Origin of the sequence: Pseudomonas farris (genome assembly GCF_019145235.1) — a bacterium.
GTDB lineage: Bacteria > Pseudomonadota > Gammaproteobacteria > Pseudomonadales > Pseudomonadaceae > Aquipseudomonas > Aquipseudomonas farris.
This window is the reverse complement of the sequence record NZ_JAHSTV010000014.1, coordinates 57672-172282: the sequence shown is the minus strand read 5'-3', so window position 1 is coordinate 172282 and position 114611 is coordinate 57672. Positions and strand designations below refer to the sequence as shown.

The 114611-nt window shown below is 59.5% G+C and carries 100 protein-coding genes, 4 tRNA genes and 2 pseudogenes (1 of these 106 only partly in view); 61 read left to right on the top strand and 45 right to left on the bottom strand.

What is annotated here, in order from left to right; all coding sequences use genetic code 11:
- The 5 genes from KVG95_RS26120 to KVG95_RS26100 form a co-directional block, all read left to right on the top strand.
- A protein-coding gene (locus KVG95_RS26120; RefSeq protein ID WP_052966529.1) for an aspartate kinase crosses the window boundary here: on the top strand, positions 1-1023 show its 3' portion. 219 nt of this gene lie to the left of the window's left edge; only the last 1023 of its 1242 coding nucleotides appear in the window; the start codon falls outside the window, past its left edge; it ends in the stop codon at positions 1021-1023.
- A gap of 186 nt (positions 1024-1209) precedes the next feature.
- On the top strand, positions 1210-1398 hold the full coding sequence (csrA, locus tag KVG95_RS26115) for a carbon storage regulator CsrA (RefSeq protein ID WP_002554426.1): 189 nt from the start codon (positions 1210-1212) through the stop codon (positions 1396-1398).
- A 62-nt stretch (positions 1399-1460) separates the two neighbouring features.
- Positions 1461-1551: transfer RNA gene (locus KVG95_RS26110), tRNA-Ser, on the top strand.
- A gap of 108 nt (positions 1552-1659) precedes the next feature.
- Positions 1660-1736 (top strand) — tRNA-Arg (locus tag KVG95_RS26105).
- 71 nt (positions 1737-1807) lie between these two features.
- Positions 1808-1884: transfer RNA gene (locus tag KVG95_RS26100), tRNA-Arg, on the top strand.
- A gap of 19 nt (positions 1885-1903) precedes the next feature.
- On the opposite strand, the gene KVG95_RS26095 is transcribed toward KVG95_RS26100, so the two are convergent.
- The gene (locus KVG95_RS26095) at positions 1904-2419 is read right to left on the bottom strand and encodes a cell envelope protein SmpA (RefSeq protein WP_217858437.1); all 516 of its coding nucleotides are present in this window, start codon (positions 2417-2419) and stop codon (positions 1904-1906) included.
- Between the two features lie 321 nt (positions 2420-2740).
- Here KVG95_RS26095 and mgtE point away from each other — a divergent pair, with 321 nt between their 5' ends.
- Positions 2741-4183, top strand: coding sequence for a magnesium transporter (mgtE, locus tag KVG95_RS26090; protein WP_052966531.1), 1443 nt, complete (start codon positions 2741-2743; stop codon positions 4181-4183).
- 104 nt (positions 4184-4287) lie between these two features.
- On the opposite strand, the gene KVG95_RS26085 is transcribed toward mgtE, so the two are convergent.
- Positions 4288-4614 (bottom strand): Arc family DNA-binding protein, encoded by a 327-nt coding sequence (locus KVG95_RS26085; RefSeq protein WP_003178899.1) that lies wholly within the window; start codon positions 4612-4614, stop codon positions 4288-4290.
- A 387-nt stretch (positions 4615-5001) separates the two neighbouring features.
- Here KVG95_RS26085 and phnN point away from each other — a divergent pair, with 387 nt between their 5' ends.
- Positions 5002-5574 (top strand): phosphonate metabolism protein/1,5-bisphosphokinase (PRPP-forming) PhnN, encoded by a 573-nt coding sequence (gene phnN, locus KVG95_RS26080; protein ID WP_217858436.1) that lies wholly within the window; start codon positions 5002-5004, stop codon positions 5572-5574.
- On the opposite strand, the gene KVG95_RS26075 is transcribed toward phnN, so the two are convergent.
- A complete protein-coding gene (locus KVG95_RS26075) occupies positions 5549-5728 on the bottom strand; it encodes a PA3371 family protein (RefSeq protein ID WP_052966533.1) in 180 nt (59 codons plus the stop codon). The genes phnN and KVG95_RS26075 overlap by 26 nt on opposite strands.
- A 22-nt stretch (positions 5729-5750) precedes the next feature.
- Positions 5751-5984 (bottom strand): hypothetical protein, encoded by a 234-nt coding sequence (locus KVG95_RS26070; protein ID WP_217858435.1) that lies wholly within the window; start codon positions 5982-5984, stop codon positions 5751-5753.
- A gap of 291 nt (positions 5985-6275) precedes the next feature.
- Here KVG95_RS26070 and KVG95_RS26065 point away from each other — a divergent pair.
- A tRNA-Arg gene (locus tag KVG95_RS26065) sits at positions 6276-6352 on the top strand.
- Positions 6353-6435: 83 nt separating this feature from the next.
- Here the strand turns inward: KVG95_RS26065 and KVG95_RS26060 are convergent.
- Positions 6436-15042 carry a beta strand repeat-containing protein gene (locus KVG95_RS26060; protein ID WP_217858434.1) on the bottom strand — a complete coding sequence of 2869 codons (8607 nt, stop codon included), beginning with the start codon at positions 15040-15042 and terminating at the stop codon, positions 6436-6438.
- Positions 15043-15777: 735 nt separating this feature from the next.
- On the opposite strand from KVG95_RS26060, the gene KVG95_RS26055 reads away from it, so the two are divergent.
- On the top strand, positions 15778-16317 hold the full coding sequence (locus KVG95_RS26055; protein WP_217858433.1) for a hypothetical protein: 540 nt from the start codon (positions 15778-15780) through the stop codon (positions 16315-16317).
- A 15-nt stretch (positions 16318-16332) separates the two neighbouring features.
- Here KVG95_RS26055 and KVG95_RS26050 read toward each other — a convergent pair whose 3' ends face one another.
- Positions 16333-20466 carry a CheR family methyltransferase gene (locus KVG95_RS26050; protein ID WP_217858432.1) on the bottom strand — a complete coding sequence of 1378 codons (4134 nt, stop codon included), beginning with the start codon at positions 20464-20466 and terminating at the stop codon, positions 16333-16335.
- A gap of 382 nt (positions 20467-20848) precedes the next feature.
- On the opposite strand from KVG95_RS26050, the gene KVG95_RS26045 reads away from it, so the two are divergent.
- The 4 genes from KVG95_RS26045 to KVG95_RS26030 all read left to right on the top strand — a co-directional run bounded on the left by KVG95_RS26045 (position 20849) and on the right by KVG95_RS26030 (position 26046).
- A complete protein-coding gene (locus KVG95_RS26045; protein WP_052966588.1) occupies positions 20849-22453 on the top strand; it encodes a tetratricopeptide repeat-containing response regulator in 1605 nt (534 codons plus the stop codon).
- Positions 22450-23142, top strand: coding sequence for a sensor histidine kinase (locus tag KVG95_RS26040; protein ID WP_217858431.1), 693 nt, complete (start codon positions 22450-22452; stop codon positions 23140-23142). The genes KVG95_RS26045 and KVG95_RS26040 overlap by 4 nt, the downstream gene beginning before the upstream one ends.
- 196 nt (positions 23143-23338) lie before the next feature.
- Positions 23339-24580, top strand: a complete 1242-nt coding sequence (locus KVG95_RS26035; RefSeq protein WP_201121232.1) for a glutamine synthetase family protein — start codon at positions 23339-23341, stop codon at positions 24578-24580.
- A gap of 71 nt (positions 24581-24651) precedes the next feature.
- Complete coding sequence (locus tag KVG95_RS26030; RefSeq protein WP_217858430.1) at positions 24652-26046, top strand: MFS transporter; 1395 nt, start codon at positions 24652-24654, stop codon at positions 26044-26046.
- 63 nt (positions 26047-26109) lie between these two features.
- Here KVG95_RS26030 and KVG95_RS26025 read toward each other — a convergent pair whose 3' ends face one another.
- The 4 genes from KVG95_RS26025 to flgA form a co-directional block, all read right to left on the bottom strand.
- Positions 26110-26856, bottom strand: coding sequence for a flagellar brake protein (locus KVG95_RS26025; RefSeq protein ID WP_217858429.1), 747 nt, complete (start codon positions 26854-26856; stop codon positions 26110-26112).
- Between the two features lie 88 nt (positions 26857-26944).
- On the bottom strand, positions 26945-27412 hold the full coding sequence (locus KVG95_RS26020; protein WP_217858428.1) for a flagella synthesis protein FlgN: 468 nt from the start codon (positions 27410-27412) through the stop codon (positions 26945-26947).
- A 48-nt stretch (positions 27413-27460) separates the two neighbouring features.
- The gene (flgM, locus tag KVG95_RS26015) at positions 27461-27787 is read right to left on the bottom strand and encodes a flagellar biosynthesis anti-sigma factor FlgM (protein ID WP_217858427.1); all 327 of its coding nucleotides are present in this window, start codon (positions 27785-27787) and stop codon (positions 27461-27463) included.
- A gap of 166 nt (positions 27788-27953) precedes the next feature.
- Entirely contained in the window at positions 27954-28715 is a 762-nt protein-coding gene (gene flgA, locus KVG95_RS26010; protein ID WP_217858442.1) for a flagellar basal body P-ring formation chaperone FlgA, read from the bottom strand.
- Between the two features lie 81 nt (positions 28716-28796).
- Between flgA and KVG95_RS26005 the strand changes: the two genes are divergently transcribed.
- The 6 genes from KVG95_RS26005 to flgE all read left to right on the top strand — a co-directional run bounded on the left by KVG95_RS26005 (position 28797) and on the right by flgE (position 33866).
- Positions 28797-29729 carry a chemotaxis protein CheV gene (locus KVG95_RS26005; RefSeq protein WP_052966596.1) on the top strand — a complete coding sequence of 311 codons (933 nt, stop codon included), beginning with the start codon at positions 28797-28799 and terminating at the stop codon, positions 29727-29729.
- A gap of 46 nt (positions 29730-29775) precedes the next feature.
- Positions 29776-30603 (top strand): protein-glutamate O-methyltransferase CheR, encoded by an 828-nt coding sequence (cheR, locus tag KVG95_RS26000; protein ID WP_052966597.1) that lies wholly within the window; start codon positions 29776-29778, stop codon positions 30601-30603.
- Positions 30604-30962: 359 nt separating this feature from the next.
- Positions 30963-31370 carry a flagellar basal body rod protein FlgB gene (flgB, locus tag KVG95_RS25995; RefSeq protein WP_217858426.1) on the top strand — a complete coding sequence of 136 codons (408 nt, stop codon included), beginning with the start codon at positions 30963-30965 and terminating at the stop codon, positions 31368-31370.
- 3 nt (positions 31371-31373) lie between these two features.
- Positions 31374-31817: a flagellar basal body rod protein FlgC gene (gene flgC / locus KVG95_RS25990; RefSeq protein WP_008071781.1), complete on the top strand. Its 444-nt coding sequence runs from the start codon at positions 31374-31376 to the stop codon at positions 31815-31817.
- A 15-nt stretch (positions 31818-31832) separates the two neighbouring features.
- A complete protein-coding gene (flgD, locus tag KVG95_RS25985; protein ID WP_052966599.1) occupies positions 31833-32522 on the top strand; it encodes a flagellar hook assembly protein FlgD in 690 nt (229 codons plus the stop codon).
- A gap of 30 nt (positions 32523-32552) precedes the next feature.
- Positions 32553-33866: a flagellar hook protein FlgE gene (gene flgE / locus KVG95_RS25980; RefSeq protein ID WP_217858425.1), complete on the top strand. Its 1314-nt coding sequence runs from the start codon at positions 32553-32555 to the stop codon at positions 33864-33866.
- Between the two features lie 284 nt (positions 33867-34150).
- Here the strand turns inward: flgE and KVG95_RS25975 are convergent, their stop codons facing one another.
- A complete protein-coding gene (locus tag KVG95_RS25975) occupies positions 34151-37045 on the bottom strand; it encodes a ribonucleoside-diphosphate reductase subunit alpha (RefSeq protein WP_217858424.1) in 2895 nt (964 codons plus the stop codon).
- A gap of 736 nt (positions 37046-37781) precedes the next feature.
- Here KVG95_RS25975 and KVG95_RS25970 point away from each other — a divergent pair.
- Together KVG95_RS25970 and KVG95_RS25965 are read left to right on the top strand one after the other, a co-directional pair.
- Positions 37782-38495, top strand: a complete 714-nt coding sequence (locus KVG95_RS25970; RefSeq protein WP_217858423.1) for a response regulator — start codon at positions 37782-37784, stop codon at positions 38493-38495.
- Positions 38492-40102: an ATP-binding protein gene (locus tag KVG95_RS25965; RefSeq protein WP_123720611.1), complete on the top strand. Its 1611-nt coding sequence runs from the start codon at positions 38492-38494 to the stop codon at positions 40100-40102. Before KVG95_RS25970 ends, KVG95_RS25965 begins: the two co-directional genes overlap by 4 nt.
- A 144-nt stretch (positions 40103-40246) precedes the next feature.
- Here the strand turns inward: KVG95_RS25965 and KVG95_RS25960 are convergent, their stop codons facing one another.
- Entirely contained in the window at positions 40247-40972 is a 726-nt protein-coding gene (locus KVG95_RS25960; RefSeq protein ID WP_217858422.1) for a 4'-phosphopantetheinyl transferase family protein, read from the bottom strand.
- 163 nt (positions 40973-41135) lie between these two features.
- A complete protein-coding gene (locus KVG95_RS25955) occupies positions 41136-41927 on the bottom strand; it encodes a dienelactone hydrolase family protein (RefSeq protein ID WP_217858421.1) in 792 nt (263 codons plus the stop codon).
- A 147-nt stretch (positions 41928-42074) separates the two neighbouring features.
- Here KVG95_RS25955 and KVG95_RS25950 point away from each other — a divergent pair, with 147 nt between their 5' ends.
- The 4 genes from KVG95_RS25950 (at position 42075) to KVG95_RS25935 (ending at position 45839) form a co-directional block, all read left to right on the top strand.
- Positions 42075-42677 (top strand): porin family protein, encoded by a 603-nt coding sequence (locus tag KVG95_RS25950; protein WP_217858420.1) that lies wholly within the window; start codon positions 42075-42077, stop codon positions 42675-42677.
- 255 nt (positions 42678-42932) lie between these two features.
- A complete protein-coding gene (locus KVG95_RS25945) occupies positions 42933-43610 on the top strand; it encodes a response regulator (RefSeq protein WP_217858419.1) in 678 nt (225 codons plus the stop codon).
- A complete protein-coding gene (locus KVG95_RS25940) occupies positions 43607-44953 on the top strand; it encodes an ATP-binding protein (RefSeq protein WP_217858418.1) in 1347 nt (448 codons plus the stop codon). Before KVG95_RS25945 ends, KVG95_RS25940 begins: the two co-directional genes overlap by 4 nt.
- Positions 44954-45479: 526 nt before the next feature.
- A complete protein-coding gene (locus tag KVG95_RS25935) occupies positions 45480-45839 on the top strand; it encodes a DUF6124 family protein (protein ID WP_217858417.1) in 360 nt (119 codons plus the stop codon).
- Between the two features lie 334 nt (positions 45840-46173).
- Here KVG95_RS25935 and KVG95_RS25930 read toward each other — a convergent pair whose 3' ends face one another.
- Positions 46174-47187 (bottom strand): AraC family transcriptional regulator, encoded by a 1014-nt coding sequence (locus tag KVG95_RS25930; protein WP_217858416.1) that lies wholly within the window; start codon positions 47185-47187, stop codon positions 46174-46176.
- Positions 47188-47526: 339 nt separating this feature from the next.
- Between KVG95_RS25930 and KVG95_RS25925 the strand changes: the two genes are divergently transcribed.
- The gene (locus KVG95_RS25925) at positions 47527-48861 is read left to right on the top strand and encodes a dicarboxylate/amino acid:cation symporter (RefSeq protein WP_038979460.1); all 1335 of its coding nucleotides are present in this window, start codon (positions 47527-47529) and stop codon (positions 48859-48861) included.
- Between the two features lie 145 nt (positions 48862-49006).
- On the top strand, positions 49007-50188 hold the full coding sequence (locus KVG95_RS25920; RefSeq protein WP_217858415.1) for a CaiB/BaiF CoA transferase family protein: 1182 nt from the start codon (positions 49007-49009) through the stop codon (positions 50186-50188).
- A 120-nt stretch (positions 50189-50308) separates the two neighbouring features.
- Here the strand turns inward: KVG95_RS25920 and KVG95_RS25915 are convergent, their stop codons facing one another.
- The gene (locus KVG95_RS25915; RefSeq protein ID WP_048394212.1) at positions 50309-50803 is read right to left on the bottom strand and encodes a SprT family zinc-dependent metalloprotease; all 495 of its coding nucleotides are present in this window, start codon (positions 50801-50803) and stop codon (positions 50309-50311) included.
- 144 nt (positions 50804-50947) lie between these two features.
- Positions 50948-51550, bottom strand: coding sequence for a Yip1 family protein (locus tag KVG95_RS25910; RefSeq protein ID WP_030131100.1), 603 nt, complete (start codon positions 51548-51550; stop codon positions 50948-50950).
- Between the two features lie 431 nt (positions 51551-51981).
- Here KVG95_RS25910 and ttcA point away from each other — a divergent pair, with 431 nt between their 5' ends.
- Together ttcA and KVG95_RS25900 are read left to right on the top strand one after the other, a co-directional pair.
- The gene (ttcA, locus tag KVG95_RS25905) at positions 51982-52806 is read left to right on the top strand and encodes a tRNA 2-thiocytidine(32) synthetase TtcA (protein WP_052966613.1); all 825 of its coding nucleotides are present in this window, start codon (positions 51982-51984) and stop codon (positions 52804-52806) included.
- Between the two features lie 146 nt (positions 52807-52952).
- Complete coding sequence (locus KVG95_RS25900; protein ID WP_007899094.1) at positions 52953-53627, top strand: DNA-3-methyladenine glycosylase I; 675 nt, start codon at positions 52953-52955, stop codon at positions 53625-53627.
- Between the two features lie 116 nt (positions 53628-53743).
- On the opposite strand, the gene KVG95_RS25895 is transcribed toward KVG95_RS25900, so the two are convergent.
- From KVG95_RS25895 to arsC, 3 genes are read right to left on the bottom strand one after another with little or no spacing between them, the layout of a single operon-like run.
- Positions 53744-54169 carry a DUF2069 domain-containing protein gene (locus tag KVG95_RS25895; RefSeq protein WP_007899093.1) on the bottom strand — a complete coding sequence of 142 codons (426 nt, stop codon included), beginning with the start codon at positions 54167-54169 and terminating at the stop codon, positions 53744-53746.
- 1 nt (position 54170) lies between these two features.
- Positions 54171-54767, bottom strand: coding sequence for an NAD(P)H:quinone oxidoreductase (gene wrbA, locus KVG95_RS25890; protein ID WP_095634377.1), 597 nt, complete (start codon positions 54765-54767; stop codon positions 54171-54173).
- Positions 54764-55117, bottom strand: a complete 354-nt coding sequence (gene arsC / locus KVG95_RS25885; RefSeq protein ID WP_052966616.1) for an arsenate reductase (glutaredoxin) — start codon at positions 55115-55117, stop codon at positions 54764-54766. Before arsC ends, wrbA begins: the two co-directional genes overlap by 4 nt.
- Positions 55118-55231: 114 nt before the next feature.
- Here arsC and KVG95_RS25880 point away from each other — a divergent pair, with 114 nt between their 5' ends.
- Positions 55232-55699 carry a TlpA family protein disulfide reductase gene (locus KVG95_RS25880; RefSeq protein WP_217858414.1) on the top strand — a complete coding sequence of 156 codons (468 nt, stop codon included), beginning with the start codon at positions 55232-55234 and terminating at the stop codon, positions 55697-55699.
- A gap of 85 nt (positions 55700-55784) precedes the next feature.
- Here KVG95_RS25880 and KVG95_RS25875 read toward each other — a convergent pair whose 3' ends face one another.
- Together KVG95_RS25875 and KVG95_RS25870 are read right to left on the bottom strand one after the other, a co-directional pair.
- Entirely contained in the window at positions 55785-56189 is a 405-nt protein-coding gene (locus KVG95_RS25875) for an META domain-containing protein (protein WP_217858413.1), read from the bottom strand.
- Positions 56189-56623, bottom strand: a complete 435-nt coding sequence (locus KVG95_RS25870) for a hypothetical protein (RefSeq protein ID WP_007899088.1) — start codon at positions 56621-56623, stop codon at positions 56189-56191. Before KVG95_RS25870 ends, KVG95_RS25875 begins: the two co-directional genes overlap by 1 nt.
- A gap of 134 nt (positions 56624-56757) precedes the next feature.
- Between KVG95_RS25870 and KVG95_RS25865 the strand changes: the two genes are divergently transcribed.
- On the top strand, positions 56758-57153 hold the full coding sequence (locus KVG95_RS25865; RefSeq protein ID WP_123720625.1) for a hypothetical protein: 396 nt from the start codon (positions 56758-56760) through the stop codon (positions 57151-57153).
- A gap of 5 nt (positions 57154-57158) precedes the next feature.
- Here the strand turns inward: KVG95_RS25865 and KVG95_RS25860 are convergent, their stop codons facing one another.
- Both KVG95_RS25860 and KVG95_RS25855 read right to left on the bottom strand, forming a co-directional pair.
- A complete protein-coding gene (locus KVG95_RS25860; protein WP_217858412.1) occupies positions 57159-58148 on the bottom strand; it encodes a 2-hydroxyacid dehydrogenase in 990 nt (329 codons plus the stop codon).
- Between the two features lie 105 nt (positions 58149-58253).
- Positions 58254-61004, bottom strand: a pseudogene (locus KVG95_RS25855) (response regulator).
- A gap of 214 nt (positions 61005-61218) precedes the next feature.
- Here KVG95_RS25855 and KVG95_RS25850 point away from each other — a divergent pair.
- The 8 genes and pseudogenes from KVG95_RS25850 (at position 61219) to KVG95_RS25815 (ending at position 70840) form a co-directional block, all read left to right on the top strand.
- Complete coding sequence (locus tag KVG95_RS25850) at positions 61219-61941, top strand: response regulator transcription factor (protein ID WP_217858411.1); 723 nt, start codon at positions 61219-61221, stop codon at positions 61939-61941.
- Positions 61928-63358 carry a sensor histidine kinase gene (locus KVG95_RS25845; RefSeq protein ID WP_217858410.1) on the top strand — a complete coding sequence of 477 codons (1431 nt, stop codon included), beginning with the start codon at positions 61928-61930 and terminating at the stop codon, positions 63356-63358. Before KVG95_RS25850 ends, KVG95_RS25845 begins: the two co-directional genes overlap by 14 nt.
- 182 nt (positions 63359-63540) lie before the next feature.
- A pseudogene (locus KVG95_RS25840) lies at positions 63541-64564 on the top strand (PDDEXK nuclease domain-containing protein).
- Positions 64565-64672: 108 nt separating this feature from the next.
- Positions 64673-65575 (top strand): cysteine synthase CysM, encoded by a 903-nt coding sequence (gene cysM, locus KVG95_RS25835; RefSeq protein ID WP_007899067.1) that lies wholly within the window; start codon positions 64673-64675, stop codon positions 65573-65575.
- Entirely contained in the window at positions 65575-66927 is a 1353-nt protein-coding gene (rlmD, locus tag KVG95_RS25830; protein WP_217858409.1) for a 23S rRNA (uracil(1939)-C(5))-methyltransferase RlmD, read from the top strand. Before cysM ends, rlmD begins: the two co-directional genes overlap by 1 nt.
- A 128-nt stretch (positions 66928-67055) precedes the next feature.
- Positions 67056-69299, top strand: coding sequence for a GTP diphosphokinase (gene relA / locus KVG95_RS25825; protein ID WP_038979473.1), 2244 nt, complete (start codon positions 67056-67058; stop codon positions 69297-69299).
- A 136-nt stretch (positions 69300-69435) separates the two neighbouring features.
- Positions 69436-70269, top strand: coding sequence for a nucleoside triphosphate pyrophosphohydrolase (gene mazG / locus KVG95_RS25820; protein WP_201059628.1), 834 nt, complete (start codon positions 69436-69438; stop codon positions 70267-70269).
- Between the two features lie 28 nt (positions 70270-70297).
- Positions 70298-70840, top strand: coding sequence for a DUF2058 domain-containing protein (locus KVG95_RS25815; RefSeq protein ID WP_052966627.1), 543 nt, complete (start codon positions 70298-70300; stop codon positions 70838-70840).
- Positions 70841-70906: 66 nt separating this feature from the next.
- Here the strand turns inward: KVG95_RS25815 and KVG95_RS25810 are convergent, their stop codons facing one another.
- The 6 genes from KVG95_RS25810 to KVG95_RS25785 form a co-directional block, all read right to left on the bottom strand.
- Positions 70907-71095, bottom strand: coding sequence for a hypothetical protein (locus tag KVG95_RS25810; protein WP_030130084.1), 189 nt, complete (start codon positions 71093-71095; stop codon positions 70907-70909).
- Positions 71096-71514: 419 nt separating this feature from the next.
- The gene (gene fabB, locus KVG95_RS25805) at positions 71515-72735 is read right to left on the bottom strand and encodes a beta-ketoacyl-ACP synthase I (RefSeq protein WP_052966900.1); all 1221 of its coding nucleotides are present in this window, start codon (positions 72733-72735) and stop codon (positions 71515-71517) included.
- An 11-nt stretch (positions 72736-72746) separates the two neighbouring features.
- Positions 72747-73262: a 3-hydroxyacyl-[acyl-carrier-protein] dehydratase FabA gene (fabA, locus tag KVG95_RS25800; RefSeq protein WP_007899046.1), complete on the bottom strand. Its 516-nt coding sequence runs from the start codon at positions 73260-73262 to the stop codon at positions 72747-72749.
- A gap of 247 nt (positions 73263-73509) precedes the next feature.
- Positions 73510-75411, bottom strand: coding sequence for an ATP-binding protein (locus KVG95_RS25795; protein ID WP_217858408.1), 1902 nt, complete (start codon positions 75409-75411; stop codon positions 73510-73512).
- Positions 75408-76340, bottom strand: coding sequence for an ABC transporter substrate-binding protein (locus KVG95_RS25790; RefSeq protein ID WP_217858407.1), 933 nt, complete (start codon positions 76338-76340; stop codon positions 75408-75410). The genes KVG95_RS25795 and KVG95_RS25790 overlap by 4 nt, the downstream gene beginning before the upstream one ends.
- 1 nt (position 76341) lies before the next feature.
- On the bottom strand, positions 76342-78432 hold the full coding sequence (locus KVG95_RS25785; protein ID WP_225923314.1) for a TonB-dependent receptor plug domain-containing protein: 2091 nt from the start codon (positions 78430-78432) through the stop codon (positions 76342-76344).
- Positions 78433-78661: 229 nt separating this feature from the next.
- Between KVG95_RS25785 and KVG95_RS25780 the strand changes: the two genes are divergently transcribed.
- From KVG95_RS25780 to KVG95_RS25735, 10 genes are all read left to right on the top strand, one after another.
- Positions 78662-79687: an NAD(P)H-dependent glycerol-3-phosphate dehydrogenase gene (locus KVG95_RS25780; protein WP_052966904.1), complete on the top strand. Its 1026-nt coding sequence runs from the start codon at positions 78662-78664 to the stop codon at positions 79685-79687.
- Positions 79688-79717: 30 nt separating this feature from the next.
- Positions 79718-80065 carry a DUF4389 domain-containing protein gene (locus KVG95_RS25775; RefSeq protein ID WP_052966905.1) on the top strand — a complete coding sequence of 116 codons (348 nt, stop codon included), beginning with the start codon at positions 79718-79720 and terminating at the stop codon, positions 80063-80065.
- Entirely contained in the window at positions 80062-80514 is a 453-nt protein-coding gene (gene sixA / locus KVG95_RS25770) for a phosphohistidine phosphatase SixA (RefSeq protein ID WP_217858405.1), read from the top strand. Before KVG95_RS25775 ends, sixA begins: the two co-directional genes overlap by 4 nt.
- A 211-nt stretch (positions 80515-80725) precedes the next feature.
- Entirely contained in the window at positions 80726-82393 is a 1668-nt protein-coding gene (locus KVG95_RS25765; protein ID WP_217858404.1) for an AMP-binding protein, read from the top strand.
- A gap of 32 nt (positions 82394-82425) precedes the next feature.
- The gene (locus tag KVG95_RS25760; RefSeq protein ID WP_052966908.1) at positions 82426-82869 is read left to right on the top strand and encodes a hotdog fold thioesterase; all 444 of its coding nucleotides are present in this window, start codon (positions 82426-82428) and stop codon (positions 82867-82869) included.
- 176 nt (positions 82870-83045) lie between these two features.
- Complete coding sequence (locus tag KVG95_RS25755) at positions 83046-83852, top strand: alpha/beta fold hydrolase (RefSeq protein WP_217858403.1); 807 nt, start codon at positions 83046-83048, stop codon at positions 83850-83852.
- The gene (locus KVG95_RS25750; RefSeq protein WP_217858402.1) at positions 83849-84703 is read left to right on the top strand and encodes an alpha/beta hydrolase; all 855 of its coding nucleotides are present in this window, start codon (positions 83849-83851) and stop codon (positions 84701-84703) included. Before KVG95_RS25755 ends, KVG95_RS25750 begins: the two co-directional genes overlap by 4 nt.
- Positions 84704-84753: 50 nt before the next feature.
- Positions 84754-85413: a glutathione S-transferase family protein gene (locus tag KVG95_RS25745; protein ID WP_217858401.1), complete on the top strand. Its 660-nt coding sequence runs from the start codon at positions 84754-84756 to the stop codon at positions 85411-85413.
- 8 nt (positions 85414-85421) lie between these two features.
- Positions 85422-86228: a DUF4892 domain-containing protein gene (locus tag KVG95_RS25740; protein ID WP_217858400.1), complete on the top strand. Its 807-nt coding sequence runs from the start codon at positions 85422-85424 to the stop codon at positions 86226-86228.
- Positions 86229-86310: 82 nt separating this feature from the next.
- Positions 86311-87366 carry an AI-2E family transporter gene (locus KVG95_RS25735; protein ID WP_123360272.1) on the top strand — a complete coding sequence of 352 codons (1056 nt, stop codon included), beginning with the start codon at positions 86311-86313 and terminating at the stop codon, positions 87364-87366.
- An 84-nt stretch (positions 87367-87450) separates the two neighbouring features.
- On the opposite strand, the gene lapD is transcribed toward KVG95_RS25735, so the two are convergent.
- From lapD to KVG95_RS25715, 4 genes are all read right to left on the bottom strand, one after another.
- Complete coding sequence (lapD, locus tag KVG95_RS25730) at positions 87451-89391, bottom strand: cyclic di-GMP receptor LapD (protein WP_217858399.1); 1941 nt, start codon at positions 89389-89391, stop codon at positions 87451-87453.
- A gap of 21 nt (positions 89392-89412) precedes the next feature.
- The gene (gene lapG, locus KVG95_RS25725; protein WP_052966913.1) at positions 89413-90120 is read right to left on the bottom strand and encodes a cysteine protease LapG; all 708 of its coding nucleotides are present in this window, start codon (positions 90118-90120) and stop codon (positions 89413-89415) included.
- A 124-nt stretch (positions 90121-90244) separates the two neighbouring features.
- Positions 90245-90640, bottom strand: coding sequence for a YbaN family protein (locus tag KVG95_RS25720; protein WP_052966914.1), 396 nt, complete (start codon positions 90638-90640; stop codon positions 90245-90247).
- 10 nt (positions 90641-90650) lie between these two features.
- Positions 90651-91238: a UPF0149 family protein gene (locus tag KVG95_RS25715; protein WP_038979493.1), complete on the bottom strand. Its 588-nt coding sequence runs from the start codon at positions 91236-91238 to the stop codon at positions 90651-90653.
- A gap of 400 nt (positions 91239-91638) precedes the next feature.
- Between KVG95_RS25715 and recQ the strand changes: the two genes are divergently transcribed.
- The 4 genes from recQ (at position 91639) to KVG95_RS25695 (ending at position 96655) form a co-directional block, all read left to right on the top strand.
- Positions 91639-93765 carry a DNA helicase RecQ gene (gene recQ / locus KVG95_RS25710; protein WP_217858398.1) on the top strand — a complete coding sequence of 709 codons (2127 nt, stop codon included), beginning with the start codon at positions 91639-91641 and terminating at the stop codon, positions 93763-93765.
- A gap of 120 nt (positions 93766-93885) precedes the next feature.
- Entirely contained in the window at positions 93886-94320 is a 435-nt protein-coding gene (locus KVG95_RS25705) for a MarR family transcriptional regulator (RefSeq protein ID WP_007895007.1), read from the top strand.
- 128 nt (positions 94321-94448) lie between these two features.
- The gene (locus KVG95_RS25700) at positions 94449-96260 is read left to right on the top strand and encodes a motility hub landmark protein FimV (RefSeq protein WP_217858397.1); all 1812 of its coding nucleotides are present in this window, start codon (positions 94449-94451) and stop codon (positions 96258-96260) included.
- A 107-nt stretch (positions 96261-96367) separates the two neighbouring features.
- Complete coding sequence (locus KVG95_RS25695; RefSeq protein ID WP_217858396.1) at positions 96368-96655, top strand: Rdx family protein; 288 nt, start codon at positions 96368-96370, stop codon at positions 96653-96655.
- Here KVG95_RS25695 and KVG95_RS25690 read toward each other — a convergent pair.
- Together KVG95_RS25690 and KVG95_RS25685 are read right to left on the bottom strand one after the other, a co-directional pair.
- Positions 96649-97542: a DMT family transporter gene (locus KVG95_RS25690; RefSeq protein WP_217858395.1), complete on the bottom strand. Its 894-nt coding sequence runs from the start codon at positions 97540-97542 to the stop codon at positions 96649-96651. The genes KVG95_RS25695 and KVG95_RS25690 overlap by 7 nt on opposite strands.
- A gap of 170 nt (positions 97543-97712) precedes the next feature.
- Complete coding sequence (locus tag KVG95_RS25685) at positions 97713-98471, bottom strand: helix-turn-helix transcriptional regulator (protein WP_123720652.1); 759 nt, start codon at positions 98469-98471, stop codon at positions 97713-97715.
- Between the two features lie 136 nt (positions 98472-98607).
- Between KVG95_RS25685 and KVG95_RS25680 the strand changes: the two genes are divergently transcribed.
- The gene (locus KVG95_RS25680) at positions 98608-99423 is read left to right on the top strand and encodes a UDP-2,3-diacylglucosamine diphosphatase (RefSeq protein ID WP_217858394.1); all 816 of its coding nucleotides are present in this window, start codon (positions 98608-98610) and stop codon (positions 99421-99423) included.
- Between the two features lie 153 nt (positions 99424-99576).
- On the opposite strand, the gene KVG95_RS25675 is transcribed toward KVG95_RS25680, so the two are convergent.
- A complete protein-coding gene (locus KVG95_RS25675) occupies positions 99577-100167 on the bottom strand; it encodes an HD domain-containing protein (protein ID WP_217858393.1) in 591 nt (196 codons plus the stop codon).
- A gap of 99 nt (positions 100168-100266) precedes the next feature.
- Positions 100267-100578, bottom strand: coding sequence for an Mpo1-like protein (locus tag KVG95_RS25670; RefSeq protein ID WP_052966758.1), 312 nt, complete (start codon positions 100576-100578; stop codon positions 100267-100269).
- A gap of 158 nt (positions 100579-100736) precedes the next feature.
- On the opposite strand from KVG95_RS25670, the gene KVG95_RS25665 reads away from it, so the two are divergent.
- Positions 100737-101798, top strand: a complete 1062-nt coding sequence (locus tag KVG95_RS25665; protein WP_217858392.1) for an AraC family transcriptional regulator — start codon at positions 100737-100739, stop codon at positions 101796-101798.
- Here the strand turns inward: KVG95_RS25665 and KVG95_RS25660 are convergent.
- Complete coding sequence (locus KVG95_RS25660) at positions 101755-103209, bottom strand: TrkH family potassium uptake protein (protein WP_052966756.1); 1455 nt, start codon at positions 103207-103209, stop codon at positions 101755-101757. The genes KVG95_RS25665 and KVG95_RS25660 overlap by 44 nt on opposite strands.
- A 122-nt stretch (positions 103210-103331) precedes the next feature.
- On the opposite strand from KVG95_RS25660, the gene KVG95_RS25655 reads away from it, so the two are divergent.
- Entirely contained in the window at positions 103332-103898 is a 567-nt protein-coding gene (locus KVG95_RS25655; protein ID WP_123720656.1) for an NAD(P)H nitroreductase, read from the top strand.
- Positions 103899-104006: 108 nt separating this feature from the next.
- Here the strand turns inward: KVG95_RS25655 and KVG95_RS25650 are convergent, their stop codons facing one another.
- From KVG95_RS25650 to KVG95_RS25625, 6 genes are all read right to left on the bottom strand, one after another.
- Complete coding sequence (locus KVG95_RS25650; protein WP_217858391.1) at positions 104007-105347, bottom strand: sensor histidine kinase; 1341 nt, start codon at positions 105345-105347, stop codon at positions 104007-104009.
- A 175-nt stretch (positions 105348-105522) separates the two neighbouring features.
- Positions 105523-105972 carry a Spy/CpxP family protein refolding chaperone gene (locus KVG95_RS25645; RefSeq protein WP_217858390.1) on the bottom strand — a complete coding sequence of 150 codons (450 nt, stop codon included), beginning with the start codon at positions 105970-105972 and terminating at the stop codon, positions 105523-105525.
- 273 nt (positions 105973-106245) lie between these two features.
- Positions 106246-106923 (bottom strand): response regulator transcription factor, encoded by a 678-nt coding sequence (locus KVG95_RS25640; RefSeq protein WP_052966752.1) that lies wholly within the window; start codon positions 106921-106923, stop codon positions 106246-106248.
- 7 nt (positions 106924-106930) lie between these two features.
- The gene (locus KVG95_RS25635) at positions 106931-107344 is read right to left on the bottom strand and encodes an SH3 domain-containing protein (RefSeq protein WP_052966751.1); all 414 of its coding nucleotides are present in this window, start codon (positions 107342-107344) and stop codon (positions 106931-106933) included.
- A 110-nt stretch (positions 107345-107454) separates the two neighbouring features.
- Positions 107455-107754, bottom strand: coding sequence for a YciI family protein (locus tag KVG95_RS25630; protein WP_007984134.1), 300 nt, complete (start codon positions 107752-107754; stop codon positions 107455-107457).
- 1 nt (position 107755) lies between these two features.
- On the bottom strand, positions 107756-108352 hold the full coding sequence (locus tag KVG95_RS25625; RefSeq protein ID WP_008010987.1) for a septation protein A: 597 nt from the start codon (positions 108350-108352) through the stop codon (positions 107756-107758).
- Positions 108353-108439: 87 nt separating this feature from the next.
- Here KVG95_RS25625 and KVG95_RS25620 point away from each other — a divergent pair, with 87 nt between their 5' ends.
- The 5 genes from KVG95_RS25620 to rluB all read left to right on the top strand — a co-directional run bounded on the left by KVG95_RS25620 (position 108440) and on the right by rluB (position 113384).
- A complete protein-coding gene (locus KVG95_RS25620) occupies positions 108440-109303 on the top strand; it encodes a PHP domain-containing protein (protein WP_052966750.1) in 864 nt (287 codons plus the stop codon).
- Positions 109304-109316: 13 nt separating this feature from the next.
- The gene (locus KVG95_RS25615) at positions 109317-109946 is read left to right on the top strand and encodes an L-threonylcarbamoyladenylate synthase (RefSeq protein WP_052966766.1); all 630 of its coding nucleotides are present in this window, start codon (positions 109317-109319) and stop codon (positions 109944-109946) included.
- On the top strand, positions 109947-110765 hold the full coding sequence (locus tag KVG95_RS25610; protein ID WP_496197652.1) for a segregation and condensation protein A: 819 nt from the start codon (positions 109947-109949) through the stop codon (positions 110763-110765).
- An 11-nt stretch (positions 110766-110776) separates the two neighbouring features.
- Positions 110777-111781, top strand: a complete 1005-nt coding sequence (gene scpB / locus KVG95_RS25605) for an SMC-Scp complex subunit ScpB (protein WP_217858389.1) — start codon at positions 110777-110779, stop codon at positions 111779-111781.
- 337 nt (positions 111782-112118) lie between these two features.
- The gene (gene rluB / locus KVG95_RS25600; protein ID WP_123360728.1) at positions 112119-113384 is read left to right on the top strand and encodes a 23S rRNA pseudouridine(2605) synthase RluB; all 1266 of its coding nucleotides are present in this window, start codon (positions 112119-112121) and stop codon (positions 113382-113384) included.
- 201 nt (positions 113385-113585) lie between these two features.
- Here the strand turns inward: rluB and KVG95_RS25595 are convergent, their stop codons facing one another.
- Positions 113586-114551, bottom strand: a complete 966-nt coding sequence (locus KVG95_RS25595) for a M29 family metallopeptidase (protein ID WP_217858388.1) — start codon at positions 114549-114551, stop codon at positions 113586-113588.
- Between the last annotated feature and the right edge of the window lie 60 nt (positions 114552-114611).

Genomic DNA, 114611 nt, shown 5'->3' with positions numbered 1-114611 from the left:
ACCGGTGAGCAGGTGACGATTGCACTGTTGGCCATGGCGCTGATCAAGCGCGGCGTGCCAGCGGTGTCGTACACCGGCAATCAGGTACGGATTCTGACGGATAGCGCGCACAATAAAGCGCGTATCTTACAGATTGATGACCAGAAGATTCGCGGTGACCTGAAGGCCGGTCGCGTGGTGGTCGTCGCCGGTTTCCAGGGCGTCGACGAGCACGGCAATATCACCACGCTCGGTCGTGGCGGTTCCGACACCACCGGCGTGGCGCTGGCAGCGGCCCTGAAGGCTGACGAATGCCAGATCTACACCGACGTCGACGGTGTCTACACCACCGACCCGCGTGTGGTGTCCGTGGCTCAGCGCCTGGACAAAATCACCTTTGAAGAGATGCTGGAAATGGCCAGCCTCGGTTCCAAGGTGTTGCAGATCCGTGCGGTGGAATTCGCCGGCAAGTACAACGTTCCGCTGCGCGTACTGCACAGCTTCAAGGAGGGTCCGGGCACCCTCATTACTATTGATGAAGAGGAAACCATGGAACAGCCGATCATTTCCGGCATCGCTTTCAACCGCGATGAAGCCAAGCTGACCATCCGTGGCGTGCCAGACACCCCGGGCGTGGCGTTCAAGATTCTCGGCCCGATCAGTGCCGCGAACATCGAAGTCGACATGATCGTGCAAAACGTTGCGCACGATAACACCACCGACTTCACCTTCACCGTGCACCGCAATGACTTCCAGGCGGCGCAAACCGTGCTGGAAAACACTGCTCGCGAGATCGGTGCCCGTGAAGTCATTGGCGATACCAAGATTGCCAAGGTCTCGATCGTCGGCGTTGGCATGCGCTCCCATGCGGGCGTGGCCAGCCGTATGTTCGAATCGCTGGCGAAAGAGAGCATCAACATCCAGATGATCTCGACGTCGGAAATCAAAGTATCCGTGGTGATCGAAGAGAAGTACCTGGAACTGGCTGTGCGCGCTCTGCACACGGCTTTCGAACTGGATGCGCCGGCCCGACAGGGCGAGTAATGCGTTTCCCGAAGGGCGCGGTCTGACCGCGCCCTTTGTTTTTTTGAATGGCGCGGCCCAAAGCTGTTCTTTTGCCCGCGCTAGTCAATACTCAGGCATGTAGGGCTGCGATCGTTCTGGTTGTAGGTCGAATGCCTTTTTTTTGCAGACTGTTGTCCCTGAAATGAAATGCGTGAGGAGAAAGGTATGCTGATTCTGACTCGTCGGTGCGCAGAAAGCCTGATTATTGGTGATGGCGAAATCACTGTGACCGTGCTCGGCGTTAAAGGAAATCAAGTGCGTATCGGTGTCAATGCCCCGAAAGAGGTTGCTGTGCACCGTGAAGAAATTTACCTGCGTATAAAGAAAGAGAAGGACGAAGAACCAAGCCATTAATTTTTATCGTTTTTTATGTTTGCAAACGGGGAAAAGGTTGGTTAAGATACGCCCCGTGTTGCGGAGAGCTGGCCGAGTGGCCGAAGGCGCTCCCCTGCTAAGGGAGTACACCTCAAAAGGGTGTCGGGGGTTCGAATCCCCCGTTCTCCGCCATTATTTGCGTAGTACGTTGTAATCTGGCTTCTTCGGTAAGTTGTTGAAATTACTAGAAAAAAGCGCTTTACAAAAAGATTCAACGGCCTATAATGCGCGGCAACAAATGCACTCGTAGCTCAGCTGGATAGAGTACTCGGCTACGAACCGAGCGGTCACAGGTTCGAATCCTGTCGAGTGCACCATTTAAGAGTTGTTTGCAGTAATGTGAATAACTTGGCTTCAACCAGTTGTGATCTGGTATAAAAACACAAATGCACTCGTAGCTCAGCTGGATAGAGTACTCGGCTACGAACCGAGCGGTCACAGGTTCGAATCCTGTCGAGTGCACCAAACACCAAAAAGCCCGCGTTTAACGCGGGCTTTTTGCCGTCTGCGATTTGGCTTTTCCTTTGGTACAACCTTTCTCGTCGAACTCGATATGAGCACTTCGCCCGCGCTTGTTGTCGTAGCGATAGCTTGTGGCGGAATTGCGGGTGTTGATCTTGTCGGGCTTGCCGAGAGCGCTTTCGACGTCCTGCTGACTCATGCCGGCAACGACCCGCTGATTGATGATCGCTATGCGGCGTTCCTTCGCGCTGAGCAGATTTCCACATTTGCCCTCGGACGGACCAACGATTGTCGGTTCTCTCCTTTGGAATTTCTTACCTGGTGTTTCGCGAAACTCGGCTTCTGGCATCAGGGGCGTCGCGCTGCCCGGCAAAAACGTGTGTACGTCCTGAAGTGAGAGGCTTTCTCCGGCCGTACAGCTCAAGGTCGTGAAGGTAATGTGCCCATTGGCGGCTTCGCACCGGTGAACGGTCGTGGCGAGCGCCTGGGGCGGCAGGCAGAGCAGGGCAGCAAGTAAATAACGAGCAATCGATGGCATTCGACGTCCTCCATGACGGTCTCCATCAAGGGTAGTCATTACATTTTCAGGCGGCAGTGTGTTTTCTTTTCAGAATAAGTCGTCGCAGTTTTATGGATCAGGATGGCGCTCAAGTTTGTCTCGCAAGCACTTGTTTCAGCCGTGATTTTTTAACGTTTAAAACCGTCAGGCGGTGTTATCATTGCGCCCGTCAGCCCCGCCGGGGCTTGTGGAATACCTCCATGGACTTACCCAGTAGTTACTCAGTACCCCGTTTTTCCAATCATGAATTGACTGATTGATCCTTCCGGCGTGCCCCGCTGCTGGGAGTGGAGTTCGCCTATGTCTGAAGTTGAAGTAAAGAAAACGCAGGAAAGCTTGCAGGACCGCCTCGCTCAAGTCGTTGAGCTGCTGCAGCGCCAGCGGGTGGTCGAAGACCTGACTCATCGCCAGGAAGGTCCGCATCACGACCGGGTCGAGAACCTGGTTCACCGGCAAAACCTCGTCGAGTTGCAGCGCAAGCTCGATGATCTGCACTCCGCCGACGTTGCCTACATCCTTGAAGCCTTGCCGCTGGACGATCGCCTGACGGTCTGGCAATTGGTCAAGGCCGATCGTGACGGCGACATTCTGCTCGAAGTATCCGATTCGGTTCGTGAAACCCTGATCGCCGACATGGACGATCACGAGCTCCTGGCAGCGGCCAAGGACATGGATGCCGACGAACTCGCTGACCTGGCCTCCGAGCTGCCGCGAGACGTCGTCCACGAGCTGATGGAAACCCTCGATGGTCAACAGCGTGAGCGCGTCCGCTCCGCGTTGTCCTATGACGAGGAGCAAGTCGGTGCGCTGATGGACTTCGAGATGGTGACCATCCGTGAGGATGTCAGTCTCGAAGTGGTTTTGCGTTACCTGCGCCGTCTCAAGGAGCTGCCGAGCCACACTGACAAACTGTTCGTGGTCGATTACGACGGCGTGCTCAAGGGCGTGTTGCCGATCAAGCGTCTGCTGGTCAACGACCCGGAAAAGCAAGTATCGGAAGTCATGGCCAGCGACCCGGTGAGTTTTCATCCGGACGAAGACGCTTACGAGGCCGCTCAAGCATTCGAGCGTTATGACTTGATCTCGGCCCCCGTGGTCGACAAGAACGGCAAGCTGATCGGTCGTCTGACCATCGATGAAATGGTCGACCTGATTCGTGAAGAGAGCGAAAACGAAGTTCTCAACATGGCGGGTCTGCGTGAAGAAGAAGATATTTTCGCGTCAGTCTGGAAATCCCTGCGCAACCGTTGGGCCTGGCTGGCGGTGAACCTGATTACTGCATTCATTGCATCCCGGGTGATCGGCCTGTTCGAAGGCTCTATCGAGAAACTGGTAGCACTTGCGGCATTGATGCCGATCGTTGCCGGTATCGGTGGCAACTCGGGTAACCAGACGATCACCATGATCGTTCGGGCCATGGCGCTGGATCAGGTCAGTACCGGCAATACATCGCGGCTGATGCGCAAGGAGTTGGCGGTCGGTTTGATCAATGGTCTGGTCTGGGGCGGCGTGATTGGTGTGGTGGCCTACCTGCTTTATGGCAGTTGGTCCCTGGGCGTGGTGATGACCGCCGCCATGACGCTTAACCTGTTGCTTGCCGCATTGATGGGGGTTTTGATTCCGATGACCCTGGCACGGCTTGGGCGCGACCCGGCAATGGGTGCAAGTGTGATGATCACTGCCATGACCGACAGCGGTGGCTTTTTCATATTTCTCGGGCTGGCGACGATTTTCCTGCTTTAACATCCTGCTTCAAAAAACAACCCGCCTGATCGGCGGGTTTTTTTTAGCCAAATTTCAGGCAAAAAAAAGCCAGCAATTACGCTGGCTTGAGCTTTCGGGATAAATCAGGAAGCGTCTGCGGCCATTTCGGCGTCATGGGCGATCAGCGAAACCAGAGCGTTTTGCTGACGGTGGGAGAGTTGGCGGAAGCGTTGCAGCAGTTCGCGTTCATGCAATGACAGCTCGGGGCTGTCCAGGCGCATGCTCAATTCTTCACCCAACGCGCCTTCCTGAATAAGGCTCTGCTCAAGGCGCGCGATGATTTCGGAGTTCATGCTGCGATGATGATTGCGAGCCACCTCGGCAATGCGTTCACGCATTCCGTCTGGCAGACGTACGACGAACTTGTCAGCCGTACGGCTGGAATAAATTGCCTGTTTCAATGGGCGCATATATTTAACCGGTTAGTTCAGGGGAGCGGTTCTCGGGATAGGCCGCAGGATGTCAGATAGGACAAGCACTCCGGCCAAATGTTCAACCTGAATTGATAGAGGCGCGCATCATGCCTCAAATTAGCCAGATCATTGGCGTCAATTCTGTGACAAATATTGATCTGGGTAAAGGCTTAATGCCAGCACCTATTATCAGAAATGCGGACTGGTTTGAAAATAATCCATGAGTCCGTATCGCTGAACCGCGTCCTCTTGCCCGACAGGTGATGCCCGAAGACGCCTGAAGGTGCATGCTATGCGGATTCGATCCTTGTTCCTTACCTTATACAGGATAGTGGCAAATGGCCGATTTACTAGTGTGGGCACGTGGCGCGGGATAATTTCAGGATGGATGGCAGGCTGATTTATTTAATGGGGCCTTCGGGATCCGGCAAGGACAGCCTCATCGAAGCCGCTCGCGGGCCGTTGCGCGCAGGCAATTGTGAAGTCGTGCGCCGCGTTATCACGCGCTCGGCGGAGTCCGTGGGTGAAGACGCCATCGAGGTTTCCCGCGAAGAGTTCGAGCGACGCAGAGCCAAAGGGGATTTTGCATTGTCGTGGCAAGCCAATGGGCTGAGTTACGGTATTCCTGTGCGCATAGACCAATGGCTCGCGGACGGTCGCAATGTGTTGATCAACGGTTCTCGCGGGCACCTGGCAGAAGCGCAACAGCGCTATCCCACGCTATTGCCGGTGTTGTTGACGGTCAAGGATGAAGCCCTGCGCGAGCGTCTGCTACGGCGGGGGCGTGAGAGCCCGGCAGAAATTGAAGCAAGACTGCGCCGTAATGCGCTGTTTACGGCTGATGATTCAATCGGTGATCTGCAGATCCGCCGACTCGATAACTCCGGCGACCTTGCTGGCACCGTTGCCAATCTACTGAAACTGCTGAGCCTCAGCGCAACACCGGATCGAACTTGATCTTGCGCCCGGCGATCAGCGCCAACACGAACAATGCACCGAACACGCCGCAAGCAATCAGGGGCAGGGTGACGACCGTGTCCTCGACCAATGACAGATGAAGGATGCCACTCAGTAAGGCGAGGACGAAAAATCCTGCGGCTGATTTGGACATACGGTGCTCCTGATGGGGGGATTCAAAATACCAAGCGTTCGAAAGAGTGTGTACGCGGCTGAACAGTCTCCTGGCTCACCTCTTGGCCGACAACACTGCGTTGATCGTTTGTGACTGCCAATTGAGGCGTTTTTTGCAGCTGCAGGTAATGAGGTATGCGTTGAGCAATTGTCGTAGCGTCGTTTTCGGGGAAGAAATGAAAACCCAACAGAACCGCCAAAGCGACCGCGTTCGCGATTAAAAGCGCGCTGTTCATGGGGCTGAACTCCTGTGTTCGTTGAGAACAGTCGAAGCAGCCCGCATGCCAAAAGTTTAACGGCTATTAAATCCTTTAAAAACAATGAATTAAGATATTTTTTCAAACTGGTTGCATTGCATTTTGCAATGATGGCATTTTGCGGTGATGCAATTTGCACGGTAAACAAAGCCACGCTGCCGGAGGCGTCTGCCTACACTTAAAAAGCCCTACGGACGACATGACAAAAGCCGGCCTGCCCGTTAACATGCACGCCGTCCATCGCTCCGCATTCCTTGCGGGGCGACTTGTGTCTCAGTAGCTCAATTGGATAGAGCATCCCCCTCCTAAGGGGAAGGTTGGCAGTTCGAACCTGCCCTGGGACACCACCTATTTGAAAGCCCCACGCAGAGTGATCTGGTGGGGCTTTTTTGTGGCTGTCTGCAGCGGTGGATTCAACTCCAGCCCAACATCAAGCCGTCAGCGTATGGTCCGCCTCCCCAAACCAGGTGCGCACCAGATCGGCGCCGCTCGTGCCCGTGTTGGCAAGGACCGCCACATCGGCGAAGTTCGCACCATTGGCTGTGCCATCGGTATCTACCTTCACGGTGATGTCGCTGCCTGATTGCGCCAGTTGGACGAAGTCGGACGCCTGGCTGACGCCGCTAACGAAGTTGGCGCTGAGCAGTGCAGAGAGGTCGAGCGCGTCACCTTCAGCGAAGTTGTAGTCGAGGATGGTATCCCCGCCTTCCGCCGCGTTGAGGTAGGCGAACACATCGGCTCCCGCACCACCGCTGAGTGTGTCCTCCCCACCACGACCCGCGAGAATGTCGTTGCCGTCGCCACCACTGAGTACGTCCGCCGCCATACTGCCCACCAGTGTGCCGCTGGATTCGCCGTGGTAACTGACTTGGGTACCGGCCTCGCCGTTCGTGAGCTGGAAGTCCTCCACCGTGTAGTGCCCCAGCAGATTCACCTCAGCCCGGTGCGTGCCGTCGTCCACTGTCAGCAGACCGCCGGCGCCAGAGGCGTTGGCGCTGTAGGTGAGCTGGGTGTTGGCGCCGAAGGCGAGATCGCCGAAGGTCAGCATGTCATCGCTTTCCAGACCGAGGATGCCGACCAAGGACCCCGCCGCTTCGGCCTGTGCGATCACCAGTGTGCCCGCGCCTTCGCCGTGGAACGCGACGGACCCGTGTGCCGCGCCAGAAAAGGTCAGTGTCGCATCGCCGTCGATGGTGGCGCTGCCGTTGCCCATCACGTCGGCCAGCAGGCGCATGTCGCCACCGTTGGCCCATAAGTGGCCGGAGTTGTCGACCGCACTGACCACCGTCATGCCGCCTTCACCTGTGGACTCCAGCACCCCGCTGTTGGTGATGGTGTGGGTGCCGGTGTCGAGCACCAGGCTGTTCAGCCCGCTGGCCAGGATCAACCCCGCATTAACCAATACCATCTGCCCGGCACCCAACTGGCCGGCGCCGGAAATACGGTTGTCGACGTTGGTCAGGACGGTGTCGGCACTGCCGCCGAAAATCACATTTTGCGCGCTGTCGGATAGCTGCACCTGGCCGCCACCGGTCAAGGTCGCGCCACGGAACAGAATCTCAAGATTGGTCTCGCTGCCAGTGGAGCCGAGTTCGATGGTGCCGCTATTATGAATGCTGCCACCGAACGGCATGATCGCGCCGTCGGCAATGGTGAGGGTACCGGTATTGGTCATGACCGGATCCACATCGAACTGGAAGTTCGCTTCGCTCAAGTTAGCGGCATCGACACCTTTAAGGGTGACCGACTGGCCGGAGCTGATGCTGACCAGCGCATTGCCGTTGGCGTCGTTAGTGATACTCAAATCAGCAAAGTTGGTGACGCCCGCGAAGCCGATCAAGTCGATCTTGTCCGCCGTGACATCGAAACTGTAGATCTGGTTGTTGCCGATCGGCTGGGCGAAGACGAAGGTGTCGGCACCGGACGAGCCAGTCAGGTTATCGTCGGCGGACAAGGCGAAGATTGGAGTGCCGGGGGCAAAGGCTTCGACGTTATTGAACACATAGGAACTGCCCACACTGCCGTCGGCGTTGGTCCAAGTCATGTTGATGTGGAGCACCGCGGCGCCCGTGAAGCCTTCTGGTGTTGTCACGGTCAATGCGCCGGGATCATTGGTCTGCACGGTCCAGCTGCCGTCGCCGTTGTTGGTTCCGGTGTTTAGAATCCAATTTGATGGAACGTTGGTAACTGTGACAACAAAGCTGTCGCTCAGGCCTGCTGATGGATCGGCAATCGCAAGGTTTATCGCTTCTCCGGACACTCCCGCAGGGTAAGTCAGGCTAATGCTTGTTGCAGCACTAACGTTGCCTGCCGCGTCCGTAGCCGTGACAAATAGCGTCTTGGTACCCGTAAACTTGTCCTCCAAATCGATATTGGCGAATTGACCGCCGGTATTGGTCGTTCCGGTCCCAATTTCTGTGTCGCCGGCGCCAAATACGCCGTTGCCATTGTCCAGGTAAACCTTAATGGATGAATTTGCCTCGGCGCTCCCTGAAAGCTTATGGTTTGGGCCACCGGTCTTGTTGTAAGTCAGCCCAGTCGGTGACGCTGGCGGTGTCATATCAACTGGAGTCTCAACTACGTTCTGCACGTTTACCGTAATCGTCTGGGTGTCGGTTCCGCCATTGCCGTCGGCCACCTGAACGTCCACAACATAGGCGTTGTCACCGTCAGCGTCACCGACATCCTGGGCATTTTCGTAATCCGGCGCCGAATTGAACGTCAGCACTCCGCTCGAACTGATCGAGAACTTGCTGAAGTCCGTCCCGGCCGTATTCAGGATCGAGTAGCTCAGCGTTTGTGCCGGAAGATCAACGTCAGTTGCCACCACCGTCGTGACTGCCGTGGTGTTTTCCGCCACGCTGACCGAGGCCGTCGCACCACCACCGTTGGAGGTGATCGTCGGGGAGTCGTTGCTGCCGTTAATGGTGACCGTCACCGCGGTCGCGGTGCCGTCGGCACTGAGTACCGTGAAGGTATCGGTCAGGCTGTCGCCGACATTCAGTGCGTTGAATGCCGAGTTGGCGGTATAGCTCCAGTTGCCCGCGGTATTGATGGCGAAGGTTCCGTTGGCGCCGGCGGTGCCGGATTGGGCCTGGAAGGTTTCCGGGTTGTCGACGTCGCTGATGGTGAGGGTGCCAGCTGTGGTCAGCGGGGCATTGGTCTCGGTCAGCGTGATGCTGGCTGAGGACAGCACGGCGGCGTCGTTGGTCCCGAGGATATTGACGGTGACCGAGGTGAGGGTGCCATCGGCGCTGCTCACTGAGAAAGTGTCGATGTAGGTGGTGCCTGCAGCGAACTCGTTGTGGGCGGAGTCGGCGACATAGCTCCAGGCACCATTAGTGCCGATGGAGAACTGGCCATAGCTGCCGGCGGTGTTGGACTGGGCGACGAAGGTTGCGGCGCTGTCGACGTCGCTGATGGTGAGGGTGCCGTTGGTGGTCAGCGGGGCATTGGTTTCGGTCAGGTTGGCGATGTCGGCGGACAGCACGGCGGCGTCGTTGGTCCCGAGGATATGCACGGTAACCGAAGTGAGGGTGCCATCGGCGCTGCTCACCACGAAGGTGTCGGTGTAGGTGGTGCCGGCGACGAACTCGTTGTGGGCGGTATTGGCGACATAGGTCCAAACACCATTAGTGCCGATGGAGAACTGGCCATAGCTGCCGGCGGTGTTGGACTGGGTGACGAAGGTTGCGGCGCTGTCGACGTCGCTGATGGTGAGGGTTCCGTTGGTGGTCAGTGGGGCATTGGTCTCGGTCAGGTTGGCGATGTCGGCGGACAACACCGCGGCATCGTTGGTGCCGAGGATATGCACGGTGACTGAAGTGAGGGTGCCATCGGCGCTGCTCACCGCGAAGGTGTCGGTGTAGGTGGTGCCGGCGACGAACTCGTTGTGGGTGGTATTGGCGACATAGGTCCAAGCACCATTAGTGCCGATGGAGAACTGGCCGTAACTGCCGGCGGTGTTGGTCTGGGTGACGAAGGTTGCGGCGCTGTCGACGTCGCTGATGGTGAGGGTGCCGTTGGTGGTCAGTGGGGCATTGGTCTCGGTCAGGTTGGCAATGTCGGCGGACAACACCGCAGCATCGTTGGTCCCGAGGATATGCACGGTGACCGAAGTGAGAGTGCCGTCGGCGCTGCTCACCGCGAAGGTGTCGGTGTAGGTGGTGCCGGCGACGAACTCGTTGTGGGCGTTATTGGCGACATAGCTCCAGGCACCATTGGTGCCGATGGAGAACTGGCCATAACTGCCGGCGGTGCCAGGCTGCGCGACGAAGGTCGCCGCGCTGTCGACGTCACTGATGGTCAGCGTACCGTTGGTGGTCAGCGGGGCATTGGTTTCGGTCAGTGTGACGTTGGCCGAGGACAACACGGCCGCATCGTTAGTACCGGTAACGGTAACGGTCACCAGTTGGGTGTCTACGCCACCGAGGCCATCGCTGACCTGCACGCTGAACACTTCATCGTGACTTTCGCCAGCCCCCAGCGACTGCACCGCACTGGCGACACCATCGGTGCCATTGGCCAGGGTGTAAGTCCATTGGCCGGTGCTGTCCACCGCGATCGAGCCGTAAGTGCCCGAAGCCAAGCCATTGATTGTCCAGGTGGCCGTGGCAGCATGATCGATGTCGGCCGAGCTGAACTGGCCGCTGACGCTGAGCGCGGTGTCTTCCTGCACCGTGCCGGCATCATTGCCCGTTGCGAAGCTGAGCACGGGCGCGTCGTTAGTGCCGCTGACGGTGACGGTCACCAACTGAGTGTCTACGCCGCCGAGGCCATCGCTGACCTGCACGCTGAACACTTCGTCATGACTCTCGCCCACCTTCAGTGACTGCACCGCACTGGCGACACCATCGGTGCCATTGGCCAGGGTGTAAGTCCATTGGCCGGTGCTGTCCACCGCGATCGAACCGTAGGTGCCGGTATTCGTACCGGCAATGCTCCAAGTGGCCGTGGCCGCGTGATCGATGTCGGCCGAACTGAACTGGCCGCTGACGCTGAGCGTGGTGTCTTCCTGCACTGCGCCGGCATCATTGCCTGTCGCGAAGCTGAGGACCGGCGCATCGTTAGTGCCGCTGACGGTAACGGTCACCAGTTGGGTGTCTACGCCGCCGAGGCCATCGCTGACCTGCACGCTGAACACTTCGTCATGACTCTCGCCCACCTTCAGTGACTGCACCGCGCTGGCGATGCCATCGGTGCCGTTGGCCAGGGTGTAAGTCCATTGGCCGGTGCTGTCCACCGCGATCGAGCCGTAAGTGCCCGAAGCCAAGCCATTGATTGTCCAGGTGGCTGTGGCAGTGTGATCGATGTCGGCCGAACTGAACTGGCCGCTGACGCTGAGCGTGGTGTCTTCCTTCACCGTGCCGGCATCATTGCCCGTTGCGAAGCTGAGCACGGGCGCGTCGTTAGTGCCGCTGACGGTGACGGTCACCAGTTGGGTGTCCATGCCGCCGAGGCCATCGCTGACCTGCACGCTGAACACTTCATCATGACTTTCTCCAGCCTTCAGCGACTGCACTGCACTGGCGACACCATCGGTGCCATTGGCCAGGGTGTAAGTCCATTGGCCGGTGCTGTCCACCGCGATCGAGCCGTAAGTGCCCGAAGCCAAGCCATTGATTGTCCAGGTGGCTGTGGCAGTGTGATCGATGTCGGCCGAACTGAACTGGCCGCTGACGGTGAGCGTGGTGTCTTCCTTCACCGTGCCGGCATCATTGCCCGTTGCGAAGCTGAGCACGGGCGCGTCGTTAGTGCCGGTGACGGTGACGGTCACCAACTGAGTGTCTACGCCGCCGAGGCCATCGCTGACCTGCACGCTGAACACTTCATCATGACTTTCGCCAGCCCCCAGCGACTGCACTGCACTGGCGACACCATCGGTGCCATTGGCCAGGGTGTAAGTCCATTGGCCGGTGCTGTCCACCGCGATCGAACCGTAGGTGCCGGTATTCGTACCGGCGATGCTCCAAGTGGTCGTCGCAGCATGATCGATGTCGGCGGAGCTGAACTGACCGCTGACGGTGAGCGTGGTGTCTTCCTTCACCGTGCCGGCATCATTGCCCGTTGCGAAGCTGAGCACGGGCGCGTCGTTAGTGCCGCTGACGGTAACGGTCACCAGTTGGGTGTCCATGCCGCCGAGGCCATCGCTGACCTGCACGCTGAACACCTCATCGTGACTTTCGCCAGCCCCCAGCGACTGCACTGCACTGGCGACACCATCGGTGCCATTGGCCAGGGTGTAAGTCCATTGGCCGGTGCTGTCCACCGCGATCGAACCGTAGATGCCGGTATTCGTACCGGCAATGCTCCAAGTGGCCGTGGCCGCGTGATCGATGTCGGCCGAACTGAACTGACCGCTGACGCTGAGCGTGGTGTCTTCCTGCACCGCGCCGGCATCGTTGCCCGTTGCGAAGCTGAGCACCGGCGCATCGTTAGTGCCGGTGATAGTGATGGTCACCGTCTGCGTCGCCGAGGCAGCATTAGCCGCGCCGCTGTCGTCGGTAGCGACCACCGCGTACGAGAAGGTGATGGTTTCACCCGCACCGAGGAAGTCGAGGTTCTGATTGCTGCTGTAGTCCCAGCTGTTCTGGTCGACCGAGAAACCAGCTACCAGTGCCGAGGCCACGGTCGCATTGAGGGCGCCGCCGCTCCAGGCGATGTCACCGTTGGCGGTCTGCGACACGGTGACCGTGTCGGTACTGTCCAGATCGGCAAAGCTTAGTGCACCGCTGTCGCTCAGGGTGGCCGTGCCATTGCCTTCGCTCATTGCGCCGGTGGTGTCGGTAATCGTCAGCGTCGGCTGGTCGTTGGTGCCAGTAATCGTGATGGTCACGGTCTGCACCGCGCCGTCGCCGATCGCCACGTTATAGGTTTGCGAGACGCTCTGGCCTTCGCCGAGGAACTGCAGGGCGGCGTTGTTCACCGCGAAGTTCCAGCCCAGCGAACCGCTGCCCGTGCCGGTGCTGTCGCTCAGTGGATTGGTGGTGAAGCTGCCCAGATAGCCGGAAGCGCCCGGCGTGACGCTGACGCTGTGGGTATCGATCAGGTCGACGTCGGTGAAGGTAATGTTGCCGCTGGCTGCGTAGTCGCCGCTGTCTTCCTTGGCATCGCCGGCCTGCACGCCGCTGGTGATCTGCACCTGATCGTTGTCGCCGGTAATGGTGATGGTCACGGTCTGCACCGCGCCGTCGCCGATCGCCACGTTATAGGTTTGCGTGACGCTCTGGCCTTCGCCGAGGAACTGCAGGGCGGTGTTGTTCACCGCGAAGTTCCAGCCCAGAGAACCACTGCCCGTACCGGTGCTGTCGCTCAGTGGATTGGTGGTGAAGCTGCCCAGATAACCGGAAGCGCCCGGCGTGACAGTGACGCTGTGGGTGTCGATCAGGTCGACGTCGGTGAAAGTGATGTTGCCGCTGGCCGCGTAGTCGCCGCTGTCTTCCCCGGCATCGCCAGCCTGCACGCCGCTGGTGATCTGCACCTGATCGTTGTCGCCGGTAATCGTGATGGTCACGGTCTGCACCGCGCCGTCGCCGATCGCCACGTTATAGGTTTGGGTGACGATCTGGCCTTCGCCGAGGAACTGCAACGCGGAGTTGTTCACCGCGAAGTTCCAGCCCAGCGAACCGCTGCCCGTACCGGTGCTGTCGCTCAGTGGATTGGTGGTGAAGTTGCCCAGATAGCCGGAAGCGCCCGGCGTGACGGTGACGCTGTGGGTGTCGATCAAGTCGACGTCGGCGAAGGTGATGCTGCCGCTGGCCGCGTAGTCGCCGCTGTCTTCCACGGCATCGCCGGCCTGCACGCCGCTGGTGATCTGCACCTGATCGTTGTCGCCGGTAATCGTAATGGTCACGGTCTGCACCGCGCCGTCGCCGATCGCCACGTTATAGGTTTGGGTGACGATCTGGCCTTCGCCGAGGAACTGCAACGCGGCGTTGTTCACCGCAAAGTTCCAGCCCAGCGAACCGCTTCCCGTGCCGGTGCTGTCGCTCAGTGGATCGGTGGTGAAGTTGCCCAGATAACCGGAAGCGCCCGGCGTGACGGTGACGCTGTGGGTGTCGATCAGGTCGACGTCGGTGAAGGTGATGCTGCCGCTGGCCGCGTAGTCGGCGCTGTCTTCCCCGGCATCGCCGGCCTGCACACCGCTGGTGATCTGCACCTGATCGTTGGTGCCGGTGATGGAGATAGTCACATTCTGCGTGGTCGACGAGCCATGCCCATCATTGATGGTGACCACATAGGCTTCAGTAACTGTCTGCCCCTGGGCCAGGGATTGGGCTGCCGCATTATCCAGGGCGTAAGTCCAGTTAACCGTGCCGTCGGCTGCGTTGGCCGCTTCAGTGACTGATGCAAGGGTGAAGTTGCCCAGCGCGGTGGCATTGCCTCCCGCAGCCACGAAAGAGGCGGTATGCGTGTCACTCAGGTCAACATCGCTAAAGGCAATAGTGCCCGAGGTGCTCAGCGAGTCGGTCGGGCTCGGCGTCGTGGTCGCATCTTCGGTTACCGTGCCAGCCTGAACGCCGATGCTCATCGTCACACTGTCATTCACGCCAGCGAACTGCACCTGCGCAGTGGCCCAGCTGAGCGTGCCGTTGCCGAGACGAATCGCATAAGTAAAGCTGTCCGTCAGGGACGCTCCAGCGGCAAGTGACTGGAGTTGTGCCTTGAAAGCAGTCGACAACGTTGCGGCGTCGTAGCCGACCTTGCCATCCGACGTAATCCAGATCTTTGCCCCGTTGAAACTGGTGTCAGTACTTGTCGCCTCAATTCTGCCTGTGTCCTGGATCAGGAGATCGGCCGGCGCATAAATCTTGGTGGCAGTGGAAAGACTGGTCGCGTCATCCAGTGACCACAATGTCTTTGCGCTGCCGCCGAGGTCATTGGACATGACGTCCAGGTACACGACCCCCAGCAGGTCTTCTGTGATGTCCGCGGTGCTCGTGCCAATAACACCGGTAGTGAAAATGTCGTCCTGCGCCTGCGGAGTGTTGGAAAGCGAAGTAACGGTGCCGCCGCTGGTCGTTGTGGTGGTAGCCATGTCTTTCTCCCGAAAATGCCATTTTTTTATTTTTAGAATCGCTAGGGACTGCTAACAGGACGAAGTCCGGTTCTTGCACCGCTCAGGTAGTTCAAGAGTGGTGCGAGGCGGCCGCCGGACATCGCCGGCCTGACGGGCCAGGCGCTGTAGGCAGAGGCGCGTGGGTATTGCGAGGATGGAAAAATTCGCCGCGCTTGAGGAGCGGATTGCAGGACAGGTCGGGCGAATGTGAGCCCGAAGCTGGGGCTGCGCTGCACATGGCACGCAATAGACTGAGAGCACCCATGTGGCAGGGACTCCTGAAATAATGGCTGGATGAGGCCGTGTTTTGAGGTAGCACTGACTCAGGGATACGGCCTTTCCTGATATCAGTTTGATGTGTGTTTAGTTGTGGGGGCAGGCTTTGTAAAGGTGTTAACCGCAGCTAACAGTGCGGTGTGCCAATATTCCGACAGGCGGGTATTTGGGTGTCAATATTATGTCGATTTGTTTTTGGCGAAGGGGGCCAGAGGCACTCAATAATGGCTTGGTCGAATGAGCTGAAACCCAAGTGGGGCATGGTCTGGCTGAGGAATACCGGCTCTTGGACTTCATCAAATCTCAGCATTCAGCTGTTAAAAACGCCCGCTAGAGCCTCTGCTTTGGCGGTTTTTTTTACGCCCGAACCACCCGACGACCTACATGGAAAGTCTGTCATTGCTGTGCCTTACTGCTCACTCCACAAGGAGCCAAGCAATGCGACACAGAGGCGCGCGGTTCTGGTTATGGACCGATAACCGGTTACCTCTCCACACTCATGAAGAAGTGCTCAGCGATGGCGTGCAAGTGGAAGTGCGGGTGCGGGTGAGTCATGAAGGTGTCACCCAGGTGTTCATAGGTATTTACGATGATCATGGGGTCATGCTGTGTGAGGAGTTTCACGACAGGGACCGCGAAGAGCCTTACTGCGCGGCGTTGAAGTGGGGGGCTCAGCGAGCCAGGGAGATAATGGCGGACACAAAGGGGTTCGTCGCACCGCATCGGGTGCAGTTGGCGCTAGGCCCGGTCATCACCGATGAGTCGGTACTGGCGTTGCGGCGGATGGAAATGAGCGAGCATGAGCGTTTGAAGCTCAGATGCGAAGACGCTTGGTCGGAATACCTGGCCGCCAAGGCGGCCATGTTGAACCTCATGCGAGCGTCTAAAGTCGATCCCAAGGTATGGGCAGACCACAAGGAGCGACTGAGACAAGCAATCGATCGGCGCGTTTGTGTGCAACGCGCCTATTTACGCTGAGCCATTGCCGGCTCGTCAGGTCCGGGGCTGGCGCAGGGTCTCGATGGTAGCGATCAAGTCATCGTAGGAAACCGGTTTTCCAATGTGCTGGTTAAAACCTGATTGACGGGCCTTTTTAATGTCGCTGCTGGAGCCATAACCGGTCAGGGCAATGGCCGGCACATCCTTGGTGAGCGGCAACTGACGCAGTGCATTCATCAACTCATGGCCGTTCATGACCGGCATGCCCAAGTCCGAAATGATCAGGTCGAAACGGGTGCTCTTCGCCGCGTCCAGAGCGGCCGCCGGACGATCAAAGGCAACGACTTCGGCATCTTCCATTTCCAGCAGCATTTTCAAGGTTTCCAGCACCTCGGCAGAGTCGTCGACCAGCAGGATCGTCAAGCCGCTCAATCTTCCTGACGCCTCGTCGATCGGGGCTGCGGCTTGAGTTTCACCTTCGGCGTGGGCCAGCGGCAAGTAAACGCTGAAGGTACAGCCGGCCCCGATGCCCGGTGAACTCACCTCAACCGTACCCTTTTGTGCTTCGGTCAATTGGCGAACCAATGACAAGCCGATGCCCAGCCCCTCGCGTTGGTGGTTGGTGTGTTGTGTCTCAGCCTGCCCGAACAGGTCGAATACGTGTTCAAGGTTCTCGGCCGCAATGCCGATGCCGTTGTCTTTGACGTCCAGCCGCGCCATGTTCCCAGCCTTGCTCGCGATCAATTGCACGCGGCCATTGGGCGGGGTGAATTTCAGTGCGTTGTTCACCAGATTCCAGATGATCTGCTCCAGGCGTGTCGGATCGGCGTGGACCATCAACGGCTCCGAAGGAACTTGCAACTCAACGGTGGTGCTGTGCCGATCATTGAGAACGACGTCGTGAATATCGCGCAGCACACTGGCCAGATCCATGGCGATCGGTTTCAGTTTGAGCTTGCCGGTACGGACACGGGCGACGTCTAGCAAGTCGTCGATGATCCGTGCCTGGCTACTGACGGCATCGCAAATGGTGCTGACCGCTTTGGCGGCCGGGGCAACCGCTTTGGTCACCGGTAAGCGGCGCAGCAGTTCGGCGTTGAGCTGGATCAGGTTCAGCGGGTGCTTGAGTTCGTGGGACATGACCGCGAAGAACTCATCCTTGAGGTAATTGGTGTTCAGCGTCTCGGCCAGTTGTTGGCTCTGCTCTTCATGCTGGCGTTTGTGACCGGTCAGGTCACGGGCGATTTTCACGTAGCCCCGAAGATGGTCACCGTTGAGCAGGGTGACTTCGCCGCTGCAATAGAAACGGCTGCCATCCTTGCGCAGGTGCCAGCGTTCATCTTCGGATCGGCCATGGGTGCGTGCGGCCTGCAGTTCGGTTTCGGGCACCCCAGTGGCGCGGTCTTCGGCGGAAAAAATGAAGTCGTAATACGCGCCTTCGGCCTCGGCCTTGCTGTAGCCGAAGATCAATTCGGCGCCTTTGTTCCAGCTGGTGATCACACCCTGTTCATCGAGGGTGATGATCGCGTAGTCGCGGGTACTTTCGGCCACCAGGCGCATGCGTTCTTCGCCCAGGCGCAGTTCTTCTTCGGCCGCGCGGCGTTTGGTGATGTCGATGAAGGTCAGCACGGTGCCGTCGATATGGTCTTCGCTGGAGCGGTAGGGCAGCAGGCGGGCGATGTACCAGCGCTTGTCGGTACTGCTGACTTCGCGTTCGATCATGTTCAATGATTCGAATACCTGTGCGGCGTCACCCGCCAGGTCGTCGTAGTCCAGGCGATGCGTGATGTCGAGCAGGGAGCGGCCGGTATCCATCGGCAACATGCTGAAAATGTCGGTGGCGCGCGGGGTGAACCACTTGATCCGCATGCTGCGGTCGACAAAGACCGTGGCAATGTCGGTGGAGGCGATAAGGTTGGTCAGGTAGTCGTTGATCTTGTCGGTTTCTTCGACTTTGGTTTTCAGTTCGTAGTTGACCGTCAGCAACTCTTCGTTGATCGATTGCAGCTCTTCCTTGCTGGTTTCCAACTCTTCGGTGGCCGAACGCAGTTCTTCGTTGATCGCCTGCATTTCTTCGTTGGAGGCTTTCAGTTCTTCACTGGAAATTTCCGATTGTTCAATGGTGTCTTGCAAGTGCAGCTTGGTGCGCTGCAGTTCACGCTCCAGGTTGGACAGTACCTGGCTCTCGGTTTGCAGCAGGGTCATGGCCGTCTGCGAAGGATCGACTTCGACTTCCTCGAAAATCACCAGGACAAAATCGCCGTCCGACTCTTCGTCCTTGTAGGGCTGCACTTCAAGGCTGACCTTGTAACGTCGGTCTTCGCGCTTGAGCGGCACCTCGCGGGATTTGACGGCCACGCCGCTCTGCTGTGCCTGGAACAGCGTGGTGCGGATTTCCAGGCGCAGTTCCGGAAGGATCAACGTCAACAGATTGCGTGACAGCTCACCGCCCACATGCCGCAGGAAACGCCCGGCACTTTCGCTCATGTGCAAGATGTCGGCGTTGGTATCGACGATCATGCTCGGCGGGCCGGAGCGTTCGAGGGCGCGCTGGTGGATGTCGGCGAAGGACAGCTTGCGCTGCACGGTGTGTTGCGGTTCCTGCCGGGAAACGCTGGTGCGCACATAACCACCGCGCGGCACGGTGGGCGTGCGTCGGCTATTGGCGGTGCCGGTCTTGGCGCGGAAGATCCGGTTGCGTTTGTCCACCGGCGTGAACAGCTCATGACAAGCTTCGGCGCTTTCGGAAGAACCCAGGAACAGGAAGCCGCCGGGACGCAATGCAAAGTGGAACATCTGAAGGATTTCGCGCTGTACTTCGCGATCCAGATAGATCAACAAGTTGCGGCAAACGATCAGGTCGATTTGCGAAAAGGGCGGGTCGGACAGCAGGCTGTGTTTGGCAAACAGCACCTTCTCGCGGATTTCCTTGCGAATCCGGTAGTGGTCGTCTTCCTTGATGAAATAGTGCCGCAGACGGGGGGGCGGCACATCCGTGACGATGGCTTGCGAGTACAGACCGGCCCGGCCGAAACTGATGGCGCGCTCGTCGATGTCGGTGGCGAAAACTTGCAGCGAGGCCTGGCTGGCTTCCTGTTGCAGCTGATCGTTGACCAGCATCGCCAGGCTATAGGCTTCTTCGCCGGTGGAACAACCAGCGGACCACACTCGAATTTCTTCTTTCTCAGGCTGCGCCGACACCGCGGCACTGACCAGTTGCGGTATGACATCGCGTTCCAGCGCTTCGAAGGCTTCGCGATCACGGAAGAAATTGGTCACGCCGATCAGCATGTCCCCCAGCAGCGCCTTGGTTTCTTCGGGATTACTTTGCAGGTAATGGTAATAAGCCCCCAGGTCTGGCTGGCCAGTGACCTGCATCCGGCGCTCGATCCGGCGCAATACCGTCGCACGTTTATAGTGCTTGAAGTCATGGCCGGTGCCGGTGCGCAACTGGATCAGGATGTCGTGCAGCATTTGTTCGGCGAGCGCTGCATCACGCTCGGACACCGACGCGAAGGATTGAAGTTCCGGATCGTTGGCGGCGGGCAAGGTGATTTCCCGGGAGTTGTGCCACAGGTCCAGCAGCTTTTGCGGCATTTCCACCACGGGCAACACCAGATCGACCATGCCGGTCTCGATGGCCGCTCGTGGCATGCCGTCGAACTCGGCATCTTCCGGCACCTGGGCGAGGGTGATACCGCCCTGTTCCTTGATGCGCGACAAGCCGACCGCGCCATCGGAGCCGGTGCCCGAGAGCACCAGGCAGAAGGCGCGCTCGCGGTGCACTTGCGCCAGATCGCGGAAAAACAGATCAATCGAGGCGTGGCGTCCCAGCTGTGGATCGTTTTCACCCACTTCAAGGTTGTTGTCATTCAGCGTCAGTCGCTGCGCCGGCGAGATGACGTACACCCGGTTTTTCTCGATCGGCACGGTTTCGGTGACCTGCAAGACCGGCATCCGGGTCGATTCCTGGATGATCTTGTCAGCGATGCTTTGATGGTCGGGCGACAGATGAAGAATGATTACAAACGACATGCCATTGTCGTGAGGCATGTTCTCGAAGAACAACTTAATGGCCTGGAGTCCGCCCGCCGACGCGCCGATGCCTACCACCGGAAAGTCCAGGGTGCTGGGACTCAAGGCCTGTCGCTCGGGAGCCGTGGCCGAAGGCTTGGGGGTGGTGGTCATTTCATTCTGCCTTTGCTGGCGATGTAAAACGCTGTGCATGCAAGCGGGTATAAAAAGCGCGGGTCATAAAACAGAATAATCCCGTTTTTCAATAACCCCTTCAATTATTTAGCGCGCATTTATGGGCCTATATACGTTTTTGACAAGCAAATGCGCAATTGCACTCCTGCTGCTTCAAGGGAACGCGACTACTGGCCGATAACCCGACCAGTCGTTGTCATTTTTACTTCTGACGGCCGGCAACTGGCGTCACGGGTTTATGCGAAATTGCTTGATGGCTTATGGCCTCCCGCTATCATCTGCGCGTCAAAAAGGCCGCGAAGCTGAGCTCGCCCGTGTGGTTGCCTTTGGGTTGTTCTTCTTAATTGCCTGGAAATCTTCGATGCTGTCGTATCACCAAAAGAGTTTTCTGATCGTCGATGATTTCTCGGATTTCCGCAGTTCCGTCAGGTCCATGCTGCGGGAGCTGGGCGTCAAGGACGTCGATACCGCCGATACCGGTGAACAGGCGCTGCGCATGTGCTCGCAGAAGTCCTACGATTTCATCCTGCAGGACTTCCACCTGGGCGATGGCAAAAAGAACGGTCAGCAGGTGCTTGAAGACCTGATGATCGAGAAGCTGATCAGCCATGAAAGCGTGTTTGTCATGGTCACTGCCGAAACCAGCCAGGCCATGGTGCTCAGCGCACTGGAACATGAGCCTGATGCTTACTTGACCAAGCCGTTCAACCGTTCGGGCCTGGCCCAGCGCCTGGAGCGCCTGGAGCAGCGCAAAACCTTGCTCAAACCGATCCTGCAAGCCCTTGACCGGGGCAAACCGGTTGAAGTGCTCAATGCTTGCATCGCCCTGTGCAAACAGGACATTCGTTATTCGCCGCTGTGCCTGCGTTACCGCGCCGATGCGTTGCGCGACTTGAACCAGAACGAAGCGCTGGAGCGTCTCTATGACAGCATCATTGCTGATCGGCCTTTGCCTTGGGCGTTTGCCGGGTTGGGCCAGTTGCTGTTCAAGCGTGGTCAGGTCAGCCAGGCCAAAGGCATTTACGAAAAAGCCCTGAAAGTTTTCCCGATGATGCCGGCCCTCTACGATGGCATGGCCGATGTGCTGGTCGCCGAAGGGGACACCAAGGGGGCGCAGAGAGTCTTGGAAGAGGCTATTCGCCTGTCGCCGCTGGCGGTGCGCCGGCAAGCGTTGCTGGGCAAGCTGGCGATGGCCAACGAGGATTTTGATACCGCCTCCAAAGCTTATCGACAGGCCGTGGCCCAAGGGGCGCAGTCACGTTTCAAGGATGCGGAAAGCAACCTCGGCCTGGCCCATGCCTTGATCAGCAAAGGCAGTGAGAAGGGGCTAGACACCCGGACCCGCCTTGAAATCAACACAACGCTGAGTGCGGTGGCGAAGGAGAATCCTTCCGATCCCGGCTTGCAAATTCGTGCGCGCCTGATGAAAGCCACCAGCCTGCTGCTCAACGATGCTGAAACCGCCGAGAAGCTCACCGAACAGGCGATGATGCGCCTCGATGGCATGGAGCAGTTCATGAGCGCCGAAGCGGCGCTGCTGGTGGCCAAGCAGTTGCAAATGCTCGGGCAGGCGAGTGCCGGCGCTTCGATGCTGAAAAACTGTGCGGAGATCTACGGCGACGATCCGACCGTGATGAAAGGCATCGCCAAGCTGACCGACGACCCGACCATCCTCAACTCCGGCAACGCGGCCGCCGACCTTAACCGTCAGGGCGTGCGGGTGTACAAGACCGGCAACCTGGTGGAAGCCCGGGATGTATTCCGCAAAGCCCTGGCACTGCAGCCGAAAAACATCAGTATTGCCCTGAACATGGCGCAGTCGCTGCTGCATGGCACCGACACCAGCGTGCCGTCGGCCGAACTGGAAGAATGTCGCGCCTGCCTGAAAACCGTCGGCCTGATGCCCGATACCGACGCGCGTTATCCGCGCTACCAGAAACTGAAAATCAAGGCGTTCGGCGAATGATCGACAGCGAACCGTCACTCGACTTTTCCACGGTGATTGCCTCCACCGTGCATGACATGAAGAACTCACTGGCCATGCTGATGCAGGCGCACAGCCAATGGCTGGCGCGCCTGCCCGATCCGGAGCAGCACACCCCGGAGCAGGGCGTGATCGACTTCGAGTTTGCCCACCTCAATGGCATGCTGGTGCAGCTGCTGGGGCTGTACAAACTCGGCGTCAACCAGATGCCGTTGCAACCGGCCTACCATGAGCTGGATGATTTCATTGAGGCGCAACTGGCGGCTCATCAAGAAGTGTTCGCCAGCCGCGGCATTATCGCGACCTATGAAGTGGACCCGTTGAGCCCGCTGGGTTTCTTCGATCGTGAGCTCATTGCCTCGGTGCTTGCCAATTGCATCAACAACGCCATTCGTTACGCCCGCCATGCCTTGTTGATCAGCGTCAGCGACGAGGCCGGGCAACTGGTGCTGACCATCAATGACGATGGCGAGGGTTATCCAGCCGAGATGATCGGGCGTCAGGCCGATTACGTGCAGGGCATCAATCACAGCAGTGGCAGCACCGGCCTGGGCCTGTACTTTGCCGGGCGAATTGCCGCGTTGCATCAGCGCAATGGCGTGGGCGGACGCACAGAAATCAGCAACGGCGGCCCACTGGGCGGCGGCGTGTTCAGCCTTTACCTTCCCTGAATATCTTTTTGTTTGACGCTGCTTGATATTCCGAACAGCCGGAGCCTATTTTGTACGAGTCGCCGTTCGCGGCTCGTACAACAAGGATTGCGTCATGACAACCGATGGCCATCGTTCACTCGCGCAGCGATTGACGGGCATTGATGAGATTGAATGTGTCACGCCGGACCTGAACGGCGTACCACGCGGCAAGGTGATGACCGCCGAAGGATTTCTTGAAGGGCGGCGTTTGCAGATGGCGCGGGGAGTGCTGCTGCAATGCATCATGGGCGGTTATCCGCCGGCGCGCTTTTACGGCAGTGATGATGGCGACTTGGCGCTGGTGCCTGATCCCGCGCAGATCCACCGCTTGCCCTGGAGCCAGCAGCCTCGGGCGTTGGCCATTTGCGATGCAGACGAGCTGACTGGCGAGAGCTCGCCGTTGTCGACCCGCGGCCAACTCAAGGCCGTGATCGCTCGATACGCCGCTCTCGGTCTGGCGCCGGTGGTGGCGACCGAGCTGGAGTTCTTCGTCTTCGCGCCCAACCCTGACCCGACGCAACCCTTCCAGCCACCACTGGGCCTGGACGGTCGTCGTGAGGACGGTCATTCGGCGTTCAGCGTCAGTTCCAATAACGGCTTGCGGCCGTTCTTCAATGAAGTCTACGAATGCATGGCGGCGCTGGGCTTGCCGCGCGATACCTTCATGCACGAGATGGGCGTCAGCCAGTTCGAGATCAACCTGCTGCACGGCGATCCGCTTCTGCTGGCCGACCAGACCTTGTTGTTCAAGCATCTGCTCAAAGAAGTGGCGCTCAAGCATGGCCTGACCGTGGTCTGCATGGCCAAGCCGTTGGCCCACACACCGGGCAGTTCGATGCATATTCACCAGAGCATCGTGGAGATCGGCACCGGGCGTAACGTGTTCAGCGACAAGGCCGGCGAGCCGACCGCGACCTTCCGTCATTTTATCGGTGGTCAGCAGGCCGGCCTGGCGGATTTCACCGCGCTGTTTGCGCCGAACGTGAACTCCTATCAGCGCCTGTGCCATCCTTTCGCATCGCCGAACAATGCCTGCTGGTCCCACGACAATCGCGCGGCCGGGCTGCGCATTCCGGCCAGTTCACCGGTCGCTCGTCGGGTCGAAAACCGCTTGCCGGGGGCCGATGCCAATCCGTATCTGGCGATCGCCGCGAGCCTGGCCGCGGGGTTGTATGGCATCGAAAACAAACTGGAGCCGAGCGAGCCGATCCAGGGTGAGTTCGTTGTGCCGGATAATCTTTCGTTGCCGTGTACCTTGCATGCCGCTCTCGAACGTCTGAAACGTAGCCAATTGGCGAAGGAACTGTTCGGCAAGGAGTTCATCGAAGGCTACATCGCTTCGAAGACCATGGAGTTGACCAGCTTCTTTGATGAAATTACTCCCTGGGAACGGCGTGTTCTAGCAGCCCAGGCCTGACGACCCGTCGCCGTCGGGCTATCGTTTGTCGATAGCCCGATACTCACTGCAAGGAGCCGCTCGGAAAGCCGATGCGCCAAATCTTGAAATCTTTTCGGGGGCTGTATTTCGCCTCGCTGATGATGTTGATCGGCTCGGGCCTGTTGAGTACTTACCTTGCCCTGCGCCTGGCGGCCGATAACGTCGACAGCCTGTGGGTCGGTGCGTTGATGGCAGCCAACTATTTCGGCCTGGTGCTGGGCGGCAAGATCGGCCACCGGCTGATTGCCCGGGTCGGGCATATTCGAGCTTATTCAGCCTGCGCCGGGATCGTTGGCGCGGCAGTGCTGGGCCATGGCTTGGTGGACTGGTTGCCCGCGTGGTTGTTCCTGCGGGTGATCGTCGGCCTGGGCATGATGTGCCAGTACATGGTGATCGAAAGCTGGCTCAATGAGCAGGCAGAAGCCAAGCAGCGTGGCGTGGTGTTCAGCGGTTACATGATCGCCTCGTACCTGGGGTTGGTGCTGGGTCAACTGATTCTGGTCATGCATCCGGGCCTGGGCTTGGAATTGCTGATGCTGGTTGCCCTGTGCTTCGCCCTGTGCCTGGTGCCGGTGGCCTTGACGCGGCGGATTCACCCGGCGCCTTTGCACCCGGCGCCGATGGAGCCACGATTCTTCATCAAGCGTGTGCCGCAGTCACTGAGTACGGTGTTGGGTTCAGGTTTGATCGTCGGTTCGTTCTACGGTCTGGCGCCGCTGTATGCCTCGCAGCAAGGGCTGTCCACCGAACAGGTCGGTCTGTTCATGGGTAGCTGCATTTTTGCAGGCTTAGTGGTGCAGTGGCCGTTGGGTTGGCTGTCGGATCGCTATGACCGGGCGCTGTTGATCCGCTGCTTCGCGTTCAGCCTGGCGCTGGCTGCGTTGCCGCTGGCAATCATGCAGCAGGTGCCGCTGGAGGTGCTGTTCATCGCCGGGTTTTTCTGTTCGTTGGTGCAGTTCTGCCTGTACCCGTTGGCGGTGGCATTCTCCAACGACCACGTCGAGGGTGATCGCCGGGTGTCGCTGACGGCGATGCTGCTGGTGACCTACGGTGTCGGCGCGAGTATCGGACCGCTGGTGGCCGGGGTGTTGATGAAGCTATTCGGCAGTCAGATGCTCTATGCCTTCTTCAGCTTCTTCGCCCTGGTGCTGGTGTGGCGAATCCGCCCGAAAGCGGTCACCAACCTGCATCAGGTAGACGATGCTCCACTGCATCACGTGGCCATGCCGGACAGTATGTCGAGTTCGCCACTGGTCGCTTGTCTTGACCCGCGAGTCGATGAGCAGGTGGTGCAGGATCAGATGCAGAACCCGGTCAACCCGGAAGCTGATTTCAATCCGGATGCCGAGCCCGAATCAGAAGTTGAAACAGAAACAGAAACAGACTCGGAATCAGAAGACCCTGACACGGGGCGCGAGCAAAGCTTTACCGAAGCGAGGCCTTGATCAAGGCATAAAAAAACGGGCAGTCACCGCAAGGGACTGCCCGTTTTTTATAGGGGCGGCGAATCAGAAATCGTCTTTATCGAAGCGCCGCGCTTCGCGCTGAAGCTGATAGACGAACCGCTCGACCTGCCGCTGCACCAGGCCGCTCATGTTGTGAAAACGCACGCCGGCGAAGGTGGTGTTGATCTTCTCTTCGAAGTGCAGGTAACGCAGTTCGACCGGTGCCGTCATGCTGCCGAAGGGCAGGGCGGCGACGAAGCGGTCGTAGACCTGGCCCAGTTGCAGGCTGGCGGTGATGTCGCCCTCGAAGCGTAACTTGCAGCCGGTGGCTGAGATGTCTAGCAGTTTGCCGCTGACGGGCGACTTGAGTTTGTCACCCCCCAGATCGACATTGACCAATTGCGCCAGCTTCAACGCAGCGCGGAAAGCATTGCGGCGCTGGTGGTAAACCACCTCATCGGGCAGCGCGCCACGGTAGCAACGGCCATCGCCGGATTCGTCGATGGTCAGCGGGCCATTGCTTTCCCAGGCGATGCGTACACCGTCGTGAAAGCCTTCGACCTTGAACGGCTCGCCGGCCAACAAAAAGCGTTCGCCGTCGCGGGGGATCATTTCGTCCAGGGCGATCATGTTGCTGTCACGGTCGATGTCCACCAGATAACTCTGGAAGCGCTGGCTGCGCTCATGGAACGTGATGATCAGCGGGTCATGGCTGTCTTGCAGCTGACGCAGATTGCCGGAGATTTCCAGGGGCGTGGTGAGCACCTTGGGTGGCTGCGGAGCATCTTCCGCGTTTAAGGCATTGAACACGGGGCATCAATCTCCAGACAAATATGACTACTGGCTAGCATTCTGCCAGCATGTTTCGCGTCTTGATAGAGCGTGCTCATTGAAAGGCTCAAGCCTGACTGAGCGGGCGTGGTTTTGCGAGTTTGGAGGTTGAACCGCGGGCATCATAGAGCGCTGGTGGCTCGCCGCCGGTGAGGATTTTCAGCTGGTTGGCCGTGGCGGCCTGCTGCACCAGAATCGACTGGCCATTATTCACGTTGGCGGCCTGGCACTGGGCCAGGAGGTCGGTCAGCACGTCGCTCTGTGCCAGCAACTGGTCGCCAATGCTCGAATGGCTGGCAAGTTGCTCCAGGCCCTGACGATTGGGCGGCAGGTTGAGGCTGGCGAGGATTTCACTGCGCTTGCGGCCATGCTGCTCAAGCAAAATGATCAATGCCTGTTTCTGCGCCAGAATCTCTTCAAGCAGTGGCATGTCGCGACCGTGCAGCGCGAGGGACTCGGTTTGCAGCAGCTCCAGCAGGTGTTGCGCCGGGGCAAAGTCGTCGATGATCAGTTGCAGTAAATTAGTGTCGTGCATGGCTGGCCTTGGGTTTTAAGCGTCCAAAAGCCTGGCGCGGGCCGTGGCCTAGCGCTGGGCTTCGAAGTTGAGCAGTTTGCTGGCTACACGGTTGCTGTCGACTTTATAGCTGCCATCGGCAATCGCTGCTTTCAACTCGGCCACGCGGGCTTTGTCGACGGCAGGCTGATCGCGCAGCTTGTCAGTGACCTTCTGCAACTGCTGAGCCTCATTGCTGAGGTGTACCGACTCCCCGCTTTTGGTGGTACCAGCCTGTTCGGCCGGGGTATTCAGCGGCGCGGATTGGCCGGCTTCGGCGGTTTCCTTCGCAGCGCTGGTACGTGTACTGCCCGTAAGTGGCGAGGAGCTGTTTAAACGACTGAAATCGATGACCATGACAAAAAACCTCTGGGTATTTGGACGCTTGCCATGTTTTCGGCTCTCCCCCGGAAAACTTTAGGCCCATTTATCAATGAGCTTGCATGCGCCAGCGCGTGTCCTGCATGCGGCACAGTTTAGGGAACAGGCGAGTAGTGCGCCATTTTTTCACGAACAGAGATCCTTACATGGCCACTTCCACCTGGCCGGGCGCGGTAACTTGCGCCTTGATGACCCGCTGGGAGTTAAGGTTTTTCACGCGAATCTGTTCGCTCATGCCGCCGTTGGACAGCGCTTCACCCGGCATACGTACACTGAGCGTACCACTGCGGGCGGTAATCACCACCTGATCGCCCTTGCGAATCACTTCCGCCTGTTCGAGGTGCACCAGGGTAATGACCTGATCGGCGACCATTGGTCGGGTAAGTTTTTGTCCGATCGCCTGATCGACGGAGGTCAGAAAACCCTGATTTATCAAGCTGATATCGCGCTCGCGCAGGGTCACGTCCTGCGGTTCGATAATCCCTGTTCGTTTGAGCGGACGGGTGGTGGTCACGATGTCGCGAAACAGCCGTACTTGAGCGGGTACGAAGACTGTCCAAGGGGAAGCGCCCTCGCAGCGAACCTTGACCGTGACCCGGCCCAGAGGCCTCGCCGGGCTCTCAAGGGTGGCTGTCAATTCCTTGTCGCACATGGGCATGCGCAGGCGCGGATCGAGTTGGTTGACCTCGATCTCATAGCGTCCTTGCGTTTGACTCGTCGCCAGATAGTCTTCTACGGTGAATTCAAGAAAGCCCTGAGTGACGCCGATAAGCATGTCAGGCAAGGTAACCGCGTCAGCAAGGGCAGGGCTGCCAGCGTTGAACAGGCAAGCGGCCGACATTGCGCAGAGCAATCTGCGACAGGTTAGTGTCAGGTGTCGGAAAAATGTCGGTTCTGTGTTCATAAGAGTTAAAAAGCAAGCGCCGTGCCGTTTAGTGATGAATGTGCGTCGCAACACACTTAGCGTTGGTGTAGGAGTCTGGGCATGGCTGGTGTAATGGATTCGGTGAACCAGCGCACGCAACTGGTAGGGCAGAATCGCCTTGAGCTGTTGTTGTTCCGTCTTGACGGCCAGCAGCTGTATGGGATCAACGTGTTCAAGGTTCGCGAGGTGCTGCAATGCCCCAAGCTGACCCTGATGCCCAAGTCCAGTCCTGTCGTGTGCGGTGTGGCGAATATTCGGGGGGCGACCATTCCGATTCTGGATCTGGCGATGGCGACCGGTTCCGGAGCGCTGAAAGATCAAAGCAATCCCTTCGTGATCATCACGGAGTACAACACCAAGACCCAGGGTTTCCTGGTTCGGTCGGTGGAGCGCATCGTCAACATGAACTGGGAGGAGATTCATCCGCCACCCAAGGGCACCGGGCGCGATCACTACCTGACGGCGGTGACTCGGGTCGACAATCAGCTAGTTGAAATCATCGACGTCGAAAAGGTGCTGGCGGAAGTGGCGCCGACGCCGGAAGCGATTTCGGTGGGCGTGGTGGATGTCGAGACTCAGCACAAGGCGTTGTCCTTGCGGGTGCTGACGGTCGATGACTCATCGGTGGCGCGCAAGCAGGTGAGCCGTTGCCTGCAAACGGTCGGAGTCGAAGTGGTGGCGTTGAACGACGGTCGGCAAGCGCTGGATTACCTGCGCAAGCTGGTCGACGAGGGCAAGAAGCCGGAAGACGAGTTCCTGATGATGATCTCCGACATCGAGATGCCGGAGATGGACGGGTACACCCTGACGGCCGAAATCCGCAACGACCCGCGCATGCAAAAGCTGCATATCATCCTGCATACTTCGTTGTCGGGTGTATTCAATCAGGCGATGGTCAAGAAGGTCGGTGCCGATGACTTCCTGGCCAAATTCCGTCCTGATGACCTGGCATCCCGGGTAGTCGACCGGATCAAAGCAGCAGATAACAGCTAGGGGCCTTTTGCCCCTGGCGGTCAACACGATTTAAGAGGCGGCATCTTTGTCTACGGGTAATTTGGATTTCGAACAGTTCCGGGTCTTCCTGGAAAAAGCCTGTGGCATTTTGCTCGGTGAAAACAAGCAATACCTGGTCTCGAGCCGTCTCAACAAACTGATGGAACAGCAGGGCATCAAATCACTGGGTGAGCTGGTTCAGCGCATCCAGACCCAGCCACGTAGCGGTTTGCGCGAGATGGTAGTGGATGCCATGACCACCAACGAAACCCTGTGGTTTCGTGACACCTATCCGTTTGAAGTCTTGAAGAACAAGGTATTGCCCGAAGCGATCAAGGCAGCCCCCGGCCAGCGCCTGCGGATCTGGTCGGCAGCGTGTTCGTCGGGCCAGGAACCCTATTCGCTGTCGATGTCCATCGATGAATTCGAGCGGGTCAACATGGGCCAGTTGAAAATGGGCGTGCAGATTGTTGCCACGGACCTGTCCGGCACTATGCTGACCAACTGCAAGACCGGCGAGTACGACAGCCTGGCCATCGGTCGCGGTCTGTCGCCCGAGCGCCTTCAGCGTTACTTCGACCCGAAAGGGCCGGGACGCTGGGCCATCAAGGCGCCGATCAAGAGCCGGGTGGAGTTTCGCTCGTTCAACCTGCTGGACAGCTACGCGAGCCTGGGCAAGTTCGACATCGTGTTCTGCCGCAACGTGCTGATCTACTTCTCCGCCGAGGTGAAGAAAGACATCCTGTTGCGCATTCACAGCACGCTGAAGCCGGGCGGTTATCTGTTCCTTGGCGCGTCCGAAGCGCTGAACGGTTTGCCGGATCATTACCAGATGGTCCAGTGCAGCCCGGGGATCATTTACAAGGCGAAGTGATTCGTTGACGGCATAAAAAACGGGAGTCCTCAGGGGGCTCCCGTTTTTTTGTGCCTGATGATTTCCCTGAACCTACAACAATCCAATGTGGGAGCGGGCTTGCTCGCGAATGCGGTATGCCAGTCAAAGCAAATGTCGACTGACACGACGCCTTCGCGAGCAAGCCCGCTCCCACATTGGATAGTCGTTGCCAGTTACAAGCGGCAGAAAAGCGGCAGGCGGCGGAAACCGGTTGCCGCTTTTCTGGCATTGCCGTCTTGCCACCGCGCGCAAAGCCCCGGTTTACGGGCTTTTTTGAATTGGCACGCCGCTTGCTATATCCATCGTACGAAAATCAGGTCACCCGAAGGTTTCCCGACATGAGCATCAGCTTCGATAAAGCGCTCGGTATCCACGAACAAGCCCTGGGCTTCCGCGCTCAGCGTGCCGAAGTCCTGGCCAACAACATCGCCAACGCCGACACCCCGAACTACAAGGCTCGGGATCTGGACTTCTCGAAAGTGCTCGCCGAGCAGAACGAGAAGACCAAAAACGGCAAGTTCGCCTTGAACATGACCAACAGCCGTCACATCGAAGCTGAAGGCTTGGGCAATGGCGACGAGTCGCTGATGTATCGCACGCCGATGCAACCGTCGATCGACCAAAACACTGTGGACGCCCAACTGGAACAGTCGAACTACGCGCAAAACGCGGTCAACTTCCAGGCCAGCTTCACCCTGCTCAACAGTAAATTCAAAGGGCTGGTATCAGCCCTGCGTGGAGAGTAAGTCATGTCCCTTGCCAGTGTTTTCAACATCGCCGGTAGCGGCATGAGTGCCCAGACCACTCGCTTGAACACCGTCGCCTCGAACATCGCCAACGCCGAGACCGTCTCGTCGAGCATCGACCAGACCTACCGTGCCCGTCACCCGGTATTCGCCACCATGTTCCAGGGCGGCCAGAGCGGCGGCAGCGATTCGCTGTTCCAGAACCAGGACGCGGCCGGTCAAGGCGTGCAAGTGCTGGGCGTGGTCGAAGACCAGAGCAACCTTGAAGCGCGCTACGAGCCGAACCATCCGGCTGCCGATGGCAAGGGCTACGTCTACTACCCGAACGTCAACGTCGTCGAAGAAATGGCCGACATGATTTCCGCGAGCCGTTCGTTCCAGACCAACGCCGAAATGATGAATACCGCCAAAACCATGATGCAGAAGGTCCTGACCCTCGGTCAGTGATAAGGGGCGATTCATATGAGCATTATCAGCGATGTTCTGGCCAACTCTTCGGTCCAGACCCCTACCACCAAAGACAGCCTGACCTCGGCCGCTACCGGCGGTCAGTCGCTGGGCAAGGACGCGTTCCTGCAACTGTTGGTGACTCAGCTGAAAAACCAGAACCCGCTCGATCCTCAGGACAACAGCGAGTTCGTGGCACAGTTGGCGCAGTTCAGTAGCCTGGAAGGTATCACCACGCTGAACGATACGGTCAGCGGCCTTGCCAGCAGCTACAGCTCCTCGCAAGCCTTGCAGGCTTCTTCACTGGTGGGCCGTTCGGTCATCGCGCAGACCGACAAAGCGGTGGTCGACACCTCCAAGAGCCTCAACGGGACCATCGTGGTGCCAACCTCGGTTGCCGCCGCCACCGTCAAGATTACCAACTCGGAAGGCAAGACCATCCGTACGCTCGAGTTGGGCAGTCAAAGTGCCGGTAACGCCAGTTTCATCTGGGACGGCAAGGACGATGCGGGCGCGGTGGCACCGGCGGGTACTTACACCTTCGGCGCGTCGACCACCATCGACAGCACAAACACCTCACTGATTACTTACCTGCCGGCAACGGTCAACAGTGTGACCATCAGCCAGACTGGCGGTGAGTTGATGCTGAACCTGGCAGGCATGGGCAGCGTTGCCCTGTCCAAAGTACAAACCATTGGTATATAGAGCCGACTAACACGGCACAAGGAGTGGAATATGTCTTTCAATATCGGCCTTAGCGGTCTCTATGCAGCCAACAAACAACTGGACGTGACCGGCAACAACATCGCCAACGTCGCGACCACCGGTTTCAAATCCTCCCGTGCAGAATTCGAAGACGTGTACTCGGCCACTCGCCTGGGTACCGGCAGCAAGACCGTCGGCAACGGCGTGCGTCTGGCCAACGTTTCCCAGCAGTTCGGCCAGGGCGACGTGAACAACACCGGCAACGTGCTCGACATGGGCATCCAGGGCAACGGCTTCTTCATCCTTAGCGACAACGGTTCCTTGAGCTACACCCGTGCCGGTGCGTTCAAGACTGACGCTGAAAACTATGTGGTCGATAACAACGGCAACCGTTTGCAGGGTTATGGCGTTGATGCCAACGGCAAGATCATCAATGGCGTACTGACCGACCTGAAAATCGACACCTCAAGCCTGTCGCCAAAGGCAACCACTCGCGTCGACCAGACGATGAACCTGAACTCCTCGGAAACCCTTCCGACCGTTACGCCGTTCAACCCGGCCGAGCCATTGAGCTATAACAAGCCGATCTCCACCCCGATCTACGACAGCCAGGGTAACCAGCATTCCCTGGATCAGTACTACGTGAAAACCGGTACTAACGCATGGACCATGTACACCTACGTAGACGGTCGTTCGCCTTCCAACCCGGCCACTGAACCACCGGTGCCAGTGACTGCCACCGTCACCTTCAACTCTGACGGTACCGTCAACACCATGACTGGCAGTACCGGTTTTGCTGTGACCGGCAAAACGTTCCAGCTGACCGGTTGGGTGCCTGGCGTGGTGACCAATGCCACCGTAACGCCGAACGTCTGGGGTCCTAACGGTTCGGTTGCAGCCACTGGTGGTGTGAGCTTTGACATGACCAAAACCACCTCCTACAACTCGCCGACGGCCCGTACCCAGCAATTTCAGGACGGCTACGCCACCGGCCAGATCTCCAGCCTGACCATCGACGCCACCGGCGTCATGACCGCCAACTTCAGCAACCAGCAAACCAAGGCAATCGGCCAGGTTGCAGTCGCCAGCTTCGCCAACGAGCAAGGCTTGCAGCCGATCGGTGGTACCCGCTGGAAAGAAACCTTCGCCTCAGGCGTGGCGGGTGTCGATGCGCCGACAACCGGCACTCTGGGTTCGGTCGTGTCCAACTCCCTGGAAGAGTCCAACGTCAACCTGACCAACGAATTGGTCGAACTGATCAAAGCTCAGAGCAACTACCAGGCAAACGCCAAGACCATCTCCACCCAGAGCACCATCATGCAGACCATCATCCAGATGACCTGATGCTTGATAACGCTGCATAAAGAACCCCTCGCAAGAGGGGTTTTTTATGGCCTGGATTTGTCTCAGGCACTGACATCGTGGTTGTCTGTATTGGCCTCATCGCGAGCAGGCTCGCTCCCACATTGAATCTATGCAACACCACAAATCCCTGTGGGAGCGAGCCTGCTCGCGATGGTGTCAGTCGGGCCACCACGTTCCTCAAGGCAAAAGAAAACCCCCGACCAATCCAGAGGACTGATCGGGGGTTGTCGAGGTAAGCGCCTTTCAGCGCTCACCCGCTCAGCTTATTGGCAGGCTTCGCAATCCGGCTCGTCAATCGCGCACGCCTTCGGCACTGGAGCAGGGCCGGCAGGAGCAGCCAGGACCGAGTCGTCACCGTGGTTGCCGCCGCTGGAAACAGCGTTCAGCTTACCGGTGTTGATGGTCGACTTCTCGGTGCTGGTTGCGGCCAGAGCGCGGAGGTAGTAAGTGGTTTTCAGACCACGGTACCAGGCCATGCGGTAGGTCACGTCCAGCTTCTTGCCCGAAGCGCCGGCGATGTACAGGTTCAGCGATTGAGCCTGGTCGATCCACTTCTGACGACGGCTGGCCGCGTCAACGATCCACTTGGTGTCCACTTCGAACGCAGTTGCGTAGAGCTCTTTGAGTTCTTGCGGGATGCGCTCGATCTGCTGTACCGAACCGTCGTAGTACTTCAGGTCGTTGATCATGACCGAGTCCCACAGACCGCGAACCTTGAGGTCGCGAACCAGGTACGGGTTGATCACGGTGAATTCGCCCGACAGGTTCGATTTCACGTAGAGGTTCTGATAAGTCGGTTCGATCGACTGCGACACGCCAGTGATGTTGGCGATGGTCGCGGTCGGTGCGATGGCCATGATGTTGGAGTTACGAATGCCTTTCTGTACACGGGCGCGAACCGGTGCCCAGTCCAGGGTTTCGTTCAGGTCAACGTCGATGTACTGCTGGCCGCGCTGTTCGATCAGGATCTGTTGCGAATCCAGCGGCAGGATGCCTTTGGACCACAGCGAACCCTGGAACGTCTCGTAAGCGCCGCGCTCGTCGGCCAGGTCGCAGGACGCCTGGATCGCGTAGTAGCTGACCGCTTCCATCGACTTGTCGGCGAACTCGACGGCAGCGTCGGAACCGTAAGGGATGTGCTGCAGGTACAAAGCGTCCTGGAAGCCCATGATGCCCAGACCGACCGGACGGTGCTTGAAGTTGGAGTTCTTCGCTTGCGGCACCGAGTAGTAGTTGATGTCGATAACGTTATCGAGCATGCGAACGGCGGTGTTCACGGTGCGTTCCAGCTTGGCGGTGTCCAGCTTGCCGTTGGTGATGTGGTTCGGCAGGTTGATCGAGCCCAGGTTGCAAACGGCGATCTCGTCCTTGTTGGTGTTCAAGGTGATCTCGGTGCACAGGTTCGAGCTGTGAACCACGCCCACGTGCTGCTGCGGGCTGCGCAGGTTGCACGGGTCTTTGAAGGTCAGCCATGGGTGGCCGGTTTCAAACAGCATGGACAGCATTTTGCGCCACAGGTCTTTGGCCTGAATGGTCTTGAACAGCTTGATCTTGCCCGGGTACTGGGACAGGGCTTCGTAGTACTCGTAACGCTCTTCGAAAGCCTTGCCGGTCAGGTCGTGCAGATCCGGAACTTCGGATGGCGAGAACAGGGTCCATGGGCCGTCATCGAAGACACGCTTCATGAACAGGTCAGGGATCCAGTTGGCGGTGTTCATGTCGTGGGTACGACGACGGTCATCACCGGTGTTCTTACGGAGTTCGATGAACTCCTCGATGTCCATGTGCCAGGTTTCCAGGTAAGCACACACAGCGCCTTTGCGCTTGCCACCCTGGTTAACGGCGACGGCGGTGTCGTTCACTACTTTCAGGAACGGTACAACGCCCTGGGATTTGCCGTTGGTGCCCTTGATGTACGAACCCAGTGCACGAACCGGCGTCCAGTCGTTGCCCAGGCCGCCCGCGAATTTCGACAACATGGCGTTGTCGTGGATCGCGTGGTAGATGCCCGACAGATCATCCGGCACGGTGGTCAGGTAGCAGCTCGACAACTGTGGACGCAGGGTACCGGCGTTGAACAGGGTCGGGGTCGAGGACATGTAGTCGAAGGACGACAACAGGTTGTAGAACTCGATTGCACGGTCTTCTTTGTTCTTCTCTTCGATCGCCAGGCCCATGGCCACGCGCATGAAGAAGATTTGCGGCAGTTCGAAGCGGATACCGTCCTTGTGGATGAAGTAACGGTCGTACAGGGTTTGCAGGCCCAGGTACGTGAACTGCTGATCGCGCTCGTGGTTGATTGCCTTGCCGAGTTTTTCCAGGTCGAAGGACGCCAGAACCGGGTTCAGCAATTCGAATTCGATACCTTTGGCGATGTACGCCGGCAGCGCCTTGGCGTACAGGTCGACCATCTCGTGATGGGTCGCGCTCTCGGCGACGCCCAGGAAGTTCAGGCCTTCGGCACGCAGGGTGTCCATCAGCAGGCGGGCGGTCACGAACGAGTAGTTCGGCTCACGCTCGACCAGCGTACGGGCGGTCATCACCAGAGCGGTGTTGACGTCGGTCAGGGCCACGCCGTCGTACAGGTTCTTCAGGGTTTCGCGCTGGATCAGGTCGCCGTCGACTTCTTCCAGGCCTTCGCACGCTTCGGTGACGATGGTGTTCAGACGACCCATGTCCAGAGGTGCAAGGCTGCCATCAGCGCGGGTAATGCGAATCGATGGGTGAGCCTGTACTGCGTCCTCGGCAGGTGTGCGTACAGCGCGTTCCTTGGAACGGGCGTCGCGGTAGATCACGTAGTCGCGGGCAACTTTCTGCTCGCCGGCACGCATCAGGGCCAGTTCGACCTGGTCCTGGATTTCTTCGATGTGGATGGTGCCGCCCGATGGCATGCGACGCTTGAAGGTCGCGGTGACCTGTTCGGTCAGGCGAGCAACGGTGTCGTGGATGCGCGACGAAGCGGCAGCGGTGCCGCCTTCAACTGCAAGAAACGCTTTGGTGATGGCGACGGTGATTTTGTCATCGGTGTAAGGAACGACAGTCCCGTTACGCTTGATCACGCGCAGTTGGCCAGGCGCGGTGGCGGACAGATCCGAATTCGAATCGGCGGCCTGCGGCAAGGTGCCCTGCGGGTTCTCGCGAGTTGTGTCGGTTTGCATGGGGGGTTGTCTCCACATTCTCTATGTTTGTTTGGGCACCATTACGGTGCCCACCGTTCTGTCCTGAAGCACTACAACCGACGTGGCGTCGGGCATAACAACTTCGGGACAGTAGGAAGAAGGCTAATGATGCCGCTTCCTTGCCGAAGTCTTTGGCCGCGAGCCTGGGCTCGAAGCCGGATTCCTTTCTGGGGTGCCAGTTTTGACTGCAACACCCGTACCGTTCTGGCTGTTCTGGCCTGAAAAAACGGTGCCATCCGCACAGGCGGTTTGGGCTTGTAAAATCGTGCTTGGTTCAACCATAAACAGGCAATAAAGCGCTTGAGTTTCTGGTCTGAAATGTGGTTGGGCTTTTAAGCTAAAACCCTACATGTAGGGTTTTTTTAGCGCCGAGGTACAAGATAATGCGTTTTTGAGGGTGTTGCAACGTTCTACCTGTGGATAAACCTGTGCGTAAATTGTGTGTGAAAGGTGGAACGAGCGTGTAGGCCGCGACCTAGCTGGAGCGGACTGTTTTTCACTGATTTTCAGCGATTGAAAACAGTCATTCGGATTTTTAAGGGCGCGAACCCTATCACAAAAAACCGTCGTGTCCGAACGCATTTACCCGCTTGTGTTCCAGACGTGCGCCGTTTATACAATCGGCCAATGCAGATGCATTCTTATCCTCCCCAATCATTACAAAAAGACGGGCGGATCCGTCCCTTTAAAGTGATGTTGGCAAGCAGAGGTCATCGTGGAGCAAGAAGTCTGGCAGGTATTGATTGTCGAGGACGACCAGCGTCTGGCCGAACTGACTCGCGACTACCTCGAAGCCAATGGCCTGCGCGTCTCGATCGAGGGCAACGGCGCCCTCGCCGCGGCACGCATCATCAAGGAGAAACCGGACCTGGTGATCCTCGACCTGATGCTCCCTGGCGAAGATGGCCTGAGCATTTGCCGCAAGGTTCGCGACAAATATGACGGCCCGATCCTGATGCTCACCGCGCGCACCGATGACACCGATCAAATCCTCGGCCTCGACCTTGGCGCTGATGACTACGTCTGCAAACCGGTGCGCCCACGCCTGCTGCTGGCGCGCATCCAGGCCTTGTTGCGGCGCAGTGAACCCCCTGAAACCGCGCCGGAAAAACAACGGCGTCTGCAGTTCGGCCCGTTGGTGGTGGATAACGCGTTGCGCGAGGCCTGGCTGCATGACAAAGGCATCGAGTTGACCAGTGCCGAGTTCGATTTGCTCTGGCTGTTGGTGGCCAACGCCGGGCGTATTCTGTCCCGCGAAGAAATATTCACCGCGCTGCGCGGTATCGGTTATGACGGCCAGGACCGTTCCATCGACGTGCGCATTTCACGCATCCGGCCGAAGATCGGCGATGACCCTGAGCATCCGCGGCTGATCAAAACCATCCGCAGCAAAGGCTATCTGTTCGTTCCGGAAGCCTGCACCCTGTGAACTCGATCTTCCTGCGCATCTACGGCGGCATGTGCGCGGCGCTGATTCTGGTGGCCGTGCTCGGCGTGCTGGCCTTGCACTTGCTCAATCAGGTGCGCAGCGAGCAATACCGCGAGCGTCTGGCTCACGGCACGTTTTCGTTGATGGCCGATAACCTGCAACCGATGAACGAAACCGAGCGCCATCGGGCCTTGCTGGTGTGGGAGCGCTTGCTCGGCATTCCGTTGGCGCTGAAGACATTCCCCCAGACCGACCTCGATCTGACCCAGCGCACCCGCGTGCTGCGCGGCCAGGCCTTGGTGGAGCAGACCGGCCCGCACGCGGCAAAGGTTTACCGCTTGGTCAGCGACAAGGAACAACTGGTGCTCACGGGGGAAGTCCAGCAGATCAGCGAGCAACTGGCGCGGGCGACCATTTACCTGCTGGCCGATGAACTGGTGCGCTATCCGGTGGCCGAGCAGCCCAAGCGTCTGGCGCAGTTAAAGGAAGAGAAGGGTTTCGGCTTTGATCTGCAGCTGGTCACGATCGATCAGGCCGACATGGACGAAGACCAGAGTCGCCGCATATCCGAAGGCGACACGGTGATGGCGCTGGGCAAGGGTGGCGATTCGATCCGGGTGTTTGCCGGCATGGTCGGTACACCGTGGGTGCTGGAAATCGGACCGCTGTATCAGATGAATCCTTACCCGCCCGAGTGGCTGGTGCTGATCGCGGCCCTTGGTCTGAGCCTGATCGGTTTGATTGTCTATCTGTTGGTGCGCCAGCTGGAGCGCCGTTTGCGCGGGCTGGAAGCCGCCGCCACGCGCATCGCCAAGGGCAGCCTGGAAACCCGCGTACCGGCACGCGGCGCGGACTCGGTGGGGCGTCTGGCGTCGGCGTTCAACGGCATGGCCGAGCACTTGCAGCAATTGTTGGCGATACAGCGAGAGCTGGTGCGCGCCGTGTCCCATGAACTGCGCACGCCGGTCGCGCGTTTGCGTTTTGGCCTGGAGATGATCGGCTCGGCCACCACGCCTGAGGCTCTGGAAAAATACCGCGAAGGGATGGACCACGACATCGAGGATCTCGATCGGCTGGTCGACGAGATGCTCACTTATGCGCGGCTGGAGCAGGGTTCGCCGGCGCTGAACTTTCAGCGGATCGATCTGGATGCGTTGGTCAATCAGGTGATCGAAGAACTGGCGCCACTGCGCGCCGAGGTTACGGTGCAGCGCGGCTTGTGCCTGTCGGCCGCCGATTGCGACGACGCCTGGGTCGAGGCCGAGCCGCGTTACTTGCACCGAGCGTTGCAGAACCTGGTGAGCAACGCCATGCGCCACGCCCATTCGCGGGTGACCGTCAGTTATCAGGTAGGACAGCAGCGCTGTCGGGTGGATGTCGAGGATGACGGGCCGGGTGTGCCGGAAACCGCGTGGGAGAAAATCTTCACTCCGTTCCTGCGCCTCGATGACAGCCGCACCCGCGCCTCGGGCGGGCATGGGTTGGGGTTATCGATTGTGCGGCGAATCATCCATTGGCATGACGGGCGAGCGTTGATCGGCAAGAGCAAAAGCCTGGGCGGGGCCTGTTTCAGTTTGAGCTGGCCGAGGAATCAGGAGCGGCGTTGAGGTCTGCGGTGAATGATCCACCGCTTTCGCGAGCAAGCCCGCTCCCACATTGGGTCTGTGTTGTTCACACATTGTGTGTCCACAGGAGATCCAATGTGGGAGCGGGCTTGCTCGCGAAGAGGCCCTGACAGGCGCTGAAAACCCTCAAGCCTTGATACTGACCAGACTCAACAACTGCCCATCCATCACTGCAAACTGCGCATCCAGCTCAATGCCGTTACGCCATTCACTGGACAGGTCTGTCAGCAACCGCAACCGCACTTCACCACCCGCGCTCCACTCCAGCACTTCGGCGTGTTCGAAATAGAAGCGCTTCTGCACGATCGGGTAGAGCGCCTTGAACAGGCTTTCCTTCACTGAAAACGTCAACGTCACCAGCATTGCCAGTTGATCCTCAGCCCCGGCAGCCATGCGTTGCATTTCAGGCCCGGTGAGAATTTCCCCGGCCAGGCGTTCGGCCCGCTCTGCATAGAGCAGGTTTTCCAGGTCCATCCCCAGACCGCGCCAGTGCGCCTTGTTCGCGACAATCGCCGCGGCACGGCCGGTGCTGTGGGTGATCGAGCCGGTGATATGCGCTGGCCACACCGGTGCGCGGTCTTCGCCAATGGCGGGAATGAAATTCAGCCCTTCCAGTTGTTGCAACGCCGCCCGAGCGCAGACCCGCCCGGCGAGAAATTCGGCTTGGCGCTTGGCCACCGACCGCTGGATGCTCGCGGGCGGCTCGATGGCGCTGCGCTGGAAATCATCGCTGGCCAGTTGCTTGGTATCGAAGTGGGTACCCAACAAGACCGTATCGGGCAGCACAAACGGCAGCGGCCAATGGGCGTCGAGTGGAGTGCAGCAGACGGGTAGGGCGGGGACGGGATTCATGACCGGCATTTTGCCGGGTTGCCTTGAGGCTGGGTAGTCCCAAGGTTCAGATCGACGGTGCTGCCATCGCGAGCAGGCTCGCTCCCACATTGGATCTATGTCACACCGAAGATCCCCTGTGGGAGCGAGCCTGCTCGCGATAGCCGCGCCGCGGTCTACCTGATCAACCAAAGATTTTCTTGAAAAACGCCTGCATGTCCGCCCAAGACTTCTCATCCGCGGTCTTGCTGTAACCAATGTCCGGCCCGCCGTGGTCGCCATGGCTCAGACGATCCGCCTCGGGATTGCTGAACCCATGCTTGGCGCCTTCGAGGGTGACAAATTTGTAGTCGGCTTTGGCCTTGTCCATTTCTGCTTTGAATGCCATCACGTTTTCCGCCGTGACCATACTGTCCAAGGCGCCATGCTCGACCAGGATTTTCGCCTTCACACTGCCAGGTGTCGCCGGCGTATTGGTCACCAGCGCACCATGGAAACTCACCACGCCTGCCAGCGGCACGCCTTGACGCGCGGCATCCAGCACCACCTTGCCGCCGAAGCAATAACCGATGGCCGCCAGTTTGTCCGGATCGGTTTGCGGCTGTTTCTTCAGCAAATCGAGCCCGGCCTGAAACCGCGCGCTGGCTGCGGCGCTGTCCTTTAATGCGGCTTGCATGAAGGCCATGGCGTCCTTGGCGTGTTCGGTGTTCTTGCCATCGCCAAACATATCGATGGCCAGCGCGCTGTAGCCCAGACCGGCCAGATCACGGGCGCGGCGCTTGGCGTAATCGTTGAGGCCCCACCACTCATGTACCACCACCACGCCCGGTCGCGGGCCTTTGATGGCGTCATCGTAGGCGTAATAGCCGATCAGCTTGGTGCCGTCGGCACTCTGGTAGGGAATTTCCTGGGTCTGGATGGCGGCCTGGCTGACGCCGCTCAGAGCCAGTAATACGAGGGCGAAGAACGCACGCATGATCAAATCTCCTTATTAAGAATCGTGAGAACAGCGTAGTCGATTTGATTCAGCTCAGGTTCAGAGTGCGTTCAGGGGCAGTACAGGGAGGGGGCAGTAACCTTGCCCCGTACCCAAAAAGCACATAGCGCATGAGGAAACTCCCCAATGACTACTTTCAAAAAACTGCTTCTGGCTTTCACCATGATGGGCGCCAGTGTGGCGGCCCACGCCGATACCACCAATTTCGCCGGCCTGACCTTTGGCCAGACCAGCGACAAGGTTAAAAAATCCAGCGCCCTGAACGACAACCTCAACCACCCGAATGCCGACGGTGTGATCGGCAAGGACAACACCTGGGGCGTGCGTCTGGGTCAGCAAGACAGTCAGGGCCGCTACTACGCCACTTATGACAATGTGTCGGGCTCGCACAATGGCATTAAACTGCGTCAGGAAAACCTGCTGGGTAGCTACGATTTGTTTTACCCGGTGGGTGGCAGCACCAAATTGTTCGGCGGTGCTACCGCCGGTTTGACCAAACTGACCCAGGATTCACCAGGCTTCAGCCGTGACAGCGACATCGGTTACGCCATTGGCGGCCAGGTCGGTGTATTGCAGCAAGTTTCGCAAAACACCTCGGTCGAGCTGGGTTACCGTTACCTGCGCAGCAACGCCAGCACCGAGATGAGCGAGCATGGCGGCAGCAAACAGGGTTCGCTGGACTTGACCAGCAGCGCCCAGACTTACCTGTCCGCCAACTACGCTTTCTAAAAAGCGTTTCGTGAGGGTATGCCTCAGTTGGTTAAACGCAATCACTGTGGGAGCGGGCTTGCTCGCGAAAGCGGTGTGTCAGGCGACATTAATGTTGACTGTGCCACCGTCTTCGCGAGCAAGTCGGATCGCCGCACCGCCGCTCCCACATGTTCCGCGGCTTGATTGACTGGCGTCGCCCTGTCAGCCATCGAGGTTTGCGTGCCTTTGGACGCGTTATGTCTTTGGAGATGTTGATTTGCCCAGGAGAGCGTTATGAAATTGCTGGTCGTCGAAGATGAAGCGCTGTTGCGCCATCACCTGCAAACCCGTCTGACGGATAGCGGCCACGTGGTCGAGTCCGTGGCCAATGCCGAGGAGGCGCTGTACCAGGCCGGGCAGTTCAACCATGACCTGGCGGTGATCGACCTCGGTCTGCCGGGCATGGGTGGGCTCGACCTGATTCGTCAGTTACGTTCCCAGGGCAAGAGCTTTCCGATTCTGATCCTCACTGCGCGCGGCAACTGGCAGGACAAGGTCGAAGGCCTCGCCGCCGGTGCCGACGACTACGTGGTCAAGCCGTTCCAGTTCGAAGAGCTGGACGCCCGGCTCAATGCCTTGCTGCGCCGCTCCAGCGGTTTCACCCAGTCGACCATCGTCGCCGGGCCTTTGCTGCTGGACCTCAACCGCAAACAGGCATCCCTCGATGAACAACCGCTGGCGCTGACCGCGTACGAGTACCGAATCCTCGAGTACCTGATGCGCCATCACCAGCAAGTGGTGGCCAAGGACCGCTTGATGGAGCAGCTCTACCCGGATGACGACGAGCGCGATCCGAATGTGATCGAAGTGCTGGTCGGCCGCTTGCGCCGCAAACTCGAAGGCCCATCCGGCTTCAAGCCGATCGATACCGTGCGTGGCCTCGGCTACCTGTTTAACGAGCGCTGCACTTGATTCGTTCCCTTCGTGTCCGATTGATGCTCGCCGCCACGATCCTGGCGGTGTTGTTCATGCTGGCGTTACTGCCGGCGATGCAGGGCGCGTTCAGCCTGGCGTTACAGGATTCCATTGAGCAGCGCCTGGCGTCGGACGTCACCACGCTGATCTCCGCCGCGCGGGTGGAAAACAACACCCTGCAGATGCCGACGCAGCTGCCCGATGAGCGCTTCAACCTCACCGACAGCCGTTTACTCGGTTACATCTTTGACCGCGAAGCTCATCTGGTCTGGCGCTCGAAGGCTACCCAGGAAGAGAAGATCAACTACAAACCGCGTTACGACGGGCGCGGTAATGAGTTCGCGAGAATTCGCGAAGCCAATGGGGAAGAGTTCTTCGTCTATGACGTCGAGGTCAAACTGCTGGGTGGCAAAAGCGCGGCGTTCAGCATCGTCGCGTTGCAACCGGTGCGCGAATACGAAGTCACCCTCGAAGGCCTGCGGGAAAATCTTTACCTGGGCTTCGGCGCAGCCTTGCTGGTATTGCTCGCCTTGCTGTGGATCGGCCTGACCTGGGGCTTGCAGGCGTTGCGTCGGCTGAGCCAGGAGCTGGACCAGATCGAAAGCGGCACCCGGGAAAGCCTCAGCGAACAACACCCTCGTGAACTGCTGCGCTTGACTGGCTCGCTCAACCGCTTGTTGCACAGCGAACGCGAACAGCGCAGCCGTTATCGCGATTCCCTCGACGACCTGGCTCACAGCCTGAAAACCCCGCTGACGGTGTTGCAAGGGGTCAGCGAAGACATGGCGCAAAAGCCGCAAGAGCGCGAGCAGGCCTGGGTGCTGCAAACCCAGATCGAACGCATGAGCCAGCAGATCGGCTATCAGCTGCAACGCGCGAGCCTGCGCAAAAGCGGTCTGGTGCGCCATCAGGTGCGCCTGCGCCCTGTACTGAAAAGCCTCTGCGACACGCTGGACAAGGTCTACCGCGACAAACGTGTGCGTGTCGCGTTCGACCTGCCGGAGCAGTGCTACGTGCCGATCGAGCAAGGCGCCTTGCTGGAAATGATGGGCAACCTGCTGGAAAACGCCTATCGCCTGTGCCTCGGCGAAGTGCGCATCAGCGTGCGCGAAACCCTTAGCGGGATTGAGTTGTGCGTCGAAGATGACGGCCCGGGCGTGCCACCGGACCAGCGTGCGCGGATTCTGCAGCGAGGCGAGCGGCTGGATCGCCAGCATCCGGGGCAGGGGATCGGGTTGGCGGTGGTCAAGGACATCATCGAAAGCTACAACGCCAAGCTGACACTGGGGGATTCGCCGATGGGCGGCGCGGCGTTCCGGATTCATTTTCCGGTGGTTTGACTGGAAGTTGGAGGGTGTTCTCTCGGGCCTCTTCGCGAGCAAGCCCGCTCCCACAGTTGATTTGTGTCGGTCACAAATAATGTGTTCTAAGGAGATCCAATGTGGGAGCGGGCTTGCTCGCGAAGAGGCCAGCCCATCCAGCACAAGACCCACAGTCAGACCGCTAAACAAGCACTGTTTAAACGACACTTCCAGATACTCTCCCAGGCTACACATCCTTGCGCCGCTGCCTACGACTACGCCAGAATCCGCCGGCTTGTGCGCCTGAGGTGTGGGCTCTATCGTTTGCGGGTCGCTGACGAATCAGCGATCGGGTTTAGCGATCCGATCCCAAACACAGACGCAAAAGCGCCCAAGTTTTGATTGCAGTTTTTAGTGCCTGCAATTCGCGTAATGGTGGCTGTGCGTGGGAGACCTTCGAGTCTACCCGGGGTTTCTGTGACCCGGATCGCTAACCTGCGTACAGCCGCCACCTTTACTTGTTTAGCGATAGGTCGTGGCGGCTCAACCAACCACGGAGCTTCTCATGTTCAAACCAACGCCCAACCCACCGGAAACCGATCCGGCATCCCCCTACGAATCCCTCGATTCCAAAAAACTCAACGAAGCCGCCGACCGCGCCCTCGATTACTACCTCAATCCGCCCATCCCCAAAGACACTAAGCGCAAACCCAGCACCATTTACCATGTCGGCGCCGAGGTCGATAACGAAACCCTGTTGGTCAACGCCTGCGAATCCCTGGCGTCAGCGAGCATGATGCTCAGTGAGTTCGCCGGATTGATGGACATGCCACATCGCAACATGATGTTGGGGATTCAGCAGGTGGTCATGCTTGGTGAGTTGGCCGTCAATCGGGTGCTGGATAACTTCGATCCGCGAGGCTAGTCAGGATCTTTGGCAAAAAGAGGCTTGTTGTGGCGAGGGAGCTTGCTCCCGCTCGGCTGCGAAGCAGTCGTAATCCAGGTAAATGCGGTCCGACAGAAAGACTGCGGTGAAGGGTTTGGGGCCGCTTCGCAGCCCAGCGGGAGCAAGCTCCCTCGCCACAACAGCTTGGTTGGCTGCGCAGTTTTGCGGTGTTTTTTTGGGCCTCTTCGCGAGCAAGCCCGCTCCCACATTGGATTGGTGGCGTTCACAAATAATATGTTCGCAGCAGATCTCCTGTGGGAGCGGGCTTGCTCGCGAAGGGGCCAGTGAGTACACCAAAAAACAGCGCTAGAACTCAATTCTCTTGGGCGCGATAGGCCCCAGGCGTCAACCCCGTCCACTTCTTGAACGCCCGGTGAAACGCCGAAGGTTCTGAAAACCCCAGCTGCTCGGCAATCTGTTGCAACGACAGGTCCGCACGCCCCAGGTGATAAATCGCAATGTCCCGGCGCAACTGATCCTTCAACTCCTGAAAACTCGTGCCTTCTTCGCGCAAATGTCGACGCAGGGTTTGCGGGCTGATGTGCAGGTGCGCGGCCACCGCTTCCAGGTCCGGCCAGCGCGCACTGTCGTGGCTGAGCAAGCGCCGCAGCCGGCTGCTCAGGCTGTCGCCTTCGTCGGGGCGCGATAGCAGGTCGGCGGGGGAGCGCTCGAGAAAGTGCTTGAGGGTTCGTTCGTCCTGCAACAGCGGCATGTTCAGGTAGCGACTGTGAAATAACAGACTGCTTTGCGCCGTCGTGCTCTTTACGGTGGAAAAGCTCAGCGGGCAGGAAAACAGCAAGTCGTATTCGGCCCCGTGTTCGGGCCTCGGGTAGCTGAACGTAGCCTGCTCCAGACGAATGCGCTGGCCGATCAGCCAACTGCCGAACCGATGCCAGATCACCAACAGGCTCTCGCTGAGGAAATGGTCCGGGTCCCACAGCGGCGAATCGTCCAGGCTCAGGCGAACCCTGTCGCCTTCGCGGCTCAGCGTCAGACGCGGCGCGCCGGGGAACAGGCTGTAAAACAACAAACCGCGATTGAGCGCTTTCTCCAGCGTGCGGCTGTGGATCACCGCGTGGCACATCATCGCGAAGCTGCCGGGTTTGCTCGGGGCCTGTCCGAAGCCCAGGTATTCGTCGTCCAGAGCCAACCACAGCCCCTGGATTAATCGGGCGAACTGCTCGGGCGCGATTCGGGCGCGCGGCTCCTCGAGCAGCTCGGGGCTGATCCCCAGTTGCTGCAACAGACTCGAATAGTCGTAGCCATGCCGGCGCGCGCCACCGAGGGCGGCGCGGGCGAAATGGCTGGCGATGGTGCGTTCGCGCATAGAGGGCAGGTCCGTCCACTGAGCAATGGATGGTAGCGGTGCCCGTCGAGAATGAACAAGGCGGATATCCGCCAAATTGCAGGATGAGGGTTGGCTGATGGGCGGAAATCCGCCACATCGTTGTAGCTGATTGGTGACGAAGAAAAACCTGTAACCCTTGATGTCACAAGGCTGGCAGGGTTTTTTTCGAAGGTGGCACGGGGCTTGCGATACAAGCCGCAGAGGTCTGCCGTAGCGCAGCTCGACAAAACAAATCCCTCCAGTGCAGGAGGGTTCGCAATTGAGGTGTCAGGGACAACAGATGGATGTTGTTCTGAGGCACTCTTGAGGAACTTTGCAATGACGACTCGTCAGCCACTGTATAAATCCCTGTACTTCCAGGTGATCGTTGCCATCGCTATCGGCATCCTGCTCGGTCACTTCTACCCGCAGACCGGTGTAGCCCTCAAGCCGCTGGGTGACGGGTTCATCAAACTGATCAAAATGGTCATCGCGCCGATCATCTTCTGTACCGTCGTCAGTGGTATCGCCGGCATGCAGAACATGAAATCGGTGGGCAAGACAGGCGGCTATGCGCTGCTGTACTTCGAAATCGTCTCCACCATTGCCTTGCTGATCGGTCTGGTCGTGGTCAACGTCGTGCAACCGGGCGCCGGCATGCACATCGACGTGACGACCCTGGACACCAGCAAAATCGCCGGTTTCATCTCGGCCGGTAAAGACCAGAGCATCATTGCCTTTGTCCTCAACGTGATCCCGAACACCATCGTCGGCGCCTTCGCCAATGGCGACATCCTGCAAGTGCTGATGTTCTCGGTGATCTTCGGTTTCGCCCTGCATCGCCTGGGTGCCTATGGCAAACCGGTGCTGGACTTCATCGATCGCTTTGCTCACGTGATGTTCAACATCATCAACATGATCATGAAGCTCGCTCCAGTCGGCGCGTTTGGTGCGATGGCCTTCACCATCGGTGCCTACGGTGTCGGTTCGCTGGTGCAACTCGGTCAGCTGATGATCTGCTTCTACATCACCTGCATCCTGTTCGTGGTCCTGGTACTGGGCGCGATCTGCCGCGCACACGGTTTCAGCGTCATCAAACTGATTCGCTACATCCGTGAAGAACTGCTGATCGTGCTGGGCACTTCCTCTTCGGAATCCGCACTGCCACGCATGCTGATCAAGATGGAACGCCTGGGTGCGCAGAAATCGGTTGTGGGTCTGGTGATCCCGACTGGCTACTCGTTCAACCTCGACGGTACTTCGATCTACCTGACCATGGCGGCTGTGTTCATTGCTCAGGCGACTGACACCCCGATGGACCTCACTCACCAGATTACCTTGCTGCTGGTGCTGCTGTTGTCCTCCAAAGGTGCGGCAGGTGTGACTGGTAGTGGTTTCATCGTGCTGGCAGCCACCCTGTCGGCCGTGGGTACTCTGCCGGTGGCCGGCCTGGCGCTGATCCTCGGTATCGACCGCTTCATGTCCGAAGCCCGTGCGCTGACCAACCTTGTTGGTAACGCCGTAGCCACCATCGTGGTTGCCAAGTGGGTCAAAGAGCTGGACGAAGACAAGCTGCAAGTCGAGCTGGCTTCCGGCGGTCGCGGTATCTCCGACGAGCGTGAAGTCGACGATCTGGGTGTGGCTGAAGGCCCAACCCCGGCCAGCGTCAAGTAAGTACTCTGGCTGCATGAAAAACCCGCTTCGGCGGGTTTTTTCATGCCTGCAATTTGAGCGCAACGGTCACCGCCACTGACACATAAGGTGATTGCTGCAATGTCCTCGGCTGCCTAGGCTTGGGGGATCGCACTGGAGAACACTTATGCTCGGTCCACTGGCATCACTCAAGGTTCTGGATTTCTCGACACTGCTGCCGGGGCCGTTCGCCTCGTTGCTGCTGGCAGATATGGGCGCCGAGGTGCTGCGCATCGAATCGCCGACCCGCATGGACCTGCTGCGAGTATTGCCGCCGCATGATCAAGGCGTGTCGGCCAGCCACGCGTACCTCAATCGCAACAAGCGCAGCCTGGCGCTGGACCTCAAGCAGCCCGAGGCGCTGGAGGTGATCAAGCAATTGCTGCAGGACCACGACATCGTGCTGGAGCAGTTTCGGCCCGGCGTGATGGACCGGCTCGGTTTGGGGTATGAAGCCTTGAAGGCGATCAACCCGAAGCTGATTTATGTGTCGATCACCGGCTATGGCCAGACCGGCCCCTACAAGGATCGCGCCGGCCACGACATCAACTACCTGGCGCTGGCGGGGCTTTCGAGCTACACCGGTCGTGTCGACAGCGGGCCGGTGCCGTTGGGCATGCAGGTGGCGGATGTCGCCGGTGGCTCGCTGCACGGGGTGATCGGGCTGCTGGCGGCGGTGATCGCGCGGCAGCAGACCGGGCAGGGGCAGCATCTGGATGTGAGCATGACCGACTGCGCCTTCAGCCTGAATGCCATGGCGGGTGCCGGGTACCTGGCCTGTGGCGTGGAGCCGGGCAGGGAAGAGCAGATGCTCAACGGCGGCAGCTTCTACGATTACTACCGTTCACGCGATGGGCGCTGGTTGTCGGTGGGTAGTCTGGAGCCGGTGTTCATGCAGCAACTCTGCACGGCGCTGGGGGTGGAGGAACTGGCGCCCCAGGGCTTGTCATCCATACCCGCCCGGCAACAGGTACTCAAGGAGGCGTTGAAAGTTGAATTCGAAAAATACGATTTTGACGAGTTGTGCGCGCTGTTTGCCGAACTCGACGCGTGTGTCGAACCGGTGTTGAGCCTGGGCGAAGCGGTGCGGCATCCGCAGTTGAAGGCGCGGGAATTGGTGACTGAGGTGCCGAGGGGCGATGGTTCGACTCAGGCGCAGATGGCTTGCCCGTTGAAGTTTTCGGATGGATTGCCTGAGCCGCGGCATATCGGGGCGAGACTGGGTGAGCATACGGATCAGGTGTTGGGGGAGTTGGGGTTTAGTGTTGAGCGGATCGAGGAATTGCGGCGTGCCAGGGTGGTTGTGTAGTGCCTGTAAGGGCGCCTTCGCGAGCAAGCCCGCTCCCACATTTAACCTTCGCCATGACACACATCCAATGTGGGAGCGGGCTTGCTCGCGAAGGGGCCGGCCCAAACACCACAAATCCCGTTATTCGACCCGCATCTCCCCACTAAACACCAATGTGTTTCTGCACCGCCGGCACAAATACCGCCGCCCCTGTCTCACCAGACCATGGCGCTGCGCCGAAAACGGGAAATCGCTGTCGGCGCACGGGCATTTGTAGATGTAGCGGGTCACGCTGCGGCGTTTGACGTCGTAGGTGTGGCAGCGGTTGGGCGGCAGTTCGTAAACACCGCGCATGATCAGTTGCCACTCTTCGCCGTGAGGCTGGATGCGGTCGCCGAACAATTGATGGGCGATCAGGTGCGCGACTTCATGCGCCACGGTTTGTTTGAGGAAGTCTTCGGTGTTTTCCCGGTACAGCTGCGGATTGAAGCGCAACAGGTTCTCGTGCAGATGCGCGACACCGGCTTTTTGCCCGCGCAGCTTGAGGCTCACCACGGGGCGTTTGAAAGGTCGTTTGAAAAAGGATTCGGCTTGTTGGAAACAGTCTTCGACGCGGGTATTGAGTTGCTCGGGCATGCTTGATGGATCTCCAGAGACGTCGAGTATGCCGCAACCCTCGGGACTTGCGAATCGCTCAGGCGCCGAATGGTCGTACCTCACATTAGTAGGCCGCCTTGCGGCGGCCTGTGTTGGCAGATCTTGTTTTTGGTGGGTGAGTTGCTAATTGGTATAGACCGGCCCCACGCCAAGTCCCCAGACAATCACCGTGAACGCCATGATCGCCACCAGCACCACCAGTCCAACGGCGAGCACCGAGCTTGAAAACAGGAATCCCTCGTCCGACGGAATGTTCATGAACGTTGGCAGGCCCACATACAGCAAGTACACCGTGTAGCAGATGGCTGCGGTGCCGACGATCATTCCCAACCACATGTGCGGGTACAGCGCCGCCAGACCGCCGATGAACAGCGGAGTCGCGGTGTACGTGGCGAAGGCGACACAGCGTGCCAGGCTCGGGTTGGCGTCATAGGTGCGGGCCATCCAGTGGATGAACGCGCCCATCACCGCGACACCGCCGAGCATCGCCAGGTACGACATGATGGTCATCCACAGCGCGCTTTCCATGGTCAGCATCACCGGCGCCCGGTTACCAATGACCCAGCCGACCTGCGTGGTGCCGATAAACGCCGATACGGCGGGGATCGCCGCCAGAATCAGGGTGTGCGTGAGGTACATGTGGCTGATGCTTTCCTCCTGGTCGCCACGGATTTCTTTCCATTCCTGGTCAGGGTGGGTGAAGAGCCCCACTACGTGATGGATCATGCCAGTCACTCCTCTTGTTGTTGCCATCGCCCCCCAGCGGAGCGCTTACGGGCCAAAGTGGCCAGGTAAGTACAGGTCTGAATACGTGTGCGACCTTATGCCGCAGTATAGAAAGGAGTTACCGGTAATAGTGCGAGGGGCTTAGAGCAAATCGCGCTGTAAACAATCTTGTTAATCGCCGCCGGGTCTGTGCCGAATGCAACCTGTGGCGAGGGAGCTTGCTCCCGCTGGGGTGCGAAGCGGCCCCAAGACAGCCACCCTGTTGTGTCAGGCAAACCGCGGCGGAAGATTTTGCGACTGCTGCGCAGCCGAGCGGGAGCAAGCTCCCTCGCCACAGGGGTATGCTCAAGTCATCTAAAGCGCAGGCTTCGCCCCGAAAGGGTTTTTGCGTAAAATGCCGGCCTTTCGTCACACCTCACGGATTTCGCGTCATGGGCACTCTCACGGTCAACCAGAACAAACTGCAAAAGCGCCTTCGCCGCCAGGCGGGTGAGGCTGTCGCCGATTTCAACATGATTGAAGACGGCGACAAGGTCATGGTCTGCCTGTCCGGTGGCAAGGACAGCTACACCATGCTCGACGTGCTGATGCATTTGCAGAAGGTCGCCCCGATCAAGTTCGAGATCGTGGCCGTGAACATGGACCAGAAGCAGCCAGGCTTTCCCGAGCACGTGCTGCCGGCTTACCTCAAAGAACTGGGCATCGAGTACCACATTGTCGAGAAAGACACCTATTCGGTGGTCAAGGAGCTGATCCCGGAAGGCAAGACCACCTGCTCGCTGTGCTCGCGCCTGCGTCGCGGCACGCTCTACACCTTTGCCGATGAAATCGGCGCGACCAAAATGGCCCTCGGTCACCACCGCGACGACATCGTCGAGACATTCTTCCTGAACATGTTCTTCAACGGTTCGCTCAAGGCCATGCCGCCGAAGCTGCGCGCCGATGACGGTCGCAACGTGGTAATCCGCCCGCTGGCCTACTGCAATGAAAAAGACATTCAGGCCTACTCGGACTTCAAGCAATTCCCGATCATCCCGTGCAACCTCTGCGGCTCCCAGGAAAACCTGCAACGCCAAGTGGTTAAAGAGATGCTCCAGGAGTGGGAACGCAAGACCCCGGGTCGTACCGAAAGCATTTTCCGCAGTTTGCAGAACGTGATTCCGTCGCAACTGGCGGACCGCAACCTGTTTGACTTCACCAGCCTCAAGATTGACGAAACGGCGGCTTCGCGGTTCGTCAACGTAGTAAACCTCTGAGCAATATGTGGGAGCGGGCTTGCTCGCGAATGCGTAGTGTCAGCCGACATTCATGTTGAATGGCACACCGCTTTCGCGAGCAAGCCCGCTCTCACAGGTTTTATCGCTCGCAGGCGCCGTTTTCATTTCAATCCTCAGGAGAGGGCATGCGCGACTACAAGTGGCTGAACGAATACTGCTTGAACCGCTTCGGTTCGGCAGCTGAACTGGAAGCCCATCTGCCCGTTCCCAAGACCCCGGCGCAATTGCGCAAGATCAGCGATGACCGCTACCTCTCGACCATGGCGTTGCGGGTGTTCCGCGCCGGGCTCAAGCACAGCCTGGTGGACGCCAAGTGGCCGGCGTTCGAAGAGGTGTTCTTCAAGTTCGACCCGGAAAAAGTCGTGCTGATGAGCGCCGAGCATCTGGAGCGCTTGATGCAGGACGCGCGAATCATCCGCCACCTGGGCAAGCTCAAGAGCGTGCCGCGCAATGCGCAGTTCATTCTGGACGTGGCCCATGAGAAGGGCAGTTTTGGCGCGTTGATCGCCGAATGGCCGGTGACCGATATCGTCGGTTTGTGGACCTACCTGAAAAAACACGGGCACCAGTTGGGCGGGTTATCGGCACCGCGATTCTTGCGGATGGTCGGCAAGGACACCTTCGTGCCGAGCTACGACGTGGTGGCGGCGCTGAGTGCGCAGAAGATCGTCGACAAGGTGCCGACCAGCCTGCGGGACATGGCCACGGTGCAGAATGCGTTCAACCAGTGGCACGAAGAGAGCGGTGGGCGGCCGATGAGCCAGATTTCGATGATGCTGGCGTACACCGTGAATCATTGAGACCGAGTCGATCCCTTCGCGAGCAAGCCCGCTCCCACAGGATTTTTGAGTGTTCACAAATTATGTGACCACTGAAGATCCAATGTGGGAGCGGGCTTGCTCGCGAAGGCGTCCTGTCAGGCGACGCTGGTTTCGCCTTCACCCGCCAACTTGCGATTCAACTGAAACCGCCACCGCACATACAACATGGCCGAGCAGAACACCGCCAGGCTCGCGCCCATCTCCAGTAAACCGAACAGCTGTCGGTTCGGGTCATACGCGGCCAATGCGCCCTTCATGAAATACAGGTTCACCACAAAACACATCCACGAATGCCCGCGGGCGCTGCCGACGATCATCCCCGGTGCCAGCAACAGCAGTGGCACCAGTTCGATCAGCAGAATTACCCACGGCCGCGCGCCATGCAGGTCGGCGAATACCAGGTAGTAGGCGCAGAGCAGTCCCACCAGGCCGAAAAAGCACAGCAGGCTGATGACGCGCATCGCCCGGACTCGCGGTTCGAGCCATTCGATGGAAGGCAGAATTTTCGGCTTTTTGGCCATATCAGCTCACCAACTTTTGCGCAGTCTTCGCCAACCGCAGGCCCAAGGCCCGGCACAGCGCAACTTCGTGTTCATTCAAACCGCTTTTGCCATCGGCACCGGCGTGATGGCTGGCGCCGTAAGGCGTGCCGCCACCGCGGGTTTCCAGCAGCGCCGACTCGCTGTAAGGCAGGCCGGTGATCAGCATGCCGTGGTGCAGCAACGGCAACATCATCGACAGCAGCGTGGTTTCCTGGCCGCCGTGCAGGCTTGCGGTGGAGGTGAAGACCCCGGCCGGTTTGCCCACCAGCGCGCCGGTCAGCCACAGGTTGCTGGTGCCATCGAGAAAGTACTTCAACGGTGCGGCCATGTTGCCGAACCGGGTCGGGCTGCCGAGGGCCAGGCCGGCGCAGTTCTTCAAGTCGTCGAGGCTGGCGTACAGCGCGCCTTCATCGGGAATGTCCGGCGACACGGCTTCGCATTCAGTGGAGATCGCTGGCACCGTGCGCAACCTGGCTTCCAGGCCGGCCTGCTCGACACCACGGGCAATCTGCCGGGCCATTTCATTGGTCGAACCGCTGCGGCTGTAATACAGCACCAGAATGTACGGCGCACTCACGGCAGCAACTCCAGCACATTCTCCGGCGGACGGCCGATGATGGCTTTGTCGCCGACTTCGAGAATCGGGCGCTCCATGAGTTTCGGGTGCGCGGCGATGGCGGCGATCAGTTGCGCCTCGCTCAGGCTGCTGTCGGCCAGGTTGAGGGTTTTGTACTCGTCCTCGCCGGTGCGCAGCAATTGCCGGGCGCTGATGCCGAGCTTGCTCAGCAGGCTCTGGATTTGCGCGGCGTCCAGCGGGGTTTCCAGGTAGCGGACCACGGTCGGGGCCAGGCCACGGGCTTCGAGCAGTTCGAGCGCACCGCGGGATTTCGAGCAGCGCGGGTTGTGATAAAGCGTCAGATCGGTCATGTGCGGGTCGCATCTTGCGTAAGGTGGCGGCTATTCTAACTGTGCGGCGCGTAATCCAGAACCTTGGGAGGCGATGGGTCGCAGGTGCATTCTATTTTTGACAAGGATTGAGACATGACAAGGCGACTGGCAGCAGCATTGGCGATCTTGGGAGCGTTATTGCTGGGGGGCTGCGGCAACGACTATGGCGTCGACCAGAACGGTCACAAAGTCGCCGCCGAACGTCTGGACAAACAATGGCTGGTGCTCAATTACTGGGCCGAATGGTGCGGCCCGTGCCGTACCGAGATTCCCGAGTTGAACGTGCTGGCCGAGCAGCTCAAGGGCAAGAAGATCGGGGTGTTTGGGGTCAATTTCGACAATGTGCAGGGCGAAGAGCTGAAAAGCGCCAGCGAGAAACTCGGGATCGCCTTCACCGTGCTGGCCCAGGACCCGGCCGACCTTTTCGAATTGCCGCGCAGTGAAGCGCTGCCGGTGACTTACATCATCGATGACAAGGGCAAGGTGCGGGAACAGTTGATGGGTGAGCAGACGGCGGCGGGGGTGATGGCGAAGCTTGAGGCGTTGCAGGCGACTAACTGATCGAGCGCCGACCTGTGGCGAGGGAGCTTTTGTGGCGAGGGGGCTTGCCCCCTCGCCACAAGTCACTTGGTTACAGCCGTGGAGATCAACCCTCTTCAAGCCACCAACGCAACGGTTTGCCTTGCGCCGGCCAGAAGCGCATCTGGTCGATCGGTGAAACATCCCAGCGCTGCACGTTTTCCAGCGCCTGCAGGAAGCGTTTTTCCTGCTCCATCAACGCCGGCGCACACATTTTGCGGGTGCTGCCGATCTTGCCGAAGCTCAGCTTGTCGCCTTCCAGGGTATACGGCGCAAACCAGTGGTTGCAGCCGCCGTTGCCATAGGCCCGACCGTCTTCATCGAGGGTGATGGTCAGATGGCTGTAGTCCATCAGCGGACGCTCGCCGATCCATTCCAGAATGTAGCTGCGGTTGTGTTGCAATTGCACCGGTTCGGCGGCGCAGCCCAACAGGCTGGCGCCGACCATGGCGCTCAGAGCAAGGCGTTTCATCACGCAGGCTCCTGGCACTTCTTGCACAGGTGCTTGTCGGCAACGGTGGCCCAGCCCAGCTCGGCAATGCGCGCAGTGGCCGCCGGTTTTTCCGCCTTGTTGCCCAGCTTGGCGTCGACCGCGAACTCAAAGCTCAGTTCTTTGGCGCAGCTGTCGCAATTGACCTTCCAGGTGTGGATCGCCAGTTCGCCGAACACCGGACCACTGGCCACCGCGACCCATTGGCCCGGCGGATTGATCAGATGGCGAACCGTTTCGACGGTCAGGCGCATGGACAAGTCCTTGCTGCCTTTAAGGGTCACTACCAGCACGTCGTTATTACGAATCGAGCCGCCGTTGCCGGTGACTTGATAACGCCCCGGCACAAGGGCGCGGCATTCGGTGAGGGTGTGTTGCGGGTTCATCAGGCTGTAGCGGAAATCGTGTTCGACCATGGGTCCTCCAAATATGCGCGATATGCTAGCACGGGCATGAACGCAGCATGGCGCGGGCATGTGACCTTCGATCTGGTTCAAATTACCTGTCGAGTCATGGCACACTGCCGCTTTTGCATCTCTAAGGAACGGAAATGGCGTTGATCGAATGTTTTGAGTGCAAGCAACGCATCAGCTCCACGGCGCCTGCTTGCATTCATTGCGGTGCACCTGCGGTGGCAGTGCAAGCGGCTACGTCGACGGCAACGCCTACGCAGGCGCCTCTTTCTTTCGGGCGTTTACCGACCAATGAAAGCGTGCCCCGGGTGACCCCGGCCGCTTTCGGGCGCAAACGTAAAGCCGAAGTCGAGGCAGAGATCCCGGCACCGGCACCCGGTGGGCCGCGTCCGGTGGAACTCTGGCTGAAACTGATGATTTTCTTGCTGCCGCCATTTTTTGTCTGGTTCCTGCTGCGTCGCGGTCATTCGCTGGGGCAGCGCTTGTTGGGCTTCGGCTGGCTGGCCCTGATGATCCTTTTGTCCAAGGCCTGAGTCGATCAGCTCTCGACCTGATTCTGTGGCGAACCGGCCGCCCAGGCCGCGATGTTCTGCAGGGTGGTCGCGGCAATCGCGCCCAGGGCTTCGCGGGTGAGGAAGGCCTGGTGCGCCGTGATGATGACATTCGGAAAGGTCAGCAGGCGCGCCAGCACATCGTCCTGCAGCGGCAAGTCGGAGCGATCCTCGAAGAACAGCTGCGCCTCCTCTTCATAAACATCCAGCCCCAGATAGCCCAATTGGCCGTCCTTCAACGCATCGATCAGCGCCGGCGTGTCCACCAGACCGCCGCGCCCGGTGTTGATCAACATTGCGCCCGGCTGCATCTGCGCCAGTGACTTGCTGTTGATCAAGTGTTTGCTCTGTTCGGTGAGCGGACAATGCAGGCTGATGATCTGCGACTCGGCGAGTAGTTGCGGCAAGCTGAGGTAGCGCGCGCCGAGCGCTTCGACCTGCGGGTTCGGGTAAGGATCACAGGCCAGCAACTGGCAGCCGAAGCCGTTCATGATTTTCGCGAAAGTCGCGCCGATCTGCCCGGTACCGACGACGCCGACGGTCTTGCCCACGAGGTCGAAACCGGTCAGCCCATGCAAGCTGAAATCCCCCTCGCGCGTACGGTTATAGGCACGGTGCAGTCGGCGATTAAGCGCCAGAATCAGCGCCACCGCATGTTCGGCCACCGCGTGAGGCGAGTAGGCCGGAACCCGCACAATCGCCAACCCCAGGCGCTTCGCTACCACCAGGTCGACATGGTTGTAACCGGCCGAGCGCAGGGCAATCAGGCGTGTACCGCCCGCGGCCAGACGTTCGAGTACCGGAGCGCTGAGGTCATCATTGATGAAGGCACAGACCACTTCGTGATGCTCCGCCAGCGCCACCGTGTCGAGGCTCAGTCGCGCCGGCTGGAAATGCAGCTCGATGCCGGCGGGCAGGTCGGTACTCAAGAAACTGTCGCGGTCGTAGGTCTGGCTGCTGAAAAGAATCGTGCGCATGTTGTCCTCCTGGAAGTTACCTGTAGCAGCTGGCGAAGCCTGCGTTCGGCAGCTGCTACAGGCCATGAGCTTAGCCTTCAAGGCGCCCGGCGTTATTGCGCTGCATCAGGCATTGATACGCGCATGGGCCGCCAGGCGATTGATGGCTCGTTCGAGTTCTTCCAGCGCGCCGGGGGCTTTTGCGTCCTGTTGCTTGAGCAGGGTTTCGCTGCGCTGGCAGGCGGCGCGCAGTTGCGGGACGCCGCAATAACGGGTGGCCCCATGCAGGCGGTGGACTCGTTCGATCAGGGCATTCTGGTCATTGGCTTCACGAGCGACGCGAATGGCCTCGCGGTCAGCCTCCAGGGAGGCCAGCAGCATGGCCAGCATGTCCGCCGCCAGATCAGCCTTGCCGGCCGCCAGACGCAGGCCTTCTTCGTGATCGAGCACCTGCAAATCATTACCGTTGTTGCTTTCGCTGGAACGCTCCGGCCCCAGATTACGCAACGCCAGGCCGGTCCATTTCAACACCACCTGCGCCAGTTGCCGTTCGCTGATGGGTTTGGTCAGGTAGTCATCCATACCGCTTTGCAGCAACGCGCGTTTTTCGTTGGCCATTGCGTGGGCGGTAAGGGCAACGATCGGCAGCGGCGTGCAATGCCGCTCGTTTTCCCACTGGCGAATGGATTCGGTGCTTTGGCGGCCATCCATGCCGGGCATCTGCACGTCCATCAGCACCAGGTCGAAGGTTTCGTTCTGTACGGCCTTGACCGCGGCGTAACCGCTTTCCACTGCGAGCACTTTGGCGCCCATGTCTTCGAGCAGGGTTTGCACCAGCAGCAGATTGGCCGGGTTGTCGTCGACGCACAGGACCTTCGGCGCGCGGCTGGAAAGGGGCTCGCCGGGGTCGCTGCGCTGCTGGCGCGGGTTGACCATATCGGACAGGGCCCGCCGCAGTTTGCGCGTGCAGGCCGGTTTGGACTGCAGCTGGCTGTGGGGGTTGGGCACCGAGAGGTGGAACAGCGTCAGTTCGGTGGTCGGGCACAGCACCAACACTCGGCAACCCAGGTGTTCGAGGTCCCAGATATGCTGGTTGAGGCGCTCCGGCGGCATGTCATTGCTGGTGATGCCGAGCACTGCCAGGCCGATTGCCTGATCGGTCTGATGGGCGCCGGTCACGCCGTTGGCCAGACTTTCCAGGGTGTTGAACGGCGTGACTGTCAGGCCGCAGTCTTCCAGTTGATGCTGCAAGGCCTGACGGGCCAGCTCATGGTTTTACAACACCGCCACCCGTTGTCCGAGCAGCGGTGGACCGGGCAGGTCTTCGGCGTCGTCGCGGGCTTTGGGCAAGCTCAGGCTGATCCAGAATTCCGAGCCTTCGCCCGGTGTACTGTCGACGCCGATCTCGCCGCCCATCTGTTCAATCAGGCGTTTGGAAATCACCAGCCCCAGGCCGGTGCCGCCAGGTTGTCGGGACAGCGAGTTATCGGCCTGGCTGAAGGCCTGGAACAAGGCGCGCACGTCCTGGTTCGACAGACCAATGCCGGTGTCCTGAATGCTGATGCGCAGTTGCACCCTGTCTTCATACTCTTCTTCGAGCATGGCCCGGGCGACGATGGTGCCTTCGCGGGTGAACTTGATCGCATTGCTCACAAGGTTGGTGAGGATCTGCTTGAGTCGCAGGGGATCGCCCACCAGCGACAATGGAGTATCGCGATAAACCAGGCTCACCAGCTCAAGCTCTTTGGCGTGGGCAGCCGGGGCAAGGATGTTCAAGGTGTCTTGCAGCAGGTCGCGCAGGTTGAACGGAATATGGTCGAGCACCAGTTTGCCGGCCTCGATTTTCGAGAAGTCGAGAATCTCGTTGATGATCCCCAGCAGGCTATCGGCGGATTTTTCGATGGTGCCCAGGTAATCGAGCTGGCGTGGTGTCAATTCACTTTTTTGCAGCAAATGCGTGAAGCCGAGAATGCCGTTGAGCGGTGTGCGGATTTCATGGCTCATGTTGGCCAGGAACTCTGATTTGATCCGGCTCGCCTCCAGGGCTTCCTTGCGCGCCAGGTCGAGCTCGATGTTCTGGATTTCGATGGTTTCCAGGTTCTGACGCACGTCTTCGGTGGCCTGGTCGACGCTGTTTTGCAATTCTTCCTGAGCGTTCTGCAGGGTTCCGGCCATACGGTTGATGCCGGACGCCAGTTCATCCAGCTCATGGCTGCCGAGGGGCGGCAGGCGGGTTTCCAGATGACCGTCCTTGAGCTGTGCCACGGCTTGTTTGATCTGGCTCAATGGCCGGTTGATGGTCCGGCCCATGCGCAACGCCAGCAGCGCCGCACCGACCAGGCCACCGCCGATCAGCAGCAGGCTGGCGAACAGACTGCGGTAACCGCGCAGCAACATGCCACTGTGTGACAGTTCGAGTTCGACCCAACCCAGCAGGCGGTCGGCTTCATCGGGGATCAGGTCGCCGGCCAGGTTGCGGTGCTTGCCGAACACCGGCAGCAGGTAGCGCGTGGCGTCATTGCCACTGCGGCGCAACAGCTGTGAGCCGTTGCCCAAAGGGGCCTGATTGAGCATGGTCGGGCCGGCGTGGGCCAACTGTGTGCGGTCGGGGGCGAGGAACGTCACCGCGCGCACGTCGGTTTGTTCCAGGAACTGGGTGGCGATGCGTTCCAGCAGGTCGTTGTCTTTGCGACCCATGGCCGGGGCCACCAGCGGCGCCAACTGTTCGGCAATCATTTCGCCGCGCTGCATGAGTTGGGATTGCAGGTCCGATTGCTGCATCCAGGTGAAATAGCCGCCCAGGACCAGCGCCATCAGGGTGGTCGGCAACAGAGTCAGCAACAGCACGCGGCCTTTAATTCCCAGTTTCTTGAGCACGCATCTCTCCCGCATCCAGCTGTTTATTGACCTGCACGTACTTCCGGCACGCGCCACCTGCGCAGTGTAGCGATTTGCATGCGGGCAATCTTCGTAAAATTGATGTCGTCATTCGTCGGCCAGATCAATGCTTTGCTCTCGGGGGCAAACCTTGGCTTGCCCCTGGTGGGGCAATCTTGAATAATCGGCAACTGAGAATTATTTGCAGATACTCATGACTCCCATCTCTATTAACCATCCCCGCATCCTCTCCATCGAAGATGATCTGGTGCTCGGTGCCTACGTCCATGAGCATCTGGGGCGCAGCGGGTTTCAGGTGACCTGGTGCCAGAACGGCCAGGAAGGGTTGGACATTGCCCGCCAACAAGTATTCGATGTGGTGTTGATGGATATTCTGCTGCCGGGACTGGATGGCCTGGCGGTGCTGACCCAATTGCGCCAGAGTCATTCCACGCCGGTGGTGCTGATGTCGGCGCTGGGCGCGGAGGCGGATCGCATCAGTGGCTTTCGCCTCGGCGCCGACGATTACCTGCCCAAACCTTTCAGCATGGCCGAGTTGCGGGTGCGCATCGAGGCGATCCTGCGGCGGGTGGCGTTCGACCGGCGGCCGGCGCCGGCACCTATTGCCCCTGCGATGGACAGCCTGCGTTTCGACGATGAACTGTGCGAGGTCTTTTTGGGCGAGCACGCGGCCGGCCTGACTCGCAGCGAATATCGGTTGTTGGATACATTGAATCGCAACGGTGATGAAGTCCTGAGCAAGGCGTTCCTTTATCAGCAGGTGTTGCAGCGCGGTTATGCGCCCCATGACCGCAGCCTCGACATGCACATCAGCCAGATTCGCCGCAAGCTCAAGGCCATCGGTTACACCGAGCGCGAAGTGCGTACGGTCTGGGGCAAGGGGTATGTATTGAGTGCGGCCGATGAAATGGTCTGACGTGCCGGGCCGGCATTCACTGTTCTGGAAACTGGCTTGTTTGTTGGTGGCGTTCTGTCTGCTGATGATCTGGTTGAGCTGGTCCTGGGGCCGCTACATGGAAAAGAAGAACCTCTTCCTGTCCGACGAAGCCCGGGGCACCCTGACGCGCTACGCCGCCGAGGCGGAGCGGGCGTGGAACGAACAGCAGAGTGCAGGCATTGATGCCTGGCTGCGGCGTATCGGCCAGCACGAGTCGACCTGGGTCGGTGTCATTGGTGGCGACTTGCAATCCTTGAGCAGTTATCCGCTGGCCAACCAGGAAATCCAGCGACTGACTTTTTTGCGCGGTCTGGATTGGCCAGTGAGTCGGCGTAATCAGGGCCTGCCGTGGCTGAAAATTCCATTTCCCAACGACCCGTCTGCCGGCAGCCTGGTGATCGAGTTGCCTCAGCGTTTCATGCCTGGACGCTACCGGGTGTTTTGGCGGGTGATCACCAATGGGGTGATTCCCGGGCTGTTTACCCTGCTGCTGTGCGTGGGGCTGTATCGATTGCTGGTCGTGCCATTGAACAGCCTGCGCGAACAGGCCAACGCCTGGCGCGCCGACCAACTGACTGTGCGTTTATCGAGTCGCACCACCAACCGCTCGGATGAATTGGGTGAACTGGGCAGGGCCTTCGATCACATGGCCGAGCGCCTGCAAAGCACGGTGGCCCTGCAACAGCAACTGCTGCGCGACCTGTCCCATGAATTGCGCACACCGCTGAGCCGGCTGCGGGTGGCCAGCGAAAGCGAGCAAAGCCTCGGGCAACTGCGTGAACGCATTGGCCGAGAAGTCGACGGCATGCAGCGCCTGGTCGAGGACGCCCTGCAACTCGCCTGGCTCGACACCGAGCGCGCGCCGTTGCCCGATGAAGCGATCCAGGTTCAGGCCTTGTGGGAAATGCTCACGGAAAACGCCTGCTATGAAAGTGGCTGGCCGGTGGGTCAGTTGCACTGCGCGGTGGATGCATCCTGCTGGGTGCGCGGCCATCTCAATACCCTGGCCCAGGCGCTGGAAAACATTCTGCGCAACGCCATTCGTCATTCACCCAAGGGCGGTGTCGTGACGCTCGGTGGTCGGCGCGATGGCGACTTCTGGCATCTATGGCTGGAAGACGAGGGCGGTGGGGTGGCTGACGAGGATCTTGAACGGATTTTCTCGCCGTTTATCCGGCTCGATGGTTCGCGGCCGGGGGATGGTGGATTCGGATTGGGGTTGAGCATCGCGAGGAATGCGGTGCAGCGGCAGGGCGGGCGGCTTTGGGCGGAGAATACCGGACGTGGATTGCGGCTGAATATGCGGTTGGTGACTGAGAATGATGGCATCTTTAAGGACGCCATCGCGAGCAGGCCCGCTCCCACATTGGGTGTGTGTAAGCCACAGATAGTGTGATCAACCTAGACTCCTGTGGGAGCGAGCCTGCTCGCGATGCCGCTCTTCCAGCCACCGCCGTTCAGCTTTTGCCGGAGCGTTCCCGTTTATTTGTACGACCTTTCCTAAAGGGTATTGCCGACACCTTATGCCTGATTCGACGGAATAGACTCGCGTTTTTCCTCGTCCTCAAGGAGTTCGGCATGAATGCATCCAGTGTCCCCGACAACGCAACCGACGATCGTTTCAATGAAGTGCTTGCGCTGATTCAAAGTGCCAAACAGCAGGCCATGCAGACGGTGAATACCCAGTTGATCGAGCTGTATTGGCAAGGTGGGTGCTTACATCAGTCGCAAACTGGAACAGGCTGAGTGGGGCGATTCTGTGGTCAGCCAACTGGCTGAGCATCTGGCCACGTCTCAACCTGGGTTGCGCGGTTTTACTCGGTCGAACTTGTTTCGCATGCGCCAGTTCTATGAGACTTATCACGCTGAAGAGAAAGTCGCACCACTGGTGCGACAATTGTCCTGGTCGCACAACCTGATCATTTTCAGCCAGAGTAAACGGCCGGAAGAGCGGGAGTTCTACGTCCGTTTGGCAGTTCAGGAGAAATGGTCGAAGCGCGAACTAGAGCGTCAGTTCAAGACCGCACTGTTCGAACGAAGCGTGACCCAACCAGCAAAAATCTCAGCAGTGCTGAGACAAGCCCACCCGGCAGCGCTTGAGATATTCCGCGACGCCTACATGCTCGATTTTCTCGACCTGCCGGGTGGCCATGCCGAAACTGATCTGCATAAAGGGTTGATGGCGCGCCTCAAAGAATTCCTGAGCGAACTCGGCCGCGATTTCTGCTTTGTCGGTTCCGAGTATCCGCTTCAAGTGGGTGGGTGTGATTTTGCCCTGGATCTGCTGTTCTTCCACCGCGGCCTTAATTGTCTTGTAGCCATTGAGCTTAAGGTCGGTCGTTTTAAACCGGAGTATTTGGGCAAGCTGAACTTCTATTTGGAAGCGCTGGATCGCAAGGAGCGCAAACCCCACGAAAACCCGGCCATTGGTGTATTGCTCTGCGCCAGCAAGGATGACGAGGTGGTTGAATACGCCCTTAACCGCAGCCTGTCGCCAGCGCTGATCGCTGAATACCAGGTGCAGCTACCGGACAAACAGTTGTTGCAGGCCAAGTTGCATGAGTTCTATGCATTGAATGTCGCGCAAGGTGAAGAGTACTGATCCAGCCCCTTATTCCCATTCGCCATAAGCCCCTTACTTTGCGTGATATGGCCTGCGCACGTTTGCCGGTATGATAGGCGCCCCCGCAGTCTGGATTGCGAATACGCCATGACCTTGCAGTACCCAACCATCGCCGATTGCGTCGGCAACACTCCGCTGGTCCGTTTGCAGCGCCTGCCTGGCGCCACCAGCAACACCCTTTTGCTCAAGCTCGAAGGGAACAACCCGGCGGGTTCGGTCAAGGACCGTCCGGCGCTGTCGATGATCACCCGCGCCGAATTGCGCGGGCAGATCCACGCCGGCGATACGCTGATCGAAGCGACCTCGGGCAACACCGGGATCGCCCTGGCGATGGCTGCCGCGATCAAGGGTTACAAGATGATCCTGATCATGCCCGACAACTCCAGCGCCGAGCGTAAAGCCGCCATGACGGCTTATGGCGCCGAGCTGATTCTGGTCAGCCAGGAAGAAGGCATGGAAGGCGCTCGCGATCTCGCCCAGCGAATGGAAGCCGAAGGCCGTGGCAAGGTACTGGATCAGTTCGCCAACGGTGACAACCCCGAGGCGCACTACACCACCACCGGTCCGGAAATCTGGCGTCAGACCGAAGGCACCATCACTCATTTCGTCAGCTCGATGGGCACCACCGGCACCATCATGGGCGTTTCGCGCTACTTGAAAGAGCAGAACGACAACGTGCAGATCATCGGGCTGCAACCGATGGAAGGCTCGGCGATTCCGGGCATTCGTCGCTGGCCGCAAGAATACCTGCCGAAGATCTACCAGGCCGAGCGCGTGGACCGGATCGTCGACATGGCGCAAAGCGAAGCCGAAGACGTGACCCGTCGTCTGGCGCGCGAAGAAGGCATCTTCTGCGGCGTGTCTTCGGGCGGTGCCGTGGCGGCGATGCTGCGTCTGTCCAAAGAAGTTGAAAACGCGGTGATCGTCGCGATCATCTGCGACCGTGGCGACCGTTACTTGTCGACCGGCATTTTCGACGCGCCCAACTGATGGCCAAGCAAGAGAGAGGCCTGCGCTTCCAGCCCACGGGCGGCAGCAAGGCCCCGCAAGTCCCGACCGGCAAAAAGCAGCGCTTGACCATCGAGCGCTTGGCCAATGACGGTCGCGGTATCGCGTTTTTCGAAGGTCGCACCTGGTTCGTCATCGGCGCATTGGCCGGTGAAGAAGTCGAGGCGCGGGTCTTGGGTGCCCACGGCAAAGTGGTCGAGGCGCGCACCGAGCGCGTGTTCCAGGCCAGTGAATTGCGCCGCCCGGCACCGTGCGCTCATGCCGCTCGCTGCGGCGGTTGCAGCGTGCAGCATTTGCCCCACAACGAACAGCTCGCCCTGAAACAGCGCATGCTCGCCGAGCAATTGTCGCGAGTGGCCGGTGTCGAACCTGAAGAGTGGGCAGCGCCGTTGAGCGGTCCGGAATTCGGCTACCGTCGTCGCGCCCGAGTGGCGGTGCGTTGGGACATGAAAGCGAAAAAACTCGAAGTCGGCTTCCGCGCTGCCGGCAGTCAGGACATCGTCGCCATCAACGAATGCCTGGTGCTGGTACAGCCCTTGCAACCGATCATGACCCGCTTGCCGGAGATGCTGCGGCGCTTGAGCAAACCTCAGGCACTGGGGCATGTGGAGTTGTTCTGCGGTTCGTCATTGGCGGTATTGCTGCGGCACATGGCGCCGTTGTCCGAAGCCGACATGACCATCCTCAAGGAATTCTGCGCGTTCCATGAAGCTCAGTTGTGGCTGCATGGTGACGGCGAGCCCCAACCGGTCGAGGTCGATCAGCCACTGGGCTATCGCCTTGAACAATGGGACTTGAACCTGGCGTATCGGCCAGGAGATTTCATCCAGGTCAACGCCGGGGTCAACGAAGCGATGGTCGCCCAGGCGTTGGCGTGGCTGGCGCCGAAATCTGATGAGCGGGTTCTGGATCTGTTTTGTGGGTTGGGCAACTTTGCCTTGCCGCTGGCCAAAACCGTCCGCGAAGTGGTGGCGGTGGAGGGCGTGCAGGCAATGGTCGAGCGGGCCGCCGCGAATGCCGCTGACAACAATTTGCATAATGCGAAGTTTTTTCAGGCCGATTTATCCCAGCCTTTGGCCGATGCCGAATGGGCAGATGAAGGCTTTTGTGCGGTACTCTTGGACCCACCTCGCGACGGCGCTTTCGAGGTGGTGCGCAAGCTGGCGTCCCTGGGCGCCAAACGATTGGTGTATGTGTCGTGCAACCCTGCAACGCTGGCGCGCGACACAGTCGAATTGATCAAGCAGGGCTACCGGTTAAAACGTGCCGGGATTCTCGATATGTTTCCTCAGACGGCACATGTCGAGGCCATGGCGTTATTTGAAGCGAGCTAGGACGGCTCGTCTGGTCCGACTGACCCGCTCGTGCAAAGCGCATTCGTCTTAGCCCCGCGAGTGCACACGGGCAGCAAAGGTCAGCGATTTGACGCATTGAATCTGCGTCGTAGGGAAGGTAAAGCAAGATGGTACAGGTGAGAGCACACCAGCCGATCAACACCGACGGCAGTATCAACCTCGAGGCTTGGCTCGATCATGCGGTCAGTGTCGATGCGGCACTGGATCGCGAAGCCTTGAAGGAAGCCTGCGAGTTCGCTCGCGAGGCCGAACAACAAGCCAATGCGGCGAAGAATCTGTGGTCCGAAGGGACCTCGAGTTTCCGCACCGGCCTTGAGATCGCCGAGATTCTCGCCGACCTCAAACTCGACCAGGATTCGTTGGTCGCAGCGGTGCTGTACCGCGGCGTGCGCGAAGGTCAGATCCAATTGCCGGCGGTCAGCCAGCGTTTCGGTCCGGTGGTCGCCAAACTCATCGACGGCGTGTTGCGCATGGCGGCGATCAGCGCCAGCCTGAGCCCTCGTCAATCCCTGGTGCTGGGCACTCAAGGCCAAGTCGAAAACCTGCGCAAAATGCTGGTGGCCATGGTCGACGACGTGCGCGTCGCGCTGATCAAACTGGCCGAGCGCACCTGCGCGATCCGCGCGGTGAAAACCGCCGACGACGAGAAGCGCAACCGCGTCGCCCGTGAAGTCTTCGACATTTATGCGCCGCTCGCCCACCGCCTCGGTATCGGTCACATCAAGTGGGAGCTGGAGGACTTGTCCTTCCGTTACCTCGAGCCCGACCAGTACAAGCAGATCGCCAAATTGCTCCACGAGCGACGGCTGGATCGCGAGCGCTTCATCGCTGATGTGATGACCCAACTCAAAGACGAGTTGCAGGCCACCGGCGTCGATGCCGACATCAGCGGTCGGGCCAAACACATCTATTCGATCTGGCGCAAAATGCAGCGCAAGGGTCTGGAGTTCAGCCAGATCTACGACGTACGCGCGGTTCGCGTGCTGGTGCCGGAAATGCGCGATTGCTACACCGCGCTCGGCATCGTCCACACGCTGTGGCGGCACATCCCGAAAGAGTTCGACGACTACATCGCCAACCCGAAAGAGAACGGCTACCGCTCGCTGCACACCGCGGTAATCGGCCCTGAAGGCAAGGTGCTGGAAGTGCAGATCCGCACCCACGCCATGCACGAAGAAGCCGAACTGGGGGTTTGCGCCCACTGGAAATACAAGGGCACCGACGTCAAGTCCGGCTCGAACCACTACGAAGAGAAAATCTCCTGGCTGCGTCAGGTGCTCGAGTGGCATGAAGAACTCGGCGATATTGGCGGCCTTGCCGAACAACTGCGGGTCGATATCGAGCCGGACCGGGTCTATATCTTCACCCCGGACGGTCATGCCATCGACTTGCCGAAGGGCGCGACACCGCTGGACTTCGCCTACCGCGTGCACACCGAAATCGGTCACAACTGCCGCGGCGCCAAGATCAACGGGCGCATCGTGCCGCTCAACTACAGCCTGCAAACCGGTGAACAGGTCGAGATCATCACCAGCAAGCACGGCACTCCGAGCCGCGACTGGCTGAACCCGAACCTGGGTTACATCACCACCTCGCGGGCACGGGCGAAGATCGTCCACTGGTTCAAATTGCAGGCGCGCGATCAGAACGTCGCGGCCGGTAAAACCTTGCTCGAGCGCGAACTCAATCGCCTCGGCCTGCCGCAGGTGGACTTCGACAAGCTGGCCGAGAAGGCCAACATGAAGACCGCCGAGGACATGTTCGCCGCATTGGGCGCAGGCGATTTGCGCCTGGCACAACTGGTGAACCTGGCGCAGCAACTGGTCGAGCCGGAACGCGGCAACGAACAGCTGGAACTGATCCCGCGCAAAGCCACCGGCTACAAACCGGGCAAGCGTGGCGACATTCAGATCCAGGGCGTCGGCAACCTGATGACCCAGATGGCCGGCTGTTGCCAGCCGTTGCCGGGGGATGCGATCGTCGGTTACATCACCCAGGGCCGTGGCGTGAGCATTCACCGTCAGGACTGCGCCTCGGTGCTGCAACTGGCCGGGCGCGAGCCGGAGAGGATCATTCAGGTCAGCTGGGGGCCGGTGCCGGTGCTCACCTATCCGGTGGACATCATCATTCGCGCCTACGACCGTTCCGGTCTGCTGCGTGACGTGTCGCAGGTGCTGCTCAACGAGCGGATCAACGTGCTGGCGGTCAACACCCGTTCGAATAAAGAGGACAACACCGCGTTGATGTCCCTGACCATCGAGATTCCGGGGCTGGATGCGCTGGGGCGGTTGCTGGGACGGATTTCCCAGTTGCCGAACATCATCGAAACCCGCCGTAACCGCACGCCGTAACGACATGGTTCGCGGCGATCAAATGTGGGAGCGGGCTTGCTCGCGAAAGCGGTCTGAAGGACACATTGATGTTGGATGTGCCGCCGTCTTCGCGAGCAAGCCCGCTCCCACAAGGGTTTTGCAGTGAGAGTGATTGATGTACAACCTTGAAGATCTATTGCACCTGATGAACCGTCTGCGCGACCCGCAGTACGGCTGCCCGTGGGATATCAAGCAAACCTACGCGACCATCGTCCCGCACACCCTGGAAGAAGCCTACGAAGTCGCTGACGCCATCGAGCGCGGGGACTTCGATCATTTGCAGGGTGAGTTGGGCGACTTGTTGTTCCAGGTGGTTTATTACAGCCAACTGGCCCGGGAAGAAGGGCGCTTCGAGTTCGAAGGCGTGGTCGACAGCATCACGCGCAAACTGATCCGCCGTCATCCTCACGTGTTCCCTACCGGTGATCTGTACGCGCCGCTGGACATCCCGCGTTTGAATGAGGAGCAGGTCAAGCAACGCTGGGAAGAGATCAAGGCTGAAGAGCGCGCCGAGAAGTCTTCGGCGCCGCAGCAGTTATCCTTGCTCGACGACGTGCCTGCCGCGTTGCCGGCGCTGTCCCGTTCGGCAAAATTGCAGAAGCGCGCAGGGCGGGTCGGTTTCGATTGGCCGGACGCCTTGCCGGTGCTCGACAAGGTGCGCGAAGAGCTCGATGAAGTGCTCGAAGCCATGGCCGACAATGACTCGGTAGCGATTGCCGATGAAGTCGGCGACTTGCTGTTTTCTGTGGTCAATCTGGCGCGACACCTCAAGGTCGATCCGGAAACCGCACTGCGCGGCGCGAACTCAAAGTTTGAAAGACGCTTCCGATTTATCGAACAGGCATTGCGCGACACCCACCGTCCCATAGAAGATTGCACCCTCGAAGAGTTGGACGCCTTGTGGGGCGAAGCCAAACGTCAGGAAAAGAATTTGCCCAGCTGCGGTTGAGCAGTTGCCTAAGTGAGAAATAAGCACCATGAGCATTTCCCTTCGCGACCAGTTGCTCAAAGCAGGGCTGGTCAATCAAAAGCAGGCCAAACAGGTCGGCAAAGAGAAGCAGAAGCAGCAACGTCTGGCCCACAAAGGTCAGATTGAACTCGATGACTCCCAGCAGCGTGCCGCTCAGGAAGCCATGGCCGAGAAGGTCAAGCGCGACCAGGAACTGAACCGCCAGCAGCAGGAGAAGGCCGAAGCGAAGGCCCGCGCCGCCCAGGTCAAGCAATTGATCGAAGTCTCGCGCCTGCCCAAGCTGACCACCGAGGACTACTACAATTTCGTCGACGACAAGAAGGTCAAGCGCATCTCCGTCAACACCCTGATGCGCAACCAGCTCAGCAATGGCTTCCTGGCGATCGTGCACCACGCCGGCGGTTACGAAGTGATCCCGCGTGAAGCGGCTCTGAAGATTCAGGAGCGCGATCCACAGCGCATCGTGCAGCTGAATGTGAAGACAGAAGAAGTCAGCGTCGAAGACGATCCGTACGCGGCCTATCAGATCCCTGATGATCTGATGTGGTAAGCCGTTAGAGACTGCAACAACGACAAACCCCGCTCATGGCGGGGTTTGTCGTTTTCAATGCGGTCATTATGCAGAACGCGCTTCGCGCTGCTGCTCCAGTGTTTCCAGTTCGGCCTTGTATTGGTGGGCTTCGGTTTCGGAGTGAAACATCCCGACCAACAGGTCTTGTTGATGTACATCCCAGATGCGGATACCGGCGGCGATGCCTTCATGGGACATATGTGAATCGTCGCGTTCAGTTACTTTTACAGTCATCTGCTAGCTCCAATCTCTGTTATCTGCAGCAAGGCGTGTGCAGGCCTTTGTTATATATTTTGTTAGCTGGCTAAGTAAACGACAGAGTTCGGCAACCCATTTTTGCAGAATCGGCAAAAGTCCTGCAGCCCGCGAAATACGCGACATTCGGTCGCAGGCCATTGAGTTTCATGACAAATGTTTCATGTTCGAGAGGCAGAAAACCACGGTTCGAGCCTGATCGATTGAGCACCGCAAAACCTGTGGGAGCGGGCTTGCTCGCGAAAGCGGTCTGACAGACACATTGATGTTGAATGTGCGGTCGTCTTCGCGAGCAAGCCCGCTCCCACAGGTTTGTGCTTAACTGGCTGCTTTATTCAGGCAAAAAAAAACGCCCCGAACCAGTCGGGGCGTTTTATTTGAAGCGAAGCGGCGGGGTATTACTTACCCTGCCAGCGCTTCAGTACCAGCGTGGCGTTGGTGCCACCGAAGCCAAAGCTGTTGCTCATCACGGTGTTGATGGTGGCGTCTTCGCGAGTCTTGGTCAGGATTGGCATGTCTGCCACTTCCGGGTCCAGTTCGTCGACGTTGGCGGAACCCGCCATGAAGTTGCCTTCCATCATCAGCATGCAGTAGATCGCTTCGTGAACGCCGGCGGCGCCCAGGGAGTGACCCGACAGGCTCTTGGTGGAGCTGATGGCTGGAGCCTTGTCGCCGAACACTTCACGCACACCTTTCATTTCCATGACGTCGCCGACCGGAGTCGAGGTGCCGTGGGTGTTCAGGTAGTCGATCGGTGCGTCGACGGTGGACATGGCCATCTGCATGCAGCGGATGGCGCCTTCGCCGCTTGGGGCGACCATGTCGTAGCCGTCGGAGGTCGCGCCGTAGCCAACGATTTCCGCGTAGATCTTCGCGCCGCGGGCCAGAGCGTGTTCCAGCTCTTCGACCACGACCATACCGCCACCGCCGGCGATGACGAAACCGTCACGCTTGGCGTCGTAGGCACGGGAAGCTTTTTCCGGGGTTTCGTTGTACTGGCTGGACAGTGCGCCCATGGCGTCGAACAGGAACGATTGGCTCCAGTGTTCTTCTTCACCGCCGCCGGCGAACACTACGTCCTGCTTGCCCATCTGGATCTGTTCCATGGCGTTACCGATGCAGTGAGCACTGGTGGCGCATGCGGAGGAGATCGAGTAATTCACACCTTTGATCTTGAACGGCGTGGCCAGGCAAGCCGAAACGGTGCTGCCCATGGTTCGCGTGACGCGGTACGGGCCCACGCGTTTGACGCCTTTCTCGCGCAGGATGTCCAGCGCTTCCATCTGGTTCAAGGTCGACGCGCCACCGGAGCCGGCGATCAGGCCGGTACGCACGTTGGAAACCTGCTCTTCGGTCAGACCGGAGTCTGCGATGGCATCTTTCATGGCCAGGTAGGCGTAAGCCGCCGCGTGGCCGACGAAGCGAAAGATCTTGCGATCGATCAATTCTTCGAGGGGAAGGTCAATGGAGCCGGAAACCTGGCTACGCAGACCCATTTCAGCATATTCCGGGTTGAACCGGATGCCAGGGCGGCTTGCACGCAGGTTAGCGGAGACGGTCTCTTTGTCATTGCCCAGGCACGAAACGATGCCCAGACCAGTGATAACGACGCGGCGCATGCGGATAACCCTTAGAAGTTGTCAGTGGAGGTGAAAACGCCGACCCGAAGGCCTTCGGCGGTATAGATTTCGCGGCCGTCGACGGTCACCGAACCATCGGCAATGGCCATGTTCAGCTTGCCCTTCAGGACGCGTTTGATATGGATGTTATAGGTGACTTTCTTGGCGGTTGGCAGTACCTGGCCAAAGAATTTCACTTCGCCCGAACCCAGGGCGCGTCCGCGGCCTGGCAAGCCTTGCCAGCCGAGGAAAAAACCGACCAGTTGCCACATGGCATCGAGGCCCAGGCAGCCCGGCATTACCGGATCACCCTCGAAGTGGCAGGCGAAGAACCACAGGTCTGGAGTGATATCCAGCTCGGCGACCAATTCACCTTTGCCGTACTTGCCACCCTCTTCGCTGATATGGGTGATGCGATCGACCATCAGCATGTTCGGGGCGGGCAGTTGCGCGTTACCTGGGCCGAACAACTCACCACGACTGCAGCGCAGCAGGTCTTCCCGAGTAAAGGCGTTTTGTTTGGTCATGCGAGCTCCTCAATAGTCCATGCGGCAGGGTGGGGCGAATCTTCCCGGCCGATCGAAGCGTTCATGCCTCGAGTCAGCAGCCTACTCATAGACTATTGCGTTGTGGTGAAAGTCACAGCACCAAGGACATGAATGTACACTTGTGCACTGAAATTATTATTCAAGCCCCTTTTCGGGCCTGTTCGGGTGCCTAAGACTGCCGCACTTTCGTGTTTCACGCCAGTCGCAGATAGCCGAAAGGCCTGCACTACTGCACCCAACGCTGCAGAATTTGCTGCAGATCCGTGCGTTTGAAGGGCTTGGCCAGGTAATCGTTCATTCCCGCCGATAAACAGGCTTCACGGTCGCCCTGCAAGGCATTGGCCGTCAGCGCGATGATCGGCACGTCAGCACAGCCGGGTAGTTGGCGAATCTGTCGGGTGGCTTCGTAGCCGTCGATGACCGGCAGTCGGCAGTCCATCAGAATCGCGTCGAAACTCCGGCTCTTGGCGCTACGCACCGCTTGTGCACCATCGGTGACGACGCTCACAGTAAAGCCCAGACTGCGCAACATTGCTTCGACAACGGTGCGATTGACCGCGTTGTCCTCCACCAGCAGCACATCACGACCTTCGCCGTGGTCATTGCCGGTATGTCCTCGTGGCGTCAGCACCGGCAGTGGCTGCTTATACAGAGCCAAAGGGATTTCCAGGGTGAACACCGAGCCAACGCCTTCTTCGCTCTGAGCGCGCAAGGTGCCGCCCATCCGCTCAGCCAGAGTGCGGGCAATCGGCAGGCCCAGTCCAGTGCCGCCGTAACGTCTTGAAATAGAACTGTCGGCCTGCTGGAATGCATTGAACATTAATTCCAGGCTTTCGGCCGGGATGCCGATCCCGGTGTCGCGCACGGTGCAGGTGAACCACAGCAGTTCGTGATCCAGGGACTGCCACTGCGGTTCGATCGTGACGCGGCCCCGTTCGGTGAACTTCAGCGCGTTGCCGACCAGATTGACCAGAATCTGCCGAATCCGCGTCGGATCGCCCTGAACCTGCAGGGCGCGCATGTCCTCGGGTACCTGCAGTTGTAGTTCTAGCCCGCGTTGCACCGCGCTGTGCTGGAACGACTGGGCGCAACTGCCGATCAGGTCCGCGAGGTTGAATGGAATGTGCTCCAGCTCCAGTTCCGAACGCTCGATGCGCGAGAAATCGAGAATGTCGTTGATCACTTTGAGCAGGTGTTCGGTGGACTCCGAGGCCAGCGCCGCGTACTCGATCTGCTCCTCAGTCATCTCCGTGGTTTCCAGCAGTTGCAGCATGCCCAGCACGCCATTCATAGGCGTGCGTAATTCGTGACTCATCATCGCGAGGAAATCGGATTTGGCGTTGTTGGCCTTTTCCGCTTCCTCGCGGGTCTGGATCAATTGCGCCATGGCCTGATGCTGTTCGCGACTGGCTTGCTCAAGGCCTTGGGCAAGGTTATTGATGTGCTGCGACAGGGCGCCTAGTTCAGTGTCGTCGACAATCGGCAGGGGCGTTTTGTAGTCGCCTTTCTGAATCGCCTTGACGGCGTTGCCGATGTCGTGGATCGGTTGCGACAGGCTGCCGGCCAGGCGCCGAGCCAGTAAAAATGTAAACAGCAGAGCGAACAAGGCGAGGATCCCGGCCTTGAAGAGGATTTCCTGTTGGCGCTGGTTGAAGGCGTCATTGGACAGGCCGACGATCACCCGGCCCAGATAATCCTCGCCCGGCGCGCTGGCGACGGTGCGGCTGTTCTGGAAAAAGTCATTGTTGAGCGCGATGCGTTGCAGGCGCACCGGTGCCTGGAACACTTCGACCTGATGCGAGCGGTGGTGGGCTTCCGACGGTTGTTCGACGTACACCAGAATCCGGTTGGCTCTGTCCTGCACTTCCAGAAAGCGTACGTTGGGCGTGGCCAGGGTGGCCTTGAGCAAACTTTCGAGTACCTCGTTGTTGCCCGAAATGACCCCGTATTCGGTGGCCGGCGCCAGTTGATTGGCGATCAGCTGACCGGTGTGATTGAGTTCCTGACGCAGGTCCTGGATTCGCACGAAGGTGAAAAAACTGATCAGCAGCAACGTCAGCAGCAGGGCCGGGCCGAGGCTGATGATCTGGGTGCGGGTATTGATGTCCCAACCGCGACGGAAGGTCATGGGCGGCGTTCTCCTTCGGCCAGCTGTGTTGCGACAGAGGCTTCATTCATCGGTTCAATACTTAGTGAACGAGCCACTTGCGGGTTGCTTAAGACCTTGAAGTGTTGCGGATAAAGCGCGCGCGGCCAGGTGCTCGAAGGGCGGTCGAGCAGTTCGTCGAGAATCTTCAGCCAATCGTTCTGGTCGCTGTAAGTACTGGCCAGACTGCCGGCCCTGACAAAGGCTGCGTTGGGGCCGATCAGTGCCAGTTGCCGCGCATAGCTGCTGAGCAGCAGGTTTTTCACGGTTTTCGGGTTGTACAGATCAGGGTCGTCCAGGCCCAGCAGCACATCGCTGTTTTTCAGCAGGGCCTGCAAGGGGCGGCTGTCATTGGTGTTATCCCAACGCTCGGTGACCACTTCAAGGCCCAGGGGCAGGGCGGCCTGACGCACTTCCTTCAACAAGAATTCGCTGTGGCTGTCGAAAAGCACGCCGACCCGTCGAGCCTCAGGCAGGAGCAGTCGGGTCAGGCGCAACTGTCGATCCAGCGGAGGATCGCTCCAGAGCAGGCTGAGGTGCGTGGGCATTTCATTGCCCAAGCGTTGGCGGGCTTGCAGACGGCTGATGCGCAGAACCAGCGTTGCAGGGCCCTGAGCGTCTTGCAGACGCCAGTCGAGGCTCGGCAAGTCGAGCAGAATCAGGCGGGTGTCGACGGGCAGTTGGCCTGGCGCCGGTAGGCTGGCGACAGGCTGGAAGCGCACGCTGTCGGTGGGGCGCAGCTCGCTGAGGGCCTGGACGAAAGACTGCATGCCGGGACTGTCCTCGGCACCGGTCAGCAGAATGTCAGCGGCCCGTGCCGGCAGATTGCATAGCAGCCCGGTAAACACCAGGCACAACCCGGCCAGCAGGCAGCCAAGGGTTGGCGTCTTCGGTGGCGGGCGATGCGGCATCTTAAAACTCCAGCTCCGCGCTGAAGTAGAGCACCCGGCGATCGTCGTAGTTGTTGTCGACGAAGGTGGTGGGCTGATTGTCGAGGCGTTGCTGGAGGATCCCGGCCAGTTCCAGATTGGCCTTGCCCAAACCAATGCGTTTGGCGATGCGGGTGTCGACCCGTTCGAAGCGATAACCGTTGAGGGCGTCGGCACCATAGTAGAAAAGCGCACTGTTCCAGCCCTGGCCCCAACTGCGTAGCCAACCAGCGGAGCCGCTGTTGCGCGCGGTCTGTTGTGCATCCAGCGGGTTGCTGGCCTCGGCATCGACGTAGGCATAAGTCAGGCGCAGACGATCGGCGCTGCTGACGCGCCAATCCAGCTGGGTTTCAGTTCCGCTGAAGCGCGAGCTGTTCGAGTTGCTGGCGATGTATTGGTTGTTACGCAACGGTTCGCTGATCATGCCGGTGATTTCGTCGTAAAACAGCTTCACGTCGACCGCCAGCCCCCACTCTGCGAAGTAGCCGTTGTAGCCCAACTCCCTGGAGCGCATGCGTTCCTGTTCGAGGTCGCCCGGGCCACGGGTCTTGACGAAATAACGGGCGCTGGACTGGCCGTAGGCGCTGGGCTTCAGGTTGGTCACCTGATAACTCCAGTTGACGTTGTTCTCGAACATGTCCGGTGAACGGATGGCTTCCGAATACACCGCGCGCAAGCCGTGGCGCGGGTTGATCAGGTAATTGACCGCCACCCGTGGGGTCAGTGAGTTACCGGTCAATTGTGTGTCTTCGTACATCGCACCGCCCTGCAGCAACCAGTGCTCGGTGGCGCGCCACTCGAGTTGGCCGAACGCCCGCCAGGTGGTGTCGTCGAGCGTGCCATTGAAGTAGGTCTCGGAATTGGCCCGGTCGTAACGATAGTTCATGCCGCTGACCAGCCGCAGACTGTCGGACAGGCTGAGCGTGTCTTGCAGTTCGAGGTCGTAGCGCGATTCCCGGGCGCTCTGGTCAATGTCGCCGCAGAGGGTTTGCCGGGCGCCGTCTTGCCATTGCCTCAGTACCTGATTGCCCAGCGCACGCTCAGCCGCGGTCCCTGCCGGTGCGCCGGAAACGGTGTAGCGGTCCATGTTGCGCGCCAGACGTTCGGTGTAGTTCGGGTTGAGTTGCCACAGTTGGGTCAGCTCCGGGCTGAACGAGATCTCGGCATCGCAGGCACGCCAGGTCTGCTGGCGATCCCAGTGTTGCGCCGAGCCTTGAATATAAAGGCTGTGATCGGGATTGATGTCCAGGTTCCAGCGCAGCGAGCCGGCATAGTCCTTGGCGATGACGTCGGAATTGTTCCCGGCGGCGGTAATCCCTGAGAACACCGGACGGTAGGTATAGGGCCGCTGGTTAGTCCCGTCCTTGGCATTCAGTTGCCAGTCGATGCTCTGGTTTTCATTGAGCATCTGGCTGACGGCGAGGCTGAAGCGGTTCAAGCGACGACTGTCGCGGTAATCGGCGCCGGTGCGATCCGAGTCGAAGCCGTCGTCTTGTTGGCCGGACAATGACAGCCGCAAGTCGCCGCTGTCCCAGCCCATGCCCTGGCTGGCATAGAAATCGTTGATACCGCGCTGGCCACGGGTGACTTTCAGCCGCGTGCCGTGGCTGTCGGCCGGTTTGCGGGTGATGATATTGACCACCGCCATCAGTGCGTTGGCGCCGTAGCTGACGGTGTTCGGGCCACGGAAAACCTCGATGCGCTCGATGTCTTCCATGGCCACCGGAATATCACTCCAGTCCACCGTGGCCAGGCCTGCGCGGTACACCGAGCGGCCGTCGATCAACACTTGCATGCGTCGCGCTTCGCTGGCCTTGGTGCCGTGGTAGTTCACCGCCGCCTGATTGCCGCTGATATTACCGACCATCATTCCCGGCACCAGCCGCAGCAACTCGCTGATGTCCCGCGCGCCGCTGGCACTGATCAGTTCGCTGTCGATCACCGTCATGCTCCCCGGCACGGCCGCAGGCGACTGCTTCAGGCGCGTCGCCGTCAGCACTTGCGGCAACGGATCATTGTCGAGAAACAGATCGTCGGCCAGCAATGGCGAGCTGAAGATCAGCGCCAGTACCATCGGCGAGCGAGGGCAGGAAAAGCCAAAAGACACGGCACGGCCTTGATAGCGATTAGTTGGCGCGCATGTTAACCGAGCGCAAAGACTTTTCCAGTCACGTTGTGGGCATTTTCCTCGGTTTTCTTGGTCTTCTTCCTACAAGTGTCGGTAATTGATGCTGGGGCTGGCCGCGACCGGGCCGCTCCGTATAATGCCGGCATCGCCACTGGTATGGATTAACGGATTGCATATGACTGAACAGCGCCCAATTGCGGTCCTGGGAGGCGGAAGTTTTGGTACCGCCGTGGCTAATCTGCTGGCCGAGAATGGGCATCAGGTCCGGCTGTGGATGCGAGACCCCGAACAGGCCGAGGCCATTCGGGTCAATCGCGAGAACCCGCGTTACCTCAAAGGCATCAAGATTCTTCCGGCGGTGGAAGCGGTCACGGACCTGCAAGCCACCCTGGAGGCCTGCGACCTGTGCTTCGTCGCGCTGCCGTCCAGCGCGCTGCGCTCGGTCCTGGTCCCTCACGCCGAGCGTTTGAGCGGCAAATTGCTGGTGAGCCTGACCAAAGGCATCGAGGCTCACACCTTCAAGCTGATGAGCGAGATTCTCGAAGAGATCGCCCCACAAGCGCGCATCGGCGTACTGTCTGGCCCGAATCTGGCTCGTGAAATCGCCGAACACGCGCTGACCGCCACGGTGGTCGCCAGTGAAGACGAAGAACTTTGCCAACGGGTTCAGGAAGCGCTGCATGGCAAGACCTTTCGTGTGTACGCCAGCGCTGACCGCTTTGGCGTGGAATTGGGCGGGGCGTTGAAAAACGTTTACGCGATCATCGCCGGCATGGCGGTGGCGCTGGGCATGGGTGAAAACACCAAGAGCATGCTGATCACCCGGGCGCTGGCGGAAATGACCCGCTTCGCGGTGAATCAAGGCGCCAACCCGATGACGTTCCTTGGGCTGGCGGGCGTGGGCGACTTGATCGTGACGTGCTCGTCGCCGAAAAGCCGAAACTATCAGGTCGGGTTTGCCCTCGGTCAGGGTTTGAGCCTTGAGGATGCGGTGACGCGTCTTGGTGAAGTCGCCGAAGGCGTGAACACCCTGAAGGTGCTCAAGGCCAAGGCGCAGGAAGCGGGCGTGTATATGCCGCTGGTCGCCGGATTGCATGCCATCCTCTTTGAAGGGCGCACGCTGGAGCAGGTCATCGGTCTACTGATGCGTGCCGAGCCTAAAACCGACGTCGACTTTATCTCCACCAGCGGTTTCAACTAAACACCCCATCTACAGGGCAGGGAGCAAGACATGAATGATCCGAAAGTAGAAGCCAAGTACGAATCCATCCTGCTGCGGGTGCTGTGGATGATTGTCTATGTGCTGGTCTGGCAAGTGGCGCAATTGATCCTCGGTGCGGTGGTATTGGTGCAGCTGATCTATCGTTTGATTTATGGCGCACCGAGCGCCAGCCTGATGAACTTCGGCGACAGCCTGAGCCAGTTTCTGGCGCAGATCGGTCGTTTCGGCAGCTTTCACAGCGACCAGAAGCCTTGGCCGTTCGCCGACTGGCCGACGCCGCGTACACCGGAAGGTGAAGCTCCGCACGTTGTGGCGCCAGCACCGCATCCGGCCCGAGATGAGGAGCCAAAACTATGAAACTCTGGGTATTGCGTCATGGCGAAGCCGAACCTCACGGCACTCGTCCGGACTCCGAGCGGGCATTGACCGTCAAGGGGCGTGAAGAGGTGTTGCGCACTGCCGCCCAATTGATCGGAAAGCCGCTCACCGCCATTTATTCCAGCCCTCTTCTGCGAGCGCAGGAGACGGCAGAAATTGTGCGTACGGCGCTGGGTTTCGTGCCCGAGATTCGCACGGTCGACTGGCTGACCCCGGATACTGATCCGGACAAAGTGGCGGAGCAGCTTGTATCGGTGAGTGATGTCCTGCTGGTCAGTCACAATCCGCTGGTGGGCAACCTGCTGAGCTATCTGCAGCACGGCGCTGGCTATCCACCGGAAAAAGTCAGCACCGCCGGGCTGGCCGAGCTGGAGAACAATGAACTGCTGATCGGGTCGATGAAGCTCAACGGCATCAAGCACCCATAGTTCCCGACGAACCCGGGCTAATGTGGGAGCGGGCTTGCTCGCGAAGGCGGTGTGTCAGGCAACAATGGTGTCGACTGATACGCCCTCTTCGCGAGCAAGCTCGCTCCCACAGGTTAAGTGTCGCTCCTGATTTTTTTGTGTGAAATAGTCAACCAAGCACTTGCTTGGTTGACTACGCTTGCTCCAGACAAAAAATAAAGGAGCAAGTCGCATGTCTGCTGCTTCCCGTTTGCCATTGGACGCCTTCTACGAGCGTGAAGCCCGTCATCCCCGCCAGCGCTTTCTGGTCCAGCCAATGGGGGGCGGCCAGGTCGAAACGCTGACCTGGGCCGACGTCGGCCATCAGGCGCGCTGTGCCGCCCACTGGCTACGGGCTCGCGAATTGCCACAAGGCAGCCATATCGCGCTGATCTCGAAAAATTGCGCCCACTGGATCATCGCCGACCTGGCGATCTGGATGGCCGGGCATGTCTCGGTGCCGCTATATCCCAATCTGACCGCCGATTCCGTGGCTCAGGTACTCAATCACTCCGAAGCCGCGCTGGTGTTCATTGGCAAGCTGGATGACTGGCCGGGCATGTCCACTGGGGTCAACCCCGACCTGCCGACCATCAGCCTGCCGCTGTGTCCGGCCGGCACTTTCGATTTCAGCTGGGCCGATCTGCAGCGCAGTTCGCCGATTCAGGACGACCCCAAACCCTTCGCCGATCAACTGGCGACCATCATCTACACCTCCGGCACCACGGGCCAACCCAAAGGCGTGATGCACAGTTTCGGCACCTTGGGATTTGCCACCACCCGCGGCACGCAGTTATTCGGCCTGAATGAGTCGGATCGCCTGCTGTCCTACCTGCCGCTGTGCCACGTCGCCGAGCGGATGTTCGTCGAGTTGGCGTCGATCTACACCGGGCAAACAGTATTTTTTGCCGAGAGCCTCGACACTTTTCTCACTGATTTAAAACGTGCCCGGCCCACCGCGCTATTCGGTGTGCCGCGGATCTGGACCAAATTCCAGATGGGCGTTTACAGCAAGATCCCGGCTAAACGCCTCGACTTTCTGCTCGGCTTGCCCTTCATCGGCAAACGGGTAGGGCACAAAGTCCTCGCCGGGCTGGGGCTGGACGCCTTGCGCATCGCCTTGTCCGGTGCTGCGCCCGTGCCGCAGACCTTGCTGCGCTGGTACCAAAAACTGGGGTTGGATGTGCTGGAGGTGTATGGCATGACCGAAAGTTGCGGTTATTCCCACATCGGCCTGCCGGGTCAGAACAAACCCGGCTGGATCGGTAAGCCATGCCCGGAAGTCGAAGTGCGCATCGAGCCGTCTGGTGAAGTATTGGTGCGCAGCGGCGCGACCATGCTCGGCTATTTCAAGGAACCTGAGAAAACTGCCGAAGCCATCACCGAAGACGGTTTCCTGCGCACCGGTGACAAGGGCGAGGAAGACGCCGAAGGCAACCTGCGCCTGACCGGGCGCCTGAAGGAAATCTTCAAAACCAGCAAAGGCAAATACGTTGCCCCGGCACCGATTGAAAATCGCCTGGCGGTGCATGCGCGGATCGAACAAGTGTGCGTGGTTGGCGATGGGCTGAGCGCACCACTGGGGTTGTGCGTGCTGTCGGCGGTCGGTCAGCAGGACGCGAAGGGGTCGGCTCGGGCGGGTTTGCATTCGAGTCTGGAAAAACTGCTGGAGGAGGTCAACGGCGTTCTCGACAGGCATGAGCGCTTGCGCCGGTTGGTAGTGGTCAAGGACAGTTGGGCGGTGGAAAACGGCTTCCTGACACCGACCCTGAAGATCAAGCGCAACATGATCGAAGCGGCTTACGGTGCTCGGTTTGCAGAATGGAGCGAGCGCAGCGAGGCGGTGCTGTGGCAGGATTGAGCCACGAACAACTCCAACAAAGGAACGTAACGATGAGTCTGTGGCGCACCACTCCCAACGTCGAGCAGTTGAACGCAATCCAGAAAAACACCATCGGCGAAGTGCTGGATATTCGCTTCGAAGCCTTCGATGACGAGTCCCTGACCGCAAGCATGGTCATCGACCATCGCACGCACCAGCCCTATGGTTTGTTGCACGGCGGCGCCTCCGTGGTGCTGGCCGAAACCGTTGGCTCGATGGCCAGTTACCTGTGCATCGACGCCAGCAAGTTTTATTGCGTGGGCCTGGAAATCAACGCCAATCATTTGCGCGGCCTGCGCAGTGGGCGAGTGACGGCGGTGGCCAAGGCGATTCACATTGGCCGCACGACCCATGTCTGGGATATCCGTTTGAGCAGCGACGAGGGCAAGGCCAGTTGTGTGTCGCGGTTGACCATGGCGGTGGTGCCGGTGGGGGAGAATCCGCCGGCGCGTTGAAGCAGCAAGATCAAAAGATCGCAGGCTTCGGTAGGAGCTGCCGAAGGCTGCGATCTTTTGATCTTTTAATTTTGGCGGCGACATCTCCTACCACCATTCCTGGCAGTTATGGTCATTGCTGTAGGACATGGTCTTACGGACAATCAACCCCCGTTCTCGCTCATGGATTTGCAGGTATGTCGCAACAGATATTTTTCGCCCACGCCAATGGCTTTCCTTCGGGGACCTACGGCAAGTTGTTCGTGGCGCTGGCGCCCGAGTATCAGGTGACGCATCTGGAGCAGCACGCCCACGACCCGCGCTTTCCGGCGGACGACAACTGGAACAATCTGGTGGATGAGCTGCTTCATCACCTCAAGCAGCAACCGGAACCGGTCTGGGGCGTCGGTCACTCCTTTGGCGGCGTGCTGCACCTGCACGCCGCCTTGCGTTGCCCTGAGCTGTATCGCGGCGTGGTAATGCTCGATTCGCCGGTGCTGACCCGCGCCGATCAATGGGTGATCCGGGCCGCCAAGCGCTTCGGTTTCATCGATCGGCTGACCCCCGCCGGCCGTACGTTGGGACGACGGGAAGAGTTTGCCGATCTGGACTCAGCCCGCCTGTATTTCGCCGGTAAAACCCTGTTTCGTGGCTTCGATCCGGAATGCTTCGAGGCTTATCTTCAACATGGTTTGCACAATGTCGGTGGCAAGTTGCGCCTGCGTTTCGACCCGGCCACGGAAATCAGCATCTACCGTGGCGTGCCCCACACCAGCCCCGGTCGGGCACGGCAGTTGAAAGTGCCGCTGGCGGTGGTTCGCGGGCACAAAAGCCGTGTGGTGATGCGCCATCACGCCCGTTCCGTCGGGCGCATGCCCTTGGGCGAATCCTTGACCATGCCCGGCGGGCACATGTTTCCCCTCGAACGTCCACAAAACACGGCCACGCTGCTGAAGAATCTGTTCAGTCGCTGGGACGGTCGCAGCCAACAGGATTGCGCATGAACAGCGTCGTCGAAGAAGTTCGCCTGAGCCTGCCGCATATCGAGTTGGCGGCGCACTTGTTCGGGCCCGAGGACGGCTTGCCGGTGATCGCCTTGCACGGCTGGCTGGACAACGCCAACAGCTTTGCGAGGTTGGCACCGAAGCTCAAGGGTTTGCGCATCATCGCGCTGGATATGGCCGGGCATGGTCACTCGGGGCATCGGCCGAATGGCGCCGGTTACGCGCTGTGGGACTACGCCCACGATGTGCTGCAAGTGGCCGAGCAGTTGGGGTGGAAACGTTTTGCACTGCTGGGGCATTCCCTGGGGGCGATCGTCTCGCTGGTGCTGGCCGGGTCGTTGCCGGAGCGGGTGACTCATCTGGCCTTGATCGACGGCATCATTCCTCCTACAGACAAAGGCGAAAACGCTGCCGAGCGCATGGGCATGGCCCTGCAAGCGCAGCTGGATCTGCGGGACAAACGCAAACCGGTCTACAACACCCTCGATCGCGCCATCGAAGCACGAATGAAAGGCTTGGTGGCGGTCAGTCGCGAAGCCGCCGAACTGCTGGCCCAGCGTGGCTTGATGCCGGTGCCGGGCGGTTATACCTGGCGCACCGACAACCGCCTGACCCTTCCATCGCCGCTACGTCTGACCACTGAACAGGCGATGGCCTTCGTCCAGCGTGTCAGTTGTCCTGCACATCTGGTGGTCGCGGCTGACGGCATGCTCGCCAAACATCCCGAGTTGCTGGAACGTCTACCCTTTAGCCGTGAACAGTTGCCTGGCGGCCATCATTTGCACCTGAATGACGAACCCGGTGCCGACCTTGTCGCAGACTGTTTCAATCGGTTCTTCGCCGTTCCTTGACTTGCGCCCGGCAACTGTCGAGGCTGGGCGGGTTGAAATGGGAGACAACCATGATAGATCTGTACACCGCTGCGACCCCGAATGGCCACAAGGTCTCTATCGTGCTCGAGGAACTCGGCCTGCCCTATACGGTGCATGCCTTGAGTTTCGACAAAAAGGAACAGAAGTCCCCGGACTTCCTCAAGATCAATCCCAATGGCCGGATTCCGGCGATTGTCGACCGTGCCAATGGCGATTTCGCCGTGTTCGAGTCCGGCGCGATCCTGATTTACCTCGCCGAGATGACCGGCAAACTGCTGCCCCAGGACCCCAAGGGGCGCTCGGTGGTGTTGCAGTGGTTGATGTTCCAGATGGGTGGGATCGGGCCGATGCAGGGCCAGGCCAACGTGTTTTTCCGTTACTTCCCGGAAAAACTCCAAGGCGCCATCGACCGTTATCAACATGAAACCCGGCGCTTGTATGAAGTGCTCGACACGCGTCTGCAAGCCGTAGAGTTTCTGGCGGGCGAATACAGCATTGCCGACATTGCCACTTTTCCGTGGGTTCGTGGCCATGAATGGTCCGGTGTCGCGGTGGATGGCTTGTCAGCCCTGCAGCGCTGGATGGCGACCATGGAGGCGCGCCCTGCGATCCAACGCGGTTTACTGGTGCCCGAGCGCATCGATGACGACAGTGTCATCAAGGGTGCCCAGGCCATGCTGATTCGATGAGTCTCTCCATGCGTTCACTCACTCTGCTGGCGCTGTGTTGTTTCAGTCCTCTTTTATTTGCCGCTGATATCCCTGGCAGTCAGGACCTGCCGATCGTGCCGCGTATGGCCGATGCGCAGATCGTCGACTATCGCCCGGCTGTCGAGCTTGAGCGGATCTACCCGCTGGGTTCTATCCGCAAGATCAGTGGTCAGTTGCGCTTTGACGGCCAAGTCACCGCCCGGGGTCAAACCACCTCGGTGACCTACGAATTACCACCGGAGCATTCCTCTACCGATGCCTTCACCAACGCTCGCGAAGCCTTGCAAAAGCAGGGCGCCGAGTTGTTGTTCTGGTGCCAGGCCCGGGATTGTGGCGAAAGCAGCCTGTGGGCCAATGAAGTCTTCGGTAATGCCAAATTGTATGGCGCCGATAATCAGCAGGCTTATTTGCTGTTGCGTCTGGCGGCCCCTCAAGACAATACGCTCGTGGCGCTTTACAGCATCACGCGCGGTAATCGCAGGGCTTATCTGCACGTCGAACAGTTCGATGCCACGGCGCCGCTGGGTGATTTGCTGCCAACTTCCGCGACCTTGCTGCGGCAGCTCAAGAGCACCGGTGAACTTGATTTTCCCAAACTCGACGGTGACCCTGACGACACCTGGCTGCGTTTGATTTCCCGAGGCCTGAACCTGGACACCACATTGCGCGTCAATGTTTCGGGGCCCAATGCTGAAGCCTGGCGCCAGGCGCTGATCGGCCAAGGCGTACGGTCGGCACGGATGGAAACCGGCAACGTCGAAGGCTCTGGCCTGCACTTCGAGCTGTTGCGGTAAGCTTCATTGGGCGAACGTGTTCTGCGCATTCGCCTACTCTTCGTTGACTGACTTTTTCGTCTGACTTTTTTCGGGATCATACATGCCCAATAACGATCGGCTGTTGGTGCAGATTCTGCTCCTGGTGCTGTTTGGCGCGAGCTTCTGGGTAATGGCGCCGTTCTGGTCGGCGCTGTTCTGGGGGGCGGTGCTGGCGTTTGCCAGTTGGCCGCTGATGCGTTTGTTGACCCGTTGGCTCAATGGCCGTGAATCCCTGGCGGCGCTGTTACTGACGTTGGGCTGGATGTTGTTGGTGGCAGCACCGCTAGTGTGGCTGGGCTTCAACCTGGCGGATCATGTACGCGATGCCACGGTGTTCATCAAGGATGTGCAAGTCGACGGTCTGCCTGAAGCACCGACCTGGCTGGGCAGTATTCCCTTGGTCGGCGAGCGGTTGGTGGGTATCTGGAACAGCATCGATCAGCAAGGCGCAGCGATGATGCTGGCGATCAAGCCTTATCTGGGGCAGGTCGGTAACTGGTTGCTGGCGCGCAGTGCACAGATTGGCGGTGGCATCCTCGAGCTGACGTTGAGTATTGTCTTTGTGTTCTTTTTCTACCGGGACGGTCCGCGGTTGGCGGTGTTTGTCCATGGGTTGCTGGAACGGCTGATTGGCGACCGCGCCGGGTATTACATAGACCTGGTGGCGGGCACGGTGCAGCGGGTGGTCAATGGGGTGATCGGTACGGCGGCGGCTCAGGCCGTGCTGGCGTTGATCGGTTTCCTGATTGCCGGCGTGCCTGGGGCGCTGGTGCTGGGGATTGTGACGTTTTTGCTAAGTCTGATTCCGATGGGGCCGCCGTTGGTGTGGATTCCGGCCACGGCGTGGTTGGCCTGGAAGGGTGAGTACGGGATGGCGGTGTTCCTCGGGATCTGGGGTACGTTCATCATCAGCGGAGTCGACAACGTACTTAAGCCGTACCTGATCAGTCGGGGCGGGAATTTGCCGTTGGTGATTGTGCTGCTTGGGGTGTTTGGCGGGTTGATTGCGTTCGGGTTTATCGGTCTGTTCATCGGCCCGACGTTGTTGGCCGTGGCTTACAGCCTGCTGACCGATTGGAGCAAGAGTCAGGCTCGGGTCGAGGATCGCCGGCCCTGAGGCGCTGGCACTGAACACCTTTGGGGGCGAGCTTGCTCGCGATGAACGATGACGCGGTGTATCTGATCATGCGGGCCTTGCGACTCACATCGGCTCCGGTGGCCCAATCAGTCTTCCCATCACCCCAAACAACCCCAGCTCCCGAATCGCTTCCAGTTCCCCCTGCGTTTCCACCATCTCGGCAATCAACGGCAAATCAATGCTGTTGGTTGCCCGGAAAATCGCCTCGATGAACAGGCGTTTGTCAGTCTGTTCATCGATGCCCCGAATATAGGCTCCGTCGATTTTCAGGTAAGCCAGCCCCAACTGCGTCAGGTTACCGATCTGGTTGAAGCTACCGCCGAAGTGCTGCAGCCCGATGCGATAACCGGTGTTGAGCAGACTGTGGCTCAGACGTTGCAGTTCTTCGGGGGGCGGCAGTTGGCGTTCGTCGATTTCCAGGGTCAGCAGTGGCGCGAGTTCCGGCAGTGATTCCAGCAGATCGAGAATTTGTTGCAGCTGCGCTTGATCGCGCAGGGTGCTGCCGGAGAGGCTCAACGCGAGTGGCCAACGGTTGGCGGCCAGATATTCGAGAGTGGTTTCGAGCATCACCAGATCGAATCGTGCCGACCAGCCAAGGCGCTCGATCCACGGCAGGAAATGTCCGGCGGCGATCGCGTCGCCTTGCGGGTCGAGCAGGCGCGCGAGGACTTTGTGATGCAACACCTGGCTGGTATCGGCGCACTGCACCACCGGTTGAAAATACAGCTGCATCTTGCCCTCGGTCAGCGCGTCGTCGATCCAGCTGCGCCAATCGTGTTGGGACTGGTTCGGCGCGGTATCGGAATGGGTCATGTGTATCCACGGCCGCTCGGGGTGTTGCCGGGCCTGGGTCAGCGCTTGATCGAGGCGCAGCAGCACGTCGTTCGCCGGTTCGCCGGGGTGATAGGCGACCACGCCCAGATGTGCCACGGGCATGCAGTCGCTGGCACCGGTCAGGCGCAGGTTTTCCAGGGTGGCGCTGATTTCGGAAGCCAGGCGTGCAGCATCCTTGCTGTCCAGGCCCGGGGTCAGCAAGCTGAATTCGCCACCGCGATTGCGCGCCGCGAGCCAGGTTCGACGTTCTGGTGGCAGCGTCAGGCGTTTGAGCAATTCGCCGACGGCGCCAATCAGGGCATCGGTGCGCTGACCGCCCAGACGTTGGTTGAGGCCGATCAGGTCATTGATCCGCAGCATGAGCAAATGGCCGTCGCGGCTTTGCTCGGAAACCAGTAATTGGTCGGCCAGTTGTTCATCCAGCAAACGCCGGTTGGCCAGGCCCGTGAGGTTGTCCTGATAAGATTCGGAGCGCAGTTTTTCGCTGCGCGCGGCTTCTTCGGCGAACAACGCTTTGAGCTTCTCGACCATTTGGTTCATGGCCAGCACCACGCGTTTGAGTTCCGGTGTGCGCGGCAGTTTCGGCAAACTGCGAAACTCGCGTTTGCTGATGGCTTCAGCCTGTTTGACCATGTTGTCGAGCGGGCGCAATTGCCGGCGCAACAGCCAGCCACCAAATACCGCGCTAAGTAACCCGCAAATCAGCAACCAGATCAGGCTGCCGAGGGTACTGTCCCAGAGTTTGGCCAAGGCGAATTGCGGATTGCTCAGCACTTCGACCCGAGCCGCTTGCTCCCAGCCACGCATGATCAGCGCATCGCCACCCTGTGGACGCAGGTCAACCAGACTGACGAACCAGCCGGGAACACCCTCGATTTGCGGCGGTGCGCTGCGTTCCACCAACACTTGTTCATCCACAATATTGACGACCCGGATGCTGCTGAAATAACCACTGTCGAAAATCGAGCTGACCATCAACTCGATCATCGCCGGGTCATCGATCTGTGCAGTCAATGACAAGCCCAGCGCCGTGGCGGCGTCCTGGGCGTGGGAGCGCAACTGGCTGAGCGTCTGTTCGCGAGAGCTTTCCAGGCTGACAAAAAAACTGCCGCCGAAGGCCACCAGCAAGAACAGGCAAATGGCGAGAAACAACTGTTTACGCAGTGACATAAACGCTCCTTGCAGTAGCGGCTAGCCTTCGCCCACGGCGAACCCTTCAAATTGCATTTTTTTCAACACGTCTTGCCAGCGCGACAGTTTTTTCGAGTCGCTGCTGCGTTTGCCACCATGGGCTCCCGGCAAGTACAGGCCTTCGGCGTTAAAGGCGTACACCGGCAACAGGTCTTTGCGTTGGGACGCGGGGCGGATCTCCCCGGTCAGATTGTCCAGCACCAGCGGGTCGGCCGTGGGGCTGCTGTAGAAGGTCAACACCATGTGCGCCTGGTTCTGAGTCAGGGCCTTGACGTAGGTGATGCGCAGTTTCTCGCTGGGAATGCCTAGGTGACGCAGGCTGAAATATTTCGCCAGGGCGTAGTCCTCGCAGTCGGCGGCGCCCTTGATCAAGGATTCGACGGGCGTGGCCCAGTAATCGGTCTGACGCCAGATACGCGTGTCGTCCTGAAAGCTCAGTTGTTGATTGAAGAAGCGATTGACCGCGTTCAGTTGTTCGCGCTCAGGCTGGTTGCGTTCGCTTTGCAGCATTTGACTCCAGGCCTCGATCCGTCCCCGGGCCAGGCCAAGGGGGGCGTAGCGTTTTTCGGCCGTTTGCAGAATCTGCGCAAAGTCCCAGTCGGCCCATACGCTGCCCAACCCTGCCAGCAGAAAACTCGTCAGCAGCAGCCATCCGCCGAACCGAAGTCGGAGCGTTGACCATCCTGGACTACGCGGACTGCGGGACATGTCTGGCTGCTCGGGTGCAGATGTCTGAAGTCTAGGCGGTGTTTTCAGCGAGGAAGGGCAGGTCGTCGGACGAAAGACGCAGAGTCGATGATCGTTCCCACGGGGACCGTGGGAACGATCAATCTCAAGATTTGTGCAGGGTTTTCTGCTTGAGGATATAAACCGTCACCAGCACTGCACTGGTCAGCATGAACCCGCGCGCCCACGGCAGGGGCACCAGATAGCAGGAAAGCAGGATGCTCGCCCACATCAATCCGATGGCGTAGACCTTGCCCTTGAGCGGAATGCCATTGCCGCTCAGGTAGTCGCGAACCCACGGCCCCAGCCGTGGATGTTCAACCAGCCACTGATAGAAACGCGGCGAGCTGCGGGCGAAACAGGCGGCCGCCAGCAACAGGAACGGTGTGGTGGGCAGCACCGGCAGGAAAATCCCGATCACCCCCAGCGCTACGCTCAGCCAGCCGATGGCCAGCAGGACGTAGCGCAACATCAGGGGGCGGTTGCCTATGGGGTTGTCCATAGGCAAAACCTTAGTGGTGACGTGGCTTGAGAATCGCCGGTTTTTCGTCTGGCGCCTGGCACAGCAGGTACAGCGCGGTCAGGGCTTCCGGGATCTGCACGATCATGTCGTCCATCAGGTTGGCGTCTTTGGCGATGTCTTCGAACTCTGGCTGTTCGTCGAACAGACCGGAACCGACCATGATCGGCAGCAGCATTTCGCTGACTTCGTCTTCGGCGGTTTCGAACCAGGCGGCTTCGCGCAGGAATACGCCTTCCATGAAACCGATGCACCAGCCGCGCAGGTCGGAGTCATCCGGCTCTTCGCCCAAGTCCAGGTCACACGGCAGCTCGAACTCTTCGTCGGACGCCAGTTGGCGGGCGATGTGCGCCTTGAGCAACAGCAGGGTGGATTCGATCGCTTCACGCTCGGTGTCGTCGGCGTAATGCGGCTCTTCGGCGAAGAGTGCGTCGATCCATTCACGGTCGGGAACGCTTTCGGAACAGATCGACAGCGCGGTGAGGTAGCCGTGGGCGGCCACGTAGTCCAGCGCCTCGTCATGCAGCTCGTCGGCGTCGAGGAAGACTTGCAGGCGGGTTAGTTGCTCAGCGAAGGACATTAAAGGGCTACCTTGGGGAATATACGATGCGGGAATTCTAGGCCTTCTTGAGCGCTCAGGCCAGCCGCTCGGCATATTTGCCCCTATGCAGGCATGCGGGACACTGCATTCCCTGTGGGAGCGAGCCTGCTCGCGATAACGACATAACATTCAATAACAATATTGACTGGCCCACCGCTGTCGCGAGCAGGCTCGCTCCCACAAGTTGGCTTTCATGTGTCTTCTCAGCGGCGCCCTTTGCCGGACAGGCGTCGGGTATACTCGCGCGTTTTGTGATGCCCTGCTGGCGTCACGGCTGAAATGTGCAGCGTCATGCAATGCGCACTTACGATTTGTCGGTGCAGCTTTCATGATTCTGAACCAGCCTTGCAGGGATGTTTCGGTGATTTTTGGAGTTTTTATGCTCGAACAGGCTCAACGCGTCCTCAAGGACATCTTCGGCTACGACAGTTTCCGTGGCCGTCAGGGTGCAATCATTGAGCGCGTGGCCAGTGGCGGCGACGCCCTGGTGCTGATGCCTACCGGTGGCGGCAAATCCTTGTGCTTCCAGGTGCCGGCACTGCTGCGCGAAGGCTTGGCGGTGGTGGTATCGCCGCTGATCGCGCTGATGGACGATCAGGTCGCCACCCTCGAAGAGCTGGGCGTCGCTGCGGCGGCGTTGAACTCCACGCTGAGCGCTGAGCAACAGCGTGATCTGGCGGCGCGGATCAAGCGCGGCGAGGTGAAAATGCTCTACCTGGCGCCCGAGCGCCTGGTTCAGCCGCGCATGCTGGCGTTCTTGCAAAGCCTTGAAATCGCCCTGTTCGCCATCGACGAAGCGCATTGCGTGTCCCAATGGGGTCATGACTTCCGTCGGGAATACCTGCAGTTGGGCCAGTTGGCGGAATTGTTCCCCAGCGTCCCGCGTATTGCCCTGACCGCGACGGCCGACAAGCGCACCCGCGAAGAAATCGTCGATCGCCTGCATTTGCAGGATGCCGAGCGCTTCCTCTCGAGTTTCGACCGCCCCAACATTTTTTATCGCATCGTGCCCAAGGAACAGCCGCGCAAGCAGTTGCTGGCGTTCCTCGCCGAGCGGCGCAGCGATGCGGGTATCGTTTACTGCCTGTCGCGCAAAAAGGTTGATGAGGTAGCGGTGTTCCTCAGCGAGCAGGGTTTCCCGGCGCTGCCGTACCACGCCGGTCTGCCCAACGACACGCGGGGCCATCACCAGAAGCGCTTCCTCAACGAAGAAGGGTTGATCATGGTCGCCACCGTGGCGTTCGGCATGGGCATCGACAAGCCTAACGTACGTTTTGTCGCGCACCTCGATTTGCCGAAGTCCCTTGAGGCCTACTACCAGGAAACCGGTCGCGGCGGTCGTGATGGCCTGCCGGCGGATGCCTGGATGGCGTACGGCCTGCAAGACGTGGTGATGCTCAAGCAGATGCTGCAAAACTCCGAAGGCGACGAGCGCCACAAGCGTCTGGAGCAGCACAAGCTCGACGCCATGCTCTCGCTTTGCGAAGAAACCCGCTGCCGCCGACAGACCCTGCTCGCGTACTTCGACGAAGACATGCCCGAGCCCTGCGGCCATTGCGACAACTGCGTCGACGGCGTACAGACCTGGGATGCCACCGAGCCGGCCCGTCAGGCGCTGTCGGCGATTTACCGCACCGGTCAGCGTTATGGCGTCGGTCATCTGGTCGACGTATTGCTAGGCAAGGACAACGAAAAGGTCCGCAGCTTCGGTCATCAGCATTTGTCGGTATACGGTGTAGGCAAAGCGATGGGGGAAAGCGAATGGCGCTCCTTGTTCCGCCAGCTTGTTGCCCGTGGTCTGGCCGACATCGACCTCGAAGGCTACGGCGGGCTGCGCCTGAGTGACACCTGTCGGCCGTTGCTCAAGGGCGAAGTGACCCTGGAACTGCGCCGCGACCTCAAGCCGCAAACCACCGCCAAAAGCAGCAAGAGCCAGGCCAGCCAACTGGTTCGCGGCGAAGAACGCGAACAGTGGGAAGCCTTGCGTGCCCTGCGTCGCAAACTGGCCGAAGAGCATGGCGTGCCGCCGTACGTCATCTTCCCCGACTCGACCCTGCTGGAAATGCTCCGCAGCCAGCCGACCTCGCTGGCAGAAATGGCCACGGTCAGCGGCGTTGGTGCGCGCAAACTGGAGCGTTACGGCGAGGCCTTCCTCGAAGTGCTCGGCGGTCAGGTCGAGGCGCCGAAAGTGGTGGCCGATGTGCGCCACGAGCTGATCACACTGGCTCGGGCCGGCATGACACCGTTGCAGATCGCCGGTCAGCTGCAATGCTCGGAAAAGAACGTCTACGCGATGCTCGCCGAGGCGATCGGCAAGCAGCAGTTGTCGCTGGAACAGGCGCTGGATCTGCCGGAAGAGTTGATGGGTGAAGTCCAGGACGCTTTCCTCGACGGTGAAGGCGAACTGCCGCCCGTGTCGGAGATTGCCGCGCTGTTCGCAGGGAGAGTTCCGGAAGGTGTTTTGTATTGCGTTCGTGCCGCCCTGCAGTCGGAATTCGAAGTCTGAATGACCTGCGGCACAGATGTAACGATTCAGTACAGAGCAAGCCTTGCCTATAGCCAAAGGTCATGCTTAGCTGACTAATAATTAGTTTTTCTCTATTTTCAGTCTAACCATGAGTGTTTTATGCCGTTAACCGATCAACACCGCTTTGGCATGCAACTGGCCCAGATGTCTCGGGGCTGGCGTGCCGAACTGGACCGCCGACTGGCTGGCCTGGGTCTGTCCCAGGCGCGCTGGCTGGTGTTGCTACATCTGGCGCGTTTCGATGATGCCCCCACCCAGCGAGAACTGGCGCAAAGCGTCGGCGTCGAAGGGCCTACCCTGGCTCGATTGCTTGACAGCCTGGAAAGTCAGGGGCTGGTGCAGCGCCAATCCGTGCTGGAAGACCGTCGGGCGAAAAAAATCGTCCTCTGTGCCCCGGCCCGGCCCTTGATCGAACAAATTGAAACCATTGCCACTCAATTGCGCCACGAACTGTTCGAAGGCGTCGATGAGGCGGATTTGAAGGTCTGCATGCGAGTCCACGGGCACATCCTGGCCAACCTGGAAAAATCTTGAGGCACAACCACGCGCCGGACTTTTGAGATACCCCGTTGGGCAGACTATAAAGAACTACTAGGCAATATCGTGTTCGTACCGGATGTGCGAATACGTACAGGTTGGTTCTGGTTATCTAAGGGATGCTCATGCTCGAGAGTTGGCACGTTGTATTGCGGTGTTGCACCAGGCTGCTGCTGGTCGGTGGTGCCGTCACTTACTCGGCATTGGCCCCTGCGCTGGGGTTGGGCGAGATCACCCAGCATTCGGCGTTGAATCAGCCGTTCAATGCCGACATCGCCCTGGTGGACGCCGGTGGTCTGGAAGAGGGCGAGCTATCGGTCAGCCTGGCGACGGCGGACGAATTCAGTCGCGCTGGCGTCGAACGGGTGTTCTTCCTCAACGACCTGAAGTTCACTCCGATCCTGCGGGGCAACCGCAGCTTGATCCGGGTAACTTCCAGCAAACCGGTCAAGGAGCCCTTCCTGAATTTTCTGGTTCAGCTCAATCAGCCCAACGGGCGTTTGCTGCGCGAGTACACAGTGCTGATCGATCCGCCGGGTTCGCCGGGCATTGTTCCCGTCAACGACGACCCCGCGCCGCGCCCTCAGTCTTCCGCGTTCCCGTCCGTCGAACCGGCTGTTGCACCGCCACCTGCTGCGAAGGCGGCGACGCCCAAGCCTGATGTCGAAAAACCAGCTGCTGCGCCCGCGAATGATGCTGTTGCCGAACAACTGGCCGCGAGCGTGCTGCAGAACCAACAGTTGCAAAAGACCATCGATGAACTCAATGCGAAGCTTCAGGCTCAGGACGAGCAGATCGCCGGCCAGAAAAAGCAGGTGATCGAGCTGCAAACCCAATTGGCGGAAGTCAAACAGGCATCGGTAGAGCCGGTCGCTCCCCAGGTGACGGCACCGGTTTCCGTTGTCGTAGAGGAGTCTGAACCGACTCCGTGGCTACTGATCATCGGGTTGCTGGCGGTGGTGGCGTTGGCGTTGCTTGGTGTATTCATTCGCCGTCAACGACAGCAGGTTCAGGCTCAGGTCCAGCCCGAGCCGTTACCCGTGCTGCCGTCGCGTCATGAATCGGTGCTCAGCCGCGCAACAGAACCGGCCAGTCCGGCGCCCCGGCCGCAACCGCTAGCCGGAGCGGCCGAAGAGATTCCCGCAGGCGACGTGCTGGAAGGGGTGGGTATCTATCTGGCGTATGGCCGTTTGTCCGAGGCAGCCGGTTTGTTGCGAGATGCATTGGTCAGGGAACCTCAGCGCACCGATCTGGCTGTGCAGTTGTTGGAAGTCCTCGGTAAACAGGGCGACGTCCAAGCTTATGATGCGCAAGAAAGTAGCCTGCGAGACGCCGGGTTCGATGCACAGCAACTTCAGGACATCCGCGCCCGCCATCCGAAACTGATCAGCGCCGCACCGGTGGTCGCTGCCGTGGCAGTGGTTCCTCCCACGCTTGCAATCCCTGAAGCGGCACCGAGCGATGAGTTCCAGTTGAACCTCGATGACCTGTCGATGGATTCGAATTGGGACCTGATCAGTCCCTTCGAAAACTCATCATCCAGCGCTAAACCGTCGAATGAGTCAGAGCAGGTAGACGACTCCGGGTTCACTTCGAATCTGCATGTGTTGCCCGATGTCTTCGAAATGCCCGAGGAGCCGACGCTGGACGAGCCCGAGCTTGAGTGGATCGCCGAACCTGACGCTCAGTCTCTGGACGAGGCCTTTCTCAACGAGTTCAGCGATCCCGGCCAGCCGCTGGAGCTTGAGCCGCTCAGTGCTGAATTGATGGATCTTGAACCGGCGGGGCCTAGCAGTGCGGGTAAACTTGAACAGGCCCAGACCTGCATCGACGACGGCGATCTGGACAGCGCCATCGAGTTGCTTAACGAGCTACTCAAGGAAGGCGATGAACCGCTCAAGGAGACGGCCCGGACGCTGTTGGCCGGTATTCGATAACACCTGGCCTCGCTCCTGTGAAACCGCCTGTTCGTCCGCATCATTAACACCGACGCTGAAGCGCACTTTACCGCTATTGCCCCTCAGGCTCAGGAACTTTGCCAATCATGACCGCATGTAAACCGGAAATCGTCATCACCTATTGCACGCAATGCCAATGGCTGTTGCGCGCCGCGTGGCTGGCCCAGGAACTGCTCAGCACCTTCGGCGATGACTTGGGCAAAGTGTCCCTGGTGCCCGGCACCGGTGGGGTTTTTCACATTTTCTGTGACGATGTGCAGCTTTGGGAGCGCAAGGCCGATGGTGGTTTTCCCGAGGCCAAGGTGCTCAAGCAGCGAGTCCGCGATCAGATCGATCCGGACCGCGACCTGGGCCACAACGACCGCACTCAGTGAGACGCGGCTTCTGCCGCCACGGCGTTCTTGCTTGAACTGCCGGACAACCGGCTCGAGACCACGATAGCCACGATAATCAGTGCACCGCCGATCAACATGCGCAGGGTCGGGTTTTCGTCAAACAACAGCCAAGCCAGAGTGATGCCGTAAACCGGCTCCAGAGCAAACACCACTGACGCAGTCCGGGCTTTGATCACCGCCAGGCTGGCGACGAACAGGCTGTGGGCGACGCCGGTGCAGAACACCCCGAGCAGTCCGATCCACAACCAGTCGATGGCGCGCACTTCGCTCAACTGCGGCGCCGCCACCGGCAGCAGGCAGATCGCAACCACCACGTTCTGACACAGAGCAGCCTGCACCGGCGGAGTTCGTCCGGAGCTGGCGCGGTTGGTCAGAGACAGCAGGGCGAACAGCAAGCCGGAAGCCACCGCCCACAACAGGCCAGTGGTGGCGCCGCTGGCCAGATCGAAATCCGGCGTGACCAGTACCAGTCCAATACTGACCAGCACCACCAGCAGGATTTCATTGGCGCGGATGCGCTCGCGGAAGATCAGTCCTTCGAGGACCACGGTAAACGCCGGGAAACTGGCAAAACCCAGGGTCGCGATCGCCACCCCGGCCACCTTCACCGCGATGAAAAAACTCACCCAGTGCCCGGTCAGCAGCAAACCGCTGAGCAGCAGGCGGCGCAGGTCCACTGCATCGAGTTTCTGCCAACGGGTATTGCTGGCGAACCGTGCGAAAAACGTCAGGGCGAGGACGGCAAACGCGGCACGGCCGAACACGATGATGGCCGGCGAGGCAGCGGCGAGTTTGCCGAATACGCCAGTCAGGCCGAACATCAGTGCACCGATATGCAGAGCGCCAAGGGCGGTACGGGGAGTCATTGCAATCCTTAACGACAAACGAACAAATGTGTAGGAGCTGCCGAAGGCTCGGGCCGCGTTCGGACGATCTTTTGATCTTGATCTCCAAAAACAAGGTCAAAAGATCGCAGCCTTCGCCAGCTCCTACATTGAATCGTGCTGAGCCGATTATGTCTGTCGCCAGACTCGCGTCATTTGTCGCCAGCCTCGCGGCGCAATTTACCGGGTGAGGCACCGAACTCGCGCAACACGGCCGCGGCGAACGCACTCTGCGAGCTGTAACCGACCCGACAGGCGATTTCGCCAATGGGCAACGCCGAATCGCGCAACAGGCTCACGGCAATGTGCAGCCGACGACTGCGAATGTAGTCCATCGGCGTCTGCCCGCATTCCACCACGAACCGTGCGTGCAATCGCGCACTGGACAGCCCGGCAATGCGCGCCAGATCGGCGACTTGCAGTGGATAGGCCGCGTATTGATCGATGTGTGCATTCAGCGCCGCATAAGGCAGACGCCGACCGCCCACACTGTCGGGTTTGGCGTTGTTCAAACTGGCCAGCAACAGCACTGCACCTTGCTGCGCAATCAGCGGATCACTGACCTGACTCCCCGCCAGCCAACTGACCAATTGGCTTTGCCCGGCGTCCAGGGGCAGGCGCCCAGCGTTGTCGAGCATGCGGCGGCTGGCCTCGGCGTGATCGCCAAGGGACTGCGAAACCCATTGGTCGCTCGGCACATCCAGCACCAGGCAACGACTGCCGTTGGCGCTGCCGCAGGCATGATGAAAACCGGACGGCACGACTACGAAACTCTGTTGCACCACCTGACTGCCACGACCGTCGACCTCGAAATCCAGCGCGCCCGACAGCCCGAACACCAGTTGCGCGTGGTCGTGGCTGTGGACGATCAGGTCGTGGGTGTACTGGCGTAGCGTGAGGATCGGTCTCATCGCAGGTCTCCTGTGCAGGTCGCCAGTCTACACCGGGTACGGGCTGACTCGCGCTGTCACAAGACTGACTTGCCACTGTCATGGGCAATTAACCCGACCGGCGCAAGCTTGCCAAAACTTGTCCTGAGGGTTGCCCATGACCAGCGCCGAGCTCGCCAAACCCAGCCGTAAGCAACGTGTGCGGACCTTGTGGATTTCCGATGTGCATTTGGGCACACGGGACTGCCAGGCCGAACACCTGTCGCAGTTTCTCAAGGGCTATCACACCGACAAGATCTACCTGGTCGGCGACATCATCGACGGCTGGAAACTGCGCAGCGGCATGTATTGGCCCCAGGCGCACACCAATGTAATCCGTCGCCTGCTGACCATGAGCAAGCGCGGCACAGAAGTGATCTACGTCACCGGCAACCATGACGAATTCCTGCGCCGTTATTCGAAGCTGATTTTGGGCAATATTCAGTTGGTGGACGAAGCCGTGCACGTGACCGCCGATGGCCGTCATCTGTTGGTGATTCATGGCGACCAGTTCGACGTGATCACCCGCTACCACCGCTGGCTGGCGTTTCTCGGCGATTCGGCCTACGAATTCACCCTGACGCTCAACCGCTGGCTCAACCATTGGCGTGCCCGTTATGGCTACGGCTACTGGTCGCTGTCGGCGTACCTCAAACACAAGGTCAAGACCGCCGTCAGTTTCATCAGCGACTTTGAAGAAGCCATCGCCCACGAATGCGTCAAACGCGAGCTGCACGGGGTGGTGTGCGGGCACATTCACCATGCCGAGATTCGTAAGGTCGGCGAGGTGGATTACCTCAATTGCGGGGATTGGGTGGAGTCGTGCACGGCGCTGATCGAGCATTGGGATGGGTCGATCGAGTTGTATCGGTTGGCCGATGCCCAAGCGCGGGAGGCCGAGTTGAAGGCGGTTAAGGTCGTGGAGCCGGTATAACCTGCGAGAAATGGAGTGTCTGGTCGGGCCTCTTCGCGAGCAAGCCCGCTCCCACATTGGATCGTCGGTGAACACAATATTTGTGACCACCGACGATCCAATGTGGGAGCGGGCTTGCTCGCGAATGGACCGCGCAGCGGTCCCCGACATTCATCAGGCCGGCGCGTGCTCTTCCATCGCCGCCTTGTAAATCGAATTCTTCGGCTGCGCAAACAGCCGTTCCACCATTGGTTCGAAGAAGCTCAGCGGCAGCGTGTCGTACGCTGGATCAAACGCCGCCGCATCGTACCGGGCGCAAAATTCGATGGTCGCCTGATACTGCGGATGACCGCTGAATTGCTCGCGCAAATGCCGGTCCATGCCCAGGTGATGAAAGAAGTAATACCCTTGGAAAATCCCGTGCTTCTCCACCATCCACAGGTTCTCGGCGCTGACGAACGGCTTGAGGATCGCCGCCGCGATGTCCGGGTGATTGTAGGAGCCCAGTGTGTCGCCGATGTCATGGAGCAGGGCGCAGACCACGTATTCTTCGTCGCGACCATCGCGCCAGGCGCGGCTGGCGGTTTGCAGGGAGTGGGTCAGGCGATCCACCGGGAAACCGCCAAAATCCCCCTCCAGTAACTTCAGGTGCGCCACGATCCGTTTAGGCAATTGCCGGGCATAGGCGCTGAAATCTGCGGCGATGATCGCCCAGTCTTCCTGCGTCCCGTCCTGCATATGGGTAAAACGGGCATGGACATTCATCGGCTATCCTCTTGTTCTGATCGAAAGGGATGTATTGAGTGTAGGACTTGGATCCAAGGCTGCATTGGCTGCTCAAAACGCTTTTGTGGCCAATGGAGCCTAGAACGCCACGCGACCCAGAATCATGTCGCGGTACATGACGAAGTCGCCGAGCAGGCTGTAAAGAGGATGCTGAAAGGTGGCAGGACGATTCTTCTCGAAGAAGAAATGCCCGACCCAGGCGAAGCTGTAACCGGCCAGCGGCAGGGCCAGCAACATCCACCACGCGCCGTTGCCGATGGTCAGCGCCAGAATGAAAATAACCAGGGAGGTGCCGACAAAGTGCAATCGTCGACAGGTGCTGTTGCGATGTTCGCTGAGGTAATACGGGTAAAACTCAGCGAAATTGTTGAAGCGTTTGATGTTTTCCACGACTGCGATCTCTGTGGTGGCTGTTCACGCGACAAGTTGTTCTGCGGGTAGCTTATTTAAGTCTAGAGTGATCATTGGTATCAGCCAGTGACAATAGGCGCCACTTTACTATCCTTGGGTCTTGGGTCGTGGCATGCGGCCATCACGTAGAAAACGCCATGAGCGAACGAACGACTTCTGCAAGCTGGGCGATGGGGATTGTCAAAGCACTGGAAATGGACGGCCTGGATTGCCGGGTTCTGTTCAAGCAGCTAGGGCTCGACTATGCAGCACTGGATGATCCGGATGCGCGCTTCCCGCAAGATTCCATGACGCGGCTCTGGCAGCGCGCGGTCGAGCTGTCCGGCAACCCGGCGATCGGCCTGAACATGGGCAAGGTGGTGCGACCGGCGTCCTTCCATGTCGCCGGTTATGCCTTGATGTCCAGTCAGACCCTGGCCGAAGGCTTTCAACGTCTGGTGCGTTATCAGCGAATCATCGCCGAAAGTGCCGACTTGAGTTTCCGATTGCTGGATGAGGGTTATGCGCTGATTCTGACGGTCCATGGCGATCACCTGCCGCCGACCCGACAGAGTGCCGAAGCATCAATGGCCTGCGCACTGGCACTTTGCGGCTGGCTGACCGGCCGCGCGCTCCAGCCGCGCAAGGTCTTGCTGCAAGGCGATGACCCCGTTGATCTTGAACCCTATAAACAAGCCTTCCACGCCCCGTTGATGTTCAACGCACCTTATGACGCCTTGATCTTCGAGCGCGCCGACATGGAGGCACCGCTGCCCACCGCCAACGAGGCCATGGCGCGGCTCCACGACCGGTTTGCCGGCGAGTATCTGGCGCGGTTTTCCGAGAGCCGCGTGACCCACAAGGCACGGCAGGTGTTATGCCGTCTGCTGCCCCAGGGCGAACCCAAGCGCGATGCGGTGGCCCAGACGCTGCACTTGTCGCAACGCACCTTGCAGCGTCGCTTGCAGGAAGAGGGCACGAGTTTTCAGACGTTGCTGGATGACACCCGACGTGAACTGGCCGAGCAATACCTGGCGCAACCGAACATGACCTTGCTGGAAATTGCCTACCTGCTGGGGTTTGCCGATCCGAGCAACTTCTTCCGCGCCTTCCGCCGCTGGTTCGATTCCACCCCCGGCGAATACCGGACGCGGCTGATGGAAGCGCCCCTGCCGATCAGTGACGCCAGAACGCCGGGATACACAGAACAAACACCGTAATGATCTCCAGCCGGCCCAGCAGCATGCCGAACGAGAGAATCCACTTCGCGGCATCCGGCAGGCTGGCGAAGTTACCCGCCGGGCCAATCGTTTCGCCAAGCCCCGGGCCTACGCCAGACACCGTGGCGGCCGCGCCGGTAAGCGCGGTCATCCAGTCCACGCCCAGTAGCGACAGCAGCAGCGCGATGACGCAAATGGTGATGGCGAAGAAAAACGAAAAGGTCAGGATCGAGCGCACGATCTCTTCGTCGAGACGGTGGCCGTTGTATTTCTGCTTGATCACCGCGCGCGGGTGAATCAACTGGTTAAGGTTGGCCTTGAGCAGAATGTAGGCAACCTGAAAACGGAAAATCTTGATCCCGCCAGCGGTCGAACCCGAGCAGCCGCCAACAAACCCCAGATAAAAGAACAGCATCAGTGAGAAGTTGCCCCACAGGCTGTAGTCCCCCAGTGCAAAACCGGTGGTGGTCACTACCGACGTCACGTTCAGCGCCACATGCCGCAAGGCTTCCAGCCAATGCAGCTGAGTAGTCCACCAGTACCAGGTGCCTAGCACCAGCCAGGTCACCAGCAACATGCCAAGCAGGCCTTGAACCTGTTCATCCTTGATCAAGGCCCGACGGTTACCGCGCAGGGTCGCTACGTACAGGGTGAACGGTAGGGCACCGAGAATCATGATGACGACGGCGACCCAATGCACCGCAGGTTCCGGCCACTTGGCGAGGGACTGGTCGGAGGTGGAGAAACCGCCGGTGGAAATCGCCGACATCGCGTGATTGATGGCATCAAACGGGCTCATTCCAGCCCACCAGAACGCCAGGCTGCCGAGAATGGTGATGCCGACGTAGGCCGCAACGATCAAACGCGCCACCATATGCGAACGGGGCATGACCTTTTCGGAACGGTCCGACGACTCGGTCTGAAACAGCCGCATGCCACCGATGCGCAGCAATGGCAAAATCGCTACCGCCATGCCGATAAAGCCGATGCCACCGATCCAGTGCAGCAATGAACGCCACATCAGGATGCCGGGAGACATGTTGTCCAGGCCATTGAGCACCGTCGCACCGGTGGCGGTGATGCCGGACATGCTTTCGAAGAACGAGTCGGTGTAGCTGATGTGCTGGGTCAGCAGGAACGGCAGAGCGGCGAAAATGCACACCACCAGCCAGCTGCTGACGGTCAGCAGGTACATGTCTCGCGGGCGCAGATGGATGTGCTCGGGGCGCCCCGGTATCACCAGGGCCAGACCGGCGACAAAGGTGATCATGCTCGCCCAGAGGAACGACGGCAGGTCGCTGGTGCGCTCGAAGATCACCAGGGTGGCCATGGGCACGACCATGGCGATGGCCAGCGTGATCAGGAAGATGCCGATGATGAAACCAATGATCCGTAAGGTCGGCAACGCCATGAAGTCCGCTCGGGCTGATAGTAGGAAGGGCGCCATTCTACCTGCGAGGCAGGGCATGTAAACCGACGCCGTCACGACAGTTGACGCTAGAATAGCCAAACATTTTCTACAGGAGGTGGCCGATGCAGGCTCTCGACGCTTTGCTCAACCGTGTTTCCGTCCCACGACTGCTCGATCCGGCGCCCACTGCCGAGCAACGGGAAGTGTTGTTTGCCGCCGCGATGCGCGCGCCAGACCATGGCCACTTGCAGCCTTGGCGCTTCCTGACAGTCGAAGGCGCGGCGCGCGAGCAAATGGGCGAGTTGCTGGCCGAAGCGGCGAAGCTGCAAGACAGTGATGTGTCCGAAGCCTTGCTGGACAAGGCGCGCAACGGTCCGTTGCGTGCACCGCTGGTGGTTGTGGTGATTGCGCGTTTGCAGGAGCACGACAAGTATCCCAAGTCCGAGCAACTATTGGCGGCAGGCTGTGCAGCTCACGGGATTTTGCTGGCGGCCTATGCGCAAGGTATTGGCGCGGTGTGGCGTACCGGTGAGCTGGCTTATTCAGCGCATGTAGCCAAAGGCTTGGGATTGGCGGAAGGGGAAGAAGTGATTGCGTTTCTTTACCTTGGCACACCGCAGAAAGAACCGCGGGTGGCGGAGAAGGTTGACTTGACCGAGTTCGTTAGCGCCTGGCCCGGTAAGGCCTGAAGGCGTAGATTCAATGTGGGAGCGGGCTTGCTCGCGAAAGCGGTGTGTCAGACAACGATGATGTCGACTGACACTTCGTCTTCGCGAGCAAGCCCGCTCCCACAGGGTTCAGGGTTGAACCACCGCCCCCGGCACCAATGGCAATTCCAGGCTGGCAATAAACCCGCCTTCCGGATGATTGGCCAGCACCAGACTGCCGCCATGCCGTTCCGCCGCACGGCGCGCGATGGCCAGGCCCAGGCCATGCCCGGCCGCTGTTTGTCCCGGCGCCCGATAGAAGGGTTCAGCCAGCTGATTCAAATGCTCGGCCTCTACGCCGGGGCCGTGGTCGCGCACGCTGACCACAATCCTGTCGCCCTGACGCAACGCCTGCATTTCGATCGGTTGCCCGACCGGGTTAAAGCGCTGGGCATTGCGCAGCAGGTTGTCCACGGCGCGCTCGATCATGGTCGGCCAGCCTTTGAGGTTCAGTTGCGGCTCGGCCTCAAGGCGCACGCTCTGCTCGGGCGAACCCAACTGAGCGTCTTTTTGCAGGGTATTGAGCAGCGCGTTGAGATCCACTTCTTCAGCACTGGCGTTATCGGCATCGACGCGCGCCAGTACCAGGATTTCGCTGATCAGCGCTTCCAGGCGATCGCATTCACGGGTCAGGCGTGGCCAGAGTTTTTCCCGCTCCTCAGGATTGGCCCGCTCGGCCAGCGCCAAGGCAATGCGCAGTCGGGCCAAGGGTGAGCGTAATTCGTGAGACACGTCCCGCAGCAGTTGTCGCTGGCTTCCGATCAGGCTTTGCAGGCGTGCGCCCATGCGGTTGAAGTCGTTGGCCAGCACGCCGAATTCATCGCGGCGGTTGGCTAGTTGCGCCAAGCTGTTCTGTTGATACGTTGTCTGCCCCAAGTCATGCACGGCGCTTCGTAAACGGCTCAGTGGCCGGGTGATGGAAAAGGTCACCAGCAAGCTGAACAGAGTCAACACCACCAGCGCGATGCCCAGCGCACTCAACGGCCAAAGCAGGCTTTCGCGGTGCCAGGCATCCAGTTCCGGGTGCGGAACGCGGTAGATCAGCAGGTAGGTGTCGCCTGTCTTGGCGCTGGTGTATTCATCGGTCAGACGCCGCCATGGCAGGCGCCGATCGTCATTGTTCTGCCGTGCCTCGAAGGCCGCCGCTCGCCGAGGGAAGGTGCCGCGGACCACCGGGTCACCTGCCTCGTTGAGCACTTGAACGTTGATGTGATACTGACGCTTGCGCTGTTCCAGAATGTCCTGGGCGGCTTCTTCACCTTGGCTTTCGTAGGTTTGTGTCCACTGTTCGGCCAGGGTGTTGAGGCCCGGGTGGCGACTGAGAATCCACGCGTCCTGGTTGAGCATGTGCCCGAGCAGAATGGAAAGCCCTGCAACCAGAGTGATGGCCAGCCAGAAGCTGGCCAGGATACGCCAGAACAATGAGCGCACAGAAAATCCTCAAACAAACGCAATCCATGTGGGAGCGGGCTTGCTCGCGAAGGCGGCGTGCCAGATAGCACTGATGCCGTCTGACACGCCCTCTTCGCGAGCAAGCCCGCTCCCACATTAAATTGAGTGGCAACAGACCCAACGGGGTTTAGCCGTTGGGTCCAGGGTTAGCGCATTATTGCGCTTTTTGCGCTTGCTGCGCTTTCCAGGCCTTGAACTCGGCCCATTCGGCGCGACGTTCAGCCTTTTTCTTCTGGATCTCGTCGAATTGCTTCTGTTGATCCGGTTTCAGCAGTGCGCGAACGTCGGTTTCGGCTTTCTTGTGCTTGCTCGCCATCTCGTCCTTCAGGGCTTTCTGATCGGCTGGCGAGAGTTTTTCCAGGTACTTGTCGACCAATTGCTGACGCTCATGCATCTGCTCGCCCATGATCTTGCGGATTTGCTCGCGCTGTTCGCGGCTCAGGTCCAGTTGGCTGTAAGGGCCTTTACCGTGCATGCCGTGCATCTGACCGCCGTGGCGTGAGCCGTCCATGTGGTCACCCATCGGACCTGCGCCCTCAGGCATGGCCATGGCAACGGTCGGCAGGGCGGCAGCAAACATCAGAGCGATAAGAGTCTTGCGCATGGTGTATCTCCTTGTCTCGTTCCCGGTACGTTCCGGATGTGTGCAGATTACGGAGATCAAGGTCAGCGGCGGTCAGCGGAGCGTAAAGCTTGGGTAAAGACGATTTTCTACCTTCCTGACAATTCCACGATGCACCACGGTCTGGCGCAGGAGCTGCCGCAGGCCGCGATCTTTTGATTTTGCTTTTACCGACCAAGATCAAGATCAAGATCAAAAGATCGCAGCCTGCGGCAGCTCCTACGGAGGTGGTCGCAGGTCGCATCGCGTTCGGATTCAGAGGCTGTAGTAGTAACCGCGACTGCGCAGGGCAACGATGCGTGGGCGGCCGTCGGGGTGCGGGCCGATTTTTTTGCGCAGGTTGCTTACATGCATGTCCAGGCTGCGGTCGTACAGGGTCAGTTTGCGACCGAGGGCGATTTGCGCCAGTTCCTGTTTATCCAGCGGTTCACCGGGCTGCTTGAGCAGGGCTTCGAGCAGACGGCTTTCGGAGACGGTGAGGGTGAACTCCTGTTCATCGATGCTGACCACGCCACGCACCGGGCTGAAGCACAAGTCGCCCAATTCGAGCTGGCTGGAGACTGCCGTCGGATGACTGCGACGCAACACCGCGCGCAGGCGGGCTGTCAGTTCCCGCGGATCACACGGTTTGGCCAGGTAATCATCGGCACCGAGTTCCAGGCCGAGGATACGGTCCAGCGGTTCGCCACGGGCCGAAAGCATCAGCACCGGCAAATCCGGGTGGTTACTGCGCAGTTGCTTGAGCAGTTCCAGGCCGCTGCCATCCGGCAGCATCACGTCCAGCACCACGGCCGCGGGGGACGTTTCAGCCAGTGCGCGACGAGCACTCTGGCCGTCGTGGCAGGCGCGGACCTGAAAGCCTTCCTGGCTCAGCCAACTACTCAGGAGCTCACACAGCTCCTGGTCATCATCAATTAATAACAGCTCGCTCATGACTCACTCAATTTAGCCATTGCCGACGTTTTCTGGTTGCACCACTGGCGAAGATACCGCAGAGCAGGGCCGATAGCGCTACTGCGGCACCGATAACGAACCATTGCTGCTGATCTGTCAGCAGGCGTGGAAGCGGGCTGCTGGCCTGGGCTTCCTTGAGTTGCAGCTTCAGGCGCTGATTCTCTTGGCGCAACCGGCTCAGCTGGGCGCTTTCGCGTTCGCTATTGGTATTTTGCAGTTGTTTGCTCAATTCTTCTCGTTGCTGTTCGCTTGCCTTCAAGCGCTGCTGCAACTCGGTGATCTGGCTGCCGGCGCTCAAGGACAGCGGCGTCGAACTACCGCCATTGGCGCTTTCTTCACCATGGGCGGGCGCCATGATCGACAACGTCACCAACATCAGACACAACGGACCTTTGCGCATCGCAACTCCTGATTCCAATACGAGTATTGGGCAGGTTGTCGGCCGGTAAACGAGAATAATGAGCGATTGAACGCGCGATGAACCGACAAGACTCATCGCGCGGGAGAACTTTACGGGAGGACTTGCTTGAACGGCTTGACCAAAACGTTGGCGTAGACGCCTGCGGCAATGTACGGATCGGCATCGGCCCAGGCCTGTGCGGCGCTCAGCGAATCGAATTCGGCGACGATCAGGCTGCCGGTGAAACCCGCAGCACCCGGATCATTGCTGTCGACGGCCGGGTGCGGGCCGGCCAGTACGATACGACCTTCGCCTTTAAGCACTTGCAGGCGCTCAAGGTGCGCAGGCCGTGCGGCCAGGCGGGCTTCCAGGGAGTTGGCGACGTCTGTGGCAATGATTGCGTAAAGCATGTCAGTCCTCGGTTTTTGGCGTTGTGGTGTCGGCATCGTGCAGGTGGCGGGACAGGTAAATGCCCTGGGCGACCAGGAACAGCAACGTCATGCCCAGGCTGCCGAAGACTTTGAAGTCGACCCAGTAGCTCTGGAAGGTGAACGCAACGAACAGGTTGGCGGCGCCGCAAAACAGGAAAAACCCGATCCAGGCGATGTTCAGACGGGTCCAGACCGGCTCCGGCAGGGTCAGCGCGTGGCCCATGATGCGTTTGATCAGCAGCTGGTCACCGATGAAGTGGCTGCCGATGAACCCGAGGGCGAACAGCCAGTTGACCACCGGGGCTTTCCATTTCAGGAAGGTCTCGCTGTGGAACGCCAGGGTCAGGCTACCGAAGACCAGGCAGGCAATGAGGGTCAGCCACTGGCTCTTCTCCAGCTTGCGCTGCTTGATGAACAGCGTGCCATAAACCACCAGGGAGCTGATGATCAGCACTGCGGTGGCGCTGTAAATACCACCGACAGACAGTTGATAACCGCCGATGTCGACGATCCGTGGATCGATTTTGAAGACGATGAAAAACAGCAGGAGCGGGATGAAGTCGATGAATTGTTTCACAGTGGCAGCCAGAAGCAGGATGTGGCGGCATAATAACAAACATATTGACGCGCGATAGCGTCAGCTGATTTGAGGTTACACAGTCCTGTGAATGTTGATTTGCACTGCCATAGCACGGCTTCCGATGGCGCCCTCGCGCCTGCGGTACTGGTTGCGCGTGCGTTCGAGAAAGGCGTGCGAGTCCTGGCCTTGACCGATCACGACACCCTTGAAGGCCTCGACGAGGCCCGTAGCGCCGCGACGGCGCTGGGGATGCAACTGGTCAATGGCGTCGAATTGTCCTGCACCTGGGGCGGGGCGACCATTCACGTTTTGGGCTACGGGTTCGACGTCAATGCGCCGCCGTTGGTCGAGGCCATCGCGAAATTGCACGATGGCCGCTGGCTAAGGTCCGAAGAAATAAGCCGCAAGTTGGCGTTGAAAGGCATGCCGGGGGCGCTTGACGGCGCCCGGGCCATTCAACAGGAGTTGGGCGACAGCGGTAATGCGCCGGCCCGTCCGCATTTTGCCGACTGGATGGTGCGCGAAGGTTTCGTCAAGGATCGCGCCGAAGCGTTCCGCAAATGGCTGGGCGCCGGCAAACTGGGGGACGTCAAACAACACTGGCCGACCCTGGAAGACACCGTCGAAACCCTGCGCGCCGCGGGTGCCTGGGTCAGCCTGGCGCATCCCTGGCACTACGATTTCACTCGCAGCAAGCGTCGTCGCCTGATTGCCGACTATATTCAAGCAGGGGGCCACGCGATAGAAGTGGTCAATGGCCATCAACCCGCCGAACAGGTGGGCAGTTTGGCGATTCTAGCCCGCGAGTTTGGTCTGCTGGTCAGCGCCGGCAGTGATTTTCATGGCCCTGGAGGCTGGTCCGAGATCGGTGAATACCGCCCGCTCCCGGAGGATCTGCCACCACTGTGGTGTCGATTCAAACATGACCCAATTATTGCCGCCGTCTGAACAGGTAGAGAATGTGAGTCAATTTTTCCAGATTCATCCGGAAAACCCGCAAGCGCGCCTGATCAAACAGGCTGTAGAGATCATCCGCAACGGCGGGGTGGTGATTTATCCCACAGACTCTTCCTACGCCATTGGTTGCCAAATCGGCGACAAAAACGCCGTGGAGCGCGTGCGCCGGCTACGTCAGCTGGATGATAAGCACAACTTCGCGCTGATCTGCAGCGACCTGTCGCAGTTGGGGCTGTTTGCCAAGATCGATACCGGCACCTTCCGTGTGCTCAAGGCTCACTTGCCTGGCCCTTACACCTTCATTCTCAACGCCACCCGCGAAGTCCCGCGGCTGTTGCTGCACCCGAAAAAACGCACCATCGGCCTGCGTGTGCCAAGCCATCCTATTGCCCTGGCATTGCTGGAAGAACTCGGCGAGCCGCTGATGAGCGTGACCCTGATCATGCCTGGCGACACCGATCCGTTGAGCGATCCTTACGAAATGCGCCAGTTGCTCGAGCATCAGGTCGACCTGATCATCGACGGCGGTTTCGGCGGGATCAAGGCATCCACCGTGATCAGCCTCGCCGACGGCGAACCGGAAGTCATCCGCGTCGGTTGCGGCGACCCTGCGCCTTTCATGGCCGAGGCCTAGATGTCTGCAGTAGAACCCGTCGACAGCCAGGCCGGCGCCCAGCAAGAACTGCCTTTCGCCATGGTCTATGGCCAGGCGGTCATGGAAATGCCGCAGGACCTGTACATCCCGCCGGATGCGCTCGAAGTATTCCTTGAGGCCTTCGAAGGCCCGCTCGACTTGCTGCTGTACCTGATCCGCAAACAGAACATCAACATCCTCGACATCCCGGTGGCGGAAATCACCCGTCAGTACATGGGCTATGTCGAGTTGATGCAGTCGGTGCGCCTGGAGCTGGCCGCCGAGTACCTGGTGATGGCCGCGATGCTGGCCGAGATCAAATCGCGGATGCTGTTGCCCCGTGCCGAGACGATCGAAGACGAAGAAGACGATCCTCGCGCCGAACTGATCCGTCGTCTGCAGGAATACGAGCGCTTCAAGGCTGCCGCCGAAGGCATCGATGGCCTGAGCCGCGTCGGCCGCGACGTGGTGGTGCCCAAGCTCGATGCCCCGGAAGCCCGGGCGCGCAAATTGTTGCCGGATGTGAGCCTGGGAGAGTTGCTGATGTCCATGGCCGAGGTCCTGCGCCGTGGCGACATGTTCGAAAGCCACCAGGTCAGCCGTGAAGCGCTGTCCACCCGCGAGCGCATGAGCGATGTGCTGGAACGGCTCAAAGGCGGCGGTTTTGTGCCGTTTGTCGAGCTGTTCACCGCTGAAGAAGGGCGCCTGGGGGTGGTGGTGACCTTTATGGCGATCCTCGAACTGGTCAAGGAATCCTTGGTCGAGCTGGTGCAGAATGAGCCGTTCGCGGCGATACATGTCCGGGCCCGAGCCGAATAACGAGTTGAATCATGAACCTGACTGAACCCCGCGAGCTGGCGCCACTGCTTGAAGCCTTTCTGTTGGCCTCGGGAAAACCGCAATCGCTTGAACGCCTGTTCGAACTCTTCGAAGAAGGCGAGCGGCCCGAGCCCCCTGTTTTCAAGAAAGCGCTAACGATTCTGGCCAAATCCTGCGACGGCCGCGCTTTCGAATTGAAGGAAGTCGCCTCCGGGTATCGCCTGCAGATCCGCGAAAAGTTCGCACCGTGGGTCGGACGTTTGTGGGAAGAGCGGCCGCAGCGCTATTCCCGCGCCATGCTCGAAACCATGGCGCTGATCGCCTATCGTCAGCCGATCACCCGGGGCGAGATCGAAGACGTGCGCGGCGTGGCAGTCAACAGCCACATCGTGAAAACCCTGCTGGAACGTGAGTGGATCCGCATCGTCGGTTACCGCGACGTACCCGGCAAACCCGCGATGTTCGCCACCACCAAGGCGTTTCTCGATCACTTCAACCTGAAGAACCTCGACGACCTGCCGCCGCTCGCCGAACTGCGTGAGCTGGAGCCTGATCCTGTCCTCGATTTCGACGACGCTCCGGTGCCGCAAGGCTTGCAGGAACTGGCCGACGCCAGCGCTGAACCGGAAGAGCCGAAGGAGGAAACCAGTTTCCACACGCTGTTGCTGGAACTGGACACCATGGAAGAGGGGCTCAAGACCGACTTCGACGATTTGCTGCGGGATGGGGCTGTGACCGAGACCGAAGGGGAGCTGGCAGAGCCCGAGCCTGAAGCCGAAGTTGAACCTCAGGTCGAGGCTGAAGCCGAAGTCGAATCAGAACAGGAACCAGAGCCAGAGCCAGAGCCAGAGCAGGAAGATGACATTCTTGGCGTTGCCGAAGCTCGCGAAAAGCTCCTGGCCGCCGTCGCCGCGCTCGAACAATCGAAACCCGAGCCCGAGTTGACCGACGAAGAAGCCGAAGCCAAGGCTCTGGCAGAAGCAATCGAAGCCGAGCGCCGCCAGTTCGACGATTGACCCAAAGCCTGGGGGCAATGGGAATCCTTGTGGGAGCGGGCTTGCCCGCGAAGAGGGAGTGTCAGTCAACATCATTGCTGCCTGACCCACCGCAATCGCGGGCAAGCCCGCTCCCACAGGGTGTTGTGTTGACTGCGGTTAATCGAGCTCAGTGCCACCGGTCGGCGGAAAAACAAATAACCTTCCATCGATCAGCTAGTCTCTGATGCGCGAACGTCTCCATGAGCGTATGATTCGCGACCCTTCGGCGATCCCTTCGCCCAAGTTCTTCAAAAAGTACCCAGATTTACATCGCTTCAGGCAAAAACCTGAACAGACCACACCGGGAGGTGCCCAGATGAGTATCAACGACCAGAAAGACGACCAGGAAATCGGCCCTGCAGGCGAAAAGCTGCAGAAAGTCCTCGCCCGTATCGGCGTCGGCTCGCGCCGTGACGTAGAAGCCTGGATCAGCCATGGCCGCATCAAGGTCAATGGCAAAGACGCCACCCTCGGCCAGCGCGTCGACCTGCATGACGCCATCACCATCGATGGCCGGGTGATCAAGCGCGAAGAAGCCGCCGAGTCGGTACGCCGCGTGATCATGTACAACAAACCCGACGGTGAAATCTGCACCCGTAACGACCCTGAAGGTCGTCCGACCGTGTTTGACAAGATGCCGCGCCCCAAAGAAGGTCGCTGGATCAACATCGGTCGTCTGGACATCAACACCACCGGTTTGCTGATGTTCACCACCGACGGTGAATTGGCCAACCGCCTGATGCACCCATCCTACGAAATGGACCGTGAATACGCGGTACGTGTACGTGGCGAAGTCGACGACGAGATGATTGAACGCCTGAAGGCAGGCGTGGTGCTCGAAGACGGCCCGGCCAAGTTCACCGACATCAAACAGGCTCCGGGTGGCGAAGGTTTCAACCACTGGTACCACTGCGTGGTGATGGAAGGTCGTAACCGCGAAGTCCGTCGTCTTTGGGAATCCCAGGGTCTGGTGGTTAGCCGCCTGAAGCGCGTGCGTTTCGGTCCGGTGTTCCTCAACTCCGACCTGCCAATGGGCCGCTGGCGCGAAATGAGCCAGTACGAAGTTGACATTCTCAGCGCTGAAGTCGGCCTCACCCCGGTGGCGATGCCGCAAATGAACGCCAAGAGCAAAGACAAGCTTGAACGTATGCAGCGCAAATCGTCCCGTCCGGTGGGCAAGACCGAGCGCGTGCGTACCTTGCGTCCAGCCGCTGGTGCGACCGCTGCCAGCCCGCGCGAATCCCGTGAGCCACAGATCGAAGGCGAACGCCCGGCCCGCAAGCCAGCACCACGTCAGGACGGCGAGCGCGGTCCACGTACACCGCGTCCGGCCAACGGTCGCACTGAGCGTGGCGAAGGCCGTGGCGCTCCGTCCGGTGGTCGTAGCGATCGCGGCGCGCCTGCCGGTCGTGGTACGCCCGTGGCAGACCGCCCGGCCGATACCAAGCGCCCGGCCAAGCCGGCGCCGAAGAAGCGCCCAGGCATCGTGCTGGTCGACCGTGACGCGCCATCGGGCAAACGCCGCGGCGCGCCAGCCGGCTCCGGCCAGCGTCCGGGCTTTGGCCGTCGCAAGCCTGAGTAATCGGTAAGCGCTGCATGAAAAACGCCATCCTTTGGGATGGCGTTTTTTTTTGGGGCTGGTTTTTGTGATGTGGTGTTTGTGAGTCCGTCTTCGCGAGCAAGCCCGCTCCCACATTTGATCGCATTCCCCTAAGAGAACTCGGTCACCTGTGGGAGCGGGCTTGCTCGCGAAGACGTCAGCCGCATCACCGCAAATCTTGGGTTAAAACACAAACCGTCCATCAAACAGAGGGTCATCATCCAGCGCCAACACGCCACCGGAGAAGATCAGGTCCAAATGATGGCTACCTTTGGCACCTCCGCCCAAGCCAAGGTGCAAGCCGCAATGGCGCTCCTCGAACCCGGCATTGCGCGCATACAAATCTTTCACGCCTTCGTTGGTGCCGATCCCCAACTCTTCGATGCGCCGATTGGACGGATTGGCGTCCAGGTACTTGTTGAAGTCATGTTCCAGCCCCGGCACATCGGTGGCGATTTTGCTGATGGTGGAGTTTTCGATCCACAACTCCAGCGGTGACGCCAATACGCCGTACTTGCGGGCAAATGGAATCGTACTGAGGAAAGTCCCCATAAACTTCACCCGCCCATTAATGGCCTCGCTATGAGTAGCGATCTCGCCGGGCGCCAGGTCGAAGTTGCCGATACCGTTGATGTCGGTCCACTTCTTGATACTGCTCAAGGGTGTTTCGAACCACGACCCATGATCATCTTTGAAACTCAGGGTGGTGGCGTGGGACATGCGCTGGATCAAGTGGCTGTTCAACCCGGCAATTCGCTGCGGGGTGACACTGAAGGTGTCGTAGAAGTAATCGCCGTAATCCTTGAACAGCAACGACTTCTTCCAGTTCTCCGCCATCACGCCTTGTAGCGCGCGGACAAACTCCGGGCCGTCGGGACGCGGGTTGGGCAGGGTGGAAGAGTCGTAGAAGAAAATGTACAGATCGCTGTCGGTAATCGCCTGGGTCAGCAATTCGGTGGGTTCGAGGTCCAGACGCATCGCGCTGAAGCTGAACCGTGGGCTGTTACCGGCCTGTTCGGCGATGGCGCCGGTCAGTGCCTCGTAATCAGCGGTATGGCCGAGCAAGACCTTCGCCGGGTTGATACCGGCAACGGCAGGGTGATGTTCGAGGTAGTAAAGGAAATGCGAGATGGCACGTTGCTTATCCATGTAGTCCTCCCTGACAAACCGAGAAAGTGGCAGGCACGACCGGCCGGATCGTGCCTGCCG

Excerpts from the sequence above, each read along its gene's own strand:
- csrA (WP_002554426.1), top strand. The coding sequence starts at position 1,210 with ATGCTGATTCTGACTCGTCGGTGCGCAGAAAGCCTGATTATTGGTGAT.
- KVG95_RS26095 (WP_217858437.1), bottom strand. The coding sequence starts at position 2,419 with ATGCCATCGATTGCTCGTTATTTACTTGCTGCCCTGCTCTGCCTGCCG.
- mgtE (WP_052966531.1), top strand. The coding sequence starts at position 2,741 with ATGTCTGAAGTTGAAGTAAAGAAAACGCAGGAAAGCTTGCAGGACCGC.
- KVG95_RS26085 (WP_003178899.1), bottom strand. The coding sequence starts at position 4,614 with ATGCGCCCATTGAAACAGGCAATTTATTCCAGCCGTACGGCTGACAAG.
- phnN (WP_217858436.1), top strand. The coding sequence starts at position 5,002 with ATGGATGGCAGGCTGATTTATTTAATGGGGCCTTCGGGATCCGGCAAG.
- KVG95_RS26075 (WP_052966533.1), bottom strand. The coding sequence starts at position 5,728 with ATGTCCAAATCAGCCGCAGGATTTTTCGTCCTCGCCTTACTGAGTGGC.
- KVG95_RS26070 (WP_217858435.1), bottom strand. The coding sequence starts at position 5,984 with ATGAACAGCGCGCTTTTAATCGCGAACGCGGTCGCTTTGGCGGTTCTG.
- KVG95_RS26060 (WP_217858434.1), bottom strand. The coding sequence starts at position 15,042 with ATGGCTACCACCACAACGACCAGCGGCGGCACCGTTACTTCGCTTTCC.
- KVG95_RS26055 (WP_217858433.1), top strand. The coding sequence starts at position 15,778 with ATGCGACACAGAGGCGCGCGGTTCTGGTTATGGACCGATAACCGGTTA.
- KVG95_RS26050 (WP_217858432.1), bottom strand. The coding sequence starts at position 20,466 with ATGACCACCACCCCCAAGCCTTCGGCCACGGCTCCCGAGCGACAGGCC.
- KVG95_RS26045 (WP_052966588.1), top strand. The coding sequence starts at position 20,849 with ATGCTGTCGTATCACCAAAAGAGTTTTCTGATCGTCGATGATTTCTCG.
- KVG95_RS26040 (WP_217858431.1), top strand. The coding sequence starts at position 22,450 with ATGATCGACAGCGAACCGTCACTCGACTTTTCCACGGTGATTGCCTCC.
- KVG95_RS26035 (WP_201121232.1), top strand. The coding sequence starts at position 23,339 with ATGACCGCCGAAGGATTTCTTGAAGGGCGGCGTTTGCAGATGGCGCGG.
- KVG95_RS26030 (WP_217858430.1), top strand. The coding sequence starts at position 24,652 with ATGCGCCAAATCTTGAAATCTTTTCGGGGGCTGTATTTCGCCTCGCTG.
- KVG95_RS26020 (WP_217858428.1), bottom strand. The coding sequence starts at position 27,412 with ATGCACGACACTAATTTACTGCAACTGATCATCGACGACTTTGCCCCG.
- flgM (WP_217858427.1), bottom strand. The coding sequence starts at position 27,787 with ATGGTCATCGATTTCAGTCGTTTAAACAGCTCCTCGCCACTTACGGGC.
- flgA (WP_217858442.1), bottom strand. The coding sequence starts at position 28,715 with ATGAACACAGAACCGACATTTTTCCGACACCTGACACTAACCTGTCGC.
- KVG95_RS26005 (WP_052966596.1), top strand. The coding sequence starts at position 28,797 with ATGGCTGGTGTAATGGATTCGGTGAACCAGCGCACGCAACTGGTAGGG.
- flgB (WP_217858426.1), top strand. The coding sequence starts at position 30,963 with ATGAGCATCAGCTTCGATAAAGCGCTCGGTATCCACGAACAAGCCCTG.
- flgC (WP_008071781.1), top strand. The coding sequence starts at position 31,374 with ATGTCCCTTGCCAGTGTTTTCAACATCGCCGGTAGCGGCATGAGTGCC.
- flgD (WP_052966599.1), top strand. The coding sequence starts at position 31,833 with ATGAGCATTATCAGCGATGTTCTGGCCAACTCTTCGGTCCAGACCCCT.
- flgE (WP_217858425.1), top strand. The coding sequence starts at position 32,553 with ATGTCTTTCAATATCGGCCTTAGCGGTCTCTATGCAGCCAACAAACAA.
- KVG95_RS25975 (WP_217858424.1), bottom strand. The coding sequence starts at position 37,045 with ATGCAAACCGACACAACTCGCGAGAACCCGCAGGGCACCTTGCCGCAG.
- KVG95_RS25960 (WP_217858422.1), bottom strand. The coding sequence starts at position 40,972 with ATGAATCCCGTCCCCGCCCTACCCGTCTGCTGCACTCCACTCGACGCC.
- KVG95_RS25955 (WP_217858421.1), bottom strand. The coding sequence starts at position 41,927 with ATGCGTGCGTTCTTCGCCCTCGTATTACTGGCTCTGAGCGGCGTCAGC.
- KVG95_RS25950 (WP_217858420.1), top strand. The coding sequence starts at position 42,075 with ATGACTACTTTCAAAAAACTGCTTCTGGCTTTCACCATGATGGGCGCC.
- KVG95_RS25945 (WP_217858419.1), top strand. The coding sequence starts at position 42,933 with ATGAAATTGCTGGTCGTCGAAGATGAAGCGCTGTTGCGCCATCACCTG.
- KVG95_RS25935 (WP_217858417.1), top strand. The coding sequence starts at position 45,480 with ATGTTCAAACCAACGCCCAACCCACCGGAAACCGATCCGGCATCCCCC.
- KVG95_RS25930 (WP_217858416.1), bottom strand. The coding sequence starts at position 47,187 with ATGCGCGAACGCACCATCGCCAGCCATTTCGCCCGCGCCGCCCTCGGT.
- KVG95_RS25925 (WP_038979460.1), top strand. The coding sequence starts at position 47,527 with ATGACGACTCGTCAGCCACTGTATAAATCCCTGTACTTCCAGGTGATC.
- KVG95_RS25920 (WP_217858415.1), top strand. The coding sequence starts at position 49,007 with ATGCTCGGTCCACTGGCATCACTCAAGGTTCTGGATTTCTCGACACTG.
- KVG95_RS25915 (WP_048394212.1), bottom strand. The coding sequence starts at position 50,803 with ATGCCCGAGCAACTCAATACCCGCGTCGAAGACTGTTTCCAACAAGCC.
- KVG95_RS25910 (WP_030131100.1), bottom strand. The coding sequence starts at position 51,550 with ATGATCCATCACGTAGTGGGGCTCTTCACCCACCCTGACCAGGAATGG.
- ttcA (WP_052966613.1), top strand. The coding sequence starts at position 51,982 with ATGGGCACTCTCACGGTCAACCAGAACAAACTGCAAAAGCGCCTTCGC.
- KVG95_RS25900 (WP_007899094.1), top strand. The coding sequence starts at position 52,953 with ATGCGCGACTACAAGTGGCTGAACGAATACTGCTTGAACCGCTTCGGT.
- KVG95_RS25895 (WP_007899093.1), bottom strand. The coding sequence starts at position 54,169 with ATGGCCAAAAAGCCGAAAATTCTGCCTTCCATCGAATGGCTCGAACCG.
- arsC (WP_052966616.1), bottom strand. The coding sequence starts at position 55,117 with ATGACCGATCTGACGCTTTATCACAACCCGCGCTGCTCGAAATCCCGC.
- KVG95_RS25880 (WP_217858414.1), top strand. The coding sequence starts at position 55,232 with ATGACAAGGCGACTGGCAGCAGCATTGGCGATCTTGGGAGCGTTATTG.
- KVG95_RS25875 (WP_217858413.1), bottom strand. The coding sequence starts at position 56,189 with ATGAAACGCCTTGCTCTGAGCGCCATGGTCGGCGCCAGCCTGTTGGGC.
- KVG95_RS25870 (WP_007899088.1), bottom strand. The coding sequence starts at position 56,623 with ATGGTCGAACACGATTTCCGCTACAGCCTGATGAACCCGCAACACACC.
- KVG95_RS25865 (WP_123720625.1), top strand. The coding sequence starts at position 56,758 with ATGGCGTTGATCGAATGTTTTGAGTGCAAGCAACGCATCAGCTCCACG.
- KVG95_RS25860 (WP_217858412.1), bottom strand. The coding sequence starts at position 58,148 with ATGCGCACGATTCTTTTCAGCAGCCAGACCTACGACCGCGACAGTTTC.
- KVG95_RS25850 (WP_217858411.1), top strand. The coding sequence starts at position 61,219 with ATGACTCCCATCTCTATTAACCATCCCCGCATCCTCTCCATCGAAGAT.
- KVG95_RS25845 (WP_217858410.1), top strand. The coding sequence starts at position 61,928 with ATGAAATGGTCTGACGTGCCGGGCCGGCATTCACTGTTCTGGAAACTG.
- cysM (WP_007899067.1), top strand. The coding sequence starts at position 64,673 with ATGACCTTGCAGTACCCAACCATCGCCGATTGCGTCGGCAACACTCCG.
- rlmD (WP_217858409.1), top strand. The coding sequence starts at position 65,575 with ATGGCCAAGCAAGAGAGAGGCCTGCGCTTCCAGCCCACGGGCGGCAGC.
- relA (WP_038979473.1), top strand. The coding sequence starts at position 67,056 with ATGGTACAGGTGAGAGCACACCAGCCGATCAACACCGACGGCAGTATC.
- mazG (WP_201059628.1), top strand. The coding sequence starts at position 69,436 with ATGTACAACCTTGAAGATCTATTGCACCTGATGAACCGTCTGCGCGAC.
- KVG95_RS25815 (WP_052966627.1), top strand. The coding sequence starts at position 70,298 with ATGAGCATTTCCCTTCGCGACCAGTTGCTCAAAGCAGGGCTGGTCAAT.
- KVG95_RS25810 (WP_030130084.1), bottom strand. The coding sequence starts at position 71,095 with ATGACTGTAAAAGTAACTGAACGCGACGATTCACATATGTCCCATGAA.
- fabB (WP_052966900.1), bottom strand. The coding sequence starts at position 72,735 with ATGCGCCGCGTCGTTATCACTGGTCTGGGCATCGTTTCGTGCCTGGGC.
- fabA (WP_007899046.1), bottom strand. The coding sequence starts at position 73,262 with ATGACCAAACAAAACGCCTTTACTCGGGAAGACCTGCTGCGCTGCAGT.
- KVG95_RS25795 (WP_217858408.1), bottom strand. The coding sequence starts at position 75,411 with ATGACCTTCCGTCGCGGTTGGGACATCAATACCCGCACCCAGATCATC.
- KVG95_RS25790 (WP_217858407.1), bottom strand. The coding sequence starts at position 76,340 with ATGCCGCATCGCCCGCCACCGAAGACGCCAACCCTTGGCTGCCTGCTG.
- KVG95_RS25785 (WP_225923314.1), bottom strand. The coding sequence starts at position 78,432 with ATGGTACTGGCGCTGATCTTCAGCTCGCCATTGCTGGCCGACGATCTG.
- KVG95_RS25780 (WP_052966904.1), top strand. The coding sequence starts at position 78,662 with ATGACTGAACAGCGCCCAATTGCGGTCCTGGGAGGCGGAAGTTTTGGT.
- KVG95_RS25775 (WP_052966905.1), top strand. The coding sequence starts at position 79,718 with ATGAATGATCCGAAAGTAGAAGCCAAGTACGAATCCATCCTGCTGCGG.
- sixA (WP_217858405.1), top strand. The coding sequence starts at position 80,062 with ATGAAACTCTGGGTATTGCGTCATGGCGAAGCCGAACCTCACGGCACT.
- KVG95_RS25765 (WP_217858404.1), top strand. The coding sequence starts at position 80,726 with ATGTCTGCTGCTTCCCGTTTGCCATTGGACGCCTTCTACGAGCGTGAA.
- KVG95_RS25760 (WP_052966908.1), top strand. The coding sequence starts at position 82,426 with ATGAGTCTGTGGCGCACCACTCCCAACGTCGAGCAGTTGAACGCAATC.
- KVG95_RS25755 (WP_217858403.1), top strand. The coding sequence starts at position 83,046 with ATGTCGCAACAGATATTTTTCGCCCACGCCAATGGCTTTCCTTCGGGG.
- KVG95_RS25750 (WP_217858402.1), top strand. The coding sequence starts at position 83,849 with ATGAACAGCGTCGTCGAAGAAGTTCGCCTGAGCCTGCCGCATATCGAG.
- KVG95_RS25745 (WP_217858401.1), top strand. The coding sequence starts at position 84,754 with ATGATAGATCTGTACACCGCTGCGACCCCGAATGGCCACAAGGTCTCT.
- KVG95_RS25740 (WP_217858400.1), top strand. The coding sequence starts at position 85,422 with ATGCGTTCACTCACTCTGCTGGCGCTGTGTTGTTTCAGTCCTCTTTTA.
- KVG95_RS25735 (WP_123360272.1), top strand. The coding sequence starts at position 86,311 with ATGCCCAATAACGATCGGCTGTTGGTGCAGATTCTGCTCCTGGTGCTG.
- lapD (WP_217858399.1), bottom strand. The coding sequence starts at position 89,391 with ATGTCACTGCGTAAACAGTTGTTTCTCGCCATTTGCCTGTTCTTGCTG.
- lapG (WP_052966913.1), bottom strand. The coding sequence starts at position 90,120 with ATGTCCCGCAGTCCGCGTAGTCCAGGATGGTCAACGCTCCGACTTCGG.
- KVG95_RS25720 (WP_052966914.1), bottom strand. The coding sequence starts at position 90,640 with ATGGACAACCCCATAGGCAACCGCCCCCTGATGTTGCGCTACGTCCTG.
- KVG95_RS25715 (WP_038979493.1), bottom strand. The coding sequence starts at position 91,238 with ATGTCCTTCGCTGAGCAACTAACCCGCCTGCAAGTCTTCCTCGACGCC.
- recQ (WP_217858398.1), top strand. The coding sequence starts at position 91,639 with ATGCTCGAACAGGCTCAACGCGTCCTCAAGGACATCTTCGGCTACGAC.
- KVG95_RS25705 (WP_007895007.1), top strand. The coding sequence starts at position 93,886 with ATGCCGTTAACCGATCAACACCGCTTTGGCATGCAACTGGCCCAGATG.
- KVG95_RS25700 (WP_217858397.1), top strand. The coding sequence starts at position 94,449 with ATGCTCGAGAGTTGGCACGTTGTATTGCGGTGTTGCACCAGGCTGCTG.
- KVG95_RS25695 (WP_217858396.1), top strand. The coding sequence starts at position 96,368 with ATGACCGCATGTAAACCGGAAATCGTCATCACCTATTGCACGCAATGC.
- KVG95_RS25690 (WP_217858395.1), bottom strand. The coding sequence starts at position 97,542 with ATGACTCCCCGTACCGCCCTTGGCGCTCTGCATATCGGTGCACTGATG.
- KVG95_RS25685 (WP_123720652.1), bottom strand. The coding sequence starts at position 98,471 with ATGAGACCGATCCTCACGCTACGCCAGTACACCCACGACCTGATCGTC.
- KVG95_RS25680 (WP_217858394.1), top strand. The coding sequence starts at position 98,608 with ATGACCAGCGCCGAGCTCGCCAAACCCAGCCGTAAGCAACGTGTGCGG.
- KVG95_RS25675 (WP_217858393.1), bottom strand. The coding sequence starts at position 100,167 with ATGAATGTCCATGCCCGTTTTACCCATATGCAGGACGGGACGCAGGAA.
- KVG95_RS25665 (WP_217858392.1), top strand. The coding sequence starts at position 100,737 with ATGAGCGAACGAACGACTTCTGCAAGCTGGGCGATGGGGATTGTCAAA.
- KVG95_RS25660 (WP_052966756.1), bottom strand. The coding sequence starts at position 103,209 with ATGGCGTTGCCGACCTTACGGATCATTGGTTTCATCATCGGCATCTTC.
- KVG95_RS25655 (WP_123720656.1), top strand. The coding sequence starts at position 103,332 with ATGCAGGCTCTCGACGCTTTGCTCAACCGTGTTTCCGTCCCACGACTG.
- KVG95_RS25645 (WP_217858390.1), bottom strand. The coding sequence starts at position 105,972 with ATGCGCAAGACTCTTATCGCTCTGATGTTTGCTGCCGCCCTGCCGACC.
- KVG95_RS25640 (WP_052966752.1), bottom strand. The coding sequence starts at position 106,923 with ATGAGCGAGCTGTTATTAATTGATGATGACCAGGAGCTGTGTGAGCTC.
- KVG95_RS25635 (WP_052966751.1), bottom strand. The coding sequence starts at position 107,344 with ATGCGCAAAGGTCCGTTGTGTCTGATGTTGGTGACGTTGTCGATCATG.
- KVG95_RS25630 (WP_007984134.1), bottom strand. The coding sequence starts at position 107,754 with ATGCTTTACGCAATCATTGCCACAGACGTCGCCAACTCCCTGGAAGCC.
- KVG95_RS25610 (WP_496197652.1), top strand. The coding sequence starts at position 109,947 with ATGTCTGCAGTAGAACCCGTCGACAGCCAGGCCGGCGCCCAGCAAGAA.
- scpB (WP_217858389.1), top strand. The coding sequence starts at position 110,777 with ATGAACCTGACTGAACCCCGCGAGCTGGCGCCACTGCTTGAAGCCTTT.
- rluB (WP_123360728.1), top strand. The coding sequence starts at position 112,119 with ATGAGTATCAACGACCAGAAAGACGACCAGGAAATCGGCCCTGCAGGC.
- KVG95_RS25595 (WP_217858388.1), bottom strand. The coding sequence starts at position 114,551 with ATGGATAAGCAACGTGCCATCTCGCATTTCCTTTACTACCTCGAACAT.